Genomic DNA, 110,673 nt, shown 5'->3' on the forward strand with positions numbered 1-110,673 from the left:
CGGCGAGAGCGAGACGCTGCAGTGTCAACTGTTCGCGCTCCCCCAGAGCGGTGAACTCGAGACGGCACTCGAGGAACTGCTCGTCAAGCGTGCCGGCGAGACTGACGCGGATCCGGACGCCGTTTTCTAGAAAGTCGGGTCGAAAACGTCAGAGTCGACGGGTTCCCCCGTCTGCGGTCCTGACTACCAGCTCTCCCGTCGCCGGTTCGAACGTGACCTGTCGCCCCTCGTTGCCGCCGAGGTCGGAACCGCGAACGGGAATGTTTCGCGACTCGAGGCCGTCGCGTGCCGCCTCGATGTTTTGTTCGCCGATCGGGACGTCGAAGCCGTCGAACTCGAACATGCTGGCACCGCCGGCGAGTTTGGCCCACGCTCGCGTCGGCCGACCGCCGTGTGCTTCGAAGGCAGCGAGCATCGCGTCGAGTCCGGTATCGGCGAACTTCGCGTCGGTATCGGAGTCGCCGTTCGGCGTTACCCGCGCCTTGGGTAGCATGAAGTGCAACATTCCGCTTACCGACCCCGCGTCGTCGACGAGGACGATGACCACACACGATCCTACCCCATTCGTCACTAACGGACGGTCGTCCGTCGAGAAGTCGTACTCCGAGATACCGACCTGGATGGGCGTAGTTCCGGCCATTCGTGTCCTGTTTGTCCGCGGCTGAATCCGGCAGCGCAACCGCAGGTCGTCGCTTCTCGATAGTAGTGTTTCTGGCCGCAACGATTGTCAATTATAGTGAACTATCGATGTCAGGGACAGGACGAGCGGTCGTACCAGCCTCGAAGAGCGGCTTGTCGTCCCAGGTCGGCGTTCGTTCGTGGTTCGCCGACCGAGTTGGCCGAGTGTCAGAATACCGTTATTATAGAATCAGTACACGCAGCCGTAACGAACTCGAGATTCAACAGACTCGTCGGTGAAGAAAGTGGCCGAAAAGCGCCTCACGGGTCGTCGCTAGAACGACACTGCGTCGGGTTTGTACGGGCTGCCGACCGGCGTCGGGTCGCGGTCGCTGTATCCGACGCGGCCGACTGCCTTGTCGCTCACTGCGGCGTAGATTGCGAACCGAGCGTCTTCGGGGGTTTCGAACGTCTCGGATTCGAGGCGAGCGAGTACGTCACCGACCTGTTCGGAGCCGTTCGGGAGTTCGAGAACGCGGTCGCCGTGCGTCTCGATCAGTTCGTCGGTGGTCGCGGGGTACTCGTAGTCGTCGATGACCTCGCCGGTGCCGTTGAGGAGCATTACATCAGATCTTGCGTGAACAATGATTATAAACATTGTCCATAAACGATCTCTAGGCTGACCCCACACCTAATACTACTAGAGGGACCTTCAAGACTCCGATCCGAAGGCCACTACTGAAAACGCCTTTAGGTACAGGACGGCTCGAGTAAACCATGCCATACGCCGATCTGCACGTCCACACGACCCGCTCGGACGGCAGCCTGCAGCGTTCGGAAGTGCCGGCCGCGGCGCGTCGCTGCGGCGTGGACGTCGTCGCACTCACCGACCACGACCGGTTGCAACCGATCGAGGAACCGATCGTCGAAGACGACGGGGTGACGATCGTCAACGGGATCGAACTCCGCGTCGAACTCGACGGCGACGACGAGCCCCTCCCACCGGGTGAGCGGCCGGAACCGGGAGAGCGCGTCGATCTGCTGGCCTACGGCGTCGAACCCACGCCCGAACTCGAGGCCCTGGTCGAGCGGATCCAGCAGGACCGAATCGAGCGCGGGCAGGCCATCGTCGACCGCGTCGAGGATCGACTCGGAATCGACCTCGGCGTCACCGTCGACGACGGCTTCGGCCGCCCGCACGTCGCTCGAGCGATCGACGACCACTCCGAAACGGCCTACGACTACGAAGGCGCGTTCGACGAACTCATCGGGAGCGATGGGGCCTGTTTCGTCCCCCGAAACGTCCCCTCGTTCGACCGCGGTCGGGAGGTTCTCGCAGATGCGTCGCGGCTGGTCGCGCTCGCACACCCCCTGCGATACCCCGATCCCGAGGTCGCACTCGAGCGTGCCGGCGATCTGGACGCCGTCGAACTGTGGTACCCGTACGGCGGCGACGTCGACCTGGAGCCAGTCGAGCGAACGATCGAGCGGTACGACCTGCTCCCGACCGGTGGTACCGACGCCCACGGCGAGGAACTCGGCGTCGAGGGCCTCTCAGAGGAAGCATACAGCCGGCTAGGGTTGTCGACACCACGGGATAGCGGAACGATCGACTGAGAGCGGAGGGTTCAATGCCCCCCAGGTCCTACCCGCGTCTATGAACTGCCACTACTGCGACCGTGAAGCCGCCTTCGCAGCGGAATCCGACGGTCTGAAAGTCGGATTGTGCGAAGAACACTTCAGGGAACGGTTGCAGGAACTCGCAGAGGCAGACGGTCTCGAGAAACTCAAAGAGGAAGTCGACGTCGATCGAGCCGAGTAAGAACGGTTTCTACGCTGGCCAGTTCAGGCCGTCCGACCCGCGTCGACGTCGATCGCGTCGACCGGACAGACGTCGACACAGAGCATACAGTCGATACACTGGGCTTCATTGGCTGGATCGGCCTTCTCCTCGCTTTCGGGATGGCCCGGCGTCTCGACCCACTCGAAGACGTCTACCGGACAGTCCTCGAGACAGGCGCCGTCAGCGATACAGAGGTCGAAGTCTACCGCGACGTGGGTCCCGTGGATGCCCAGTTCGTCGGGTTCGTCGACCGGTCCCCAGACGGCGTGGCCCTTGTGTTCGTCGACCTGTTCACGGTTTTCGTGAAACTGTGGATCTATGGCCATTGCTAGCAGGTAGAACGACGGACGTATACTTAAAGCCACGGACTCGAACCAGTTCGAGAGCCGGTGACGGCCGTGTTTCGACTCGAGCGGCTGGGTTTCACCAGAACAGGGATTCGATAGTCGGTGGCAGTTCCTACTCGTTGGAGTCGATCAACGCGTGCTCGAGTCGGTCGTCGAGCAGTTCTCGCATCCAGACGGCAAAACCGTGGTCGCGGCCGTACGTCCAGACTGCCGTCTCGTGGACGACGTCGGGGAGGTCGCTCTCCTTGACGGCCGTCGCGACGACGGCCTCGCCGTCGACCAGCAGCACTTTGCCGGGGTACTCGTCGTAGAGGACGTCGTTCGTCTCGAGGTCGTCTGTAACGATGACCGTCGCGTCCGATACCCCGTCCCGGAACGCCTCCGCCTCGTCTGTCGTCGCTACCTCGACGGTCACGTCGACGCCTCGTTCGACCGCGGAACGCAGGTGATCGTACATCTCGGTTTCGCGGTCGATCGCTTCGGCGCTGGCGACGACCAGGTGGATCGACTCGTCGGCTGCCTCGAGGAACGTCCTGACGCGATCGTCGACGAACTCGGAACGAGAGATCTCCCACGTCCCCTCCTTTTGCTCCGATTCGGGCGATTCGAGGTCCTCGAGAGCGTTTTCGACCGCGTTGATCCGCGAGTTGTAATCGTCCTGGATGCGTTCGATCGCCAGGTCCGTCGAGACGGACTGGTACTCTCGTGGGTCGGACTGCTGGATATTGACCAGCCCCTTCCGGTCGAGGCGTTCGATCGTGTCGTAGACGCGAGAGCGGGGAACGTCGGCGATCTCGCTGATCTGTCTGGCCGTTCCCGACGGGATGCGGGCGAGGGCGACGAAACACCGCGCCTCGTACTCGGTGAGGCCGAGTTCGGTCAGCGATCGGACCGCTTCCTCGCTCGTGGACACAGTAGAGGTGGAATCCCTGGGTCCTAAAAGTCGGAGCTTTCTACTGAATCTCGTAGCTGTATTACTCGCCGAGCATCCGAAACTCGGTGCCGCCACAGGGACAGCCGTCGGTGCTTCCGATCGGCAGAAGCGTCTCCTCACTGGTGATTCGGACCGCCATAGCGCGCCCACAGTCGACACACTGGGCTGCGCCTCGCGTCCGTTGTTGCACGGTCATTGGCCGACGTATGACGGGATAGCTTATAACGCAATTGCGAGTACGGTGGCGACAGCAGTCCGTGTGCTTCGATCGTAACAACACCCTGTACGATCGGTCTCGAGTCGGTCAGTACCCAAGCGAAAGCGCCCAGTTGACGGCCAGGGCACCGAAGACGACCACGAGCAACGCGCCCAGCACCGCAAAGGAAACGCCCCAGCCGAAGAGGTCAGCAAGGATGCCGGTACAGACCGATCCCAGGGCCCCGACGAAGCCGTAGGCGGTCCGGACGAGCCCGAACCCGGCACCGCGTTCCTCGTCGCTCAACACGTCCATGAATCGGGGCAACAGTGCGGCTCCCCAGCCGAGTCCGGTGCCGACAAGCACCACTGCAACCGCGAGCGCGAGCGGGCCGGAGACGCCGACAAGCAGGGCGAAACCGGTCGACGCGAGGACCATACAGCCCGCCGTCGCCAGGTCGCGACCGTACCGATCCGAGACCGCGCCGACGCCGACCTGCGTGATCGCCTGGACGACGAAGTAGCCGGCGAAGACGACGCCGGCGAGTTCTGGCGACTGTTCACGGTGTTCGATGAGAAAGGTTGGCAGGAACGACGACGTCGCCTGCCAGACGAACGCCGCGAGAATCGCAAGGACGACCGGGAACGCGATCTTCGGCCGCGAGAGCAACTCGACGAGCGGCGCCAGCTCGAGTCGGTCGGCGACCGGTTCGTCGGGCCGTTGTGGTTCCGTGGGGCGAACCCGCCAGGCGAACAGGAAAAAGACCGGAATCGCAATCGCGGCCCCGATAGCGATGGCCGGTCGCCAGCCGTATCGAACGGCGATCCAGGCGACGATTGGCGGCGCGATCAGTCCCGCGAGCGGGCCGCCGCTGTTGTGGACGCCGATCGCAGTCCCGATTTCGTCGTAGGTCCGCGCAAGCAGTGTGGTCGCGACGCTGTAGTGGAGTCCGGCGACGGCACCCAGGAGGATGGTCCCGAGCAGAAAGACGGTGAAGAGAGGTGCAACGGCCAGGAAGACGCTCGTCGCGGCGGTTCCGCCAACGGCCACGAGAATCACGATTCGTTCCCCGTGACGATCCGCGAGCAGGCCACTGGGGAACTGTGAGAGGAAGTAGGCCATCCACATTCCCGTCAACGCGATTCCGATCACCGAGTTCGAGACGCCGAACTCGTCGGTGACCATCGGCACGACGGGACTGATCGCCAGTCGACCGACCATCGTCGCGAAGAACGCGAGCGTACACAGCGCGAGTACGGTCTCGCTGTATCGCCAGCGCATCATCGCTGCTTCTCACCACGTCCGCGACCGTCGACGCCGTCGTCCTGAAGTCGTACTACAGTCATGGTCTCTCGTTCCGTCGAATACGACAGTTCACTTGGCCGTCGACAGTCCCCGCCAATGAGGGTATTGATCTCGGCAGCAGCGGCCGCGAGTCACGAGGTCTTTGGTGACACGACACGAGTCGAATCGTATGCCGACCGTCCGCATCCTGAGCACCGGTGGAACGATCGCGAGTACGGGAGACGACTCGAGCGACGGCGAATCGGGAAAAACCCCCTCGGTCGCGGGAGACGAACTCGTCGAGGCCGTTCCCGAACTCGCCGACTACGCGGACGTCGAGGCCGAAGAGATCTGTCAGCTCTCCGGGTTCCAGATGGACGAGCCGAACGCGACGGCGGTCGTCGATGCAATCGAGGACGCCGAGGACATCGACGGAATCGTCGTCACCCACGGGACCGACACGATGGCCGAGGCAGCCTACTACCGCGACGTCGTCGGCGAACGCGACCTGCCGGTCGTCTACACCGGCGCGCAGCGACCGTTCGACCAGCTCGGCACCGATGGCCCAGCCAATCTCGTCACTGCAGTCCGAGCCGTTACACACGAGCAGTTCCGTGATGCCGGCGGCACCTACCTCGCGTTCAACGATCACGTCCATGCCGCCCGCTGGGTCGTCAAGAGTCACACGAGCAAACTCGAGACGTTCGAGTCCCCGACCGCAGGCCCGATCGCCGAACTGACCCCGAACGGCCTTCGATTCCTTCGAGAACCGGGCAGCTACACGGAACCGATCCCCGGCGCTCGTCTCGACCCCGACGTCCGCGTCGAAATCGTCACGAACGCCCTGGGCGTCGACGGTCGGCAGGTCGACCGCGCACTCGAGGACGATGTCGACGGCTTCGTTCTCGCTGGAACCGGGCTGGGGAACGCGACTTCCGATCTCGGCGCAGCGCTCGAACGAGCGGTCGAGGACGGGGTTCCGGTGGTCCAGACCTCGCGGTGTCACGACGGGGCGACCGCTGGACTCTACGGCGGCCCCGGCGGTGGAGCGACGCTACTCGAGGCTGGTGCGGTCTCCGGCGGCGACCTCCCGCCCTGGAAAGCACGGCTGCGAACCGCGCTCGCACTCTCCCTCACAGACGAGGGAGAGTCGGGAACGGCCCTCGAGCGAGTCGAGGCCGCGTTCGAAGACGTCGCCCCCTTCGGACGGTCGTAGGGGGCCTTCGGAGGACCGGAAGCTACAGGGCGGCTCTCTCCGTTCGCGATTGTGTGACACGAACCGTCGACGACCTCCGGAACGAGATTCGCGTCGCCGTCGGTCGATACGAGCGTATCGAATCGACCGGTTTCACGAAAGAATCCCTCGCTGCGATCTGTGACGCCCTGGACCACGACGTCGAAACGAATCCCTTCCCACCGAAAGCAGAGATGCGCGCAGGCATCCGCTCGAAGGTCGACGATCTGGACGACGATCCGGACAGCGCCGACCGCCCGTTTCGGAAAGCCGAACTCGAGACGCTCGAGGCGACGCTTCGCGACGAGTCGCAGTAACGGTCGTCGAGATGCCGTGGGAGGACTGCCGCTCGGCCCCCGCTCCCGCGAACGCACCGTTTTTGGCCCTGTCCTCAGTAGAGCCCAGTATGGATCTCACACATCGTCCGCGACGGCTCCGACAGGACGGCGTTCGCGGGCTCGTCAGCGAGACGAGCCTCGAGCCGACGGATCTCATCGCCCCGGTGTTCGTCGACGCGACGGCCGACGAGCGAGTCGCGATCGAGTCGATGCCCGGCCACGAGCGCGTGCCACTCGAGGAAGCTGTTTCCCGCGTCGAGGAAGTCCTCGAGACCGGAGTCGAGGCCGTGATGCTGTTCGGGATTCCGGAATCGAAAGACGCCGACGGAAGCCGTGCCTGGGCCGAGGACGGCGTGATCCAGGAGGCGACCCGTCGTATCACCGCCGAGACCGACGCCTACGTCGTCACCGACGTCTGTCTCTGCGAGTACACCGAACACGGTCACTGTGGGACGCTCGAGGACGGACTTGACTCCCACGACGCAGAGCCAACGACGACCGTCGACAACGACGCCACCCTCGAGAGCCTCGAGCGGATCGCCATCTCTCACGCCGAGGCGGGCGCGGACATGGTCGCGCCGAGCGGGATGATGGACGGGATGGTCGGAGCGATCCGATCGGCACTCGACCGCGAGGGGTACGAGCACGTCCCGATCATGAGCTACGCCGCCAAGTACGAGAGCGCGTTCTACGGCCCGTTCCGGGACGCCGCCGACGGCGCGCCCGCCTTCGGAAATCGGCGTCACTACCAGATGGATCCCGCGAACGCACGCGAGGCGATGCGCGAGGTCCGACTCGACGCCGAACAGGGCGCGGACGTGCTGATGGTCAAACCCGCGCTGCCGTATCTGGATATCGTGCGCGACCTCCGCCGAGAGTTCGACCACCCCGTCGCCGCCTACAACGTCTCCGGCGAGTACGCCATGCTCCACGCCGCCGCCGAGAAGGGCTGGCTCGACCTCGAGGCAGTCGCACTCGAGTCCCTTTTGTCGATCAAACGTGCGGGCGCGGACCTGATCCTCACGTACTTCGCCGAGGACGTGGCGACGCGGCTGTAGCGTCTCTCTTTTTTTACGAACGTCCATCGACGCCGATAGCCAACGAGCGTGTGGCAATATCTGCCGCGCGCGAGGCATTCACTCGATTTTCCGGGGGAGAAACGACGAAAATCGGAATAGAACGCGCTCGAGAACCGGGGAAGACGGTAGACGAACGAACAATAGCGACGTGTTTTCGGGAAAGATCATCGAACCCAATCACCTTATACAAATTAAATCGCCTCTAGACTTTGACGAAGTAACCTATTACAGAAGGAATTTGGACGAACACCAACGCTAATCCTTATATTGGGTAAGTCCATGGCAGTCAAACGTGATTCGGAACACGAACACCACTGATGACGCACAGATAATGGACGTACGCCCACCTGAATTGGGGCGTTTGGCGAACGACGACACGGAGGTGGGTGAATGATCGAACCCGCCGCTCTCCAGGCCAGTTCCGGCGAACTCGAGTCGCTCGCGACGGGGATGAACCTGCTGTGGGCACTCGTGGTCACCTTCCTGATCTTCTTCATGCACGCTGGGTTCGCGATGCTCGAGGCGGGCCAGGTCCGCTCGAAGAACGTTGCGAACCAGTTGACGAAGAACATGCTGACCTGGGCGGTCGGCATCGGCGTCTTCTTCGTGATCGGGATGGGGATCTCGAACAACGTCGGATCGTTACTCGTCGGCGGCGAAACGACGCCGCTGACGATGTTCGGCGAAGGATCGTACGACTGGGCGATGTGGCTGTTCAGCGCGGTGTTCGCGATGACGGCCGCGACGATCGTCTCCGGTGCAGTTGCTGGCCGGGCGAAGCTCCGTGCGTACGTCGCCTACACCTTCCTGCTGGCAGCGGTTATCTACCCCGTCGTCGCCGCAATGGTCTGGTACGCTCCGGGAGCGCCCGAAGGCGTCGCCCCGATACTCACCGGCTTCGGCTTCGATGACTTCGCCGGCGGCATGGTCGTCCACGGCGTCGGCGGCGTCGCCGGCCTCACGGCCGCCTGGATCCTCGGCGCTCGCATCGACAAGTACGGCGACGACGGCAGTGTCAACGTCATCCCCGGCCACTCGCTGACCTTCGCCGTGCTGGGAACGTTGATCCTCTGTTTCGGCTGGTTCGGCTTCAACGTCGGAACCGCCGCGACCGTCATCAACCCAGAGACGCTCGAGCTCGCCGACTTCGACTACGTCGGTAGCGTCGCGATGGTCACCGCACTCGGGATGGGTCTGGGCGCAATCGGCGCGTCGGTCGTCTCCCTCGTCACGACCCAGAAAGTCGACACGCTGTTCGTGGCCAACGGCATGCTCGCCGGTCTCGTCGGTGTCACCGGTCCGACCGACCTCATCACGCCGATGGGTGCGATCGCCATCGGCTTCATCGCCGGCGCACAGCTCCCGCTCGTGTTCCGGTTCGTCGAACAGCGACTCAAGATCGACGACGTCTGTGCAGTCTTCCCCGTCCACGGCAGCGCAGGGATGCTCGGTCTGATCCTCTACCCACTGTGGTCGATCGAGGGCACCGCCATCGGCGGCGGCCTCGTCGCCGGCGGCATCCTCTCGATCGAAGCGAGCGCGTTCGTCCCACAGATCGTCGGCGTCGCCGTCATCACGGTCTGGACCGTCCTCGCGACCGCAGCCGTCTGGGGCGCGTTCAAAGCGATGGGGCAGGCTCGAGTCACGCCCGACCACGAACGTGACGGCCTCGACGTCGCCGAACACGGCGTCGACACCTACCCCGAGTTCGGCAAGCCGGACGTCGCGACCGACGGCGGCACCGTCGACGACGATGGACCAACGGTCATCCGTGCTGATGGAGGAGAACCAAACGATGGCGAGATCAAGATGGTCACCGCAATCGTCCGTCCCGACCGCCTCGGTGCAGTCAAGACGGCGCTCGCCGAAACCGGCGCACCGTCGCTGACCGTCACCAACGTCTCCGGTCGCGGCTCCCAGCCCGCGAAGAAAGGCCAGTGGCGCGGCGAAGAGTACACCGTCGACCTCCACCAGAAGGCCAAGATCGAGTGCGTCGTCGCCGACGTTCCCGCAGGCGAGGTCGTCGACGCAATCCGCGAGGCCGCGAACACGGGCGAACCCGGTGACGGAAAGATCTTCGTCCAGACGCTCGAGGACGCACACCAGATCCGGACCGGAAACTCCGGACGGGAGGCCGTCTAAGCCGCAGGTATCGGCGACCGCTTCACTCTCGTTTTCGCCACCGCCGAGTCTCGCGACGAACACGTTCGATCGAACTCGAGCGATCGAACCTCGGTACTACTTTGCCGTCCGCTGTGCAACCGCCGGGTATGAACGACGACAACTCGCGGGAACTGTACGACAGAGCGCTGTCGGTCATGCCCGGCGGCGTCAACTCGGCCGTTCGTGCGGCGATCGAACCGTATCCGTTCTTCGTACAGAAAGGCGACGGCGGTCACGTCATCGACGCCGACGGTAACCGGTACGTCGACTGGGTCATGGGGCTCGGACCGCTGTTGCTGGGTCACGATTTACCCGAACCGGTCCAGGCGGCGATCCAGCAGAAAGCAAGCGAGGGACCGATGTACGGCACGCCGACCGAGATCGAAGTCGACCTCGCGGAGTTCGTCGTCCGTCACGTCCCGAGCGTCGAGAAGATCCGGTTCGTGAACTCGGGAACGGAGGCGACCACTTCGGCAGTACGCCTCGCTCGCGGCTACACCGGCCGAAACAAGATCGTCGTCAACCAGGGCGGCTACCACGGTGCTCAGGAGTCGACGCTCGTTGAGGGCGACCACGAGAACCCCGCACCCTCTTCGGCCGGCGTGCCACAGTCCTTCGCCGAGCACACCCTCCCCGTGCCGTTCAACGACGAGGAAGCCGTTCGCGAAGTCTTCGAGGAACACGGCGACGACATCGCAGCCGTGATGACCGAACCCATCCTGGGGAACTACGGCATCGTCCACCCCGAGGACGGCTACCACGAGTTCCTCCGGGAGATCACCGAGGAACACGGCTCGCTCCTCATTTTCGACGAGGTCATCACTGGCTTCCGCGTCGGCGGCCTCGGCTGTGCACAGAGCGAGTTCGGCGTCACACCCGACCTGACTACGTTCGGCAAGATCGTCGGCGGCGGCTTCCCCGTCGGCGCGATCGGCGGCCGCGCCGAAATCATCGAACAGTTCGCGCCTTCCGGCCCGGTCTTCCAGGCCGGCACCTTCTCCGGCCACCCCGTCACGATGGCCGCCGGCCTCGAGACCCTGAAATTCGCCGCCGCGAACGACGTCTACGACCACGTCGACGGACTCGGCGACCGACTGCGAGAGGGCCTCTCGGAGATCGTCGCGGACCAGGCCCCCGAGTACACCGTCGCCGGCACGAACAGCATGTTCAAGGTGATCTTCACTCGAGACGGCGAGGCACCGAAAAACGCCGCCGACGTGAAAAACGCCGAGACCGATCGCTGGCGACGCGTCTTCTGGGGGCAGATGAAAGACCAGGGGATCTTCCTCTCGCAAAACCAGTTCGAGTGCCAGTTCGTCAGCTACAGCCACACCGAGGAAGACGTCGAACAGACCCTCGAGGCGTACAAGGACGCACTGTAGCGCTCGAGCAATCTACCGACCTTCCCAGGAGTCGCCGATCGATGCCACAGCTGTCGACGTACGTCGACGACCTCGACTGGGCCCGCCTCGCAGAGCGACTCCTCTATCTCTTCCCGCCCGTAATCGGCGTCGGCATCGTCGGCGTCCTCCGGGAAGCCGATCCCGGCGTCCCCCTCCTCGAGTCGGGGCTCGTGCTGGTCGGCACCTTCGGGTACACGATCCTGACGCTCGGGCTCGTGATAACCATCTTTTTCGACGCACGGCGGATTCGCAGCCAGCCTCGAGCGAGCGCGAACTGGAGCCCTCGGCCCTGGCTCAACGCCGTTTTCGCGTTGCTGTGGGCGCCCGCTGCGGGCGTCGTCTACCTGGCGCGTCGCCACCGGCGGTTCGGGACGCCGCCGGGATGGTCGGGCTGGTGGCTCGTCGTCGCAGCCTCGTTCGTGACGACGCTGGTCGGGTTCACGGCGGCGACGATCGCGATCCTCCTCTCGATTCCCGGCCTGCTCACGACAGCGATCGGGGTCGCCGGAGCGATCGCTTTCGGTGTGTTCCCGGTCGCGATCCACCAGGACGCCGCCTACGTCTGTACGCACGGTCGTTCGTGGCGACCCAATCCCGGACTCTATCTCGCCTTTGCTTTCCTCTCGCTATTCGTTCCGCCGCTCCAGCCGCTGCTTGCGGGATACTACCTGTATCGGCGGTGGGAGACGCTCGGGACACCGTGACTGACTTCTCCCACGACTGAACTCGTAAGTACCCGACTGTAGACGAAGATCGAAACGAACGGCTCTCAGTCGGCAGCCGCCGACACGATAGCCGACTCGTAACTGGCGAACTCCGAAAGGACGGCTTCGCGGTCTGTCTCGGCGACGTCGAACGACTCGAGAGTCGCCTCGAGGTGGCTTGCGATCGTCTCGAACTCACTGCGGCTGATATTGAGGTGGGCGTGGGCAGACTCCATGTCTTGTCCGGAGTAGTCGACGGGACCACCGGCAACCGCACTCAGGAACTGGGTCTGATGCGCACGCTGTTTCTGCATATCGACGTCCTCGAAGAAGTGTGCAACCTGTTCGTCAACGAGCACGCGGTCGTAGAACTGATCGACGACCGCCTCGATTTCGTCTCGACCACCGAGTCTGTCGTAGAGCGTTTCGCTCATACACTCATATGTCCCGCATTGAAATAAGTGGTTTCGTTGCCGAATATATTCGTGTGGAGAGGTAACTCACGGAGCGGGTAGTGAACCACATCGACCGGATCTACTGCCGTCGAACAAGCGTGCGCTTTTCATACTCGAGGCGACGATGATCGACTATGAGAACGCGTGGGACGTTGCGACTGGCGACGCGGGGATCGACGCTGGCCCGGCGACAGGCCGGGCTGGTCAAGGAGGCCCTGGAGGACCGCCGATACGAGGTCGAACTCGTAACCGTCGAGACGACGGGTGACCAGATCCAGGACGAACTCATCCACCGACTCGGAAAGACGGGTGCGTTCGTCCGCGAACTCGACGAACACGTCTTGGAGGGCGACCTCGACGGCGCGATCCACTCGATGAAGGACATGCCGACCGAACAGCCCGACGAACTCGTCACGGCCGCCGTCCCCGAACGCGGCCCACCGGGTGACGCCCTCGTGACGCCCGACGGATCGAGCGTCGAGGACCTCCCGCAGGGGGCGACCGTCGGCACCTCGAGTCTGCGCCGTCGCGCACAACTGCTCTCGGAACGGCCCGACCTCGAGGTCGAACCGCTACGAGGGAACGTCGATACGCGCGTCGAGAAGCTACTCGCGCCCACGCTACAGGCGGAACACCAGAAGCGGTCGGAAGCGGACAAAGAGCGCAAGGGCAACACCGGGAACGAGGATTTCGAACCCGAGTACGACCGCACCGTCGACGAGTGGTTCGACGACCTCTCGGAACTCGAACGGCAGGCGCTGGGCCGCGAGGTCGAGACCGAGTACGACGCCATCGTGCTCGCGGAAGCCGGCCTCGAGCGCAGCGGACTCTCCCACCACGTCGACTATCAGCAGCTACCGACGGGAACGTTCGTCCCCGCCCCCGGACAGGGTGCGCTCGCGGTGACTGCAACCGACGGCGAGACGGGCCGCGAGATCCAGGAAGCGATCGATCACCCGCGAAGTCGCGTCGAAACGACCGTCGAGCGAACGCTGCTCGCGGAACTGGGCGGCGGCTGTATCGCCCCGATCGGTATCTACGCGATCATTCAGGGCGAGTACGTCCACGCGTCGGTCACCGTCTTCGACCGCGACGGCGAGGAGTCGGTGGTCGCAAACCGTGACCTGCCGGTCGAACACCACGCCGAGGCCGCCCGCGAGTTCGCGAGCGACCTGGCCGACCGCGGCGCGGCGGACCTGATCGAGCAGGCACGGAAAGAAGCCGACGAGGAGGAAGACGATCCCGAACCGCCGGAGGGGAAATAAGAGGATGAGTAACGCAGATGCGCCCACGATAGCCGTCTTCCGTCCCGACGACGACCGAATCGAGGACGCGACCGCCCTCCTCGAGTCGCTCGGCGCAGAACCGGTCCCGGACCCGATGCTCGCCGTCGAACCCACCGACGACACGCCACGGACGGACGCCGACTACGTCGTCCTGACGAGCAAGACGGGCGTGGAACTCGTCGCCGACGCCGGCTGGAAGCCCGGCGACGCGACGGTCTGTGCGATCGGCCCCGCGACCGCCGACGCGCTCCGCGAGGCCGGCTACGAGGTCGACGTCGTCCCCGAGGAGTACACCTCGAGCGGCCTCGTCGCCACCCTGCAAGAAGAGGTCGACGGCACACGAATCGAAGTCGCCCGCAGCGACCACGGCAGCGACGTCCTCCTCGAGGGTTTCGAGGACGCTGGCGCGTACGTTCACGAGACCGTCCTCTACCGACTCGTTCGACCCGAGGGGAGCGGGCGATCCGCGAAACTGGCAGCCGACGGCGACCTCGACGCCCTCTGTTTTACGTCCTCGCTAACCGTCGAACACTTCCTCGAGGCGGCCGACGCTCGCGGCGTCCGCGAGGACGCCCTGGCCACCCTCGAGGACGCGACCGTCGGCGTCATCGGCGCGCCGACGGAGGAGACGGCGCTCGAGCAGGGGCTCGAGGTCGATCTCGTCGCGAGCGAGGCGACCTTCGAGACGCTGGCTCGCGAGACGCTCGAGGCGGCAAACGGCGGGAACTGATTTGGCGTCAGCCGAGCCGCCGGGCTAGCCGGGCCCGTCCCTCGGGGACGACCCGTAACGTGGCCCGCGCGGACCTGTACGCGACGCGTTCACCGGGCGACCGGGCCGCCTTCAGCGTTCGAAAGCCCGGCGTGTGAAACGTAATTCGACACAGCCCGCGCTCGTCCGTCCGGGCGTGTACCGACTCGCTCGTGACGACCGCGTTTTCGACGGGGCGTCCGAGATTGTCCGTCACGCGTACGGTGACCGACTCGCCGACCGTCGCCTCCGTGGTCGCTGCCTCGAGTCTGAGCGATCGTGTCACCCTCATAGGCGGCCGTACGACGAGCGGCGGGAAAAAGCGGTATCCGACAGTTCGGCTACGTGACCCGTCTCGAGGTCCGCACGTTTATCCCGGAAGCCGACCCACACTCGAGCGATGGCAGGGCCGATTCCCGAACTCGAGGAGCGGGCGACCCGCTGTGCGCGACGACTGTGCGAGGCCGACCGCGTGCTACTGGCGTCTCACATCGACGCGGACGGACTGACCAGCGCCGCGATCGCAGCGCAGGCACTCGAGCGCGCGGGGATCCCGTTCGAGACGGTCTTCGAGAAACAGCTCGACGAGGAGGCGATCGCCGCGATTGCGGCGACCGACTACGACACCGTCTGCTTCACGGACTTCGGGAGCGGCCAGCTCGATATCATCGGCGAACACGAGGACGCGGGCGACTTCACGCCCGTCATCGCGGACCACCACCAGCCTGCCGACCGCGAGACGGAGTACCACCTCAATCCGTTGCTGTTCGGGATCGACGGCGCTTCCGAACTCTCGGGAGCCGGGGCGAGTTACGTCCTCGCGCGGGCGCTCTCGGAGGTGGCCGGGGAGGAACTCGCGACCGACGGCGGCACTGCGAACACGGCCGCTCGCGCCGACAACCGCGACCTCGCCGCGCTCGCCGTCGTCGGTGCCGTCGGTGACATGCAGGCCTCCGGCGGCGAACTGCACGGCGCGAACGAGAAGATCGTCGAAGAGGGTGCCGACGCTGGCGTCGTAGAGACCGGCAAGGACCTCGCGCTCTACGGGAAACAGACCCGTCCGCTCCCGAAACTGCTCGAGTACGCCACCGACGTCCACATCCCCGGCATCTCGAACGACGAATCCGGCGCGCTCCGATTCCTCGAGGATCTGGACCTCGAGTTGCGACGCGAGGACGGCGAGTGGCGACGGTGGTCCGGGCTGACGAACGAGGAGAAACAGACCGTCGCCAGCGCGCTCGTCCGACGGGCCGTCTCGCGGGGTGTGCCCGCGAAAAAGATCGACCAGCTGGTCGGGACGAGTTACGTCCTGAGCGAGGAGCCGATCGGGACGGAACTCCGGGACGCGAGCGAGTTCTCGACGCTACTGAACGCGACGGCCCGCTACGAGCGAGCGGACGTCGGACTAGGCGTCTGTCTCGGGAACCGCGAGGGCGCACTCGAGCGCGCCCGAACACTCCTCCGGAACCACCGCCGGAACCTCTCGGAGGGGATCGACCTGGTCACGCGGGAAGGGGTCACCCACGAGGAGCACCTCCAGTGGTTCCACGCGGACGACCGTATCCGCGAGACCATCGTCGGCATCGTCGCGGGGATGGCGATGGGGAACGACGGGGTCAGCCGGTCGAAGCCGATCGTCGCGTTCGCGGAAAAATCGAGCGACGGAGACGACGCGGATACCACCGAAGTCAAGATCTCAGCCCGCGGCACCCACAGCCTCGTTCGAAATGGGCTCGACCTCTCGGTCGTGATGGGCGAAGCCTCGCGAGCCGTCGGCGGCGACGGTGGCGGCCACGACGTCGCGGCCGGCGCGACCGTCCCGAAAGGCCGCGAGACGGAGTTTCTCGAGCACGCCGACGAAATCGTCGGCGAACAGCTTTCCTGACGACCTTACCTACCAGTCGGCCGCTCGTTTCGGATCGATAGGGACGTGACCGCTCGATTCCGCGGCGGCCTCGAGGTACTCCCGGAGGTCGTCACGGTAGGATGGGTCCGCACACTGTTCGATGATCAGTTCGGCGCGCTCGAGCGGCGAGCACCCGCGGATGTCGGCGACGCCGTGTTCGGTGACGAAGATGTCGACGTCGTGTTCCGTGTGGTCGACGTGGAACGTCTTCGGGACGATCCGGGAGATATCACCGTCGGAGAGCGTCGACGGGAGCGCACAGATCGAGAGCACGGCGTTGCGGTTGAAGTCGCCGGAGCCACCGATCCCGTTGATGAGTCTCGATCCCTTCACGTGTGTCGAGTTGACGTTTCCGTAGAGATCGATCTCGACCGCGCTGTTGACCGCGATCACGCCGAACCGGTCGACGAGCGCGGGGCTGTTCGAGACGTCGCCAGGCCGGAGGACCATATCCTCGGCGTACCGCTCGATGCCGTCGAACAGTTGCTGCTGGCCCTCCTCGGACAGCGCGAGCGACGTCGCACTCGCGGACGACAGCAGATCGTCGTCGAGCATGTCCAGAAGGCCGTCCTGAACGACCTCGCCGTAATAGACGAGGTCGCGGTCGCTCGAGGAGAGTTCGGTGAGTTCGCCCATCAGCGCGTTCCCGAGGCTCCCGACGCCGAACTGGAGGGTGATCCGCTCGTCGAAGACCGGAGAGCGTTCGACCTCCTCGCGGAGGAAGTCGACGAAGTTGCTCGCGATCGTTCGATCGGCCGCGGTCGGATCGCGGAAGGAGTAAGGCGTGTCCCGCCGGTCCGACTCGACGACGGCCTCGAGTTTGTCCGGATCGAACTCGATCCGCGGACTCCCGATGCGTTCGTCCGGATCGGTGAGCGGGATCGGTTCGCGTTCCGGTGGTTTTCCGAGACGGTAGACGTCGTGGAGGTCGCGCAGTTCCAGCGGCTGGGCGTGGTTGACCTCGACGATCAGTCGGTCGGCCGCCTCGACGAACGCGGCCGTCTGGCCGATAGAGGTCGAGGGGACGAACCAGTCCTCCCCCACGGCGACGGCCTCGACGACGGCGACGTCGGGATCTGCCAGCCGTCCGTACTGTACTTCGTCCCCCACCGAGGAGACGTTGCGGTCGCTGAACGCGACGTCGCCCTCGTTGATCGCCGTCCGAATCGCGTTCCGACTCACGAACGAGTATCGGCGCTCGATCGCGTCCGCCTCGACGAGTTCGGTATCGATCTCGTCACCGGCGCTGCCGGCGCTGACGATGGTCAACTCGAGGTCGCGACCCGACGCTGCAAGCGCGAGCGGGACGGCCTTCGGGTAGCCAACGCTTCCGAAGCCGCTGACACACAGCGTCGCGTCGTCCGGGATGGCTTCGCTGGCGGTTTCCGCGTCCGTCCGTGGGAGAGTACCGGTGAATCGGTCGTTCGTTCTCGTGTTCAGTGCCATAATTTCGAGTAGAGATGTCAGCAGGTCGAGTTCCAGAGTGACGTATCGCAGTTTGCGTACAGAACTCGAGAGTTTCCCTGCACGTACGTCGAATGAGAACGCAAGACAAAGAAGCTATTTAGATAAGATTCGATCATTATGATTGTTGTTCAACGTCTGCTTGTCCACCAGACATGATAGTATTTGGATATTGTAGTGGCGAAGAAAGACGAGTCACGGTTCGCCGGAGGGAATAGAAACAGCGTCGAGAGGTGTCGCGAGGCGGGGGAATACTCGTACCGGAAGATCACGACCTGTCCATCGACGCCGGCATCGTCGGCACGAGCGGCGCACGGGAGGTGACGAGATAGGCCGACTTCCGGACGGCACCCTTGGAGTACTGGACGGTGCTCTTGTGGATCGGCGTCCGCTTGCCACGGATCTGGGTTCGTCCCTCGAGGATGGCATCGACGAGGTCGTCGCCGTCGATGTCGGCTTTGGTCGGATTCCCCTCGTCCGGAGCGACCAGAATCTCGGTGTAGGCCTTCCCGACGTTCGGCAGGTAGTGGGCGTCGCTGGCACCGATTTCGGGGTATCCCCGGCGGCGGGCGAACGTCCGGGCACGACGGTTCCGATAGCCGGTAAAGAGCATCGAATTGTAGGTCTCGATGGCGTCGACGTCCCGGATGTGGCGTTTTCGAACCCCGTGTCGACTGCGCTGGAAGGGGTGAGGAACGATCGCGATTCCGCCGAGTTTGCGGACGGTTTCGACGGTCTCTACGAACGGCCGTCCCGGATCGGGGCGTTCCTCGACCCCGATCGCGAGCAGGTGTCCGTGTCGAGTCGATACTTCGACGCCGGGGATACCGACGAGTCCGTACTCCGGTGCGATGGCGGCTGCGCGGAGGGATTCACTGATTTCGTCGTGGTCGGTGATGACGACGCCGTCGAGACCGATATCGGCCGCGTGCTCGAGAACGAGTTCGATCGGTTCGTGGCCGTCGTAGGAGTCGTCGGAGTGGACGTGAAAGTCGATTGCAAACGGAATCTGGGTCGTCATAGGAGGGGGAGTCGCTACCACCAATAGCCCGTTGATCCGCATAAACACTCCCCTGTCGGCCGGGCAAGGGGCAGTTTCGATATAGCATTATCCGATTTATTCGTTCTATTTCCGGAAACAGCAATACTGTCGTCTTCAGTCGAATCGGCGCCCGAGGCACCAAATTCCGGCGTTCCTCAACTGTATCATCGAGACAGTCGAGTCGACGACGAACGGAACCGAGCGAAAGGCGCAGGTTGGCGGACGTGTCGACCTCACAGCAATCGAACGGTCGAGAACCCCGTTCGAGCCATTCGAACCCCACCCAATAGGGACGGAAGTATCGAATTACTCTCCATCGCGTCGACGGCTTCTCCGAAAAAAGACCCGACACCAGTCGGCTCTGTGCCACTCAACGACCCTTCAGCCGCCGGGGTTCGTAAACACGAGACAGTACGAGTGGTCGTACCCGTAGCCGAACTGCCCGTTTCTCCCGTCGGACTGGTCCCCGTCGTCCCACGTGACGACCACCTCGCCCTCGAACTCGAGCACGCTCGAGATCCGCTCGGCGACGTCCCAGGCCAGCGTCGTCACGCAGCCCTCGTGTTTCATATTGGCGACGTCGACGACGACGTGGGCGCCAGGAGCCAGAACTGACTCGAGCCGACTGAACGCCGTCTCAACGTCCTCGAGGTACGTGTCGTAGCTGCTCTCGCCCGCGTAGTTCCTGAAGGGGTTCCTGTCGTCCGTTTGTTCCATGAACGGCGGCGACGTGAAACAACAGTCGACGGTCGGGAACCAGGAGGGCTCGAGTTCGAGAACGTCGCCCTGGCGGACGTGTTCCGGGTCGGGAACCCGATCCCGGATGTAGGCGACGCGATCCGGTTCGTACTCGAGGCCGTAGGGAACCCGATCCAGTCGTTGTGCAGCCGTAAGCGTCGTTCCGTACCCCGCAAAGACGTCGAGTACCCTGTCTCCGGGTTCGGTGTGCGTCTCGAGGAAGTGCTCGACGAGTGCGTCCGGCGTCCGGAACTCGTCCGTCCCTGGTGGAAGTGCCTCGCGATGAGTGAATTCCAGCGAGAGGTACGTCTCCATGCGACGCTACTCTCGGACCCACCGTATCTGCTTTGGGGTCGTCTTACTCGACTGTCACGTTCGCTGTTCGTGTCGAAACCGAGAGACGATCCATCCGTGAAGCCTCGAAATATCTTCCTGACCTCGAGTGAAGGTCAAAAGACTACCAAAGCGAGGAATTCAGACGTTTCAGACCGTAGCGTGTACAATCGTACATCGTCGATCTGGAACCCTGTTCTCCCGCCGCTACCCTGGGGGTCTGGGTGGTGGAGAGAGGGTTGCAAACGAGCCTACTCGAGCGAACGCAGTTCAAAATCAAACTCGAGAGAGAAAGCTACCGAGGTTCGAGAAACGATGTCGGACGTGACGAGCAATATTTGCTCGCGTTTCCTCCGAAGATATCTTCGCGTAGCGGTGAAGGGACTCCATACCGAGACAATAACAAACAATAAAAGAAATATGATGTTTGTGTTTTCTGATAGTATAGTGCGACCAGTGTGGGGCCAAGACCTGGTATAATATATCTAAGTCGTCCCCTTCTTGCGGTTTTGAATTCAGCATCTATAGACTATAATATGGTATTAGAAGAGTTATCCCGAAATCTCGTACTTATCGTATCGAGGGTCACGCGAGAACGGACTGGCTGGCTTTCGGCGTCGATTCGACCACACCCCACAGTCCGGTTCCTCCCTCGAGCGGAAAGAGCCACTCACCGATCGAGTGATCGTTCGGCGGGATGTCAAATACCGCCACAACCGGGCGAACCGTCCGGAACGAGACTCGAGAGGGGAATTCGCTCGAGTACGTTCCGGACGTCCATCGGATCGTCGAGGGACTCGACTGCCTCGTGGACGCTGCGCATACACTCGAGTAACCCGTCTATCGCCGCCGTTCGCGTCGAGACGCGGCCGATCGTTTCCGAGACCGATTGATCGCCGATCGGGTACCGGTATCGTAACTCCCAGCAACAGCCAAGCCCCAGTCCTGGATGACAGTTGTCTGCCATCGTTCGATCCGCTACGAGTTCGAGCGGAAGCCGGGCGTGGCGGTACGCCAGTTCGCCGTCAGAGAGAGCGGATTCGCTCCACCCAGGCGGGAGGATATCCGGGGGCAGGTGGCGTGAATTGGAGTTCATGTGAGCCGTGTCGATACCAGCGAGGGTCACGGTTCGGCTTGCACAGGCAACGGTTTACGTATATAGGTCCACGGCATTGCGTGCGTAAACGCCGACCGTCCGACTTTTGTCGTCGCTCGCGTTCCTATCGAGTATGGCCGATTTCGATCCCGAGAAGTTCGAAGACAAGTACGCCAACTACTTCACCGAACTCCAGCAGGCGTACAAGAACGCGTTCAACCGCATGAACGACCAGTACGACTCCGAACTGGTCCACGCAATCGATCAACAGGTGCTCAACGAGAGCGAGCCGTTCTACGAGGGTGACGGCGAGTTCCGCGTGGAGCTTCCAGACGACCCCTACGACCGACTGTCCGGCGTCCTCGTCGAGGAAGAGCGGTTCGAGAACGTCCTCGAGATCCACGTCGAAGAAATCGAGACCGAACTCGAGCGGGTTTTCGGCTTTCAGTGACCGAGACAGTAGGTTTCGACACACCCCGACCGAACGTGAGGGACGGAAGGTTTAGGGGCACCGACACCCAACTGGCCTCTATGAGCACCGAGTCTCAGAACGACGGAGACGACCTCGAAGACCGCGTCACGAACTTCCTGCGACGGAACTTCCCACAGATCCAGATGCACGGCGGCAGTGCAGCGATTCAGGACCTCGACCGCGAGAGCGGCGAAGTCACCATCGCACTCGGCGGTGCCTGCAGCGGCTGTGGCATCTCCCCGATGACGATTCAAGCGATCAAGAGCCGGATGGTCAAGGAGATTCCCGAAATCGACCAGGTAAACGCCCACACCGGCATGGACGGCGGCGGTGACGCAAGCGGCATGAGCCCGTCGTTCCCCGGCGAGACCGTCGACGACGACGGTGAGCCCGACGAAGGGCCGGAAGCCCCGTTCTAACCGACGGTCTTCGAGTACGAACGTCGTTTCCGATTTTCAGTTTCGCCTCGAGAATAGTCGTTACTCCGCGAGCGAATCGTCGCGAACTCCCTGCCCTCGCTCCCACGTCCGAACGAGCGCCGCGAGCAACCGGTTCGTCGGCGTCTCGACCGCCAGCGTTTCACCTCGATCGACCACGTAGCCGTTGATCGCGTCGATCTCGGTTCGACGGCCTACCTGGAGATCCTGGGCCATCGAGGACGTGTTCGCCGCCGTCGATTCGGCGACGCGTTCCATCGCCGCCAGCGCCTCGCGGTTCGAGAGCTCTACGCCGTCAGCGCGGGCGACTCGAGCCGTCTCTTTCGTCGCTGCGCGGGCGACGTCGTCCGCCGGTGGCTCGAGCACCGCACGGTTTTCCGTTTCCGTCAACGCCGTTATCGCGTTGATTCCGGCGTTGACCGCGAGTTTCTCCCACAGGCGAGAGGGCATGTCCTCAGCGACGGTCGTCTCGAGGCCGGCACCGGAAAAGGCCTCACCGACGGCGTCTGCGACGTCGGAGTGTCCTCCTCGATGGTCTCCCAGAACGATCTTGCCGAGTCCCGTACACTCGACGATGCCGGGTCGCTGGAGAATCGCACCGTAGGTCGCCGTCCCCGCGAGAACCTCGGCATCGAGGGCCGAGGCGAGCACCTCCTCGTTTCCCATCCCGTTTTGCAGGGAGAGCACGGCGTCGAACGACCCCGTCGCGATCGTCTCGGCGATCGACTCAGTGTCGAACGATTTGACCGTGACGACGGCAAGATCCGCCTCGAGGCCCCGGCCGTCAGTCGTCGCTGCCGGGGAGACCTCGGCCTCGAGTGAACCCTCGATACGCAGTCCGCGAGTTCGGACGGCGTCGGCGTGTGCCTGACGAGCAACCAGCGTTACGTCGTGTTCGCGTGCGAGCACGCCACCCACGAGGCTACCCAGGCTTCCGGCACCGAAGACGACGATTTCCATGGTATCGGTCCCGGGGAGCACCCTCAAAACGGTTTTCCTCGCTGTCGATCGGAGATGGGGGCGACCGGCGAGGCCGAAGCGGTCGGGCCCTCGAACCAGGGGTGAAAGGAACTGATCGAGTGATCCAGATCCGACGTTCGACACGCAGAGTGTGGTCGGTCCAGTAGACAGCGAGCGATACCTGGTTGTATCCCGACCGATCGACTGCTGCCAGCCCCTTCTCCGCTCCGACGATCACAGCTACGGCCGGATGACGCAATCAGTCGGCTTGCGGCTGACTGAATTCCGGGACAACTCTCGAGTTCGGTCCGAAATGGGCTCTCGAAGTCCGAGACCGAGTCTGCGTTCCCAGTTCGTTGCCAGAGTAGCGTATCAGATCCCAAGGAACCGGTATTATCCAATTCGAAGTAATCGGCCCAATACCAGATAAACCAATAGCCACTATACAAAATGTGTGGTGTGGCGTTACCAGTGCTGGTGGAAACGAAGACGGAACAGACGCTCTCGACAGCCAAATTCACAGAAAGCGCTGGGACGTGTCGTCGCGAAAGCGGACGACCGACTCGAGCTAACGCAATGGCATAGTATCACACAGTAATAGAAAGCAATATGCTCCCCCAGTGTAGACCTATGCGGGATGGTAGTTCGTCGTATCACTGGGGAGGGCAGCGGTACGTCTCCGTCCGGACCGGTGGTCCGCGTATGACGGGAACCGGCGTTACGACGGTCGGGAACTGTCGAATCAGCTACCGGCGTGCCGGAACGAGCGGCCCACCCGTCGTCTTGCTCCACGGGGCAGGGATCGACGACTCGACGGTCTCGTGGCGTCACGCAATCGACGCCCTGGCCGAACAGTATCGCGTCTACAGCATCGACTGGCCCGAATACGGGGAGAGTACGGGCGCTATCAGCCACAGTATCGACACCTACGTCGACGTTCTCGACGGCTTTCTCGAGACGATCCCCGACGAACAGGTGTCGCTCGTCGGCATCTCGATGGGCGGCGGCGCGGCGCTTGGCTACGCACTCGAGCATCCAGGCTGCGTCGATCGACTGGCACTCGTCAGCAGTTACGGGCTCGGCGGGCGATTACCGAACGCCCTGCCGTGGAAGTATCTGGGACAGGTGCCGGGCGTTACCGAGTTCGGAAAAGTCGCCGCGAGCGTCACGAACGAGAGCGTCCGCCTGGTTCTCGATAACCTCGTCGCCGATGCAGCCGACCTGCCCGACCCGTTCGTCGAGGACGTTCGGGAGAAACTGCTGGAACCAGGCTCGATCCGGGCGTTCAAGGAGTTCCAGCACAACGAACTCTCCTACGGCGGCCGCGTGGCGACGAACTTCGTTGACGACCTCGAATCGCTGTCGGTACCGACGCTACTGGTCCACGGCACCCAGGACCCGCTGGTTCCGGTCAAGTGGTCGACTCGAGCCGCCAGCCGGGTTCCGGAGTCGAAACTGGCGCTCGTCGAAGAGTGTGGCCACTGGGTGCCGCGGGAACGACCTCAGAAGTGTAACGAGATTCTGACGGAGTGGCTGCCGGACCATCGCTGTGTCCCGAAGCCACAGTATCCGAAAGCGGAGATTCCAGGGTTGACTCGCGTCAGCTACTGATCGTCACTACATGAAGTCCTCGATGCCGGACTGCTTGTTCTTGTCGTTCTCGAAGATGCTCTCGAGGGACTTCTCGAGCACCTCTAACCGCTGTTTCGTGTAGGGACGGCAGTCGTACTCCTCGGCGACCTGGATCGCCGTCTGCATGTACTTGTTGACCGATCCCTTGTGGACCGTGAGGTTGACGCGACCGCCACACTCCCGACACTCGCCGGTCAGGGGCATTCGGCGGAACTTCTCGCCGCAGTCGAGACACCGGGTTTCCTGCCGAGAGAACGCCCGCAGGTTGCCGATCAGGTCCGGCAGGAAGTGGTACTCGATGACCCGTTCGGCGACGTCGGTCTCGTCGACGGCCTCGAGTTTCCGCGAGAGCTCGAGCTGGGCGTCCATCTTGTCCATCATCGAGCCGAGCGTCTTGTACGCCGAGAGGTCGGGTCCCATCGCGATATCGGTCGTGTCGTGGGTGTGTTCGAAGCCGGTGTACTCGCCGTCCGTGCCGAGCGTGTCCTCACCGATCTGGATGTCGACCTCCTCGGGGTCTGCCTGCTCTCGAGTGGCCTCGTAGAACTCGCGTGGGTACTGCGAGACGATGTCCATGTTGTGGGCCTCGTCGTCGATCTCGGAGGGGTCGATGCGGGAGGACATGACTAGAGGTGCGTCCATCGAGTTGTGCGCATAGAGCCAATTGGCGGTGAAGATCGGGTCTCCCCCGACCTGCAGATCGTAGAGGTAGCCGTCGTACTCGACCCGTTCTATGTCAGTGATTCGGAGATACGAGAGGTCCCCGTCGACCAGCGGCCGGATTTCATCGAGTCTCGTCTCGGCTTCGTCCGGCAGATTCCGCTCCTCGAGTTCGTCGGCGATCTCCTCGAGCTTCTCGAGCGAGATGTTGTCGCGTCGCTTCAGATACTTCGGGATCAGCTGCTTGATTCCCTCGATCTCCATCTCACGGATTGCCATCAGTTCGTCGGGAATAGAGACGACGAGACTCTTCGGTTGATACGGTTCGTCCCCGTCGAGAATCTGCTCGAGCGGATTGCGGGACGCACCACCGGAGACGGAGACCGTATAGATCGGTTGCCGCGACGAATCTCGCTCGCGACGCGAGACGTTCGCAACGAGTCCGAGCCGGTGGCAAAGGAAGACGATCCCGTCTTTGACGTCTTCACTCGTCGTGTGGAATCCGATCGACGTGTGATTGTCGTCACTGGATTCGGAGCCGTCGCCGGCGATGAACCCGCGAAGGAACGCGAGGACGACGTCGCGCTCGGCTCGGAGAATACAGTCCGGAACGATCTTCTCGCTCGAGTTATACGAGTCACAATCCTCGAATCCGAGTTCGTGCAATACGTCGAAGAAGACGGCCGGGAATGCGACTTCGTAGGCCTTGTTCGACCAGCGAACGCTCGGCTCACAGCCGAGTACGGATTCGGTCTTCTCGACGACGCGATCGACGAGACCCTCGTCAGCGTTATGAATCGCGGGTCGGGTTCCGGAAAGCGTCCCTTCGGCGACGAACATCCCAATCAGCCACGCGAAGTCCTCGTCGACGTCGATGTGTCGATCGATGCAGTCCGAGGACCCTTTCCAGCCGATCGAACAGTCGTCGGGGAGATCAACGTCGCCGTGTTCGGTTTCGATTTCTTCGAGCGTATCCCGACAGACCTTCTTTTTCGAGAGTCGGTACGACAGACCTCCATCGAAAGCAACGCGCGTATCACCGCCACGCTCAGCGTCGTTCCAGACTTCGGTCAGCCACTCCTCGTGCTCGTCGTCGAGCAACACATATGGCTCTTCGACGCACTCGAGCGCGTCGATCGTCGTTTCGACCGGATCGACGTCGAGGGTTTGCGGTGCAACGATGAGATCGTCTTCCTCAAGATCGGAGCCGGCAACCTCCTCGATACCGTCGTCGTACCGGAAGAGACTGTGATCGGTCGTGATCTCGAGTTCGCGGCCGAACTGCGTGGAGATTCGCAGTAGTTGCTCATCGTCGTCGGCCTCGTACCGGATCGCCTTCTCGATTGGCTTCGGTGCAGACTCGTGGTCGTCGTCGAACGCGTAGGTCGTCCAACCCTCGAGTGCAGCCGTTTTTTTCTGGAACTTGCCGTCGATCTCGATCGGGACGTCGAGTTCGTCCCAGAACTCGTCGAAGGTCATGAACCGCAGGTCCCCGTCGGGATCGAACGCGATCAGCCGGGAGTCTTCCGCGACGCTGCCGCCGCGTTTGTCGGGGAGATACGAGCGCGAGAAGTTCAGGAGCCCGTCCATGAGTAGCATCACGCAGTCTTCGTCACCGTCGCATTGTGCCGTGTGGAGTCCGTTGGCAACGAGCGTGTTCGTGTCCGAAACCGTGAGACAGTACGTATGTTCGACATCGGATGGGACGATTTCGGTTCGTTCTACTATATCAACCTCCGGACGTCCCCCGTCCGTAATACTCGCTGCTCGTGCACTCGCGTTCGCTCCACTCTTCGAGTCAGCGGCCGCCGGTCTCGGAATCTCGTCGCCGGCCTCGAGTTCGCTCGCAGCGATCCGCTCGAGACCGTCGTTCCAGACGACCATCGTGTGGTCCGATGTGACCGTCAGCGATCGACCGCTACGGGTTTCGACGCGAATCAGATGGTCGGGTGCAGGGTGTTTCGAGACAGCCTCGACCGATCGGGTTACGTGGCGTCCGTCGTCGTCGATCGACGGAACGGTGATCGATCCGTCGAGGTCCTGAACTAGCGTCCCGAAGTCGTCTTCGCGCGGATCGGTCAGCCGTGACTCGACGAACGTCTCGACGGACGCTTCACGTTCGGCTCCGGACTCGTCTACGTACCGAATCGTGGTTTCCGGGTGGAAGCAGTTTCGCCGCTTCGCCGCGTGGAAGTACGGATGTGCGTAGCCAACTGCGGCGCTCGTGAATCCGACGATTCGGCCAACGGTCGCGGCGCTCGTGTGCGGTGCCATCCCGAACACCAGTTCGCCCACGAGGTCCTGTCGATCCTCGAGTTCGTAGAACGGCTCGAGCCCGTAGTACTGCTCGAGCAGGTCGTCGATGAAGGCGGCCGTCTGCATCATGTGTTCGGCCGCGCCGTCCGAGAGGACGATGTCCTGTACTTTCAGCTCGACCAGCTGATCCTCGTGAGTCAGGGGTTCGCCGTGGATGTCCTCCTCGTAGCCGAGCGCCTGTAGCTGGCCGACGTCGACGTCGAGTTCGCTCGCTCGGACCGACGTCACGGGAAGGTCGGTCATGTCGTAGCGGACGGTGCCGTCCTTGAACGACGAAACGTCGTGTTTCGCGCGCAAGATCCCTTTCTCGATCGGTTCGGGGACCTTGTTCGTCGAGGACAGCCCCTTGACGCCTTTCAGGATGTCGAAGGCGTTCTCGCGTTCGCCGACCGACTCGAGTGCGCTGCGGAACTCGTCGTTGACGTCGATTTCGCGGTTCTCGACGCAGGTGCCCTCGACCTCACAGCGGCCACACTCGACGCGACCGGCGTCGTCGGGCTCGAGTTCCTGGTCACAGTCGGGACAGCGGTAGTCGGGCTCGGTCCGTGTGTTGCAGTCGGGACAGCGGTTCTTGAACGTCTCCGTGCTGCAGTCGGGACAACGCTGTCGACCGACCTGAACCTCGACGACGCCGGGCGTATCGGACATCGTTTCGGCGTGTTTGGCCGCGTCCGCGACGTTTCGTTGCGTGCCGCCGGCCTCGCCGATCGGGAACAGGGTGTGGACGGCGGGACTCAGGTCGCGGCTCTCGGACTTCTCGGGTCGGCCCATGCGGTTACCGATACGCGTCGGTGACCGTTCGCGAACCTCGAAGGATGCGACCTCGTTGACCGCCTCGATAGCGTTGTTACCCTCCTCCTGGCCCCACGTTCGAGCGCGCTCGGAGAGGTCCTCGTCGGTCCAGACTCGCTCGAGTTCGATCTCGGGGTCGTCCACCGCTGGCTCTACTGCGGCGCCGTCGGCGACCGCCTGCCGGGATTCACAGCCGACGGAGTGGACGAACGGCCGCCAGTCGTCGATCTCGATGCGATCCTCGTCCGGTCGCTGCCGGTGCTCGAGGACGATCGTCTCGAGGGCGTCGGCGACGTCCTCGTCGTATGCGAGAGCGAGAATGCTGTCGTCCCCGTTCCCGTTCACGCTGCCGTCACCGTCGCGCTCGATCCGGCCGTCCGCGACTGCCTCGGCGAGGGTACAGAACGCGTCGACCGAGATATCGTGCCAGAGATAGGTGTACTCGGGGTGCAGCGGAGCGTCGTACTCCCTAGCCCACTCGAGTGCTTCCTCTGGATCGGGAAACTCGAGGTCGATACGTGGATCGTCCTCGAGGGCCTGGACGTCCACACCGGCTGCCTCGAGGTCCTGAATCCACCACTCGAAGGTGTAGGAGGCCGGCGCGAGCGGGTGGTTGTTCTCGACGAACTCGCCGTAGTTGACGAGGTACTCGCCGAGGTCGAGGATTTTCTCGACGCCGTTTCTGATCTCGAGGGCGTCCTCGGGGTCGTCGATCCGGCGGACGTCGCCGTTCGCCAGTTTGACCGTCGGCCCCTCGATGGAGTCGACGGGGACGACGCCGGCGGCTTTCCCGGGGCGTTCGGTCTTGATCTGGGTGCCGGTCGCGAGGAAGTCGTCGACCAGGTGCATCGCGGCGGGATGGACGCCGGCGGTCGCGAAGCCGTGGTTGCGAGCGCGACCGTACCGGAGCCGAAAGCCGCCGTTCGCACAGGGATGGGAGAAGACGGGACGGCCGGCGATCAGGTCCCGGAGGAACTTTTTCGATTTGTCGACGCGTGGCGGTCCCTCGGGTTCGTCCGGTTCCGAAGCGTTTTCGTCGGCGTCGTCCGCTGTTTCTTCGTCCTCACTCTCGTCGTTCGATTCGGCGTTTTCCTCGTCGCCTGCGTCGCCGTCGCTGTAGTTTCCGTCGATCAGATCCTGGAGCCACGGCCAGTCGACTTCGTCGAGGTTGCGGGTGTAGCGCTGGATCTTCGGCGCCTTGAGCGCGATACCCTCTCCCAGTACGAGACACATCCCGCCGCGGGCGCTGTTGGTGTCGACCCGCTCTAAATCCCGGAATCCAGACACTTCCTCGTCGCCGGTAGCCTCCCCGTCGAGCATGATCGGGAGGTTCTTGGCGATGAATTTTGCCTCCTTGTCTTTCGGACAGTACTGGAGACCGGTCTCCTTGTCGTAGAGGGCGATCTCCTCGGCGTAACGTTCGATCTCTTCGTCGCGGGGTTTGTACTGGTCGATGCCGACGAGCGCACGGGTGTAGTCGGCGACCAGCACGGACAGTGCCTGTGCGGTACCCCCCGCAGAGCGGATCGGACCGGCGTAGTAGACGTTGACGAACTCCGTCCCGTCGTCGTTCTCGAGAATTTCGACCTTGTCGATCCCCTCGATGGGTGCGGCGACGACCCCCTCGGTCAGCAGGGCGACCGCGGTCCGGACGGCACCCTCGACCTTGCCGGCTTTCGTCTCGTAGTCGCCGACCCGGCCCTCGGCGAAGTCCTCGGCGAGTTCTAGGGCGGCTTCTTCTCTGCTCATTTCGCCCTCGAGTTCTCGCACCCGTTCGGCGACGCCGTCGATCCCGAGGATGTTCTCGACGCGGTCTGCCATGTCGCGGGCGGTCGGAATCTCGACTTCGGGTTCGGGGTCTGCGCCGCGCTCTTTGGCTTCCTCGGCGACGTCGAAGGCTGCCTCTAACTGGGACTCGAGCCGCTGGAAGTACCGTTCGTCTTCCTCGCGCATCTCAGAGCCAGAGGTCGAGTTCGGTGGTGTCGTCGTACTCGCGTTCGAGCGGTTCCTCGAAGACGCGCATGTGGACCTCGCCGGCCCAGACGGTGGCCTCGTTCAGGTGACCGGCGTAGGCGACCCCTTCGTCGTCAGAGAGCACGGCGTGGGTGTGGGCGAACCGGTCGTCGTCGAGCAGGGAGACGTTGCCGACACAGCTGGCGACCTCGAGCGGTTCGTCGAACTCGATGGGATAGTACTCGCACTCGTCCTGATCGTAGAACCAGAGTTCGGCGTCCTGGACGGCACCGAGTGCGGTGAACCACGCGGCGTCGGCCCCGACTTCCGCCGCTAGCGACTCGATTTCCCCTCGCCAGTCCGCGCCGGTCTCGAGACGAGCGACGTACTCGCTTGCGGTCTGGACCTCTCGATAATGCATACGCTCACATCTGATTGAGAGAAGCAAAAAGGTTGAGGAAGTGCAATCCCTCCGCCACCAACAGTCATTTAAAATTACATTTTTATCGAATGGGCTGAAAACGCCTAGTAGAACCAAACTAGTTTCGTGAATTTCGGTAAATGTGGTAAGAGAGCACGTGACATCCAGGATAAATAAACAATTATTCGGTAGCTGGAAGTCGGAGAATCGTACTGTACAGACCCCAGAACAAAATATTACAGCTATAACGAGAAGGACAAAGAAGTAACGATAGATTTACCTGCAGCTTTGGTCAAGGGAAATCATAGCATGAGAGACGAACTGGAACGCCGATCGTTCCTGAAGGCAACTGGTGGGGCTGCTGGTGCACTGGCACTCGCTGGCTGTATCGGTGACGACCCGAGCGACGGAGACGATGAGGACGGCAGTGATGAAGGTGTCCTTAACCTCGTTAATTCGACCATGACGTCGCTGGATCCGATCCAGTCGACGGACACCGCATCCGGACGGGTTATCCGTCAGATCTTCGAGACGCTGACGCACTTCCCGAACGGAACGACCGACCTCGAGAACCTCCTCGTGGAGGGGTACGAACTCTCCGACGACGGACTGACCTACACGTTCGAACTCAAGGAAGGCGTCGAGTTCCACAACGGTGAGGAACTGACCGCACAGGACTTCGTCTACTCGTTCCGACGACTCGCGGAGTCGCCGAACAGCGAACGCGGGAACTTCATCATCGGCGACGCCTCGTTCCTCAACGTCGAAGCCGATATCGACGAAAACGGGAGAGCCGAACCCGAGAGCCTCGGCGTCGAGGCCGTCGACGACCACACGCTCGAGATCACGCTCGAGACGCAGGCGCCGGACGCCCTGGAAATTCTCGCGTACGACTCCTTCGCCGCCGTGCCGGAAGGACTCGTCGGCGACATCGAGGGCTACGACGGCGAGATCGACCAGAGCGAGTTCTCCTCGGAGAACCCGATCGGTACTGGTCCGTTCGAGTTCGAGAACTGGGAGTCCGACTCCGAAGCGGAAGTCGTCCGATACGACGACTACCACGGCAGCGTCGCGAACGTCGACGGCGTCCACTGGGCGATCTTCGAAGACGACGAAGCCCGCTACACCTACGCGATCGAGGGCAACGCCGACATCTTCGAGATTCCGACGGCGCAGTACGACGCCAGCCTGATCGACGCCGAGACCGACGAGCGCGGCCGCGAGGTCGGTAGCTACGGACCGATGGAGAACGACGAGACCGTCGGTTACGTCGGCGCGCCACAGCTGAGTACGTACTACTTCGCGTTCAACGTCCCGTCGGTCCCGCGTCCGGTCCGACAGGCAATCGCGTACGTCGTCGACCACGAGACGCTGATCCAGACCCTCTTCGAGGGCCGTGGTGACGAAGCGTTCACCTTCACGCCATCGGGTATGTGGCCTGGCGGTGCCGACGCCTACGAATCGTTCATCGAGGACTATCCATACAACCGCAACACTGCAGACCGCGACGCGGCCCGCGAAGTCCTCGAAGAGGCCGGCTACACCGAGGACGATCCGTACGAGCTGACGCTGACGACCTACCAGTCCGACGTCTTCCAGGAAGCCGGTCGAGAGATCCGCGACCAGCTTTCCGGACTCGGCGTCGACCTCAACCTCGAGGAAGCACCGTTCGCGACGCTACAGGAGCGTGGCGAGAACGGTAACCTCGAGTTCTACTCGCTGGGCTGGACCTGGAGCTGGCCGGACCCCGGATACGGGATGTTCGGATTCGAGCCGGAGAACACGGACACCTCCCGCATGCCAGGGGACACCAACGGGTACTACCTCGACTGGCACGAGGCAGACAGTGACGCCGCACAGCAGGCACAGGACGCCTGGGAGCGTATCGAGGCGAACCCCGATCCAGAGGACGAGGACCTCCGTAACGAGGCCTACGTCGAAATGGAAGAAGCCATCTGGGACGACATGGTCTGTATCCCGCTGTACCACCAGCTCATGGAGCAGTTCTACTACGACCGCGTCGACGTCGAGCCGTTCGGCGCGATGGGCGAGTACCTCCAGGTGTTCAACGAGGCAACGCTGGACCAGTAACGTAAATAGACCGCTGAAAACCGCCCGAACGGTCGTCGATTTCGTTTGACGACCGATTTCGGTCATCTCGCTATACAAAGTGTTCAGATGGTACATACACTAGAACTATCAGAATCGTTATACATGCGACGACGAACAGGAGGTGAGCGACGATGAGCCGCTGGCGTTATCTGCTCCGCCGGATCCTGCTGTCGATTCCTGTCATCGTCTTCGGGCTCACGATCACGTTCGTCATCATCCGAATGGGTCCGATCGATCCCGTATCAGCTATCCTCGGACCGGATTCGGGACCGGGACAACGAGTACAGATCGAACAACGGCTCGGACTGGATAGACCGCTGTGGGAGCAGTACATCGAGTTCATGTCGAACATGCTGCTTCCGTGGTCGTTCGACCTCGGCCAGTCGTGGGTCATCCAGCCAAACACTGACGTCACGACGCTGCTTGCCAGCTACGCACCGCGAACGCTGTGGCTCGGCTTCTGGTCCGTGCTGATCCCGCTATTTATCGGGATCCCGCTCGGCTTCTACGCCGGCCTCAACTCGAACACCTGGGGTGACTACATCGCCTCGTTCGGTGGCATCATCTGGCGAGCGATGCCCAACTTCTGGCTGGCGATCATGTTCCTGGCGTTCCTCCGCCAGACCGAGCGATTCCTGTTCGGACTGGACTGGCACACGTTTATCGTCGAAATCGACAGCCTCGTCGGGACGCCGCCGCTCGATTTCTTCGCGGTGACCGACTGGGCCAGCCTCGGCGTCGTGGCCATTCCGGTCGGAATCTACTTCTCGGTAGAGGGATTCCTGGCCGCAGTCAAGCATATCCTGCCCGCAGCCATCGTGCTCGGCTCGGCGTCGATGGGTAACGAGTTGCGTATCGGCCGCACGGCAGTCCTCGAGACGATCAACTCGAACTACGTCCAGACAGCGAAGGCGAAGGGACTCCGGAGTCGCGTGATCGTCTGGAAACACGTCTTCCGGAACGCGCTGATTCCGCTCGTTCCGATCATCACCAACGAGGCGTTCATCCTGATCGGTGGCTCAGTCATCGTGGAAGTCATCTTCGGGATCAACGGCATCGGCTACCTGTTCTTCCAGGCTGCCATCCAGGGTGACCTCCCGCTCGTAGGCTCGCTAATGTTCGTCTTCATCATCATCATCGTCTCGATCAACATCATCCAGGACATCCTCTACACGCTCCTGGATCCGCGCGTGGGGTACCAAGGATGAGCACGGAAACAGACGAATTCGACGACAGGACGCTTCGGCAACGCATCGCAGAGAACCCACGCCCGGCACTGCTCTGGCTCGCCGGGCTGGTCTTCCTGCTCGCGCTCGAACTGGGTTCGATCGCAGCCGCCGCCCTGCGAGTCGGCGAAGTGGCGCGGTTCACGCTCGAGGGAGTCGCGGCTGCACCGTCCTGGCTCGCCAGCGTCGTCGCCGACTCGCTCGGCCCGATTAGCTCCACCCTCACCTTCGTGGTGACGGCAGTGGTGTTGCTGTCGATGGCGGGCGTGCTCGTCAAGTGGCTGTTCGTTCCGTTCTCGATCGTCGACCGACTGGGTATCGAACTCGGGACCGGCAAGGAAGACGTCCTCGAACGAACGATTGTCACGGCACTGGTCGCCGTCGTCGTCGTGGCACTGATCGTGACCCCGCTCGGTACTCTCGTCGACGTCGTTCTCAGCTGGCTGAGACAGGGCGTCGAGGCCGTCAGCTCTCTGCAGACGCTGACGAGCCGCGAAACGATCCCGAACGAGGGATACCAGGCTGCAGACGGTAGCTGGGAAGGTACCTGGCTCGGCCTCTCGCCCGCGATAGCGTGGGCAATTCGAGTGGCCGTCGTCTACGCCTATGCGTTCGCCCTCCTCGGCTGGTTCTGGAAAGGATACAATATCTTCCGCGAACAGTATCGGGAAGCCGACTGGACGCCACGTGACGACAGCATCAATCGATTCCGGAACCACTACTGGGGCATATTCGGACTCGTCGTCGTCGTCGCGTTCGTCGTGATGGCGCTGTGGGCGCCCGTTCTCGGCCCCACGCCTGCGGAAGCAGACCTCTACCAGCCGTACGAACACGAACTCGAGTACTACGACGAGGAACTCGAAGAGGTCGCGTCGACGACGTACGGCGAAGCGAACCTCGATACGCGATCCGTCGGCGGTGACAGTAACGTCGGACTGATGAGCTACGACCAGTACGACAGGTTCCATCCGTTCGGGACGAATCAGGACGGGAAAGACCTGTTCACGTTCCTGGTACATGGAGCGCAAGTGTCGCTGGTCATCGGGCTACTTGCGACGGTGTTGATGGCAGTTGTCGCAACCGCGCTCGCGTTGATGACGGCCTACTACAAGGGACTGCTCGACCTGATCACGGTCGTCGCGAGCGACTCGATCATGTCGTTACCGCGGTTCCTGGTCGTGTTGCTGCTATCGGTGCTGTTCATGGAAGCCCAACACCCGATAGCGACGATATACGACGGTGGCCTGTTACTGGCGCTGATCTTCGCAGTGACGGGGTGGCCACACCTCTGGCGTGCGGTTCGTGGCCCTTCCTTACAGGTCGCAGAACAGGAGTGGGTCGACGCCGCGAGAAGTTACGGCCAGAGTCCACTGGCGACGATGCAGAAACACATGTCCCCCTACATCGCAGGGTACATGCTCGTCTACGCCTCGATGTCGCTCGGCGGCGTCATCATCGGCGTCGCTGCGCTCTCGTTCCTCGGGTTCGGTGTTCAGCCACCGACCCCCGAGTGGGGACGGGCAGTCTACGAGGGACGGCCCTACGTCTCGACGGCATCCTGGCACACCGCCACGATTCCCGGGATCATGGTCGTCCTCATCGTGACCGCGTTCAACGCCCTCGGTGACGGGATCCGTGACGCGATCGACCCCGAAAGCGACGCCGAAGGCGGCGACGCCGGTGCGAGTGCCGGCGCTGCCGGAGGTGGTGGCTGATGTCTATGGAAGACCCGATCGAATACGCAAACGACGATACGAGTACAGCGACGGAGCCGATCCTCACGATCCGGAACCTCCAGACCGCCTTCTTCACGGACAAGGAGGTCATTCGGGCCGTCGACGGCGTCAGTTTCGATATCGACGTCGGCGAAACCGTCGGCATCGTCGGCGAGAGCGGATCCGGCAAGAGCGTCACCGCACGCTCCATCATGGGACTGGTCGAGTCCCCCGGCCGCGTCCTCGAGGGCAGTAGCATTCGCTACCACAACCCCGAGACGGTCGAGAACTTCGCCGAGTCCTACCCCGACAACACGGTCTACCTCGACGACGTTCGCGACCGGTTCGATCCGGCGGACGTCCTCGAGAACCCGGCGATCGACGCCTCCATCGAGGAGTTCGCCGACCCGGGTAAGCCGGTTCCGTCGGCCGACGAACTCGACGTGACCGACGTCGTCGACGCCGGCTACGGCGAGGAACTCGGACTGGTCGACGAGGGCGATTTCGTCTTCCTCGACCGCTCGAGCGACGACCGAACGGATAGCTACGTCGACGTCACGCGGACAGAGGGTGAGCCGCTGCGAAAGCTCCGTGGCGGCAACATCGCGATGGTGTTCCAGGATCCACTGACCAGCCTCAACCCCGTCTATACGGTCGGCAACCAGATCAAGGAGGCACTGCGGCTCCACCAGGGGATCAAAGGAAAAGAAGCGACCGAGGAAGCGATCGAACTGCTCGAGGCGGTCGGCATTCCGGACGCCCCAAAGCGGGTCTCGGAGTACCCCCACCAGTTCTCCGGCGGGATGCGCCAGCGAGCGGTGATCGCGATGGCGCTTGCCTGCGATCCCGAGTTGTTGATCTGTGACGAGCCGACGACGGCACTCGACGTGACGATCCAGGCTCAGATCCTCGAGTTGCTCGACGAACTCCAGGAGGAACGGGACCTCGCGATCATGTTCATCACCCACGACATGGGTGTCATCGCTGAGGTTGCAGACCGGGTCAACGTCATGTACGCCGGCGAACTCATCGAGTCGGCCGACGTCGAAACCCTGTTTGCCGACCCGGCCCATCCGTACACCCAGGGACTGCTCGAGTCGATTCCGGGGCGACAGGTCGGCAAAGATCGGCTCTCGACGATCGAGGGCGACGTGCCGACGCCGAACGAACCGGCAGGCTACTGTCGGTTCGCGCCGCGGTGTCCGAAGGCGTTCCAGGCGTGCGATCAGGTCCATCCCGAGTCGGTCGCCATCGACGACGGAGCGGACGGCAAAAACCACCGCGTCTCGTGTCTGCTCTATCCGGACGACAAGCCGGAGTCGGAGCGCGTTGCGCTTCACGATCGACTGGGTGGCAGCGCCGACGCGAATACAGGAGGTGAGAACCGATGAGCCAGCAAGTATCCGAACGAGCCGAATCGACCGATCAGCGCGGAGAGACGCTCGTCGAAGTCGACAACCTCAAGACCTACTACGAGGGCGACGGCCTGCTCGGTGGCCAGCCGGTGAAAGCCGTCGACGGCGTCAACTTCGAGATTTCTCGCGGGGAGACGCTCGGACTCGTCGGCGAGTCAGGCTGTGGAAAGACGACGCTCGGTCGAACGCTCATCCACCTGGAAGACGCCACTGACGGCGAGATTCGCTACGACGGCACTGAGGTGACGAGTCTCAGCGGTGCCGAACTGAAAAAGTGGCGGCGCAACGCACAGATGGTGTTCCAGGACCCAGAATCGAGCCTGAACGACCGGATGACGATCGGTGAGATCGTCCGAGAGCCGCTCGACGTCCACGACTGGAAGACCCCACACGAGCGCCGCGACCACGTCCGGGAGCTACTCGAGACCGTCGGCCTCCAGAAGGAACACTACTACCGGTATCCCCACCAGTTCTCCGGCGGGCAGCGCCAGCGTATCGGGATCGCTCGCGCGCTCGCGCTGGAACCGGACTTCGTCGTGCTGGACGAACCGGTCTCGGCACTCGACGTCTCGGTGCAGGCGAAGGTCCTGAACCTGCTGGACGACCTCCAGGAGGAGTTCGGACTGACGTACCTGTTTATCGCCCACGACCTGAGCGTCGTTCGGCACATCTGTGACCGCGTCGCGGTGATGTACCTGGGGAACATCTTGGAGATCGGACCGACCGAGGAGCTGTTCCAGGATCCGTCGAATCCGTACACGCACGCGCTCCTGTCGGCGATCCCGGAACCAGATCCGACGGTCGAACGAGACCGGATCATCCTCAACGGGACGCCGCCGAGCCCGCGAGATCCGCCGTCGGGCTGTCCGTTCAGCACGCGCTGCCCGGCGAAGATCCGGCCCGAAGGGTACGCGGACCTCGACGACGACGTCTGGGAAGCGATCAACCTCTTCCGCGTATTGCTCGAGGAACGGTCCCGGGCGGATCTGTCGATTCGGGACCGGGTCCGCGAGTTCCGCGGCCAGAACGTACGATTCGAGAACATTACGGAGGTACGGGACGAACTGTTCGGCGACCTCGAGCTCTCGAGCGAGGTCGAACGCCACGTCGACCGGGCCCACGAGTACGTCGAACAAAACGAGTTCGAACGCGCACTCGAGTACCTCGCCGAGGAGTTCAACAGCGTCTGTGACCGCGAGGACCCGTCACACTGTCAGGTCGGCGACACCGGCCGGACCAGCGCGTGTCACCGCCACCAGCCCGAGTACGCCTCACCCGAAGAAGAACTGTAATCACACATGTCCCGACCGAGTCCGTCGACCGTCGGCTGGCTGCTCGTCGACGTCTTTGCGTACGCAGTCGTCTTCACCGCGCTCGTCGTGGTGGTGGTGACGCCAGTTGGCTACGTCGCCGGCGACGAGTGGACGGGTGTCAAGGTCGGGCTGTTCCTCGTTGGGATGGCCGTGTTCGGCTACAGCAGCATCTGGCTCTGGCTCCAGTCGTCTCAGCTGAAGTACGACGAAAAACAGGAGTCGCCGTCGACCGTCACTCGAGAGCAGGAATCACAGCTCCAGACGGCACTCGATGGACTGTCTATCTATCCGACCGAGTCCATCCCACCGATGACTCGCGTGTCGCCGGGAACCAAACTGTTCGTGGGGAGTCTACTCGTGCTCGCAGTCTCGTTCGGTATGGAGACCGTATTCGGCGTCTAAGCGGCGGCTTCCCGTTCGGAGCTTCTGTGTCAGTCGGCAATCGAGAAGAGAAAAGTAAACCAGTGTCCCGTCCCTTGAAGGGAGTATGACCGACACCGGGAGCGACCCCAACACTCGAGGGCAGTCGACGCCGGGCGGAACTGCAGCGACGAAGGCGTGGCAACGGACGCTCGAGGACATGGAAGGACTCGCGGAAGAACGCGAGGAACAGGGATGGGACGTCGTCAGCATTATCTCCGGGAACACGGCACCGACGCCGCCGTCTGGCAGCGAGGATGACTGGTTCGGGCCGTCGTTCATTATTCCGGACAACAAGGCGACGCCGTTCGAGGAGGCCTTCGAGCGCGGGGAGTTCCCGCTCTACGAAGTGTATCGCGAGACGGTCGACGACCGAGTCTTCCTCGTCGTGGAGTACATCGATCCGGATGTCGAGACGGTAATCATGATTGCCGGACAGTACAGGCTCCGTAACGCGGCCGGGATGGCGAGTGCGGCGATAGACGACGACGTGATCTACACTCGCGTGCAGACGCTCGACGGAACGGTGCTCGGCTCGTTCCAGCACGAGGAGTACGAGAAGTTCGTCCCCGACGTCGAACGGGTCGCCGACTGGCACGACGACTGACCGTTCGCGGTCGAACGATTGCGACGCCGACCTCGACACGTACTGCACCCCTTCTGCCACATTTGTACACTGATATCCGGTATTGGATAATAAAAACCCACCCGGTGCGTGTAAAACGGTATTACTTAAGCTGTATCAGGAGTGTAATGATCGTTGGCCACAGTTGGTAGAGGATAACAAAGAGTGGGCGAGGTCCTACCAACGAGGACGATGGTAGACATGTCACGACCGACCCGTCGACGGGTTCTCGCCTCCGGGGCGGCGGTCTCCGCGGCGGCCATCGCAGGGTGCATTGGTGAGGATGGCGAGGAGGACGATAACGGTGAGGAACCGGCAGACATCGGCGAATATCAGTACGACAGGGAGGAGCCGGGCGACGAAGAGACGGCAAGCGGGAGTTCGATCGAATTCCTCCAGCCGGCGGAACGCGACGAGGACTTCGATCCCGTCGTCTCCTTCGACTCCTACAGTATGCAGGTCGCGAACCTCGTGTTCGACGGCCTCTACGAGTGGGACGACGAGATGGAACTCGAGCCGAAGATCGCCGACGGGATGCCCGAGGAGGAAGACGACGGCGAAACGTTCATCTTCGAGATCCAGGACGGGATCGAGTTCCACAACGGCGACGAAGTGACCGCGTCCGACGTCGCCCACTCCTTTACTGCACCGGTCGAAGAGGAAACCGAGAACGCGGCGACCTACGCGATGATCGAGTCGGCCGAACCGATCGACGACTACTCGCTCGAGGTGAACCTCGAGCATCCCTACGGGCCCTTTACGCTGGTGACCATGGCCGTCAACGTGGTGCCAGAAGAGGTCCGTACGGAGGATCGCGAGGACTTCAACACCGATCCGATCGGCTCCGGCCCGTTCCAGTTCACCGACTTTCAGGCCGGCGAGTACGTCGAACTCGAGCGGTGGGACGACTACTGGGACGAGCCCCAGCCGTACGTCGAGGAGATTCGCTTCGAGGACGCACCGGACGACGCTAACCGCGTCGCACAGGTACTCGCTGGCGACGCGGACGTCATCGATACGGTGCCGGCGACGGAGTGGGACGAGGTCGACGGTGCAGACGACGTTCGGATCCACGGCAGCCGCAGTCCGTCCTACATGTACCTCGCGTTCAACTGTAACGAGGGCGAGACGACCGATCCGGACGTGCGACGCGCGGTCGGCCACTCGTTCTCGATGCAGGAGTTCGTCAACGAACATCTCGGTCCTGCGGCTGCACCGCTCGTGAGCCCCGTCCCCGAGATTACAAACGACGAAGGTGACTGGGAGTTCCCCGTCGACGAGTGGGAAGAGATGATGCCCGAGTACGACCCCGAGCAGGCCGAGCAGTTGCTCGAGGATGCGGGCGTCTCAGACGACTGGGAGCCGCGGATCATCGCACCGGAAGGTGGTCCCCGGGAGGCGCTTGCCGAACGGATCGGCTCGCGGTTGACCGAGATCGGCTACGGGGCAGACGTACAAGGAATGTCGTTCGCGACGCTGGTCGACACGTACACCACCGGCAACGCCGACGACTACGAGATGTACCTGCTTGGCTGGACCGGCGGACCCGACCCCGACGCGTACTTCTACAACCTCTTCCACGAGAGTCAGGAGGAAGTCGGACAGGGCCACTTCTACGAGGGGCAAGGCGAGTTCCACGACAACATCCTGGAAGCGCGCGAGAGCGCGGATCAGGACGAACGACGCGAGTTGTACATCGACGTTACCGAGGAAATCCTCGAGTACATGCCCGTGTTGCCGGCCTACTCGGAACACAACACGATGGCTGCCCGCGAGGAAGTCATGGATCTCCACGCACACCCGGCCGTGAGCTACAATCCGCGCATCGTCTCCGACTACCAGAACACCTGGGTCGACGAGTGAAACAGTGACGGGCTCGAGGCCCTTCGGAGGACCGACCGACGCTCACGACCACCGACCATAGCTCTCAGCAATGGGACTGCTTCGATACACGACGTACCGATTCATCCAGGCGATTCCCGTCCTGATCGGAATCTCGATCCTGACGTTCGTGCTCGCGAACCTGACGCCGGGTGATCCGGTCAGGCTCATGCTACAGGGGGTAGAGGCCGACCAGGAGATGATCGAGCAAGTCGAGGCCCGGTACGGGCTCGATCGCCCGATGCACGAACGGTATCTCGACTACATGGGCGGGCTGGTTCAGGGCGACATGGGACACAGCTTTCACCGAAACCGTCCCGTCTCGGAGTTGATCGCCAGCCGGATCGGGCCGACGCTGTTGCTCGTGCTGTCGGCGTACGCGTTCGCGCTCGTGACGTCGATCCCGCTGGGCATCATCGCGGCCAAGCGGCGCAACGAGCCGTTCGATCACGTCTCTCGAATCGTCGCCCTGCTCGGCGTGAGCACGCCCTCGTTCTGGATCGGCATCATGCTCATCCTGATCTTCGCGGTCCAGCTCGGCTGGCTCCCGTCGGCGAACCTGGTCTACCCCTGGTGGTCGCCAGAAGTCTACGGGCACGACGGCTACGTCGAACACTTCGTCGAGACGATACGCCACCTGCTGTTGCCGATGATCGCGCTCGGAACCTTGCAGATGGCGACGCTGATGCGCGTCGAACGCACCCAGATGATCGAGTCCCTGCAGGGCGAGTACGTCAAACTCGCTCGAGCGTACGGCGTGCCCGAGCGAACGATCATGCGAAAGCACGCGTTCCAGGTCGCACAGCTGCCGATCATCACGATCGTCGGGCTCAACCTGTCGACGGCGCTTGGCGGCGCCGTTCTCATCGAGTTCGTCTTCAACATCAACGGGCTCGGTCGGCTGTTCTACGAGGCGATCATCCAGCTCGATTACCAGCTCATCATGGGTATCACGATGATCATCGCGACGATGTTCGTGATCGGCGTCATCATCACCGACATCGCGTACGCGTACATCGACCCACGCGTCACGTACGGAGAGGCTGAGTAACCATGGCAGTAGGAGAATCTCAGGTCGGAAGCGGCTCCGAACCGGAAACCAAGGAGGTCCAGACCGGCTGGCGAAACACCTTGCGAAAGGTGATGCAGGATACGACTGCCCGATGGGGGCTGTACGTCATCACGTTCGTGCTGGCGATCACGGCGTACACGCTCGTCGACGGGAACCTCTCACGGCTCACCTTCGGGAACGTCTCTGACTTCGCGATGGCCGAGGCGCTCCCGATCTTCGAACATCCAGAACGACTGCCGCCGCCGGGCGAGGCGGAGACGAACGTGCCACCGGCGTTTCACGCCGACGGCTCACTCGAGCATCCCCTCGGCACCGACCCGAACGGTCGGGATTACTTCACCCGGATCGTCTACGGCGCGCAGGTGTCGGTCAGCGTCGGCCTCGCCGCGACGTTCCTCGGACTGCTCGGCGGCACGATCATCGGCTCCGTCGCCGGCTACTACGGCGGCTGGGTCGACGACGTCCTGATGCGAGCGATCGAGACCGTCTACGCCATCCCGCCGCTGATCCTCATCATCGTCTTCACGGTGTTCGTCAGCGGGGGCAGCCCCGACGTCCAATTCGCGATCATTGGCGTCGGCATCGCCTTCATCCCGGTGTTCGCCCGGATCATACGCAGCGAAGTGCTGTCGGTCCGCGAGATGGACTACATCGAGGCCGCTCGAGCGGCCGGGGTGAAAGACCGCAACATCATCCTGCGTCACGTCATCCCGAACAGCTTCGCGCCCGTACTGGTCTACGCGACCCTGCAGATCGGCGTCACGATCCTCATCGTCGCCGGGCTCTCGTTCCTCGGCTTCGGTGCACAGCCGCCGACGCCCGACTGGGGCGAGATGCTCCAGACCTCACACAGCTACATGCACTCGAACGTCTGGCTGTCGATCTGGCCGGGGGTAGCGATCATGGTCACCATCATGGGGTTCAACCTCTTCGGTGACGGGCTGCAGGACGCGCTCGATCCGCGGATCAACGACTAACCATGAGTTCCGAACCACTCCTTCGCGTCGAAAACCTCAAGACGCAGTTCTTTACGGACGCCGGTACAGTGCGTGCAGTCGACGGCATCTCCTTCGAGGTCCACGAGGGCGAAATCGTGGGTCTCGTCGGCGAATCCGGAGCCGGCAAGAGTGTGGCTTCGATGAGCCTGCTGCGACTCGTCGATCGACCCGGCGAGATCGTCGACGGCGAGATTACCTACAGAGGAGAGACGCTTTTCGGTCTCGAGGAAGGGCCGGACGGCGAACTCCGGGAACGCGAGGACATGCTCTCGAACGAGGAGATTCGAACCCGGATCCGCGGCAACGAGATCGCCGTCATCTTCCAGGATCCGATGGAGTCGCTCAATCCCGTCTTCACCGTCGGCGGCCAGTTACGGGAGTTCATCGAACTCAATCGCGACCTCTCGAGCGGCGAGGCCCGGGAGGAAGCGGTCGACATGCTCCGGGAGGTCGGCATTCCCGATCCCGAGGAGCGGTACGACGAGTATCCACACCAGTTCTCGGGTGGGATGCGCCAGCGCGTCCTCATCGCGATGGCGCTGGCCTGCGAGCCGAACCTGATCATCGCCGACGAGCCGACGACGGCCTTAGACGTCACCGTCGAGGGACAGATCATCGACCTCGTCGACGACCTCCAGGAGAAGTACGGGACGAGTTTCATCTGGGTGACCCACGACATGGGCGTCGTCGCCGAGATCTGTGACCGGGTCAACGTGATGTACCTGGGCGAGATCGTCGAACAGGCACCGGTGGACGAACTATTCTACGACACGAAACACCCCTACACCGAGGCGCTGCTGGACTCGATGCCACGACCCGATCGAACCGTCGGCGAACTCGATCCGATCGAGGGCGTGATGCCCGAAGCGATCAACCCGCCGTCCGGCTGTCGGTTCCATCCCAGGTGTCCCGACGCGAGAGAGGTCTGTCAACGCGTCCACCCGGAGACGAAGACGGTCGCCGACGCCGACGGCGAGCCACACCGTGCCGCCTGCGTCAAACACGACGCGTTTGACGTCGGCTACGACGAGAGCGTGCCACTCGAGAAAGAACCCCAGATAACCGCCGATAGCGGGGCGAGCACCGAGACGACTGCCGAACCGCTCGAGCCGAACGGAGGTGAGGATGGTGAGTGACGCGAGCCAGGACGGACGGCTGATCGGCTCCGAGATGACCGGCGAGGACGTCGGACAGGGCGAGACGCTCGTCGAAGTCGACGGGCTGAAGAAGTACTTCAGCCAGGAGTCGGGGCTGCTCGGCGGTCTCTCCGTCGAGACGGACGGGTTTCCGCCGATCAGTTTCGGCCGCACGAGCGTCAAGGCCGTCGACGACGTCAGTTTCGAGATCAGACGCGGCGAGACGCTGGGGCTCGTCGGCGAGTCGGGCTGTGGAAAGAGTACGCTCGGGCGGACGCTCCTCCGACTGCTCGAGCCGACCGAGGGAAGCATCTACTTCAAGGGCGACGACCTCGCGGATCTGAGCGGCGAGCAACTCCGGCAGAAGCGATCGGAGATCCAGATGATCTTCCAGGACCCCCAGTCGTCGCTGGATCCGCGGATGAAGGTCGGCCAGATCATCGAGGAACCGATGCGAGCCCACGACATGTTAGACGACGAGGGACGGGAGGCCCGCGCCAAGGAACTCCTCGAGAAGGTCGGACTCGACCCTCACCACTACAACCGTCACCCGCACGCGTTCTCGGGCGGGCAGCGCCAGCGGGTCAACCTCGCGCGTGCGCTGTCGGTGAATCCGGACTTCATCGTCTGTGACGAGCCAGTGTCGGCGCTGGACGTCTCGATCCAGGCCCAGGTGCTGAACACGATGGAGGAACTCCAGGACGAGTTCGGTCTCACGTACCTCTTTATCGCCCACGACCTCTCTGTCATCCGGCACATCTCCGACCGCGTGGCGGTGATGTACCTCGGGAACGTCGTCGAACTCGCCGAGAAAGAGGAACTGTTCGAGAACCCCCAGCACCCCTACACCGAGGCATTGCTCGAGTCGATCCCCGTTCCCGATCCGCGCGACACCGACGCTCGCGGCGTCCTCGAGGGCGAGGTCCCCAGTCCAGTCAACCCGCCGTCGGGCTGTCGGTTCCGAACGCGGTGTCCGCGGCTGATCGCTCCCGACCGGTACGAGTTGAGTGACGAGGAGTGGGAACGGACGCGGGCGTTCATGCGGGCGGTCAAGCGCCGTACGTTCGAACCCAGATCGGCCGACGAGATCCGACGCGAGTTCTTCGCGGAACGGACGCCGACCGGCGAGGCCGGCGAAATCGTCGGGGAAGCGATCGAGTACGTCGCGACGGATTACGGCGAAAGCGACGACGAGGAAGAGCCCACCGACTGGGAGTCGGCGACGGACCTGTTGCTCGAGTCGTTCGCCCAACAGAGTATCTGTGCACGCGAGCGGCCAGCCTACGAGATCGAACCGGAGTACGGCACGGGAACGCATTATACGGCGTGTCACCTGCATCGGTGAACGCGAGCCTCGAGTCACCGGAGCCGTAACTCGTCGGGACCGTCATAGTTGTCTACCGGTCGCGCCGGAACGATTCTATCACACGATTCTTCGTCGGAAAAATAATTAAGGCAGTGCCAACTCTATTAACTCGTGTATGAGTAAGCTTCTGACCATCCTCGCTACCTACAGTCGAATCGGCGCGAAAGCGAAACGAACGATCGAACACTCCCCGGAGTTCTCGGGCGTACAGACCAGCGAAAACGGCCGACCAGAACGGCAGGCTCCTGCTGGCGGGTTCCTGACCGGGTAACCTATCGGCGGATCGTAATCGTCGTCGAATCGCTGGGTTCGAACGCGTCCTCGTGGGTCGCAACGAACGCGTGAATCTCGTACTCGCCGGGTTCCGGGAGAACGGACTCGGTGTGATCCGCGCGGGAACGCCTGAACCGACCGTTCCAGGTGACCGAGGCCCGTTTTCGTTCGCCACCCGAGAAGCTAAACGACGAGGGACGGGAACGCGTGTAGCGGCGTTCGTCGCTGGCCTCGAGTTCGTCGTCTATCGTCCACCCCCAGAGTCGCTGTCGGGGCGTGGGCACCTCGACCGGAACGGGCAACCGATTCCTGAACTCGACAGTTATCTCGACCGGGTCGTCCAGTTCGTAGACGTCTCGATCTGTCTCGACGGAGACGGCGATAGCGCGACGACCGATCGCCGTCGGCACCAGCGCCGAGAGAAACGTCGCCGTCGTGTACCGCGAGTCGTCGGCATCGACCCCGAAGACGTCGGCGACGGGCGACGACGGAGACGGGTTCGAATTGGACGACGATCCATCTCGGGATCGCGGACCGCTCATAGCGTGGAAAACGGGGTTGGGTCACTAAACGGTGTGGTTGCCAGTAACCGATCCGCGCGAACAGAAGCGTCTCGCGCCGCTATCGCCAGGCCGGAAGTGTCGGTGCGTCGTCAGCCTGCATCGAAAGCCAGGCGTCGTCGGCAGAGATGTCCGCAATGACGTACTCCTCGCTGGAGTCAGCCGTATCGATCGAACCGACGACCGTATCGCCGGACGTCGTGGCGTGGGGGTTCGTCGCCATGTATGTGAGTGACAACCACTCACGTATAAACTCATCGAATCGAACTGTCTCCCGAACCGAACGGATTCGGGAACTGTCGGCGCGGGAAGCACTGGGTTTATACTCATTTTTGCCCTACCGTGGGGACATGAACGTAGCCGACGCGATGACGCCCCGCGAGGACGTGGTGACCGCCGAACTGCCGGGCACCCGTTCGGACGTCCTCGAGTACCTGCAAGAACAGTCGTTTTCGTCCGTCCCGGTCGTCAAATCGACCGACGACGGCCTCGAGTACAGAGGACTGATCTCGCGGGACGCACTGATCGAACAGCCCGACGAAGACCAGCTCGTGATGCTGATGGAGGACGTTCCGACGACCACGCGCGAGACGCCGCTCGAGGAACTCGCCCGCACGATGGTCGAGGAGGGCGCGCGCCGCGTCCCCGTCGTCGACGGCGAGTTCGAGGGGATCGTCACGGTGACCGACGTGATCCACGCGATCGCGACGGGTGACCAGGAGACCGACGGTACCGTCGAGAGCTACGCGAGCGAGAACGTCAACACGACCTACGAGGGTGCGCCGCTGCCGGTCGCCGAGCGCGAACTCTACTACGCGAACGTCCCCTACACGGTCGCACTCGACGACGACGGACGGATGAACGGCGTCCTTACGGAAGTCGACATCATCGACGTCGCCCGCATCGTCGAGGGCGAAGAGTCGACCGGCGACAACTTCCCGGATCAGGACTCCGAGTGGTCCTGGGAGGGGATCAAGGCCGTCGGGAGCCGGTACCTCCCAACTCGAGACATCGAGATTCCGACCGGTCCGGTCAGCGAGTTCATGACCGACGACGTGGTGACCGTCTCGGGCAACACGTCGATCCAGGAGACGGCACAGCAGATGATCAGCAACGACGTCGAACAGATTCCGATGGCAACTGCCGAACAGCTCGCGGGCATCGTCCGCGACGTAGACATTCTCGAGGCACTCTATGAGTAAGCAAGAAGCAACCGAGACAGACGCAACGAGCGAGAAACTGGTCGAACTCGCCAAGCGCCGAGGGTACTTCTTCCAGTCCTCGGGTGCGTACGGCGGCGTCGGCGGCTTCTACACGTTCGGCCCACAGGGTGCGTCCCTGAAGGGCAACGTCGAGGATGCCTGGCGCGACCGGTTCGCGGTCGCCGAGGGCAACATGGAGATCGACGCGCCGACGATCATGCCCGAACCAGTCTTCGAGGCGTCGGGCCACCTCGACACCTTCGACGACATGCTCGTCGAGTGTCCGGAATGTGGCGAGAGCCACCGCGCGGACCACGTCGTCGAGGACAACACGGAGTACGAGGACGCCGAGAGTCTCCCTATCCCGGAGGTCGAGGAAGTCATCGCCGAGTACGAACTCGTCTGTCCCTCCTGTGGCGCGGGACTGGCAGGCCAGGCCGTCGACACGTTCAATCTCATGTTCGCGACGAACATCGGCCCCGGCGACTCCGATCCGGGCCACCTGCGTCCCGAGACGGCCCAGGGTATCTTCGTCGAGTTCCCGCGACTCAAGGAGTACGCACGCAACCAGCTCCCGTTCGGCGTCACTCAGATCGGTCGGGCCTACCGAAACGAAATCAGTCCCCGACGCTCGATTATCCGCACGCGGGAGTTCACCCAGGCCGAACTCGAGTACTTCGTCGACCCCGAAGAGGACGAACCCGACCTCGAGGCCGTCGAGGACGTCGAGGTGACGCTGTATCCGGCCAGCGAGCAGAACAAAGAGGACGGTTCGGAACTCGAGACGACGATCGGCGAGGCAGTCGAGGAGGACGTCATCACCGACGAGTGGGTCGCGTACTTCCTCGGGATCGCCAAACCGTGGTACGAGGCGGTCGGCGTCGACATGGACCGGTTCCGGTTCCGTCAGCACCTCTCGGGCGAACGCGCCCACTACGCCGCGGACTGCTGGGACGCAGAGAGCGAAATCGACGGTAACTGGATCGAACTGGCTGGCTTCGCCAACCGGAGCGACTACGACCTCTCGAAACACGCGGACCACTCCGAGGACCGCTTTACGATCTTCAGGCAGTACGACGAACCCAAGACCGTCGAACGCGCGACCGTCGATCCCGACATGAGCTACCTCGGTCCCGAGTTCGGCGGCGACGCACAGGCAGTCGTCGACGAACTCGAGACGCTCGCCGAACGCGACCGGTCCGCCTTCGACGGTGAGACCGTCGAGATCGAACTCGAGGACGAGACCCACGAGATCCCCCTCGAGAAGACCGGTTTCTCGGTCGACGAGGAGACGATCGCCGGCGAACACATCGTCCCCCACGTCATCGAGCCCTCGTTCGGCGTCGACCGACTCGTCTACACCGTCCTCCACCACGCCTATCGCGAGGACGAGGTCGATGGCGAAGAGCGGACGTATCTGGAACTCGAGCCCGAAGTCGCGCCGACGTTCGTCGGCGTCTTCCCACTACAGAACGACGACGAACTCGAGGAACAGGCCCACGAAATCGTCGACGACCTGCGGGCGGTCGGCCTCTCGGTCACCTACGACGACTCGGGGAACATCGGCCGACGCTACCGCCGCCAGGACGAGGTCGGCACGCCGTTCTGCGTGACGGTGGATTACGAGACGCTCGAAGAAGAGGAGACGACCGTTACCGTCCGCGAGCGAGACACGACCGACCAGAAGCGCCTGCCCGTCGACGGCCTCGCCGAGACGCTCGCCGAAATTCGGGAAGGCGACCTCGAGTTCGCGGACATCTAGGGCTTCGGGTCTACCCGCCACCCATCGATTTCTCCGGCAACGATGAGGTGTCCGACGACGTAGAGCGGAAACACTGCGAGGATACCGATGGAGAGACCGACGAACATCCGAGGAAGGGTGACCGCTACAGCGATCGTCGGTACGATGAGGATCGACATGACGACGATTCGTCCGGCGACGCCGATCGCCTGAAACGTCGCGCCAATCTCTTTCCCGATCGGCGACTGTGCGACCGGGCCCATCCCGATCAGGCCAAGGACGAATCCAACGACGATCCATTCCCAGGCCGCATCACCGAGAGGAAAGGCAGAGAGGATTAGAATGATAGCGACAAAAATCATCAGTACGTCGCTTTTCGTCGGTGGCCGATCCGGAAACATCGCACGTGAGACGAGCGAACGCATTCAGAAACAATTCTATCGTCTGACATAAATCTGTATCGGTCCGTGACGCGATTGTCGGCAGAGACCTCATCGTTCGTTTCGAAGATAACCGACGGACTGAAGGTCCCGTTGTTCGAGGGGAGACGTGATGGCCGACGAACTGAAGCGACGACTCGTCCACGCGAGCGGGTCGGGACTGGTCGCACTCTACTTGCTCGCGAACTATCTCGAGGTCGGACTCACCTGGGACCGGTTCCAGCTCCTGATGGTCGTTCTCGCGATCGGCGCGCTCGCGCTCGAGTTCGTTCGTCTCCGCGTAGGACTGGACTGGTGGATCTACGAGAAACTGACCCGCGAGTACGAACAGGAGAAGATCGCCGGCTACGGACTCTACATGATCAGCATGACCGTCGTCGTCCTGCTGTTCGAGCCACAGATCGCGCTGCCGGCGATGTTGATGCTCGCGCTGGGTGATCCGATCAGCGGCGCGGTCTCGGACAACACGCTGAAGCGGGTCAAGGGACCGAAGGTGCTCGTCACGATGTTCGTCGTGAGCGCCGTTCTCGCTGCCCCGTTCCTCCACGAATACCCCTTCGCAATCCTCGCGGCGGCGCTCGGCGCGACCCTCGCCGACGGGATCAAACTCTCCATTCGCGGCTACATCGTCGACGACAACCTGACGATCCCGATCTACGCGAGCGTGCTGGCCTGGCTCGTCCTGTGGTTCCTATAGTCGATCGAGCGCGCTGTCGACCGCACGCGCCTCTCCTCGCCGAAGCAACTCCGACGCCGTCGAGACCGCACACTCGAGTTCGTCGGCGACGGCCTCGATACCGTTCCGGCGTGGCACCTCGTAGTAGCCGAGTTCGCGGGCGACCTCGAGTGCCTTTTCCTGCCGTTCCGACAGGCCAGCGCCGTCGACTGTGAGGTCGTTTCGGACCTGCCGAACGTCGAGTGCGACGCCTTCGGGAGTCTCCTCGAGCACTGCTCCGAGGTCGCTGGGGTGACCGACCAGCGTCATTCGCATTGTCCGATCCGATCGGACGTCGATCGGCGGGACGACCACGACCGTTTCCTGTGCGAGCGCGTTCAGAAGCGACGTCCCCTCCGATCCGAGTTCGCGACGGAGATAGAGGAAGAACCCGTCGTCAGTCGGCGTCACGTCGTACTCCCTGACGGCGTCGCGGCCCTCGAGAAAGGACTCGTACGGGTCGGGTTCGCCCTCGACGAACGAGGTGATCGTCTCGACGCCCTCGACCGACTGCCCGCCGAGGATTAGCTCTCGCTCGAGGTCGGGGTCCGTACAGAGCAGGTCGTGGATCGGCGACAGCGCCGACGGATCGTACCGCAGTTCGATCCGGATCGATTTCATAGGTGGGCCTCTCGCTCCAGCTACTTGAAACACCGATAGGTTTCGGGAGTAGTTCGAACCGGTTCGGGCGTCGAGAGAGCGTATGAACTCGCGACCGATTCGATCCTGGCTGATTCGCGGTATCGTTCTTGGGACGCTCGTCGGCGTCGTCGGGTACGCCCTGCAGCGCACTCGGTCCAGTCTCGACCCGTCCGCGTCGGGGAGCGAGACGGACGTCATCACCGAACGCCACGCGACAGCGGCGCTCGTTCGCCGACGCGTCGATCCGGCAGGACTCGAGTCGCTTCGCGAGCACGTCGCCGAGACGGTGGTCGACGGCGATCCGAACCGGCTGCTCGGACTCGAGGCGGTGACGACCGCGTCGCTCTTTCTCACGGGCGAACGCGAAGAACCCGAACTCGTCTGGTACGTCGAAGGGCCGCGGTCGGCGGCCGCCTGGGACGACAGGCAACTCGAGAACGCGTTTCCGATCGACCACGAGGCAATCCTCGAAGACGGCGACCAGTGGATCGATCGAGAACTGCTCGTCCACGCCGTCCATCCCGAGCGACCGCGGACCGCGACCGGCGGCGAGCGACTCGTCGCGTCGGGTGACGAACTCGAGCGCGACGTCGAACTCGTTCGGCTTCCACTCGAGTCCGGCTATCCGGAACGGCTCGCCGAGGCGTTCGCAGGCGTAACTCGGCGGGTCGTCGACGGCGAACTGGAACTCGACCGAATCGAAAACTGGAGCGCCGAGATGCTCGAGGCCGAAGCGATGTTCACGGAGTCGATCTTCCTCGAGCGATCCGCCGACGGCTATACGCTGTGGCAGTACATGGAAGCCGAGGACATGGACGGCGTGTACGAGGCCTACTACGATACCTGGAACCCCGTCGCCCGGGTTGCGGAAGTCGTGGTCGGACGGGTGCTCGAGGAGCCCGACCGCATACTGTCGCTGCCGCTGGGAACGGATACGGAACTGCTCGCTCACGCAGTCGATCCGGACCGGCCGCTGCAGGTCGAAGACTGTTGAGTCGGGAGGAGAGATCAGGCGGCTCAAGAACAGTGCGAAACTCGCTGCGTGCGCCCTCACTGACCGCCGGCTTCGTCCGTATCGCCGGCCAACCCATCGATCAGCGTCTCGAGCGTGTCGATGTGTTCCTCGAACTTCGATTGACCCTCGTCGGTCAGTTCGTAGGTCGTCTGTGGCTTGCGGTCGACGAACTGTTTCTCGACGGTGACGGCTCCGGCGTCTTCCATCCGCCCGAGGTGACTCGAGAGGTTGCCCTCGGTCACGTCGAGTGCCTCGACGAGTTCCGGGAACGCCGTCTCGCCGTGCCGGTAGAGGTAGGCGAAGATCTGCAACCGGGTCGGCTGGTGGACGAGTTTGTCGAACTCCATGGTAGTGTTCGAGTCAGGCAGTGTCGGTATCACGCGCGAGATAGACGTAGGCAGTTACACCGTACACCGCATAGAGGACGCCGAAGATCGCGTACCCCCACTCCTGGAGGGGCGGAACGTGGACCATCGCGACGGCGTAGACGAGAATCCAGACGCCGCCGGCGTAGAAGGCGTACCTGTCTCGAGCGCGGACATAGTACGATTTCAGCGACGCACCGGTCACCACGTAGCTGGCGGCGACGGCACCGATGATCAACGCGAAAATCGTCGCGCTCTCGACGAGCGGCGACGCGTCCGAGAGCAGCGGGGTCACGATGAAGAGGACCGCCAGCAGATACGCGACGATCGACATCGACTGGACCGTAAGATCCGGTTTCGTCGTCGTATCTTCGGGCTCCTCGTAGTCACCACCGACGTACCACGAGTAGAGTATTCCAGCACCCATGAAGCCGCCCCACGACGCGGCGTGTCCCCACCCTGGCAGATCGTAGGTGACGACGGCCTGAGAGCCAAACGATGCGAGCATCGTCAGCAGTCCGTAGACGAGCCAGAGCTGGAACTGCGTGGGATACCGTTCGTGGATTCCCATCGCGTCCTTGATCTGCTCGAGTTCGGCCTCGAGTGCGTCGACGTCGATTTCTCGGTCGTCGGTCATGGTGGTCCCTCCGAGTGGCGCTTCGTCGAACTGTGCGAACGGCCACGGTATGGACGTTCCGCTTTCGTTGCGCCCGTCGGTCGCGGTTCGAACGAACGATTTCGAACGGTCGAGACGGTAGCGAGAGTTGGATCGACGATCATCTGTCGACGTGAACGGAGAAGTTGAACAGGTCGGTGTAGTTCGGTTCGACTGGCGTCACCGCCGCGTGCCCGCGGTCGGTACGGTCGCTCTCGGCGACGGCCTGTCGAACGGTCTCGACGTCACACGCCTCGAGGAAACCCCTGGCCTCTCCACCGAGCGGGAACAGCTGGCCGTCGGCGACGTACTCCTCGGCGACTCGCATCGCCTCGCGACCCGTGACGCGGACGACCGTCGGAACGCGTTCCAGCAACTCCTCCGGCGTCCCAACCGCGGTAATCGTCCCGTCGGGCATGAACGCGATCCTGTCGGCGACGTTCGCGTCCATCGGTCGATGGCTGGAGACGACAGTCGTCGTCTTCGGGTTCGCCTCGTGGCGCTCGAGGAGAACGTCGTGGAACCGCTGGACGTTCGTGAGGTCGACGCCAGCGGTCGGTTCGTCCAGCAGGTAGAGCGGGACGTCGGTACTCATCGTCAGCGCGAACTCGAGTTTTCGCTTCATCCCCTCGGAGTAGTTTTCGACGAGTTTGTCGAGGTCGTCTGCGATCCCGAGGTCGTCGACGTAGGTCTCCCAGCGATCGGTGAAGTTCGGCTGGAGACCCGCGTAGAAGTCGACGTTCTCCCGGCCGGTCAGCGTCTCGACGGCGACCGAGTCCTGGAGAAGAAAGCCGAGGTGATCGCCGGCGACTGCCTGTGGACGCCGACCGAAGACTTCGATCTCCCCCTCGGTCGGGCGTTCACTGCCGGCGAAACACGACAGCAGGACTGTCTTTCCGACGCCGTTCGGTCCCATCAACAGGAGGATCTCGCCTTCACGGACGTCGAGGGTCGCGCCCTCGAGAACCCGATCCCGTTCGTCGGAACCGAACTCCTTGCGGACGTCCCTGCTTCGGAGTGCGACGTCGCTCATGGCATCACCTCCCGTTTGTACAGCGATCGGCGTGTGACCGCGACGGCGACAGCGAGTGCGGCGACGGCGTAGGCGACCAGCAGGGCCACCCCGAGGCCGGTAGCGGGCGGGTCAGGCGGTGCGATTCCGGCATCGGTCCCGCCGATGGCCACGAGGTGGTCGGCGACCAGTCGCGTCGCGAGGGTGTGGGGAAGCAGGTTCAACAGCGCGTCGGGGCCGTGGAAAACCGAGGGATCGGTCCCGTTGTACCCCGAGAGCATGAACGCGACCAGGGCGAGAGAGACCGTGATGATCGAAGCGTAGCGGGAGTTTCGAACGGCGACCGAGACCAGGACGGCGACGGCCATCCAGACGACTGCGAACGCGGCGACGGCGACGAGGACGACAAGCGGCGATCCGATCGTCTGCAACTCGAACCTCGCACCGGTCGCGACGCCGACCGGGAGCACGGCCGCGAGCGCGACCAGCGACAGGACCGTGCCAGCAATCATCCGACCCGCGAGGTCGGCCGTCGGAGACAACGGCAAGGCGCGAAACTGGACGTACCGATCGGCCTCGATATCCGCTCCGAGTTGTTCGCTGAAGCTGTTGAGCGACGCGATAATCGCGCCGAACATCCCGTAACTGATCGCAACGACGCCGAGGACGTACGGCTCGATTTCCGCCGGCACGCCTTCGGGCACGAACACGGTAATCGTCAGCAGGTAGAAGCCGACCGGAAAGCCAAGCGTCCAGAACAGCACCCCCTTGTCTCTGAACAGCTCGCGGGCGTATCGGGCCACGAACGCCCGGGTCTGGGCGATCCATCGCTCGAGGGTAACCCCTCGAGCGGAAGTCGGGGTCGGACTGTGAGCTACGTCAGGAGTCATTCGTTCACCCCACACACCACTCTCCAATACAATAAATCTTGGTATAGAGACTACTTTGTGCTACAAAGTGGCCTGTAGAGACACACAGAAGCAAGATTTGGAGATCGGTCGATGTAGTCGATCGACCGCAGCCGTGGAACTCGAGACGGCAGGAGAACGTCGAAATCCGGTACCCGATCAGAACTGGCGCTCGAACTCGATCAGATCCGAGACGGTGTAGTAGGGGCCACCGAGTCGGCCGACGGTATCCACTTTGGCCGCGTCGATCTGCCCATCGGTCATCACCGACTCGTCGACGTGGAAGTACTCGACGTCGCCCAGGATCGCCAGTCGATCGCGAACCCGCATCGAGTCGTACAGTGTACACTCCATCGTGACGACGGCGTCGGCGACCCGCGGTGGCTCGATCGTCTCGCACTCCGCCCGGTCGACCTCGGCGTAATCGAACTCGCTTTCGTCTGCCTCGAGCGAGGCCGCGGTCGTGTCCATCGTCTGGGCCAGCGGCTCCGTGACGACGTTGACCGCGAACTCCTCGGTCTCGAGGACGTTTCGCGGCGTATCCTTCTGCTCGTCGCCCTCGGCGTAGGGCGTGTTGAAGATCACGACCGGTTCCGCCGAGGAGACGTAGTTGTAGCTGCTGAACGGTGCGAGGTTGTCGACGCCGTCGGTGCTCGTCGTCGAGATCCAGGCGATCGGCCGCGGCGTGACCGCGGACTTGATTATTCGGCCGCGTTCGTTGGGCTCGAGTTCCGCACTGTCGTATTCGGGCATGAGTGACAAGCTATCCTCGAGAGATAAAGCATTACGCGTTCCAGCAGGCATCGCGGCGTTGCGACGGGCGAAGCCGCTCGAGAATCGAACCGATCACTCGAACGCATAGACGGTGTCGTTGTCGACGCCGAACAGTCGATCCTCGGCCGCCACCAGTTCGGAGACGATCGAGCCGTTCGCTGGTAGCTCGCTCGAGGTCGAGACGTCACCGGTCTCGGGTTCCAGACCGGTGAGCGTTCCATCTCGGGTTACTACCCAGACGAGACCGTCGGCGACGACGGGGGCCGTGTTGATGGAACTCTCGAACTCGGTACGCCACTCGATCTCCCCCGATTCGCCGTCGATCGAGACGATCGTCGACTCCGTTGCACCGCTCCCCACACCGCCAGTAAAGACAGTCCCGTCGGCGACCGCCGTCGCCCACATGGATTCTCCGTCGTCGACGTCGTGGACCGTCGCACTCCACTCACGATCCCCGCTGTGGGCGTCGTACGCGCGAACCGTTCCGTCGTTGACCGCACTGACGACTAGCTCGTCCAGTATCGACGGGCTGGTCGCCGGGAACTGCGACGGCGTATTCGTCCAGGAGCGTCGGCCGTCGGTCGTCAGCGCGGAAATGCTGCCGTGGGAAACGAACAGCGTCCCGTTCGAGACGGCCGGTGCGGACGCTGCCTGCGATCCGACGGAGCCGATCGACTGGTGGTCGCCGGAGTCGGGATCGAACTCGTACACGTCGCCGTCACGGTCGACACCGTAGACTGCGTCGCCCGCCGCGACGAACGGGGCATTGAACTCGCCGGCAGTGTTCGCCTCCCAGACTGTTTCGCCGGTCTCGATTCGAATCCCGAAGACCATCCCCTCCGACGTCCCGACGATCGCCAGATCGTCCACGATAACCGGCGCTGTCGCCGGGAACGATCGATCCGGGCCGACCGACTGCCGCCATCGAACGTCACCCGTCGCGCCGGTGATCCCGACCACACCACCCCGTTCGCTCGTGACGACGACCCCGTCCGCCACGATCGGTGGACGCGGATCGTTTGCCGGGACAGCCCAGGTTCGCTCGAGGTCGTCCCGTGGCGGCGTCGCATCGGGGTTTTGCCGTGAGTTGCTGCGGTCGTAGCCGGTCGTCGGCCACCGGCCCACGTCTTCGGCCGGTGTCCGATCACCGAACGAGAAAGCGGTAATTCCTCGATCGTGGCCGACGAAGACGCCCGACGGCGTGACTGCTGGTTCGGCGGTCGTCCGTCCACGATACCACGTTTCCCCGAGAACGTCGCCATCCGAAGCATCCACCACGTAGAGCGTCTCGTCCAGCCCGAGCAGACAGATGCGGTCCGCTACGACGACGGGCGGCGCGAGAACGGTCGTTGGAAGCGATGCCTCCCAGACGACGTCGCCGTCCGCGAGAGAGAACGCCCGTACGAGTGCCTCGTCGGACTCCGAGACGTGCGAGGACCGGTCGTTGTCGACGAAGACCACGATATCGTCGGTGACTGCAGGCTTGGGTCCGTCGACAGCTTCGTCTTCGGTCTGCCAGAGCACGTCGCCGTTCGTGGCGTCGACGACGAATCCGGTGTACTCGTGGACGTAGACGACGTAGCCGTCGACGAGTACGGGGCTGTCCCGATCGTTGACCACCGACGGGAGTTCCGTCTCCCACTCGAGTTCACCGGTCGCTGCGTCGATCCCGACGAGTCGATCGCCGGGCACGGCGACGACCAGGTCTCCATCGGTCGCGACGCTGCCGGTGTAGCCGCCGGCGTCGACCGCCCAGAACCCCTCGCCCGTCGTCGCATCGAGCGCGTAGACGGTGTTACTCCCGGAGACGTAGACGACGCCGTTCGCGACTGCTGGAGAACCGCGGACGTCCCCGTCGATCCTCGTCGACCACGTCGTCTCGCCGGTGTCTGCCTCGAGAGCGAGCACCGCATCGGGTTCGTCACCGGGACGGTTCGCACAGACGTAGAGCGTGTCGTCGACCACGGTTCCCGGGGCGAACGCGCTCGGTACCGTTCCGGGCTCTTCGAAGACGCGCAGATCGGTTACCCACTCCATTTCGCCAGTGTCGGCCTCGAGTGCGACGATACCGCCGCTAAACGGTGCGTCCTCGAGGTCGAACTCCTCGCGATAGGCGAAGACGCGGCCGTCCGCGGCGATCGCACCGAACGACTCGGGATCGATCGCCTCGTGGCGGTGGTCGACCGTCCAGTCGTGAACCGTCGTCTCGATCGACGACTCGCTATCGGCGATCCAGCCGGAGTTCCCGAGATCACCGCCGAACGTGGGCCACGCATCCGACGCCTCGTCCCGGAGATCTACCCCTTCAGTCGAGTCGATCGCATCCGCTTGCTCGTCGTCCGTCGTGCTCGCGAACTCCTCGGTACCGGCCCCACCCAGGTCGGAGAACTCCTCGAGTTCGTCCGAACAACCAGCGACCCCTACGGCCCCTCCGGCAGCGAGTAGCTGCAGGTACCGTCGCCGCTCGATGCGTCGAGTCATACACGAACGAGACAGTCACACAAACTATAACTTTGGGCGCTCGATGCGGCGTTTTACTTTCACCTCGATACGCGAATCCTTAACCGCTCCCGCGTCGAACCGCTGGCAATGGCAGCGACGGACGAGGATACTCCCTCCATCGAGCATCCGCTTCTCGAGCCCGACTTCCTCGAGCGGCGGCTCTACCAGCTGAAACTCGCAGGCACGGCCGCAGACCACCACACGCTCGTCTGTCTCCCGACGGGCCTGGGGAAGACGACGGTGAGCCTGCTCGTGACGGCTCGCAGACTCGAGGAGGTCGGCGGGACGTCGCTGATGCTCGCGCCGACGAAGCCGCTCGTCCAGCAACACGCGGACTTCTACCGGGAAGCCCTCCAGATCCCCGACGACGAGATCGTCGTCTTCACGGGCGACGTCAACCCGGAGGATCGCGCCGAGACCTGGGAGGAAGCGACGGTCGTGATGGCGACGCCGCAGGTGATCGAGAACGACCTCGTCGGCTCACGAATCTCGCTTGCCGACGTCACACACCTCACCTTCGACGAGTGTCACCGCGCGACCGGCGACTACGCCTACAACTACATCGCCGAACGCTACCACGCCGACGCGAAGAAACCGCTCGTGACGGGGATGTCCGCCTCCCCCGGTGGGGACGAGGAGGCCATCCTCGAGGTCTGTGAGAACCTGGGTATCGAGGAAGTCGAGGTGATGACCGAGGAGGACGCCGACGTCTCGGAGTTCACCCACGACACCGACGTCGAGTGGGAACGGATCGACCTCCCCGAGGAGGTACTCGAGATTCGCGACGCCCTCAACGACGTGATCAAGGACCGCCTCGAGAAACTCAAGGAGATGGGCATCGCGAGTTCGACCCAGCCCGACCAGTCCCAGAAGGAACTGAACGCGATGCGGGCCGAACTCCAGAAGCTGATCAACAACGACCAGTCCGAGGGGTTCGAAGGGATGTCGATCCACGCGGAGGTGATGAAGCTCCGCCAGGCGGTGACGCTCGTCGAGACCCAGAGCGTCGAGGCGGTCCGTCGGTACTTCGACCGCCAGCGCAACCAGGCCCGGTCGTCGGGTGCGTCGAAGGCCAGCCAGCGGCTGGTCTCGGACCCCCGCGTCCGCGAGGCTATGCGCAAGGCCGAGGACTTCGACCAGTTGCACCCGAAGTACCGCAAGAGTCGCATGCTGCTCGCGGAGACGCTCGGCCTCGAGGACGGCGAGCGCGTGATCGTCTTCACGGAGTCCCGCGACACGGCGGAGGCCCTGACAGACTTCTTGAGCGAGAGTTTCGAGGCCAAGCGGTTCGTCGGCCAGGGCGACCGCGAGGGCTCCGACGGAATGACCCAGAACGAACAGCAGGACGTTCTGAACGACTTCCGTGCCGGCGAGTTCGAGGTGCTCGTCTCGACCTCCGTCGCCGAGGAGGGACTCGACGTGCCGGAGGTCGACCTCGTCCTCTTCTACGAACCCGTTCCCACGGCAATCCGCTCGATCCAGCGAAAGGGTCGAACCGGCCGCCAGTCGGAGGGCCGCGTCGTCGTCCTCATGGCCGAAGACACCCGTGACGAGGCCTACTTCTGGATCTCTCGCCGGCGCGAACAGGAGATGGAAGACGAACTCCGCGAACTCAAAGGAATGGCCGACGAACTCGAGGAGGAACTGGACGACTCTCAGCAGTCACTCGCCGACTTCGACAGCGGAGCGGAAGTGAAAGACGGCGGCGACGATCCCGACGCAGTCTCCGACTCTTCCACCGGAAGCGAGGGGGTAGCGGATCCCGGCCTGCAGGAGTTCACCGAGGGCGTCGACGGCGACGCGGACGACGTCGAAACCCACGAACCCTCCGCGGAAGGTGAGGCGATCGAAATCGTCGCCGACCAGCGCGAGATGGACGCAAACATCGCCAGGGATCTCTCGAGGCGAGAAGAGATCGACGTACGACTCGAGACGCTCGAGGTCGGCGACTACGTCTGCTCGGACCGGGTCGTCGTCGAGCGAAAGTCCGTCGCTGACTTCGTCGACTCGCTGGTCGGCGGCGACCGCTCGATCTTCGAGCAGGTCGGCGCGATGGCCCGCCACTACTCCCGGCCGATCGTGATCGTCGAGGGCGAAGGGTTGTACGAACAGCGGGATATCCACCCGAACGCCATTCGGGGTGCGCTCTCGAGTCTCGCGGTCGACTTCGACGCGAGCGTCCTGCGAACGGAAAGCGAGGAGCGAACGACCGAACTGCTGGCCGTGATCGCAGGCCGCGAACAGGAGACCAGCGACCGCGAGGTGTCGGTCCACGGCGAGAAACAGTCGAAGACGCTGGCCGAACAGCAGGAGTACGTCGTCTCCTCGATCGCCGAAATCGGCCCCGTCACGGCTCGGTCGCTGCTCGAGGAGTTCGGCACCGTCGAGGCGGTAATGATCGCGAGCGAGGAAGAGTTACAGGAAGCAGAGGGCGTCGGACAGGTGACCGCCGAACGGATGCGAGAGGTTATCGGCAACGAGTACACCGGGCAGTAACGTCCGTTCGACTCGAGGTGCGACGCCTCGTGGGTGGGGAGAATACTGGCTCTGCCGAAGCCCTTAGCGATGAGAAGAATCGACTACTGAATACAGAGCACGGATGTAGCAAGTCGAGGGTGATGCGAACTGAACAGAAGGGAATCTACTGTTTGGCTTATGCACCCTGCCACCGTATCCAGTTTCCATACGATTCGAACTGCGCAATCTGGGACTCGGTAACATCTCCTTCTTTGAACGTTACTAGCCGGTATGTAGGCCGCCCAAGTCCTTCATCAGGATCAATTGAGAGCCAGTGAACAGGTTGTTCTGTGCTATGATCGGAAAGAAGTGACCGGAGATCCGCGATCGTACTTTCTTCAAGTTGATAGAGAACGTGTGTGCTGAACACGATGAGATCGGCTTTATTCGGAGCGGCCAACAGTTGAGTTGGTAATTCAGCAACGGCATCGCCTTCCACGAGAGATGGCTGTTTCTCACGTGCGATGTCAATAGCACCTGTGAGTTGCTGGTGCCGGCGAAGTTGATTCGGGTGAATCAGGGCATGAAGCCACCGTGCATCCTGTTCTGTGGTTACATCAAGCGTATGTAGATCAATGCCACGCAGGTGAGTGATTGTTGGAAGGTCCTGAGAAAACGGTGGTCGGTGGTCACCACGTACCTCTGTGGTGATCGTCACGGGGGAATCGCTCTTCCCAATCTCACCAATTGCATCGAACTCGTATTGGTACTGATCCCAATTCAGGTTCAGTCCTGCACTTGTTCCGATTTCGATTTGAGCTAACAGATTGTGTTCTGCAATTCTGGAGACGTGCTCAAACGCCGGAAGGAGGATCGCTGACCGGCCGACATCATTCGTCTGACACCGACGCGTTGCGATTATCGATCGCAGCGTATCCTCGTTTGTTACACAAAAATCCCGGAAGTGAGGGACAGGGTCTTCATCAGGACCGTTTCGGTTACAGGTTGGATAAAACTGGGCAAGTGGATGATCTCTTCCCTGGAGAAGCAGTGAATGTACCGCTGCAAGCAAGAGTTCTGGCTCGGGTTGACTCACCGATGCTTCTGACGCGATATCAAGAAGGTGATCGTCGGTGGCCGTTGCCTCCGCTACTGTTGCATACAGTGGACACTTGTCTTCTACCCATCCTGCATATCGTAAGAACGTATCAGAGATATCCACGATTCTAATCGAAGCGGTCATGTTGTAAATCCTACCTTCCTAACTCGACGATCTATGGGGACCGTCCACTTTTACTGACCGACCACCACCCCTTCGAATTTCGTTCCCGATTCACTAAATCAGCCGATCAGCACACCTGTGAACGTATCATAAACCGTTTGGATAGTCGTTGTCCTGAAGTTGCTCTCTCAGATGGTGGAACGAGAATTTTACCTTCCCCAACTCGTTATGGGTGCGGTAGGTAACAGAACGATATGGACTGCGCTCGACGGAAGGTGATACAGTCGGTTTGTCTCGGGAGTGGTTTTGTCGGTATTAGTGGGTGTCTTGGGAACAGTGAAGCATCGTCAGATAGCGCGTCACAGAACGCGAACAATGGAGCAGATGAGGTCGTAGATGAGCTTCCAGAATATGAGACCGGACCTGAGGGAGAAGAAGAGTATCGAGATCGATCTGATGAAATCTCAGACGCTCTCTACGACGCGTTATCTGAACAGGACTGGTTCATCGAAACGGGTCGAACTGCCAGCGGTGCTGAGTGGGTAGTGTTCGTCCGTGTTCACGATATCGAACCGGCAGAAGAGTATGTACCTACGGAATGGGGTGGTATCGATATCGAGGTCGAAAAAGGAGACTCTCCTGAACCAGAGTAAAAAACACGGAACAAACGGGGCAGAATCTGACGATTAATGGGCAGACTAACGATTTAAGTCTCGTGTCGCATTCTCGCCCTGTGTTCAGTACGGCTACCGAAGCCTCTCACCAAAGCTGGATTTCAGCAGAGCCAGGGGACTGGTGACGAAGAGAGAGTACGAACGCGAGTTAGGAAGCAGCGAGACGGAGACGGTCAGCGGAGCGTGTTCAACGTCTCGCTCGCCTCACGTGCGGCCTCGAGACACTCTTTTGCGTACCGCGGATCGTCGGCTGCCGCGGCTTCGGCGGCGAACCGCTCGAGGGCTTTCTGGAGCGAGTCGTGGGCATACTCGAGGTCGCCGTCGAACGATCGACGCGAGCCGTTGCGATCGGGCGCGGGAGACGGACGAGCGGATCGAGACTCGGAGTGCGAGGCGGCCCCGTTCGTTCGGGCCGGCTCGTTCGCGCCGGTCTGGGATGGCTGGGGCTCCTCGGTACTCGATCGTTCCTGAAGGCGATCTCGAGCACGGTCGCCGAGACTTGCGTCGTCGCTGTCGTCGCTCTCGGCGTCTACTGGCGTCGATCCAGTAGCGCCCGCGTCGCCGGCCTCGGGTTCGTTGGGTTCGTTTGCGGCCTCCTCGGCAGGCTGGGCCTCGAGGTCAGTGCCCTGGACGGCGTCCGGGTTGCCGTGACAGCTCGGACAGAAGGTGACGCCGTTTTCCTTGAACAGTGGGTCGCCACAGGTCCCACAGTGGGCGTTCGTCATGGTCGCACCCTTCAACAGGAGGTCGCTCATCCGCTGGGTGGCCTCCCGTTCGGCCTTGTCGCGTTCGTACTTCTCGCGAAGCTTCTCGCGTTCGGCTTCCTTGTCGAAGTCGCTCATATTCATCTAGACGGGTTTGAGGGTCGAAAAGGCTACGACCTCGGTACCCGGTTCGTCGGCGGGATCGACGACGAATATTTGTTCCAGTGAGAGAAAGACAACAACATGACTGGTCCCTGGTCTGACGGTACTGGCGACGGCTGGCCACGACGTACCGTCCTGGCGACTGCCCTCCTCGGTACTGGCGGCTGTCTGGCCGAACCAGAATCGAACGACACCGACGAGATCGAAGAGTCGGACGGAGACTCGAGCGATGGTACCGCCGAGTCGAACGAAGCCGCGACCGAGTACGACGATTCCTGGCCGGCGTTCGGCTTCGACGCAACGAACGTGGGGCACAGTCCGGATGCAGTCGGGCCGACGACGGGGGAAGTCGCGTGGGTCGTCGATGGCGGAACACCCACGATGAACTGTTCACCGATCGTCGCCGACGGAACGGTGTATACGGCCGCGACGGGCGGCGACGGAGGGTTGTTCGCGATCGATCCTGTATCGGGGTCTGTCCACTGGGAGTTTGAAACCGACGGCTACGCGAGCAGCGCATCCGGATTCGACGGCGAACGGTGTTACGTCGGGACGTGGGACCACCGGTTTCACGCCATCGACGCCCACACCGGAGAAGAAGTGTGGACGATCGAACCGGGCCACCGCTTTGGCGACTCGTCGCCAGCCGTCGTCGACGGTGTCGTCTACGTCGGTAGCTACGGCGACGCGCCGATGGTCGTCTCGGGACCCGAAGACGAAGAACGGTTCGAGACACCCGCGATCCTCGCACTCGAGGCCGAGACGGGCGAGGAGCGGTGGCGATACGACGCGTTCGACGAACGCGACAGTATCAGTTCGTCGCCTGCGGTCGCTGGCGGAACAGTCTCCGTCGTAACACCGACGGGCGAATTGCTCGCCCTCGACGCAGCCAACGGAACCGAACGCTGGCGGCGCGACCTGGACGCCCACAGCGACTCGTCGCCGGCGGTCACCGGCGGCGTCGTCTACTGTCCAGCGGGACGGACAGTCGACGAATCCGACGTTCGCGGCGGTCTGTGGGCGCTCGAGGCGGAGACGGGTGAACCGCTGTGGTCGACGGAAATCGACGACGTGAGTCTGCGAACGTCACCGGCGATCGCCGACGGCGTCGTCTACCTGGCAGGGTCGACGAGAGAAGTGTGCCCCGGGCTCGCGGAGGACTGCGAACCGTCGTCGTCGGGAACGCTCTACGCGATCGACGCAGACACAGGCGAGACACAGTGGACCGCCGATCTCGAGCCGGATACCCGTTCGTCACCGGCGGTCGCGGACGGAACGGTCTACGTCGGTAACGGGACGACGGTATCGGCGATAGACGTCGACGGGGAGACGAACTTCCAGGTCGATCTCGGCACCGCCGAAGAAGCCGACGACGTGCGGTATCTCGACTCGAGTCCGGCCGTTGCCGACGGCCGTGCGTACGTGGGGGCGAACGACGGCCAGTTGTACGCGATCGGGAAGTAGCGCCCTACTCCGTCCGGCGATACATCCCCTTCGAGGCCGGCCGAGTCTCCTCGTAGCCGAACCGTTCGTAGAAGCCGTCGACGTCCGCCATCAGGTTCACGTAGGCGTTCGGCGGCGCCGTCTCCTCGATGTAGGCCTCGAGGTGTTCCATGATCCGCGTCCCCAGCCCCTGGCGCTGGTGGTCCGGATGGACGGCCATGTCCGAGATGTGGTAGACGGTGCCGCCGTCGCCGACGATCCGACCCATGCCGACGACCTCGTCGGTCGGTTCGTGGACCGCGACGACGCCGTAGACCGAGTTCGGGAGGCCGCGTTCGATTCCCTCGAGCGACCGGGGAGACATCCCGGCAACCTCGCGCAAGTGGGCGAACGTCTCGGGGTCGGGGAGGTTCTCGCGGATCGCGTACGGGTCCGATCGCGTCTCGTCGCTGTCGCTCATATCGGGAGGCTCGTTCGAAACGAAAAGGTGGTATCGGTTCGCAGGCGTCGGTTACTCGAGTGCCCGTTCCACGGCGTCGACCGCGGCTTCGGGCGTTTCGACGGTCTCGAGGGTGATCTCGGCTTCGAGCGCCGAAACGTCGTGGGTCTCGAGGCCCACCACGGGACGGTCGTAGATGCCGGCAAAGCCGATTTCGGTGAGCGTGCCGACGCCGCCGGCGAGTGCGATCACTGCGTCGCCGTTCAGGGCGACGAGGGCGTTTCGGGCGTGACCGAGGCCGGTTGCGATCGGGACGTCGACGTACTCGTTGGCTCCCGCTCTGCGTTCGCCGGGGAGGATGCCGATGGTCGTTCCACCCTCGGCTTTCGCCCCGCAACAGACGGCCGCCATCGTCCCGCCGCGGCCGCCACAGACGACCGTGTGATCGCGCGCGCCGAGTTCGCGCCCGACCGCTTCGGCGCGGTCCGCCTGTTCGTCGGTAATCGTCCCGCCGCCGATGACGCTCACTCGCATACTCGGACGAGCGTGGTCCTCGTTCATGGTCGATTCGATCGAGTCGGGAAACGAGAGCGACAGACAGAGGTTCGACGTTCGACGAAATAATCCTCGTCATACCCCTCAAAAATAGGAATTTTCGACGGATTTAACGCACAGGGAAGCGACCGTTTACGTGGTATGACGAAAGTTAGCGTGGTCGGCGCGGCCGGGACGGTCGGGGCCGCCGCTGCCTACAACATCGCGCTTCGGGACATCGCAGACGAACTCGTGCTCGTCGACATTCCGGACAAGGAAGACGACACGATTGGACAGGCTGCCGACGTCAACCACGGCGCAGCCTACGACGGAAACACGACGGTCCGACAGGGCGGCTACGCCGATACGGAGGGATCGGACGTCGTCGTCATCACGGCCGGCATCCCGCGCCAGCCAGGACAGACCCGCATCGATCTGGCGGGCGACAACGCTCCGATCATGGAGGACATCGGCTCCTCGATCGCCGAGCACAACGACGACTTCATCACCGTCACCACGTCGAACCCGGTCGACCTGCTGAACCGACACCTCTACGAGACGGGCGACCGCGCCCGCGAGAAAGTGGTCGGCTTCGGCGGCCGACTCGACTCCGCCCGGTTCCGCTACGTCATCAGCAAGCGGTTCGACGCACCCGTTCAGAACGTCGAAGCGACCATCCTCGGCGAGCACGGCGACGCCCAGGTGCCCGCCTTCTCGAAGGTCCGCGTCGACGGTCAGGACCTCGAGTTCGACGACGACGAGAAAGAAGACCTGCTCGAGGAGCTCCAGACCTCCGCGATGAACGTCATCGAGAAGAAAGGTGCCACGCAGTGGGGCCCCGCCACGGGTGTCGGCCACACGGTCGAGGCCATCCTGCGGGATACGGGCGAGGTGCTGCCCTGCAGCGTCAAACTCGAGGGCGAGTACGGTCACGAGGACACCGCCTTCGGCGTCCCCTGTAAGCTCGGCTCCGACGGCGTCGAGGAGATCGTCGAGTGGGACCTCACCGGGTTCGAGCGCAACGAGCTCGGCGAGGCCGCGGAGAAGCTCTCCGAACAGTACGACAAGGTTTCGTAGACTGCGTCCCTCAATAGGCGAGATTATTTTCCGCGGAGCGCAGTAGCGTCGACCTCACTCCTCCAGCAGCGGTCGAACCGAAACGACCAATTGGCGTTTCGAACTATCTCCTCGAGTGACATCGTACGATGCGGTGCTGTTCGACAACGACGGGATCCTCGTCGAGCCCCCACCGGTCGATACGCAGACCGAAGCCACGCGAACCGCGTTCGGCGAGGTAGGTGTCGACGAGCCCGATCCGGAGCACGTCGCCGCAGTCGTCGACGGCGTACCCGTCGATCGACTGAACGAGATCTGTGCAGCCTACGACCTCGAGCGCGAGCGGTTCTGGGCTGCTCGGGAATACTACGACGAGCAGTCCCAGTTGACGGAGTTTCGGGACGGGACGCGGCGTTCGTACAGCGATACCGGCGTCGTCGACGACCTCGAGGTCCCCTGTGGCGTGGTGAGTAACAACCATCACAGCACTCTCGAGTTCGTACTGGAGTACTTCGACCTGGAGGAGAGCTTCGACACCTACTACGGCCGCGAGAAGACGATCGAGAGCCTCGAGTTGAAGAAACCGAACACACACTACCTCGAGCGTGCGCTGACAGATCTCGAGGTCGATTCCGCGCTGTACGTCGGCGACAGCGAAAGCGACGTCGTCGCCGCCCAGCGAGCCGGCCTCGAGTCGGTCTTCGTCCGGCGGTCACACTGTCAGGACGTCGACCTCGAGGTCACGCCGACCTACGAGGTCGAGGATCTGCACGGGGTGAAGCGGCTGGTCCAGGGATAGGGAGTCACCGCTTCCGGACTCGCATCTCGACAGGGCCGGGATCGAGCGACACCTTCGGCGTCGGATCGATCGATTCCGTCACTCGCTCGAAGTCGACGCGCCGAACCAGCATCGCCAGCGAGAGTTTGAGTTCGGTCATCGCGAACCGCATCCCGATGCAGTGACGCGAGCCACCGCCGAAGGGGAAGTAGGCGTACTCGGGTCGGTCGTCGGGGTCGGCAACCACGGAGCGGCCGTTCTCGTCGTCCGCCAGCCATCGATCAGGCCGGAACGCGTCGGGCTCGGACCACCAGCGCCCGTCGCGGTGGATGCCGTACATGTTCAGCTGGACCGTCGTTTCCGGTCCGATCCGGTAGCCGGCGAGTGCGGTCTCCTCGTGGGGCTCGCGCTGCAGGAACGGCAGCGGTGGGTAGAGACGCATCGCTTCTCGGCCGATGGCCTCGGTGATCGTCAGGTCGGGCAAGTCCGTAAACGTCGGATCGCGGTCGCCACAGACGGCGTCGACCTCTCGCTCGAGTCGCGCCCGGAAGTCGTCGGCGTCGTCACCGGTCAGCAGCCAGCAGGCGTAGGTCAGCGCGGTCGCCGTCGTCTCGTGGCCGGCAAGCAGGAACAGCTGTAGCTGGTCGGTGATCTCTTCGGCCGTCGGCTGCGAGCCGTCGGGGTACTCGCCGGTCGCGAGCAAGGAGAGCAAATCGTTGCCCTCCGCATCGGATCCCCGGCGCTCCGCTACCAGGTCCTCGACGAGGGATTCTATGTCCGCCGTCGCACGTCGGTACTCGCGTTCGGCGCGGCTCGGCAGCCACGTCGGGAGCACGGCACGGGTGCCGAAGAACTCGCTGTCGCTGTACGCTCCCATGGCGTGGACCCAGCGCCGTACGCGGTCGGCGCGTTCGGTCTCGAACTCTAAGTCGAACAGGGTCCGGGTCAGTGCCCGCAGCGTCAGCGCCGACATCGACTCCCGGACGTCGATGACTTCGCCGTCCGACCAGTTATCGACCAGCCGTCCAGTTTCCTCGACCATGTCGTCGGCGTAGGACTCGATTCGGGCCGGCGTAAAGGCGTTCTGGAGCAGCATGCGCTGCTGTCGCCAGCGCTCGCCCTCCGCGAAGAACAGCCCCTCGACGTCGAGAAGGTCGCTGAACTCGTGCTCGAACTCGCCGCGCCAGAACTCGCCGTCGCGGGCGACGGTTACCTCCTCGACGAGTCCGGGATCAGAAACGACAACGAACTCGCGGCCGAATGCCTCGTACCGGGCAACGTCGCCGTACTCGCGCATCGACGCGAGGAACTCGAGCGGGTCGCGTGCGAACGCGAGGGTGCTGTCGACCAGCGGGAGCCCCCGTGGGCCGGGCGGCGGCGTTCCGACCGCCGCTCGCGTCGGTCCCGTGTCGCTCTCCGCGTCGGTCGTCGGTTCTCGGTCGTCCCCCGTCGTGCGTATCTCGCTCATACGCGTTCGTTCGGCGCGAACGACTGTCGGTGCTCTCCCGAAGCACTGAACTTCTTTAAGTATCGACGGCGAACGGCCGGTATGCAGTCGGCAGACCTCACCCTCCGGCTTCCGCCGTCGATGCAACTGCCCGCGCCCGAGGATCCGCTCGAGTCGTTTCAGCGCGAGGAGGTGCTCTCCTGGGAGGTCGATCCCGACGCCGAAACCGTCCGCTTTCTCTCGCTAATCGTCGGCGATCCCGGCGCGCTCGGAAATCTAGCCGAGGATCTCGAGTCAGTCCACCGGTACGACGTCACGCCGGTCGACGAGGACACGTTCTACGGCTACGTCGAGATGGACCTGCGGGCTGCCGACGCCACGCTACTAGGAACGTTCGACGTCCCCGGGCTGGTAGTCGTCCCGCCGATGGTCTACACCGGCCGGGAGAACGTCCACGTTACCGTCCTCGGGGAGCCAGAGGCCATGGCGGGTCTGCTCGAGGAGGCTCCCGAGGACGTGGAAATCGACGTACAGCGCGTGAGCGAACACCAGCGCCGCTCAGAGACGCTCGCGGGTCGGCTCACGGCCAGACAGTTCGAGGCGCTCGAGGTCGCCCGCGAGGTGGGTTACTACGAGGTGCCCAGAAGCGGCGAACTGGCGACGGTCGCGGGGAAACTCGAGTGTTCCGAGAGCGCGGCGTCGACGCTGTTGCGGTCGGCAGAGAAGAAACTGGTCGATGCGGCGTTACGCCGATAGAGAATCAGGGGATCAACTGCTCGCCGTCGTCGTCGTAGATTTTGATCGCGTCGACGGGACAGGTGCGAGCGGCGAACTTCGCGTCGAGTTCCGCGTCCTCGGGCACCTCGCGAACGAAGACGCCGTCCTCGACCTCTTCGCTGTCCTCGAGGATGGCCTTTCCGCGTGACTCGTCTTCCACGAAGGCGTCCCACTCGGCGACACACTGGAACATCCCGATGCAGGTGTCCTCGTCGAATTCGACTTTCATGCCTCAGCGTTCGTCCGAGGGGTGTAAAGCACTGACGGGACCGATTCGGACGGTCGGCCCGCAACCGACGCCCGTGTGGTACGTTAGTCGGAACCACATGTCATCATGATTTTATTATCGGGCGTCGCGTCCGTCGTCCCATGGCAGCCGATCACCGACCCGACGTGCAGGACCGTGAACGCGCCGACCCGCTCGGACGGGCGATGCTCGCCTACCAGCGCGACGAACCCGGTCGGCTGCTGTATCGCGACGGCTCGAGGACGCAGGACGGTCGCGTTCGCGAGTTCTACTTCCAGCCGTCCGACGAGTGGAGCGACGAGACAGTCGGCGTCCTCGAGCGGCTGTGCGATCACGAACCGATCCTCGACGTCGGCTGTGGCGCGGGCCAGCACGCGCTGTGGTGGCAGGACCGCGGCGTCGATGCGGTCGGGATCGACGCGAGTCCGGGAGCCGTACGGTCAGCGCGGGAACGCGGCCTCGAGAGCGCCGCCGTGATGGACATGTTCGACCTCGCGGTCGCCGACGAGCGGTTCGGAGCCGTCCACTGCGTCGGCACACAACTGGGACTCGGCGGTTCGCTCGCGGGAATCACCGACCTCCTCGAGCAGTTCGCCTGCGCCACCGACGACGCTGCCGTCGCGGTCGTCGACAACTACGATCCGAGACGGCTCGACAGGGAATTCTTCGGTTACCGGCCGGATCCCCGCGAGGGAATCGCCCACCGGTGTTTTCACCTCGAGTTCGTCCGCGAATGCGACGGAACCCGCGAGCGGACCGTCGGACGGACGCTGCAGTTCCTGCTGTGTTCGCCGGAGCGACTCCGGGAAGCGGCCACCGAAACTCCGTGGCAGGTGGTCGACGTAATTCGTGGAGAAACGAGCGACGGAGAGGCAGATGCCCACTACCGGGCGATACTCGAGACGGACGCGACTCGAGGATGACAGCAGTCGGTCGCTGGGGAGCCGAAGGAACGTTTTTCAGACCGGTCGTAGAAACGAGAGACGGATGGTTTCGCTGTCGTTTGCCGTACTCGTTGGAACTGCGATCGTCACCTGTCTGTTCATGGCGTGGGTGCTCGGCGCGAACAGCAACTCGCCGCCCTTTGCACCCGCAATCGGGGCGAACGCCATCTCGACGATGCAGGCGGCGTTCGTCATCGGGATTCTCGCAGCCGCGGGCGCGCTGTTGCAGGGCGGAGCCATTTCGGAGACGGTCGGTGCTGACCTGATCGACGGCGTGGCGATCACGCCGCTTGCGGCCACAGCCGGACTGCTCACCGCAGCGGGGTACATGGCCGTCGGCATCTACACGCGGTATCCGATCCCCGCGGCGTTTGCGACGACGGGTGCGATGGTCGGCGTCGGCCTCTCACTCGGTGGCGACCCTGCCTTCGGGACCTACCAGCGACTCGGTACGTTCTGGGCGCTCGTTCCGGTCATGTCCGGCGGGCTGGCGTACACCACCGCCACGATCCTGCGTCGCGACGACGTACCCGAGTCGGTTGGCGTCCCACTGCTCGCCGGTATCGTCGGGGCTATCGTCGCGAACATCCGGTTGGGCGTCGTTCCCGATCCTGTCGCCGACCAGGGAAGCATCGCTCGCTTCGTCTCCCGGCAGTTCGGCGGCGGTCCGACGATCGTCGCCGACGTCGACCTCGGTACCGTCCTCGTGACGATCGCCGCTGGCGCGCTTGCGTTCTACTGGGTTCGAAAACGGGTGCTCGTCTCCGTCGAACAGGGGATCCGCTCGTTCCTGCTCGTCCTCGGCGGGATCGTCGCCTTTTCGTCCGGTGGCTCGCAGGTCGGACTCGCGACCGGCCCGCTCGAGAATCTCTTCCGGGTGGAACTCGGCCTCCCCGGGATCACACTGCTCGCGCTGGGTGCGACCGGCCTTCTCGCTGGCGCCTGGATGGCAGCGCCGCGGCTGTTGCAAGCGACCTCGAGGGAGTACGCCCAGCTCGGCGTGCGACGATCGATCGCGGCGCTCGTCCCCGGCTTCATCGTCGCACAGCTTGCGATCGCACTCGGGATCCCGATCTCGGTCAACAACATCATCCTCTCTGGGGTGATCGGCGGTGGGCTGGCGGCGGGCTCTGCTGGCGTCTCGAAACGAAAGATCGGATTCACCGTCACGTTCTGGCTGCTGACGCTCGGGAGTTCGATCGTCGTCGGCTACGGGCTCTACCAGGCGCTGGCGGCCGTCATCGGTGGCTAATGCTTACGACGCCGGGGTCGCCAGGTAGCTCCCGCCGACGGCGAGGATGCCGACGAAGACGCCGAACAGTCCGATCGGTGGCGAAATGAACGCGATTCCCGTACCGAAGACGAGCGCACCGATACCGATCCGCCAGACGATCGACTTCGGGTTGTATCCGCAGTGAGGACACTCGTAAACGTCTCGAGGAATCTCTTCCTCGCAGCGAGAGCAGACGTACGCCGGTTTCATCGTCGAGCGTGTCGCGTCGAATTCACCAAATAGTTCCTCATTCGAGGACGGTCACCGGTTCTGACGTTCGCTCGACGACCGTCGCTGCGATCCCTCGGCCGAGAAACCGACGCATGAACCCGCTCGTCTCTACCCCGTGACCGTACATGACGACGTGATCGATCTCCTCGTCGCTCGCATACTTCGGAACGGCATTGCCGGGACGTCCCTCGACGGTCTCGATCCGGACCCGATCCTCGACCGAAGTCTGGTCGACTGACGCAAGCAATTCCCTCGAGCGTCGTCGCGCCTGCGTCGACCGATCGTCGTCGCGCTCGAGAACGCCACCTTCGCTGAGCGGGGCATCCAGTGGTGTAACGACGGCGAGCAACGTGACGTCGGCGTCGGGGAACGTCTCGAGGGCGTAGGCAAGCGCCTCGTCTTCGTTGGGTCGGTCGAGTGTCGGGACGAGGACGTGGTCCGGATCGATCATGTGACCGGGTTCGGTCGCGACGCCTATCGATCTATTGCCACGCAGGAGCCAACCCGACCGTACGTACGACGATCCTGCCAGTCTCATCGACCGGTCGTTCGTCGACGCCGACCCGGCACATCTCCCCCGACCGCTCGAGCGATCGACCGGGAGACGACAGTTTAAACCACGGGACGCGCCAAACGCGAGTAATGAACGTCGAGGAGCTGTCGGGGCTCCCGCCCGGGGCGATCGAGCACTTCCGACAGGAGGGGATCGAGGAGCTCTACCCGCCACAGGCCGATGCGGTCGAGGCCGGCGCGACGGAGGGCGAGAACCTCGTCGCCGCGGTGCCGACCGCCAGCGGGAAGACGATGATCGCCGCCCTCTCGATGCTGTCGGCGATCGAACGCGGCGGGAAGGCACTCTACATCGTCCCCCTGCGAGCCCTGGCCAGCGAGAAGAAGGCCGAGTTCGAGGCCTACGAACAGTTCGGCGTCACGGTCGGCGTGACGACCGGCAACTACGAGTCGACCAGCGACTGGCTCGCCACGAAAGACATCGTCGTCGCGACCAGCGAGAAGGTCGACTCGCTCGTCCGAAACGGCGCGGACTGGCTCTCCGATCTCACCTGCGTCGTCAGCGACGAGGTCCACCTCATCGACGACCGAAACCGTGGGCCGACGCTCGAGGTGACGCTGGCCAAGCTCAACCAGCTCAATCCAAATCTCCAGACCGTCGCGCTGTCGGCGACGGTCGGCAACGCAGACGAAATCGCCGACTGGCTGGACGCCGAACTGATCGACACCGACTGGCGGCCGATCGACCTCAAGATGGGTGTCCACTACGGCAACGCCCTGAACTTCGACGACGGCTCGACCCGCGAGGTGGCCGTGCAGGGCTCGGAGAAACAGGAAGCCGCGCTCGTCCGCGACATCCTCCAGGAGGGCGGCTCCTCGCTCGTGTTCGTCAACTCCCGGAGAAACGCCGAGGCTGCGGCGGATCGGCTCGGCGGCGTCGCGACAAACGAACTGACCGCCGAAGAGCAGGCCGACCTCGCCGACCTCGCCGACGAGATCCGCGACGACAGCGACACCGAGACGAGCAAGGACCTCGCGGACTGCGTCGAACGCGGTTCCGCCTTCCACCACGCCGGCCTCTCGAGCACGCAGCGTTCGCTCGTCGAGGATGCCTTCCGCGACCGACTGCTGAAGGTGATCTCGGCGACGCCGACGCTCGCGGCCGGCGTCAACACGCCAGCCCGCCGGGTCGTCGTCCGCGACTGGCGGCGGTTCGATCCCACGGCCGGCGGGATGACGCCGCTGGACGTCCTCGAGATCCACCAGATGATGGGCCGTGCCGGCCGCCCGGGACTCGATCCCTATGGGGAGGCCGTCCTGGTCGCGAAGAACCACGACGAGAGCGAGGAGTTGTTCGACCGCTACGTCTGGGGAGATCCCGAACCAGTCCAGTCGAAGCTGGCGGCCGAACCTGCCCTCCGAACCCACGTACTCGCCACCATTGCCTCCGGGTTCGCCCGCACGCGAGAGGGACTGCTCGAGTTCCTCGAGGCGACCCTCTACGCGAGCCAGTCGAGCGAGTCGGGCCGACTCGAGGCCGTCACGGACGACGTGCTTTCGTACCTGGAGCGGAACGACTTCATCGAGCGCGAGCCGCCACGCGGCTCGAATCACTCGAGCGGGGTACCGCGAGAGCGCGAGGGTGGGGACGATGGGAGCGATGCCGAGGGCGCGTTCACCTCGGCCGCCGAACTCGCCGAGGGCGGCGAGGACGAGGAACTCGAGGCGACCAACCTCGGTCACACGGTCTCACGGCTCTACCTCGATCCGATGAGCGCGGCGGAAATCGTCCACGGCCTCGAGGACGCCGACGAGCGACCGACCGCGCTGGGGCTCTACCAGCTTATCTCGCGGACGCCGGACATGTACGAACTCTACTTGCGCTCCGGCGAGGACGAGGAGTTCGGCGAACTCTACTACGAACGCCAGGCCGAACTGCTGGGTGACGAGCCAAGCGAGTTCGAGGAAGAACGCTTCGAGGACTGGCTGGCCGCGCTGAAGACAGGGAAACTGCTCGAGGACTGGGCCGCCGAGGACGACGAGGAGCGGATCACCGAACGGTACAAGATCGGCCCCGGCGACCTGCAGGGGAAAGTCGACACCGCCGAGTGGCTGCTCGGTGCCGCCGAGTCGCTGGCCCGCGAGATCGACAGCGAGTGGACCGTCGCCGTCCGCGAGGCCCGCGCCCGCGTCGAGCACGGCGTCGGCGAGGAGCTACTGGAACTCGTCTCGGTCGGCGGCATCGGTCGCAAGCGCGCCCGGCGGCTCTACGACGCCGGCATCGAGGAGCCAGCCGACCTGCGGACCGCCGACAAGGGCGTCGTCCTGAGCGTTCTCAAGGGGAAGAAGACCGCGGAGAACGTCCTCGAGAACGCCGGCCGCGAAGATCCCTCGATGGACGGCGTCGAACCGGCGAGCGGGGACGCGACGGCCGACTCGAGCGACGACGCGGAAGAAGACCGATCGGCGGAGACGGCACATGCCGAGGAAGCCGACTCCGACGACAGCCAGTCCAGCCTGGGTGATTTCTGATGGAGCTACTCGAGTGCACTCTCACGATCGACGACCTAGATTCGTTCGTGACCGACCTCGGCGAGATCGGCGACGACCACGACGTGACGATTCAGGCGTTCGACGCCCGCTATGTCGCCGACCGGACCCACCTCGAGCGGGCCGTCGAATTCGCCGACAGAGCCATCGAGCGCGACGAGAACGTCGCCCGCGACCGGGCGGTCGAGATCCTGCTGTACGCGGCCGGCCGACGACAGATCGATCGGGCACTCGAGATGGGCGTCGGCGAAGGCGAGAACCGGGCCGTCGTGCTGGTCGACTCCGAAGACGGCGATCGGGACGCCGAACGGAACGCACTCGAGACCGTCTCGGAACTCGACGCTGTCCGGGAACAGACGTCCACGCTCGAGTCGGTCGACGAGGAACGGCTCTGTACGTTCTTCGATATCACCGACGCCGAACGGGAGGCGACCGACGCCACGCTCGGCGACCTAGTCGGCGAGCGGGTGGCGCTGCTCGAGGTCGAGAAGTAACTGGAACTGGTGAACTCGAGAGAACTCCATAACTGTTCTTCCCGTAACACGCTCAGAAACGTCGGTACGACGTTATTTTCGGTCGATCCGAACCCACCAAACATATGGTAGTTCGTCGCCAGAGGTTCGACGATGATCAGGAAGGTGTTCGCGCTCGTGGTCGTCCTCGGCGTCTGTACGACCGGCGCGCTCGGTGGGCTCTACGCCGTCGGCGCGGTCGGGATTCCCGACGCCGGCCTCGAGAACAACGCGTGGGGCGAGGTCGACGACGAGCGGATCGAAGTGGTGACGACAGTCTGGATCGACAACCCGAATCCGGGGATCGAACCCGACGATCTGTCGCTCGAGTACGATCTGGCGCTGAACGGCGTGCACCTGGCGTCGGGATCGGTCGACGAGGTCGCGGCTCCCTCGGGGAATACGACGACGGAGATACGGACTGACCTCCGGTACGGACAGCTGTCGGACTGGTGGGTCTCGCATATCGAAACCGACGAGGTGAGCACGCTCGAGGCCGACGTGACTACCCACGCCACGCTCGGACCGCTCTCGGGGTCGCCGTCCTACACTCACGAGGACGAAATCGAGACCGATCTCGAGCCGATGATCGAGGACGCACTGGCCGAGCAGGAAGGCGAGTACTCGCTGTCGCCGGTATCGACCGGGTCGGGCGTCCAGAGCGAGGTCCTCGAGCCGACCGTCGAGATTCGAGACACGAGTGCCGAGTGGGGCGAGGTCGACGACGAGGAGACCGAACTCTACCTGACCTACGAGGTGTACAACCCGAACGCCTATCCGCTGCCGACACCGGCATTGACCGGCGAGATGGAGTTCAACGACCGGATCGTCGCCGACTGGGACGCCCACGACGTCGAAGTGCTCGACGCAGCCAACGACGCGGCGATCCCGCCGCGCTCGAGTCGCGAGATCACGTTCGTCGCCACGCTTTCCAACGACGACGCCGTCGACTGGTTCGCGACTCACGTCGACAACGACGAGGTTACGGACGCCGAGTTCCGCGCGCAACTCGCGATGAGCGTCGCTGGCGAGACGGTGACGATTCCCGAGGATGGCGATGCCATCCGCTGTGAGTACGAGATGGCGACCGCCATCTTCGTCGACCAGGAAGCCGGGCTGACCGAGGAAGGCTGTGAGGTTCTCCCGTGGGCCACGCCCGAGGAGGGCGACCTCGAGGAGGTCGGCGCGGCGAACGACCCGGACGATGTCGAGTACGACGACTCCGACGAAGACGGTGCCGGCCTCGGAATCGTCGGGACCGAACTGGTTACCCTCTCCGGCTGAACTGTTTCTCCCGACTTCGGTTTCGGCACGCGACACCGCTTCGGGCGACACTCACGGAAATTGATAGCAGCCGAACGTTTTCGTCACCGACGGTGAAGGGCGGCCTGCTACCATGCAGGCAGCACGACTCCACGAGTACACCGACGAGATGGACGAGGCACTCGAGATCGACGAGATCGAGCGCCCGGAGATCGATCGATCGGACGGCGTCCTGGTCGACGTATCGGGCGCAGGCTGGTGCCAGACGGACAACCATATCGTCGAGGGGATGTGGGAAGAGTACGTCGAGCAGGACCTGCCGATGACGCTGGGCCACGAGAACGCCGGCACTGTCGCCGAGGTCGGCGACGAGGTCCAGCTAGTCGAGGAGGGCGACCCCGTCATCTGTCACCCTGTCCAGACCTGTGGCATCTGTCGCCCCTGTCGGCTCGGCGAGGAGATGTACTGCGAGAACCAGGAATTCAACGGGCTGACGACGGACGGCGGCTTCGCCGAGTACGTTCTGACGAACGAACGCGCGGTCATCCCGCTTCCCGATAGCATCGACCCGACCGAGATCGCACCGCATGCCGACGCAGGGATCACAGCCTACCACGCCGCAAAGAAGGCCACAGCGGATCTGAACCCCGGCGACACCTGCGTCGTGATCGGCATCGGCGGCCTCGGTCACATCGGCGTCCAATGCGTCGACGCGATGAGCGCCGCCGACATCGTCGCCGTCGACCTGAAAGCGGAGGCACTCGAGCTGGCAGCGGATCTCGGCGTCGGCCACACCGTCGACTCGAGCGAGGAGGACGTCGCCTCGGTCGTCGGGGACCTCACCGACGACGCGGGCGCCCAGCAGGTGCTCGACTTCGTCGGCCGCGACGAAACGACCGAGCTCGGGCCGGAGATCGTCGCACAGGGCGGCGACCACCACGTGATCGGCTACGGCGGGCACGTCCACGAGCCCTGCCAGACGCTGGTGTTCGGCGAGATGTCGTACCAGGGCGACCTCGTCGGCCAGTACACCGAACTCCAGGAACTGGTCGCGCTCGTCGAGCGCGGCGACGTCGAGTTACACACCGAGCGTCACGACCTGGGCGAGATCAACACGGTCGCGGAACGACTCGAGCACGGCGAGATCGAGGGACGAGCGGTCGTCACGCCGCCGTAATCTCCCCTCTCACCCCGGCAAGAAGATATTGATCACCGTCACGACGATCCCCGCGAGCCCCATCCGAACGGCGGCGACGTACCAGCGCTGTCTGGACAGCGTCGAGAGATAGATGCCGAACGTCGAGAGGATCGCGACCCCGACGGCGATCGACGCAGCGACCGCCTGGAACATCGTGAAGACGACGCCCTCGAGCGCGAGCGGCGACAGCGTCAGCAAGATGGCGAGGATCGGGCCGGACGCGCTCGCGGTGGCGTGGACGATCTGTGCGGCGCGGTTCTCCCGTTGGACGCGCGTGTCCTCGAGTTCGGTGAGCATCGCCTGTTCGATCCGTTCCTGTTTGGCCATCGCTTCGGCGCGTTCGATCTCCCAGACGCTCCAGACGCCGGACGTTCCCAATCCAACCGCTGCACCGAGACCGATGGCGATCGCAGTGAAACCGTCATCGATTCCCGAGAGGTAGGCACCGACGACGACGCCGATGCTGGTGAGCGTCCCGTCGAAGCCGTTCGCGACGAAGTATCGCCGGGAGATCGACCGGACGTCGTCTTTCTCGAGGACGCGCCGGATCCTGTCGAGACGGCTCGCCATCGTCAGTACCCGAGCAAGGGATCGTCGACTGTCCGTTCGCCGCAGGCGACCTGGTCGATCGAGTGGATCGACGCGCTCAGGTCCTGAATCTCCTCACGGACGGCCTCGAGGTCGAGGTCGTCGCCCTCGAGTGTCACCCGTAGCGTCTTGACAGTCTCGTCGACCTCGACGACCGTCGCAGTGGCCGCGTCGACACACTCGAGGTCACCCAGCTGGGTCGTGAAAGGAACGACGCCGGGATCGTGCGGTTTCAATACGTCGAGGACGAGTCGCGTGATCGGAGCCATACCCGTTCGAACGGCAGGCGGATTGAAAGGTCTACGGACGCCGGCGGCGGCACGCTCTTGTGCGATCCCGTGATAGCCCGGGTATGGCTACCCTCGAGGACACACTCGAGATCGGCGGCGTCGAGGTCCCGAACCGGCTCTACCGTGCGCCGTTGCTCGAGTGTGCGGGCAACGGCCCCGACGCGATCGAGACGCTGATCGAGGACCTGGAACCGGCCGCGGCGTCGGGCGTCGGCCTCATTTTTCAGGGTGCAACGATCGTTCGCGGTGACGGCGGCTGTGCCGCACCGGGGATGACCCGCGTCCACGACCCCGAGTTCGTCTCCGAACTCTCGGCGTTGACCGACCGGATCCACGACCACGGCGGTCGGATCTTCCTGCAACTCGAGCACGGCGGACTGCGGAGTATGGAGACCTGGCACGCCGAGTACCGCCGGCAACAGCCGGACCTCGAGCAACTCGCAGTCTCGGAGTTGCCCTGGCAGTTACGGCTCTTCGATCGACTCGGCTTCCTCTCGTACGACCCGCACGTCCTCTCGACGGCGGAAGTGTACGAACTCGCCGCGGATTTCGGCCGCTCGGCGGCGTACGCCGTCGACGCCGGTTACGACGGGATCCACATCTCCGGAGCGAACATGGGCATCGTCCAGCAGTTCCTCTCGCCGTTCTACAACCGCCGCGACGACGAGTTCGGCGGGAGCCCCGAAGCACGACTCGAGTTTCTCGCCGTCGTTCACGACGAGATCCGCGACCGGGCCGGCGACGTACCCCTGATCACGAAGGTACCCGCCGAGACCCCCGCACCGCCCGCTCCCGTCGTCCGGCGAAAGCTTTCGCTCGAGGACGGGGTCGAGATCGCTCGTCGACTCGAGAAGATCGGGTACGACGCCGTCGTCCCCGTTCAGGCGTCCGTCGTCTGGGACATGAGTATCGTCCGCGGCGAGTATCCGGAACGGGCGTGGAACAACGAGGCGCTTCGCGAGGAGTACGACGCAGCCTTCGGCGGATCGAACCGGAGGCGACTCGTCGCGCTCGGGAACTGGCTCGAGTCGCTGCAGTACGACTTCGAACCCGCCTGGAACGCCGAGTTCTGTCGACGAGTCCGGGAGGAGGTTTCGATCCCCGTGCTCGCCGAAGGCGGTATTCGAGAGCGCGAGCAGATGGATCGGCTACTGGGGCGCGACGCGAGCGAGACGGAGCCGGCCTGTGATATGGTCGGGATGGCCAGGCCGTTCTACGCCGAACCGCGTCTGGGCGCACGTCTGCTCGAGAGCGACGACGATACACGGGTTCTCTGTGAGAGCTGTAACAACTGTACCGTCCCGCAGGCGACCGGCGCACCGGGGATTTGCCGGACGCCCGACGTGTTGCAAAAGCGGGGCGAACTCGAGCGGGAAGGTGCCTACGATCGAGCGTAAGAGCGTATTCAGGCGGTGACGACGCCGTTCGTCGCCTCCTCGAGCGTCAACTCGCGGGTGTAGTCGGGCGCTTCTACCTCGAGTAGGGAGTCATCCTCGAGGCCGGCGAAGTGAAGGGTCAGTTCGTAGCTGCCGTCGGATTCGACGGCGCTGACCTCGCTGCGGTCTTCCTCGAGCGTCCGGACGTGGACGAACTCGCCGGCGTGCTCGGGATCGGTCCGGCCCTGGACGGTGTAGGCAGGGAGGTTCTGGCTGGCTTCGCTCCCCTCGACCGGGTGTCCCGACTCGACCCACGCCTGAAGGCCCTCGTCCAACGCGTAGACGTTCTCGTAGCCGTTCGCGATCAGCGTCGCGGCCCGCTGGCCGGCGAGCAGATGCGGACAGACGCAGTAGGTGACGATCAGGTCGTCCTCGGACCACTCCGCGACCGGGTCGTCCGCGCCGCCGTCGGGGGCACTGCTCAACACGGCGCCCGTGATTCGGACGTCTCGGTACTGATCCGACTCGCGCGTATCGACCATCCGTGCTTCCTGTCGGCGATACCAGTAGACGACGTCCTCGAGCGGGGCGAGTGGTACCTCGACACCGCCGAACGTCTCGGTGTCGTAGGCGGCGGTATCGATCTCGCGTTCCGGCGGGACGTCTTCGGGTTCGGGGCCGTAGCCGTCCGGAGCGTCGCCGCCGAGACAGCCAGCGAGGCCTGCGACCGCGAACGTTCCCGTTGCAAGAAACTGCCGTCGGTTCATCGACAACTCGTAGGAAGGGGAGGCCAATAGTGGTTCTGGTGAGCGAATTTCCCACGAGTAAACCGATAGTTGACCCCTTCGTTTCAGGTGGAAATCGAGAGACGGCACTGGGGAAGTCCTCGAGTCGAAATTGCGAGAGAAGTAGTCCATCCTGGATTCGAACCAGGGTCGAAGCCCCCAGAAGGCTTCAGGATTGGCCACTACCCCAATGGACTATGACTGCAGCCATTCGTAGTCGGCGTTCGTATTAGAGTGTTACGAACTCGTTGCACCGTGCGAGAATCGTACGAATGCCGAACCACTGACATTTTCAGTACGTTAGGCGGTCGTCGATAGCGATTATCGGCCCTCGAGTCGAGTGAGGGCCGCCTGGCGTTTCTCGACGACTGACTCGATCCGGTCTTTCTTGTCCTCGGGGTCCTCGAGCCCCTCGAGCCAGTACAGCGAGCTATAGAACGCCACGACGTCGCCGATCTCGTCCTCCGAGAGCAGTCCGAGGTCGTCGGCCGCGGACTCGTAGATCACGGGCGGTTCGACGCGTTCGGTCACCTGTTCGTAGCCGCCGTCATCGATCAGTTCGTCGACGTACTCGTAGGCTCGAAGCTCTTCGGCGAACGCCCGCCGGAGCCGACGGGTCGCATCACGCTCGCGTTTCCAGTAGAGCAGGTACGAGCCGGCGGCCGTGGCGATCGCGCCGATTATCGCCCCGAGGACGAATCCGACGGCGGTATCGACCATACGGGTTCCAGGCGAAACGGGCGGGTAAAGCTACGGCCGGCGGTGAAGAAGGAACTTAGTCTTCGGTCGTCGTCTTGTCGACCTCGAGTTCGCCGCGATAGATCTCCGCGCCGTCCTGGGCGACCTTCTCGGCGAGGACGGCACACTTGACCCGCATCGGCGAGATGTCGACGCCGAGCATGTCGATGATGTCGTCGCGGTCCATCTCGAGCAGTTCGTCGACGGTCTTGCCCTGCAGTTCCGTCGAGAGCATGCTCGCGCTGGCCTGGCTGATCGCACAGCCGTCGCCGGAGAACGCGACGCGTTCGATCCGCTCCTCGTCGCCCTCGTCCTCGAGGACGACGTCCATTCGAATCTCGTCACCACACATCGGGTTCTCGCCGATGTGGGTGAAGGTTGGATCCTCGAGTTTCCCGTAGTTGCGGGGGTTCTTGTAGTGGTCGAGGATCTGCTGTCGGTACATGTCCGAGCCCAGTCCCATCGTTACCTCCGAATAGACTGGTGAGTTGTAAAAGGGTTCCGGGGCTCCGGTGCTCACGGTATCGAAATCGGTTACGTCGGCTGGTGTACGGGAAAGTCGAGACGCAGTCGCACACCGCAGCGCGGAAACGGTTGGTGGTCGATGCCGCTACGTCTATCCCTGGTCGATCGGGGGATTGAGGTAGCAGGCGTCGACGATGACGAACACGCCGATGGTTGCGGCGACGAGCATCGCCTGGACCATCGACACGTTCGCCACGGTCGCGACGACCAGTGCAACCGCGAAAGCGACCGGGACGACTCCGAGCAGGAGGTCGTACCGGTCGGCCGCGGCGAGAACGTCGACCAGGGCGTCGAACGGGTCCCGTCGGGGACGGCCAATGAGTTTCTCGTACACGGGTTCTCACCTCGGCGTCGCCCACTAGGGGAAGGCAGCTAAAAAAATCCTCCGCCAGTTTGTAGTTGTTTTTCGATCACCGATCGCCAGCGACTTCCGCGTCGAACTGGGCGACGTACTCCCGAACGAACGCCGTGCGTTCGTCCGCGAGTTCCCGGCCGACGTCGGTGTACATTCGGTCCGCGAGTTGCAGGATCTTCTCGTGGATGTGGTCGTACTGGCTTTCGTCATCTGTACCGCCTGCTCCGATTTCGTCGGGAAGGACCGACGACCCGTGGATCGGCGACCCGATCTCACCACCGAACGAGAAGACGCGAGCGATCCCGACCGCACCGAGGGCGTCGAGGTTGTCCGCGTCCGAGAGCAGTTTCGCCTCGAGCGTCTCGGGTTCCGGGCCGGTCGAAAACCGGTGGGAACGAACGCAGTGTGTAACCTGTTCGACCGTCTCCGGCGACGCCTCGAGGTCCTCGAGGATCCGTTCGGCTTCCGCCGCCCCCCAGTCAGAGTGGTCGTCGATCTCGCCGCGATCCTCCTTCTCTCGACCGATATCGTGCAGAAGGACCGCGAGTCGTAGTATCTCTTCGTCGGCCGACTCCGGATGGCGCTCGAGCAACGTTTCGGCGAGTGACTCGACGCGCTGGACGTGACGCCAGTCGTGGGCCGGCGATGCCTCCTCGAAGTACGGGCGAGCACGGCGACGAGCCGCTGCGATCATAGCCCCGTCTTTCCGCGAAACGGGAATAAGCGATCCGATTCGTGTGGAAGCGGTCAGCTATCGGGATCCTCGACCCGCTGTCGTTCGAGCGGCCGATAGTCATCGACGAGCTGGTCGGGAATCGCCGAAACGTTCGCGTACAATGCCTCGAGGACGACTTCGACCTCTTCGAATCGCTCGCCACGGGAGGCACGAAACGGATCGCGTTGCCACTCGACGTAGCCTCCGTCCTCGAGTCGCGGAAGGTGATGGTGGCGCAACTGAACGCGTATTTCGTCCGGATTCGACGGTCGATTCGGGCTTTCGGCAGCGGCCGGCAACGAAACGTAGCCATCGTCTTCGATAGCCACGAGCGCATCGACGAGCTGACGTCGCGGTTCGGCGGCGAGTACCTCGAATACGTCGTTCCATCGGGAAGCGGCACGATCATGACGGCGTTCCCGGTCGAGAGACATATCAGTCTATGTGAGGTGCAATATAATAAATATTGGTGGGGAATTCACTCGGTTGTGTGGATTTCGACGGCGAGAGCCTGAACGAACGATCAGCCGAATACGCGTTTGACGGGTCGAATCGGCATCAGACGGAGTGAACCGAGCGATCAACTCGAGGGCACCCTCGCGTAACACCAACTACTCGACGTCCGTTCGGAGCGTGAAAAGCCGCCGACGTGAGAAAAGCTACGCGAACAACTCGCGTGCGTCCTCGAGTGCCGCCACCAGTTTATCGACTTCCTCCCGCGTGTTGTGAGACCACCTTTTTCCTCTCGGGTTCGCTCTCACTCCGCTCGATCGAACCACTCGAGCAAAAATCTGGACCAAAAAGCCGCTCACTTCGTTCGCGGTTATGCAAACAACTCGCGTGCGTCCTCGAGTGCCGCCACCAGTTTATCGACTTCTTCCCGCGTGTTATAGACGTAGAACGACGCTCGCGTCGACGCGGGAACGCCGAGTTTGTCGTGGAGCGGCTGCGTACAGTGGTCGCCCGCGCGGACGGCGACCGCGTAGTCGTTCATGATCGAGGTCAGATCGTGGGCGTGGACGCCCTCGAGGTTGAAACTGACCAGGCCGCCGCGGTCGGGGCCCGGTTCTGGGCCGTAGATCTCGACGTCGTCTTCGGCCTCGAGTTGCTCGTAGGCGTAGCGGGCGATCTCCTCCTCGTGGGCCTGAATTCGGTCCATGCCGATCCCCTCGAGCCAATCGATCGCCGCGTGGAGACCGACGGCCTCCGCGATGGGCGGCGTGCCGGGTTCGAACTTCCAGGGGAGTTCGCCCCAGGTCGACTCCTCGAAGGTGACCTTCCGGATCATCCCGCCGCCGTAGAGGTAGGGTTCCATCGCCTCGAGCAGGTCCTGCTTGCCGTAGAGGACGCCGATTCCGGTGGGTCCGGCCATCTTGTGACCCGAGAAGGCGTAGAAGTCGGCGTCGATCTCTTTCACGTCGACGGGCCGGTTCGGGACGGCCTGTGCGCCGTCGATAAAGGAGAGCGCGCCGTGTTCGTGGGCGAGATCGGTAAGTTCGCCGACGGGGTTGACGGTGCCGAGCGTGTTCGAGACGTGGACCGCCGAGACGATGGCCGTGTCGTCGTCGATCAGTTCGCGGGCGTGATCCATGTCTAGCCGCCCGTCCTCGTCGATGCGGATGTACTCGACGTCCGCGCCCGTCCGCTCGCCGATCTGTTGCCACGTCACCAGCGAGGCGTGGTGTTCCATCTCCGTGAGGACGACTTTGTCGCCTGGACCGAGTTCGTTCAGCCCCCACGAGTAGGCGACGAGATTCTCGCTCTCGGTCGTATTCTTGGTGAAGATGACTTCCTCGCGGCCGTCGGCGTTGATAAACCCGGCGACGCGGTCGTGGGCCTCCTCGTAGGCGATCGAAGCCTCCTGGCTGAGATGGTGGATCCCGCGGTGGACGTTCGCGTTGTACTCGCGGTAGTAATCGCTCATCGCGTCGACGACCGGATCCGGCGTCTGGGTCGTCGCCGCGTTGTCGAGGTAGACGACCTGCTGGCCGTCGAACTCCCGCTTCAGAATCGGAAACTCCTCGCGGATCGCCCCGACGTCGAACGACTCGAGGTCCTGTCGACTCATTACGTGACTAGCAGGTACCGCACACAAAACACTCCTTCGGTTCCGCCAGTACCGTTTCTCTCGAGAGCCGAACCCGTCAGGCCGAGACCTCGAGAATCCGTGCGTCACACTCCTCACAAGTGATCGCGTACACCTGATGGGAGCGACAGCAGGATTCGACCGTCTCCTCGTCGAGCGAGATCGACCCGTCGCAGTCAGGACAGGACTCGACGAACGCACGAAGACCGCTCGCGAGTTGACTCCGGTTCTCGAGGGCGAGCCGATCCCAGTTTGGCAATCGGTCCTCGAGTACCTCGACCGCGGCGAGATCCGCGAGCACGGCGGCACCCGACTCCCAGCGAGCGGCGATTCGGCCGTCGGCCCGTGCTAGAGCGCGGTCGGCGGACTGTTCGAACTCGATCTCGTCCGGATCGACCTCGAGGAAGGTCGCGACCTGTCGCTCGCGGTCGCCGTCCCGCAGCGCCTCGAGTGCAACGTCCCAGTCCGTCCTGACGGCCTCGGTGAGACAGAGGTCGTCCTCGGGTCCGTCGGCATCCTCGACCTCGTCGCAGGGAGCGACGATCCCGTGCTCGAGAAACTGTCGCTCGGGGTCGACATGGTCCGGGATGGCGACGTCCTCGACTTCTGGTTCGGCGGTTGTGTCGGCATCGGCGTTGCCCTCGATCTTCTCGAGTCCGCTCCCGGGTTCGGGAGCCTTGTCGAACTTTGCGAGCAGCCACTCGGGGAAGTATCGTTTCGTCAGCGTCGGCGTCCCCGGAACGAGGTAGCCACGAAAGTAGATCGCGGCGAGCGAGAACGCGAACACGACGGGTGCGGCCAGCGGCGAGACGACGGCGACCACGACCGCGAGAACGACTGCGATGACGACGTTGACCGCGGTACAGGGAATGCAGCGATTCTCACCCGTGTACTCGGGCTGGCGGAGTCGCTCGAGGACGCTCGACTCGTTCGGCCGTTCGGATTCCATACCCGGTGGAACCAGGGCAGTCGGCAAAAAGGTACGGTCCGTGACGTGTTTACGGATGGGGCGGACCAGCCGCTCGCAGCGAGTCTATCGCCCGGAATATTCGCGCTCGCGCTCGTCGTCCGGCTCACGAATCTCGTCGACGACGTCGGCTCGAGCGGCGGCGCGTTCGTCCGTCTCCGAAAGCACCGCCTCGAGTTCGCGTTCGAACTCCGCTTCGGATAGGTCGCCACGCTGGTACTGGGATTTGAGTTCGTCCGTCGGGGACAGCGTGGACTCGGTCCGAGGCTCGCTCGAGTAGGCAGCGGGAGCGTCGATGCGGCCGATCAGCGAGAGGTAGATCGGCCACAGCGTCACGAGGGTGAGGAGAGTCAGGAAGACACCGGCGGCAGCCGCCCCTGGAACGAGCAACAGAGAGCCGATCCAGGGGTTGACGAGGAATCCGAACGCGATCATAAGCGAGTAGATCCCGACCGGGCCAACGACCGCTGCCAGCCCGAGACGTCCGCGCGTTCCGTCGGGCGTGTACGTTTCGACGAGGCGATGGAGGCCGACGCGGATCGACTCCCGCGGAGGAGAACTGGGCATGCGACGAAGTACGTGTCACTACCCCATCAGTATACTGCTCGTACGGGTCGCCGATCGAAGACGAACCGACCTAGTACAGCCGTAACAGCTGCGCGTGTCGCGTCGAGCCGACCTCGAGGACGTTCGCCTCGTCGATAAAGCCCTCCTCGACGGCGAGGTCGACCGCTTTCGTGCCGACGATGTTGGCGACGTCGGCGCGGGCGAGGCTGTCGACGACGGCGTCCTCGTCGGCCTCGTCGCCGCCGTAGAACTCCTCGGTAACAGTCAGCGAGATATCCTCGGATTCGAAAGTCTCGCCGAGGACATCCGCATCGCAGACGGCGACGAGCAGCCCTTCCTGTGTCTCTCGTTCGTTGACGATCATCGCTACTCGAACTCGAACTCCCGGTCGTGTTCGGGGCCCTCCTCACCGGTTCGGCGGCCGGGGTCCATGATTCCCCCTTCCTCGGACTCGAACGGGCGACCGGGCTCCTCGAGACCACCGGCACCCCCAGCGCCGCCAGCCTGTCCGCGCCCGTCCATCCGATCCTCCATGACCTGCTGTTCGGCCTGCTCGAGCATCTCGTTTGCCTCCTCTGCGACCTGCTCGGCCTCGTCGTACTCGCCGAGTTCCTCGAGGATCTCGGCTTTCTCCTCGAGCACCTTCGCGTTACGCAGGCCAAGTCGGATCGCGTTGTCGATACAGTTCAGAGCTTCCTCGGCCAGCCCGCGCTCCGAGAGGAAAAAGGCGCGGTTGAACCAGCCCTCGGCGAACCGCTCGTCGATCTCGATGGCGCGTTCGGCGTGCTCGAGTGCCTGGGCAGTCTCGCCGAACTCCCAGAGCGCGTACGCGAGGTTCGTCTCGGCAGTGGCAGCGTGTTCGCTCTCGTCGTCGATCCGCAGGGCCTCGCGGTGGGCACCGATCGCCTCGTCGTACTCCTCGAGTTCGGCGTGGGCGACGCCCTTGTTGACCCACGCCTCCTGTTCGGCGCGGTCGTCCTCCGCGAAGTGGGCCGCCCGCTCGAAGGCTTCGGTCGCCTGCTCGTAGCGGTTGATCTGCATGTAGTTCAGCCCGACGTCGATCAGTTCGCTCGTGTCGACGGCGTCCTTGTCGATGCTGTGCTCGTCGAGCGTGTCGGTGACGACGCGGGAGTCGACGGGGTCGACCTTCGCCGGGTCGACGCCGAGTTCCGGCGGGTCCAGGTCGAACTCGTCGTACGAATCGTCGAACCCCTCCCCTTCGGAGAAGCTGTGATCGCGATCGTCCTCTGGGTCGGTCATTGGCGGAATGTGGCGGCGAGGACTGTTAAGGTCTGCGACCTACGGAAATCACGGTACCCGACGATACACAGGAGGACAGTCGATCGAGACGACCAGCGTGAAAACCCGTGATGCGCTCGAGAAACACGACTCGCTATCCCTCGATATGCGATCGCGTGTTCGATCACTCTTCCTGCTATCGAGCGTTCGACCATTCGCATCCTGCTATCGTGGCAACGAGGAGTAGCCACGCCCTCCCCAGCCGACTCACTCCCTCCGGTCGTTCGTCCACCGGGAGACACGAGCGTCTCCCGAGCCTTCGTTCGGTCGCGGGACTCTGTCCCGCGCCTCTCACGAAGACCTCGCACGAGTCGAGGCGCGGCTCACTCGTCGTTCGCCGCGCCTCCGCGTGCGCCATCTATAGCCCGACCGCTAAACTGTCGTCCGTCGTCACACTCGCCCACCGAGCCGTCTGGTCAGCGTCCGTACCGACTGCGTGACTTCGGCAGGATGCGGAAGCCCGAGCCGGTAGCGAATCCGATCCTGCTGTTTGAACGGTTCGAACGCCGCGGGCTCTCTCAGGTCCCAGATCTCGGCCGGCGTGTAGAAACGCCGGGCGTGGCGCTCGAGCACGGCGTTTGCCGCCCGGCGGCCGGCTTCGTTGGCTGACTCCATCGAGGCGAGATCGGCGTTCGTCCGCACGTAGTCGCTCGCGAGCGTCAGGTTCTGGACCCCGACGTCCGCCGGCGGCCGGTTGCGGAGAGAGCCGACGGTGTTGATCAGCAGCGGCGACCGGTTCTCGACGCCGTCGTCGGTCTCGACGATCGCCGGATCGAGGAACCAGTCGACGAGCAGGTCGTCCGACAGCGTCGTTCCGGTCACGTTCAGGTGGGCCTTTAGCTGCGTCCAGATTTCCGTCGCGATCTCCGCGCGGGTACACTCCCTCGCGGGTTTCCGGTAGACGATTCCAGACGTCTCCCAGTCCGAGGCGATCACCGAGAGCACGCCTTCGACCGCGTCGGGGCCGCGTCGTCCCACGTCGTACTCGTCGTCGGTCCAGAACTGGCGCTGCGAGATCGACGTCAGCGCCCACGGCGAGTCGGTGTAGACCTGGTGACCCCGCGTCAGTTCGACGTCTTCCGAGAGGTAAAACTGGATGCCGTTCATCCAGGCCGTCTCGAGCCGTCCGATCCGGCCGAGTTCCGGCGCGACACGAGCGAGTTCGGGCGTGACGAACGTCGGGGCGACCTCGACGGGGACCGCGAGGACGTACTCGTCTGCTGTAACTCGCGTTTCATCCGCCAGTACGACGCCAGTAACCTGCTGGCCGTCGAACTCGAGTCGCCGTGCTGGAGTGTTCGCTCGGAGGTCGACGCCGAGACGCTCGAGGTAGTCGAGCCAGGGCTCGATCCAGGCGACGCTGGTCGGCGCGTTCAGCACTTGCTCTGTCGGTCGCGTGGGGTCGAGCTGGCCGAACAGCAGTTGCAGGTAGATCGTTCCGATCGTCCGGGCGCTGCCCAGCTGCGGGCGGAGAGCGACCAGCGCCTGCGTGGCGTAGGCGAGGCGGTCGCGACACTCCGGCGAGCGGTTCTCGGCGTCGATGAAGGACCACCACGAGACGTCGTCGAGTTCCTCCTCGCGGCGGCGATCACAGGAGGTAAGCAGGTACAGCAGTCGCTCGAGCAGGAAGCGAACGTCCTCCGGCGGCAGATCCTCGGCGAACGCCGGGCGGAGCGCCTCGAGCCAGCCCCGCAGCGAGTCGGGCGTTCGGGTTTCGGCGCGCTGTCCCGGCCCGTCGACGGACGCGATCAGCGTCGCGTCGGTCTCGACCAGGTTGTCCGCGACGGTGCCGTCCCCGTCGGGAATCCGCTCCATCGTGTCGATCACGTGGCGGTAGAAGGCGGGGAAGAAGCGAAAGCCGTGCTCGCCGTGCAGCGGTGGGCTCTCCGTCTCCGGCGTCGCGGGCATCGATCGGGCCTTGCCGCCGAACTCGTCGGTGGCCTCGAGGACGGTCACGTCGAAGCCTCGCTCGGCGAGTTCGTGTGCTGCCGTGAGGCCGCCGATCCCACCGCCGATCACGGCGACGTCGGTGTCTACCATTGAGGGAGACAGGCTCTCGGTCGACATAACGGGCGACCCTAACGTCTGTTGGTGACCGTCACCGTTGAGTGTTCGGCCCGCGAACCGCCGTCCATGCGACTGTTCGTCAGCGTCGACCTTCCCGACGAACTCGCGGAGCCGGTCGCCGACCTCCAGGAGGAGTTCTCGGAAGCCAGCGGTCTCGATTTCACCGATCCCGGACAGGCCCACGTGACGATGAAGTTCCTCGGAGACGTGGGTGAGGATCGACTCCCCGTCCTCGAGTCGGAACTCGAGGCCACCGTCTCCGACGCCGACGTCTCACCATTCACCGCACGCTTCGGCGGTCTGGGGGTGTTCCCGACCCTCGAGTACATCAGTGTGCTCTGGCTCGGGGTCGAGACCGGCGGCGAAGAATTGACGGCACTACACGAGGCGATAGAGGAGCGGACGACGGCGATGGGGTTCGACCCGGAGGATCACGACTTTACGCCACACGTCACGCTCGCCCGGATGAAACACGCCGGCGGGAAGGACCTCGTCCAGGACCTCGTGCGGGAACGAGACCCCACCGTTGGCGAGATGACCGTCGATGAGGTACGGTTGACCGAGAGCACGCTGACCGAGGACGGGCCGGTGTACTCGACGGTCGAACGGTTCCCGCTCGAGTAGTCGGGCCTTAGATGGACAAGATTTTAAGCCACCGCGGGCTACGTCCGGCTACTATGGGTAAGAAATCGAAGGGCAAGAAGAAGCGCCTTGCCAAACTCGAGAACCAGAACAGCCGCGTTCCGGCCTGGGTCATGATGAAGACCGACATGGAAGTCACCCGGAACCCGAAGCGACGCAACTGGCGACGCAGCAGCACTGACGAATAACCATGAGTGCAAGTGATTTCGAGGAACGCGTCGTCACCGTTCCCCTGCGCGACGTCAAGAAAGGAGCCAACCACGAGGCCGCAGATCGGGCGATGACCATCGTCCGCGAACACCTCGCGAAACACTTCGCGGTCGACGAGGACGCCATCCGACTCGACCCCTCGATCAACGAGACGATCTGGTCGAACGGCCGATCCAACCCGCCACGGAAGCTCCGCGTTCGTGCGGCCCGCTTCGACGAAGAGGGTGAGGCCGTCGTCGAGGCCGAGGTCGCCGACTAAACTTGCAACGTCTCGCCTTCGCCGGGTCGGCCTACGTCGGCGTCTTCGCCCGCGCGACCGACTCGTGCGTGCTCGTTCGCCGCGACGTCGACGACGACGTCGTCGCCGACCTGACCGACGAACTCGAGGTGCCGGCCGTCCAGACGACCGTCGGCGGCTCCTCGACGGTCGGTGCGCTAGCGACGGGTAACGAAAACGGCCTGCTCGTCAGCTCTCGCGCCCTCGAGTACGAGCGCGAGCAACTCGAGGAGGCCGTCGACGTCCCCGTCGCGGAACTGCCGGGCAGCATCAACGCCGCCGGCAACGTCGTCCTCGCGAACGACTACGGGGCCTACGTCCACCCGGATCTGCCCCGGGAGGCGATCAAGATCGTCAAGGACACCCTCGACGTGCCGGTCGAACGCGGCGACCTCGCGGGCGTCCGCACCGTCGGCACCGCCGCGGTTGCGACCAACTCCGGGGTGCTCTGTCACCCGAAGGCGACCGACGAGGAACTGGACTTCCTCGAGGACGCCTTGGACGTCCGGGCCGACGTCGGCACCGTCAACTACGGCGCGCCACTCGTCGGTTCCGGACTGGTCGCTAACGAGGCTGGCTACGTCGTTGGCGAAGACACGACCGGACCGGAACTGGGCCGGATCGAGGACGCGCTGGGTTATCTCGAGTAACGCGCTGTCCGACCTTCGTCTGTTCTTTCTCGACGATTCTCGATGCGGCCGATCGTGTTCGAAGCGTTAGCTGCGGCTGTCGCTCGCGGCGTATCGTGCAGGACGAACCGTCGTCGAACCCACCTCGACGGTGAAGATGGTCGACTCGTCGCTACTGGCCCTCGATGGGACTGGAACTACGTCGGTGGTTGCCGTCGTCTCGCCGTCCACTGCTACCGAAACCGTGTAGGACTGGCCGTCGGCGAATCGTCCCGACCGAACGTCTCCGTCGCCAGGAGCGAGCGTTACGTCGTGGTGGATCCGTTCGGAACCGTCCGTTGCAGAGAACGTCACGCCGAACGTCGCGGTGTGATCGCCCGTGTTGACGACGTAGAACTCCCGTTCGTCGTCACGGAACACGAAGTACGGAAACGATATCGCGCCGATCAATACCCCGAGAAGCACGAGCCCCCCTGCTTCGAGAGCACCATACGAGTCGGCAGTGTAGACTGTCCCGCCGAGCAGGACGACGACACCGCTGGCGACGAACCCGAGTTTCCGGACGATGCTCGAGCGATCGTTTTCCGCGGGCGCAGTCCGCATCCGAACATCGCGGGGACGAGGAACGCGTCGGTCGGGCGCGTCATCGGTCATCGACTCAATCGTTTAGCGACGACCGGAATAATTGTTCGGCCGACGAATCTGGTCGTCTCGAGAGCTTCGACAATCGATGCCTCGAGTTCTGATCGTTCCGTTCCGGAACGCGTGATCGGTTGAGAATTCGTCCAATTGTAGCAAACCATTCCGATTTCGGAACGTTTGAGGCCGGTTGCTGGCAAGAGCGGTCGTGAGCCGCGCTCGTCTCTTCGCCTCTCTGTGTGGTCTCGTGTTCCTGCTGAATCTCGCCAGAATCATCTTTGCACCGCTTCTCGACGTGATCATCGCGGAGTTTGCGATTGGCGAAGCAGCTGCCGGACTGCTCGTGACGCTGGCGTGGGTCGGCAGCGCGTCGCCGCGCCTGCCGACGGGATGGCTCCTGACGAAAGTACCGCGACACTACGTCGTGATCAGTTCGGGAGCGATTCTCGCTGCTGCCTCCGCGTTCGCTGCCACGGCAGTTTCGATTCATCACCTCATGGTCGGGGCTTTCCTGATGGGGATCGCCTCCGGCGTCTACTTCGTCTCGGCGAACCCGTTTCTGAGCGAACTGTTTCCGGATCGGGTCGGTCGAGTCATGGGCATCCACGGCGCGGCGAGCCAGGTCGCCGCGGTGATCGCAGCCCCACTGGTCGCGGTCACGCTCGTCGTCGACTGGCGGCTGTCGCTGTGGCTGATCGCTATCGGTGCCGCGGTGGTGACGTTCTACACCGGACTCACCGCGAAACGAACCGAGTTACCGCAAGCGGGAGCAGAAGACAAGAACTTCGTCGCCGGCGCACTCTCGGAGTGGCGGATCATCGTGACCGCGCTGGTGATCGTCGGCGCGGCGTCGTTCATCTGGCAGGGCGTGTTCAACTTCTACGATCTGTACATGCAAGACTCGAAAGAGCTCCCACGGGAAGCCTCAGGGATGATGCTCACCATCGTCTTCGCCGCCGGCATTCCTGCCTTTTACTTCGGCGGTGATCTGGCCGACAGACTGCCACAGGTCCCGTACCTGCTGGGCGTCGTCGGCGCGTTCTCGGTGAGTCTCCTCGTGCTGACGATGGTCGAGAGCTTCCTCGGCCTCATCCTCATCTCGAGCATCATCGGCTTCGTCATCCACGCGCTGTTTCCGGCCACTGATACGTTCCTTCTGGATACGCTGCCGGACTCGACCAGGGGCAGCGCCTACGCCGTGTTCAGTTCGATGTGGATGCTCACCCAGTCGCTTGGCTCGTACGTACTGGGCGTGTTCGTCGAAGCCCAGTACAGCTACGACATGGTGTTTCGTACCGGTGCCGTCTTCCTCGTCGTACTGGTCGTTACGCTCCTGATACTCGAGCGTACGGATCGGCTCCCGGTCTGACTCGAGTCGAACTGGAGCGCTACTCCGACTCGTCTCGATCCCGCGACTGCCACCAGCGCATGGCCAGCGACGGGAGAAAGAGCATAATTCCCGCGACAAGAACCAGCAGCGCGATACCGATCGTTTCGATCATTGGATCGTAAACCGGTCCGTCTCACCCTCTGAAAGCGTCGCTTCCGCACGGAGCTTTACGATCCTCCCCGTCGGCGTCGACTCGATCTCCGCCGGTGCGTCGACCTCCTCGAGCGTGCCGAGCAACTGCGCTCGCGGGGGTTTCTGGGCTGCACCACAGTCGTAGATCGTCAGCAGGCCGCGGTCGTCCTCGTCGTCGGGTTCCTCGCGGTCGTAGACGACGACGTGGGCATGATTCGGGAGTTTCCACTCGCCGTCCGATTTCTGGGGAAGGTGGTTCATCGCTGCTCGAACCGGTGGAGTACGATCTCGCTGTCGTCGTCCCACTCGAAGTTCTCGTGAGCGCGCTCGAGCAGTTGCCGGTAGGCCTCGAGGTCGTCCATCCCCTCGGCCTGGGCGTCCTCGTCGGTCAGATCGCCGAGCGTTCGGTCGGACACTTCCCGGACCTCGAAGGTCGTGTTCTCGATGGTGAACGTGTCGCCCTCGTCGGCGTACTGGTGGCCGCGGTGGATCTGGGTGACCTCACCCTCGAGGGCCTGCTGTTTCATGCGATCGTTCGGGAGGAGTTCGTCGGGTTCGATTTCGCTCATAGTGGTTGGTACGACGCCGCGAGCAAAATCGTTTGGTCCGATACTCGTATCAGTACCGGAACCTGTCGTCAAGATTTATGAGACGGTGGAGAAACGTTCGAATATGGTCCTCCAGTCCGTGTTCGCCCGGTTTCGGACCGGGTTCGCGATCGCGAAAGCGTCGTTCGGCGTCCTCCGACGGGAGAAGTGGTTGCTCGTCTTCCCGATACTGTACGGAGCCGTCGTGGTCGTCGGGATCGTGGGGCTGATCGCCGGACTTGCCGCCGTCCTGTTCGGGTCCGCGATCGGGCTCGCGGCCGTCGACGGCGTGGTCGAGGGAGTCGACGGTGCCGGCGAAACCGTCCTCACTGCGATCGGCGTCGTCGGCTCCTTCGTCTTCCTGTTCGTCGCGACGGCGGTTGCGACGTTCTTCAGCGCCGCGCTCGTCCACGCGACCGGTAAACTGTTCGCCGGGGAGTCGACGAGCATCCGCGACGGGCTCGCGGGAGCGTGGCAGTCGAAACGAACGATCCTCGCGTGGGGCGTCGTCGGCGCGACCGTCGGTCTCGTCTTCCAGACCCTCGAGAGTCAGGACGGGAAACTCGCCGCGACCGTCAGGGCGATCGCCGGCTTCGCCTGGTTCGCGATGACGTTTTTCATCGTCCCTGTGATCGTCTTCCGGAACGGCGGCGTCCGCGAGTCGATGCGCGACAGCGTCGATCTATTCCGCGAGACGTGGGGCGAGGTCGGCGGGATCAGCCTCGGAATCGGCCTCGTCACGATGGCGGTCGCGATTCCGGTGCTCGCCCTCGGAATCGGGGCACCGGTTTTCTTGCTCGAGTCGCCCGGGGCGGTGCTCCCGTACACGATCGGTCCGACGGTAGTGTTGCTGATCGGCATCGCAATCGTCCACAACGCCGCGACCGCGATTGCGAAGACTGCGCTGTACCGGTACGCCGACGACGGTGAGCTTCCGCCAGCGTTCGACGGGATCGATCCCAGTGAGCTTGCACGGCCCAAACGTACCCCAGGGTCGACGATAGGCGGCGGACCGGGCAACCAACCAGGGAAGATATAGAGCGACTCGTGGTTCCGACGGAAGGGAAGATTCTTCCGACTGCCTGCCGGAGGAATAGCCATGAGCCAGTTTACGGTGACCGGTCAGTTCAAGGCCCGCGACGGTTACGCGGAGTTCGAGAAGACCATCGATGCCGAAAACGAAAACGTCGCCCGCGAACACGTGCTTTCCCAGCTCGGGAGCCAGCACGGACTCAAACGTACCGAGATCGATCTCGAGGAGGTCAGCCAATGAGCCAGCAGCAACTCCAGCAGCTCTCCCAGGAACTCCAGGAGATCCAGCAACAGATCGAAGCCCTCGAGGAGAACGTCGAGTCGATCCAGCAGGAGAAGTTCGAGGTCGACGAGGCGGTCGAGGCCCTCGAGACCCTCGAGACGGGCTCGACGGTGCAGGTGCCGATCGGCGGCGGTGCGTACCTCCGTGCCACGATCGAGGACATCGACGAGGCGATCGTCGAACTCGGTGCCGACTACGCCGCCGAGTTCGAGGAAGACGACGCCGTCGACGCTCTCGAGAACAAGAAGGAGCACCTCGACGACCGGATCGACGAGGTCAACGAGGAGATCGCCGAACTCGAGAGTGAAAGCGAGAAACTCGAGCAGCAGGCCCAGCAGCTCCAGCAGCAGGCGATGCAACAGCAGATGCAGCAGATGGGCCAGGGACAGGGCCAGAACCCGGACGAATAACACGCCGAATCCGTTCACGCACGCGCAGCGGGACGACTCCCTCTCGCAGTTTCCCACTCGATTTACCCGCCATCCACACCACGATCCATGTTCGATAACCTGAAAGACAAGCTCGGAAGCTTCCGCAAGGACGCCGAAGAAGCCGCCGAAGAGAACGTCGAAGAAGTCGACGAAGAAGAGACGGTCGAAGCCGACGAGCCACCAGAACCGGACGAGCCCGGTGTGGACGGCACGCCGTCCGACGTCAGCGACGCTGGCGCGGCGACCGACGTCGAAACCGCCGAAGCGGGAGCCGAACTCGAGACGGCCGAGACGGAACCGCTCGAGACCGAACCCGAACCGGAACCGGAGACGGACGACGCTGCGACCGGCGTCGACGAACCGGAGCCGACCGAAGAGGGAACGACAGACTCTGTCGAAGACGACGAAGAGAAACCGGCCGAAAGCGAGGATAACAGTACCGGATTCGGCCGGAAAGCCAAGTCCCTCGTCAAAGGGAAGTTCGTCATCGAGGAAGAAGATCTCGAGGACGCACTGCACGAACTCGAGATGGCGTTGCTCTCGAGCGACGTCGAGATGAACGTCGCCGACGAGATTCTGGACAACATCCGTGACGAACTGGTCGGGGAGACCCGGACCTTCACGACTTCGACCGGCGAAGTCGTCGAGGAGGCCCTGCAGGAGGCGATCCACGACGTGATCAGCGTCGGCCAGTTCGACTTCGACGAGCGCATCGCGATCGAGGACAAGCCCATCACCATCGTCTTCACCGGCGTCAACGGCGTCGGCAAGACGACCTCGATCGCGAAGATGAGCCGCTACTTCGAAGAGAGAGGCTTCTCGACCGTGATGGCCAACGGGGACACGTACCGTGCCGGCGCGAACGAGCAGATTCAGGAACACGCCGACGCGCTCGATACGAAACTCATCAGCCACGAGCAAGGTGGCGATCCCGCAGCCGTCCTCTACGACGCCGTCGAGTACGCCGAGGCTAACGACGTCGACGTCGTCCTCGGCGACACCGCCGGTCGTCTTCACACGGACGAGGGACTGATGGACCAACTCGAGAAGATCGATCGCGTCGTCGACCCCGACATGACGCTGTTCGTCGACGAAGCGGTGGCAGGCCAGGACGCCGTCAACCGCGCTCGAGAGTTCAACAATGCTGCCGAGATCGACGGCGCAATTTTGACGAAAGCCGACGCCGACTCCAACGGAGGCGCGGCGATTTCGGTCGCACACGTCACCGGGAAACCCATTCTGTTCCTCGGCATCGGCCAGGGCTACGATCACCTAGAGCGGTTCGATCCCGACCAGATGGTCGAACGGCTGCTCGAGGACGACTGAACGGTCGTCGAGATTCTCTTCCTACGTAAGTAGTTCGACCAGCCCCTCGAGACCCTCACCGATCAGGTCGGGCTCGGGGCCGAACGGCTCCCAGGGAGTTTTCTTCCGGTCGATCCAGACGCCCTGCATTCCCGCCTCGATCGCACCCTGGACGTCGAACCACATCGCCGAGACGTGAGCGATCCGATCGATCGGCGTCCCCGTTCGCCCGGCGGCGTGGCGATAGAGGTCCGCGTCGGGCTTGAACGTCGGCAGTTCGTAGGCGCTGATCGCGTCCTCGATCAGCTCGTCGATTGCTGCGACGTCGACCATCGACGAGAGCATCTCGGGCGTCCCGTTCGAGAGGACGTAGAGGTCGTACCCCGCGTCGTCGAGGCGCTCGAGGCTCTCGCGGACGTCGTCGAAGGGCTCGAGGTCGTGGTAGACCGAGAGGATCTCCTCGCGCTCGTCCGGCGTCGTCTCGATCCCGTGGGCCGCCATCGCGTACTCGAGGGCGTCGCGGTTGACGTCGTAGAACGACGCGTCGGTGCCGAGAACGGTTCCGACGAAGGTGTACTGCAGCGATCGTTCGCGCCACGTCCGCGAGATCGGTTCGGGGTCGTCCACACGGTCGGCGAGCGCGGTCTCGACCGCGTCGACGTCGACCAGCGTACTGTAGGAGTCGAACGTCACTGTCCTGACGCTGTCCGGGTCGAAGGACATATCATTCGCTTCGACGAGGAGAGACAAGAACCTCCACCAGCGGCAACGACTCGAACCGACCGAAGTCGCTTAGTGACCGCCCGCCGCCATCTCGAGTATGGATCCGGCGAACTGGCGTACTTACCTCATCACCCAGGAATCGATCTCGAGTGGCCGCTCGACCCTCGAGATCGTCGAGGACGCGATCGCGGGCGGGATCGACGTCGTTCAGCTACGCGAGAAGGAAACGGAGGCCCGGTGGCGGTACGAACTCGGCCTCGAGTTGCGGGAGGTGACTGCGGAGGCGGGCGTCGACCTGATCGTCAACGACCGCGTCGACGTCGCACGGGCGATCGACGCCGACGGCGTCCACGTCGGCCAGTCGGACCTGCCGGTCTCGGTCGCTCGCGATATTCTGGGTCCGGACACCATCGTCGGCTGTTCGGCCTCGACGGTCGCAGAGGCTCGAGAAGCGGAAGCCGAGGGTGCGGACTACCTGGGTGTCGGCTCGATCTACGGGACGACCTCGAAAGCGGTTCCGGAGGAAGAATCCGGCGTCGGTCCCGAGCGAGTCGCAGAGATCACCGACTCGGTCGCGATTCCAGTCGTCGGAATCGGTGGCATCACGGCCGAGAACGCAGGGCCGGTCGTCGCGGCAGGGGCTGCTGGCGTCGCCGTCATCTCCGAGATCACGACCGCCGAGGACCCACGCGACGCGACCGAGGCGCTGCGCTCGGCCGTCGAAACGACGAAGACCGTCGGCGGCGAAGGGAGAAGCGAATGACCCCAGAGATCGACGTCACCAGCGACGGGCTCGCGGAATCGCTTCGGACCGTAGCGGACGGGCAGCCGCTGATCCAGGCGCTGACCAACGAGGTGACGATGAACGACGTGGCGAACCTGATCCTCCACTGGGAGGCGTTACCAGTGATGGCCGACTCCCCCGGTGACGCCGGTGAGATGGCCGAACTCGCAAGCGCCGTCCTGCTCAACATCGGACAGGTGCCCGAAGGGAAAATCGAGGCGATGCAGGAGGCCGCCCGGAAAGCGAACGAGCGGGACATTCCGGTCGTTCTCGATCCAGTCGGCGTCGGATCGACGGCCACCCGGGAGTCGGTCGCGAAAGACCTGCTCGAGGAGGTCGACTTTGCGATCATCAAGGGCAACTACGGCGAGATCAGCACGCTCGCCGGCGTCGACGCCGAGGTCAAGGGCGTCGAATCCGTCGGCGACTACGAGGAGATCGAACGGGCTGTGACGTCGCTCGCCGACTCGAGCAACGCGGTCGTCGTCGCCTCCGGGGTCGAGGACGTCGTCGGCGACGGCGAGGGAGCCTCCCGGCTGACCGCAGGTCACGAGATGCTCGGCGAAGTCGTCGGCACCGGCTGTATGCTCGGCGCGACGCTGGCGGCGTTTGCCGGCGCGGTCGAAGACGTTCACGCGGCCGCCCTCCACGGGACGCTCGCGTTCGGACTCGCGGGCGAGCGCGCGGCGGAGATGACGTACAACGGGCCGGGAAGCTACCGGACGAACTTCCAAGATGCCGTCTACGGATTCACGCCCGAGAGCGCGTCGGACGTCGACCTCGAGTCGCGAGTCGACCGTCTCGACTGATCGCTCGAGCGGGCGGCAGGAAAAACGGTCTACACGTCGACGGGCGACAGAGCCGGTTTCTCACTCCTGTTCGTCGGACGTCACACCCTGTACGATCAGATCGAGAAGCATCGCCTTCGGACTCTCAGGTGGGTGACGCGTATCGATCAGTTCGTAGGCCGTTTCGACGTCGCCCCGTACCGCACACTGACGAACGCGACTCGCCGTCCGGAGGAACTCCGACGGCTCGGCGGTCTGGATGAACTCGGCCGGTTCGGGGTCGTCGTCCTCGAGCGCGCTCTCGCGAATCTCGTCGAACTGCGTCAGCGTCGGCTCGTAATCGTCCTCGAGTTCGGTGAGCAGATACTCCACGGCGAAGCGCTGGAACTCCGACTTATTGGTGAATTCGCCCTCGTCGGTGTGTGCCTGGACGAGTGCCATCACCTCCTCGGGGAACCGAACCGTCGACTTGACCATAGTACCGCCATCTCGTGAAAGAATATTATAAGCTTTGGACGAGGAACCGGGTCGTCACAGAGGAGGCAGACCAGCTTGGCGGTGAGAGAGCCGTCGAAACCGCCAGCGAGCGTGTTCTTCGGTTCGAGTCCGGGACGTAGCGATGGCTGTAGGCCCGGATTTACTGAGGTATGTGGTAGCTACTATCAACCCCCTACCCTGCCAGCGCAGGCTCAACGCCTTCACGTGGTAGGAGCCTACGTCGATATCCACAACGGTGGGCCGGCGGCGACGCCGGCTGTCGATTCGGTTCTCGGCTCCAATAGACGGTACAGGACAGTCGAGAGCGACAGCACCAGCGGTCGAATACGGAGACAACTCATGAAAACCAGCCTCGAGGTCGAGTACTGGGTCGTCGACGACGACGGCGACCTGGTCTCGCCCGACACACTGCTCGACGTTTCGGATCAGATCGATCCGGAGTTCGTCGAGCCGATGATCGAGCTCAAAACGACGCCGTGCTCGTCGATGACGGAACTCCGGTCGGAGTTTCGCGAGCTACTGGCGACCGTCGTCGACGCCGCCCACGAACAGGACAAGCGGCTCGTCCCACTGGCGACGCCGCTACACGCCGCGCCCGACGAGCTTCCGTACCGGAACAAGCGCGGAACCGACCTCCAGCGACGGATCGTGGGCCCAACGTTCGACGACGCCCGCGTCTGTGCCGGGACGCACATGCACTTCGAGCAGTCGAACGTCCCCGCCCAGTTGAACGCCCTGACCGCGATCGATCCCGCGTTCGCGCTCGTGAACAGCTCCTCGCACTACCGCGGCGAACCGATCCTCGCGTGCGCTCGACCCTACCTCTACCGGCGCTCGTGTTACGGCCCCTGTCCCGAACAGGGCCAGCTATGGTCGTACGTCGACAGCGTCGACGAATGGGAGGCGAAACTCGAGACCGCCTACGACTGCTTCCGCGAACGCGCGCTCGAGCACGGCGTCGACCCCGACGAGTTCGACGACGAGTTCAGCCCCTACGACGCGGTCTGGACCCCAGTTCGACTCCGGAAGGCGATGCCAACCGTCGAGTGGCGCTCGCCCGACGTCGCATTGCCGAGCCAGATCTTCGCACTCGCGGAGACCGTCGGATCAATCGTCGAGCACGCGGACGCCCGCGGCGTAACCTACGAGGGATCGAACTCGAGCGGCGGACTCGTCCTCCCCGACTTCGAGACGGTCGAAACGGTGACCGACGCCGCGATCTACGACGGCCTCGAGGACGAACGCGTCCAGGAGTATCTGCGACGGCTCGGCTTCACACCCGACGCATACGAGCCGCTTTCCGGTCGACTGCCCAACTCGAGGGTGACAGAACGGGAAGCGAAAGGACTGCGACTCGAGGCCGCGAGTCAGCTGGAGCGAGAAGTTGGGAAGGGCCGGGCTCGAGCGTAAGTTAGTTTTTGAGCGTTAGAATCGCTCGCGGATGTCTCGTGTTTCTTCGATGGCATCGGTCTCGAGAAGAGTGACGATTCCATCAGATACGGGTCGTGCCCGACGCGGTCGCCTGTCCGGTACTGGTAGAGATTGAAAGCGTAGATTCGTATGTGGGACCATCCCGCTCAAGAACTTGATTGACAGCTACAACCAAGCAGCAAAGAGACGAACTCACGTTCAAGATAAGCTTCAATATTATTTAGTAGACACTACTTTTTATGCCAGAGAGTCATATTGCTCGCAAGAAAGATAAGGGATAATTTAATTGTCCCCACTGTGGCATTCATGCTCGACAATATGGTGGAGAATCATTTTGGATAAACACGCATGAAGAACGAGTAAAATCTGATGTTCACGCTTCAACGAGTTACCAACATTGTATGGCGAGAGTCAGATTGGAAGCAGGCGCGATCCCAACCGAAGTCTCGACCGACGGAGAAGATGGTATCGAAGAAGTCACTAAAGTAGCTACGACGTGCCAAGACTGGCAGTTTAGTCAGTGGGCCAGTGTCGATGGACAGTGTGTTCGCACTGAACCCAGCATATTCGAACTATAACATGTGCGATACACGGCCCTGTAAAGTACCATTTTCGGCGATGATTCTCGGTTTCTCGTGAACGTTTTGACCGGCATCCGCAACTCTACATCACCTTGAGAAAGAGGTGTCGCTGATCTCCTTGCTCTTCCTTCATTGGAAACGCTGATAACCAGACAAACTTTATCAATCTTAAATACATCATATTGAAAGGCACCACGTTAGCTATCCCCCACCATTATATCCATCAGCTATAAGTTACTTTTCGCAATACATAGAGTCATGGATTGGGAGAAAGCGCACGCCGCCTACATGGTCCTCCACAAACGGTTGTCAATATTCAAACGACTCCTCGATGCCCCAGCTTATCAAAACCAACTGGTCGACGAGGTAGACGCCTCACAGTCGACGGTTTACCGTGGACTCAACCAACTCGAAGATCACAATCTAGTGGAAAAACAAGATGGTATGTATATACCAACAACGTTCGGCCAAATCGTATATACACAGTATGACCGAACCGATGAAATCGTCCGGACCTTTGCAGAATCGAAGCGGTTACTTGAAACCAAACAACAAATTGGAACCGTTCTTGACCCGTCCATCGCTCGTAATGCAACGACACATGTGATCGGGGAGATGAGATCCGATCTTGTGTACGAATACCTTGAAGAACAAGTCTCTGGGGCGTCCAAAATGGGTGGTGTCGTGCCGACTATTTTTAGGCCTATAGTAGAGACGTATTTGAATAAGACAGCAGCAAACCAACTGGATGCTGAATTTGTCTTCGGCAAGGAAGCGACTGAACAAGTGCAAACAAAGCTCAGTGACGAATTCAAAAGCCTTTTTAACACCGGGAATTTCGATGCATATTCGTACTCAGGTGAAATCCCGATGGGGGTAGTCGTAATCACAGAACCCGTCGAACATGTTCTTGTCGTTATTCACGACGATATTGGGGTTGTTCGTGGTATCATTGATTCTAAGGACAGAACCGCAATTACGTGGGCAAAAGACTGGTATTCAAAACATGAAGCCGAGAGTACACCGTTAACACTCTCCTGAATCCCTTTCTGGAATAAGTCGATATAACCCCTCAATCAATAACAAACCAATATATTTCGCCATAAAAATAACAAGTAGTATATATGGTGCCTGAACCACTTTTAGGATCTCGAACGGAAACATTCCGATGGCTAATCAAGGAAGTTCTTGTCATAGCATCTATTGTAGTATTTTGGGGTGTTGTAGTCAGTCTGATTAATGCAACCCAGAACGCAACGAACTTCTTCTTAGAAAACGCTGGAGTGGATTTCATGCTCCGTAGAGAGATCCTTTCTGCATCAGGACCTCTTTGGGAAGTAGCTCTTATCATTATTGTTGGCTCGGCTTTGCTTTATGCCCTTGTGCGGACCAAAACAATAACGCCTCCTGAAATAAGGAATAATGCATAGGTCCGACAGCGATCACTCTCGGGACTGAGTGATCTCGAGTATCCGTACTCACAAATGGACAGTTCTTTGTGGGGATTTCTATTCTGTCTCTGCGTCAGCGGTATCTTGGTCATCAGTGGATAGTTGTCGTGTCGAACGCCAGAGGTACAGGCCACTGACGAGTATTACGCTCCATGTTATCAGGACCAATTCGAGCGCATATGCCAGTATATTCGTCTCGGTGAACATGTGGAGATACGGTGCTATGAGCCCCATTCCGAGCAGTGCGATTCCATACCCAGTCAGCGTAAGGACGGTCTTTGGATAACTCTCTCTTGCCCTTACTGCGGCTACACCAATTGCGAGTGACAGCGGGGCGAACAGCACGAGCTTAATGATATGTTCTTCACCGACAGGACCGATTGTAGGTTCACTACCCGAGGGATAGGTTTCTATGACAACATACGTCTCACCTTCGTATTCGACAATCGTGAGTTCACTCTGCACTGCCGTCCCTGGCGCATAGATGCTATCAGTCGGGAAGGATGGTGGAGCCTGTTCGTAAGCATCACAAGTGAGAACCCAGTCGCTACATATCTCCATCGTATATGGTTCTCGGTCTGCTAAGTCTATGTACGAACTGTATTTATCTTCGACAGGAGGGTTGTAGACTTCTTTTTGTTGTTCCTCGTAGATGGTCATGAAGAGGCTCTGCTTCTCATCGTCGAGGTCTTCCAGCGGTGTGGGATCGATGTCGTCCGACGAGTCGTTCTCAGTCGCTATCCCCCAAGGTTCAATTTCCTCCGTCGTTGAATTGTGGGCAATATAGTACTCCGGGGTTTCAAACTCAGACTCGTACGCGCCGCTGAACACGGCAGGGAAAAATATCCCGCCGATTAGCAAGACAGCCACGAACAGCGATAACCCCAGCAAATGTCTCGGTTTCATTAATAAATGTGTACTCGAGGAAACATAAGTTCCTTATGGTGTATCAATTATTATTTTGCGAAGTATATTCTATATTTACTTGCAACTTGTAGTCTGTCAGAAGGTACCACTAATTAGTAGAAATCTACCTCATCCTTGTGTTCGTTTGCTTCAGAAGTAGCACAAAAAGTTAAATCGGGTGTGACTTCATCCGGGGACCCATTATCATAGCAACTATCGCAGGGTGCAGGGTTATCTCCATAATCAGTCTGGCCTGTGTACCAGGTGCGCATCGGTGTAACTTCGTCGAACGACGTGATTCCACCCATTGAATGATCCCAATTTCCATGACTGTAATCTGAGCAATCTTCTGCAGGTGCTGAATAATGATCTGTTTGATACCAGACGAGTGTGTGGAACACCTCATGGATTACAGTATTCTTAAAGGTTTGGGTGCCAGAGTCATAGAGATAACTCCCCATCACCGACGAGTTGACGTTCGCTGTAGCAATTGCGCCTTCGTTATCGAAGTCATCAGCACCCCACCCTTTTCCTACTGCACCTCTTGCGGCGCCAGCATTGAGCCCATCAATTATAGGAAGATCACCATACGAGTGGAATATTAACAGGTGGATATCGGTTGGAATAGGGTCCCTCGGGAAATTATCTTTAACATGTTTTGCAAAGCTATCAAGCAAATCAAAAATATCGCTATGATCACTGACCCCTTCATATGGTTCTGTGCCACCGTTTATATTAAAGTCATAATCTACTTGCTCAGCTAGATCTTCGACGGCATCAATAGCGTCATCTATGTCACTATCGTCTACATTGACATGTTCCCAAACATAAATATTGAGTGTCTGACTCATTCGAAATCACCCACGTTTGAGATGGTCTGGAAAGTAACCTCACCGAAATTTTCTATCTCGATCGTAGGAGTCAGTTCCTTTTCTATCGTTTCTTTTTCTTTACCTTTGCTGGGAACACTTACTGGCTGCGGATCTAAAGACATGGTTTCATTTTCGCCCGTTGGAACCTCAATTTTGTTTCCGCCAACTCCCACTGTTATCCTACCGTTCTCTTCTTTATTGACTCGAATTGCTGGAGTCTGAATGACTTCAGCAACACTCGATCCAGATTTTGCATTCTTCCGCTCATCCAATTCAATACTAACACCTGACATTTCCTTTCTCACAATCTCTGTTGGCAGTTCTTTCAAGCCATTGTAGGCTAGGAGGTTATTGGAAGATTCTATTTTCTCTGTAATCTCATCGGAAGTTATCGGAACAACAACTTCGTTATCATCCGTAACGCCATATCCCATTGATGGGTTACAGATAACTGTATCTGGGTAAACATCTCCGTCATAACGGAGGCCCATCTCTGCGAAATAGGCCGTACCGGTTTTTTCTATCTCTAATTCTTCAGCACTAACGATACCAGACCCAAGAGTAGCACCCGCGACACCAGCAATTCCAATGGTTTGTAGCACTTTACGTCTGGTGTGATCGCCATCTGTCGATGAATTCTTCGACACCATAGATGACACTAATGAAGAACAGACCATTATAATTATCTACTGAATTTATATCCACTAAATTATCAATCTTTCAGTCTTTGATAATATTTTCAGGCCGGTGCGAGATAGTGCATAACAAGCGTCCTGAATGATGAGGGCGAAAGTTGGGTCCTCGGCGACAAAATCTGTACAGATAGGACAACTGTTGTCGGTTTTTGTGGCGCTTCGCATCCACAACCATGCGACAATTCACATCGACTAAGGTAGGTCGATGATCCAACACTCAAGCGACCGCAGGTGAAGATAGACTGACCATCGGTTGGATGCTATACGCTCAAGGGCGAGAGCGTCTTGACATTCCCCTGAAGATCAATCGAAACGATTCAACTAAATCTGATCTTTATACGGCTGAAAATATTGCTCTGTAGTTCTGTATGGAATATATTCCGATGTTTATTACCCGGGAGTACATCATATGGAGTAGAATCGCCAGCAGGGACAAAGGGTCATTATCACAGATAACGAAAACGGCTCGAAACACAGGGTCAAAATCAGGTGAAGTCCACGCCGTACCGCATATCGATGCGTGACGAGTGAGAACGGGCACGATGGGATTTGAACTACGCCGTCGGCTCGCTATCGCTCGCCGCCGTCTAGTTCAAATCCATCTCATTGTACTGCTGTCGCTCACGGATTGTTCGCGACAGCAAGCGGGCACGATGGGATTTGAACCCACGACCGTCGGATGTCTTCCCCCACCGCAAACCCGGCAGGGATAGAAGTCCGACGCTCTTTCCGGACTGAGCTACGTGCCCAAGGTCGTATTGAGTACGTCACTAAGCTTGTATTCGTCAGCCCAATTTATACCCTTTGACTGGTTGTTACTGGGCGGCTCGACGCGAAGGACCATCTCTGAAGATGCCGCGTCATCTATCGGGATCAAATACGCTGATTCCAGCTCCCAGCAGTAAACTGCGAAGTAGTCTATGGAGTCCGTGTAATCATCGTACGAATTTCCGGTCCTTCTGGGGCGTGTGCTCTTCGTGCTAAAGATAACTTTCCCGTCCTTGTACCGCCCAGTTTTGCACTGGATTCTGAGATACTTATCGTTCTTCTCAATGACGCAATCATATCTGTGGTTCTCTCCAAATGGAGTCAGCACTGCTAGATCGTGGCACACGAACTCTGAAAGAAGCCGGGCTTCAGTTTTTTCACCCTGAGACTTCGGGCAACTTTCACTCATTAGGTATCCAACATAAAACATGATGGTTTAAATTTGTTATCCGTGGAACCGGTAGAGCGAGGTCACGAACGGCAACCGATTCGCCATCCAGATCGCAATCGGGAGCCCGATGATCGTGATCGCGAGCAGTGCTGTCAGGTTCGCCCAGAAGAAACTCAGCCACCAGCCGACGAACACGAAGTAGAGCGCCCGGATCAGCAGGGAGTGCTGGCCGCGCTCGAGTCCCGGCCGCCCGAGTGACCGCGGCTCCTGTAGCGTCAGCACAGTCGGAACGAGATTGACGACCTTGATCCCGATCGGTGCGAGGATCACGGTCACGTTCAGCGCCCACGCGATGTTCACCACGATGGGCGTCAGCCACCAGCCGACGAGCAGGAACCAGATCGCCCGAACGAGGACGGACCGTTGTGCCATACTCGATCAGGGCACGCAACGAGGATAGGCGTAGCGGTTCGGGACTGAAACGGACTCAGTCCTCGCCCCGGCGCTTCACGAACGCCTGGATCGAAAGCAGGAGATACGCGACACCGATCACTCGCACGCCTCGAGTGAACGCGTCGTTCCACTCGACGTCGTCGGGACGGTCGTACACCAGTACGGTCGCGAGGTCGCGGTAGACCCGCGGGAACAAGAGTAAGACCGCGCCGAAAGCGCCCGTGAGGTTCAGCAGCCAGCCGTACGCTCGCCCACCGAGAAGACTGGCCGCGACGATGACGACTCCCTCCGTTCGGATTCCCGACTCGAGCCAGGATCTGGTCGAACACTCGTCTGGGTTGTCGACCGCGACGGACTCGAAGAGGGCGACCATTCGGTCGGGAAACAGTGCTGCGAGTACGCCGAGAAAACCGATGAACGGCCGTGCCATAGCTGTCCGTTCCACCCACTGGAAGATAAGCATCTCCGATGGTCCAGAGAGTTAGTCCCGACCAGTCGTCGCCCGCGAACGCCGTCAGTTCACAGCCCGAGAAAGCGGAAGAACAGCCCGATCAGCAGGATTACCAGGCCGATGGCCGCGCCGACCAGCGGCGGCAGGATCGGAATCGGGATCAGTATCAAGAGGATGCCGACGACGACGAGTATCGTGGACAGGCGCATAGCGGCCCCACCACGTCCAGGGGCAAAGACTGTGGGGCACTCGAGGCGGACGGTTCGGACGACGGACTGGAACAGTTGAGCGTAACGACTTTCCGTTTTGATTGAATGTGCTTACCAATGGACAACTCAGACGACCGCTATCGCGACGAACGCGCCCGGTTCTACGACGCGTCCCTCGAGGACGCGGGTCGGCCGGACGTCGAATTCTACGTCGATCTGGCTCGAGAGGCCGACGAGCCAGTTCTCGAGACGACCTGTGGCACCGGCCGGATCTACCTGGAACTCCTCGAGGGTGGCGTCGACGCCGACGGCTTCGATCTCTCGGCGGCGGCACTCGAGGTGTTGCGTGAGAACGCCGCGGAACGAGGTCTCGAGCCGTCGGTGTGGCGGGCGGACCTG

Annotated in this window: 120 protein-coding genes, 2 tRNA genes and 1 pseudogene (2 of these 123 cut by a window edge); 61 read left to right on the forward strand and 62 right to left on the reverse strand. The window is 62.6% G+C overall.

Going from position 1 to position 110,673, the window contains the following annotated elements; all coding sequences use genetic code 11:
- On the forward strand, window positions 1–130 hold the 3' portion of the coding sequence (locus BLR35_RS14390; protein ID WP_090383362.1) for a chemotaxis protein CheC. Its footprint begins 1,067 nt before the window's first position; the window shows 130 of its 1,197 coding nt (coding positions 1,068–1,197); the start codon falls outside the window, past its left edge; the stop codon is at window positions 128–130.
- An 18-nt stretch (window positions 131–148) separates the two neighbouring features.
- On the opposite strand, the gene BLR35_RS14395 is transcribed toward BLR35_RS14390, so the two are convergent.
- The gene (locus BLR35_RS14395; RefSeq protein WP_090383365.1) at window positions 149–640 is read right to left on the reverse strand and encodes a chemotaxis protein CheD; all 492 of its coding nucleotides are present in this window, start codon (window positions 638–640) and stop codon (window positions 149–151) included.
- Between the two features lie 312 nt (window positions 641–952).
- Window positions 953–1,240, reverse strand: a complete 288-nt coding sequence (locus BLR35_RS14400) for a DUF5789 family protein (protein ID WP_090383367.1) — start codon at window positions 1,238–1,240, stop codon at window positions 953–955.
- A 155-nt stretch (window positions 1,241–1,395) separates the two neighbouring features.
- On the opposite strand from BLR35_RS14400, the gene BLR35_RS14405 reads away from it, so the two are divergent.
- Together BLR35_RS14405 and BLR35_RS20755 are read left to right on the forward strand one after the other, a co-directional pair.
- Window positions 1,396–2,235 carry a PHP domain-containing protein gene (locus BLR35_RS14405; protein ID WP_090383370.1) on the forward strand — a complete coding sequence of 280 codons (840 nt, stop codon included), beginning with the start codon at window positions 1,396–1,398 and terminating at the stop codon, window positions 2,233–2,235.
- Window positions 2,236–2,275: 40 nt separating this feature from the next.
- Window positions 2,276–2,440, forward strand: a complete 165-nt coding sequence (locus tag BLR35_RS20755) for a DUF6757 family protein (RefSeq protein WP_170831042.1) — start codon at window positions 2,276–2,278, stop codon at window positions 2,438–2,440.
- Window positions 2,441–2,463: 23 nt separating this feature from the next.
- Here the strand turns inward: BLR35_RS20755 and BLR35_RS14410 are convergent, their stop codons facing one another.
- The 4 genes from BLR35_RS14410 to BLR35_RS14420 form a co-directional block, all read right to left on the reverse strand.
- Window positions 2,464–2,787: a 4Fe-4S dicluster domain-containing protein gene (locus BLR35_RS14410; RefSeq protein WP_090383372.1), complete on the reverse strand. Its 324-nt coding sequence runs from the start codon at window positions 2,785–2,787 to the stop codon at window positions 2,464–2,466.
- Window positions 2,788–2,920: 133 nt separating this feature from the next.
- A complete protein-coding gene (locus BLR35_RS14415) occupies window positions 2,921–3,721 on the reverse strand; it encodes a TrmB family transcriptional regulator (protein WP_090383375.1) in 801 nt (266 codons plus the stop codon).
- A gap of 61 nt (window positions 3,722–3,782) precedes the next feature.
- A complete protein-coding gene (locus BLR35_RS20760) occupies window positions 3,783–3,938 on the reverse strand; it encodes a hypothetical protein (RefSeq protein ID WP_170831043.1) in 156 nt (51 codons plus the stop codon).
- A 108-nt stretch (window positions 3,939–4,046) separates the two neighbouring features.
- Window positions 4,047–5,219, reverse strand: a complete 1,173-nt coding sequence (locus BLR35_RS14420; protein WP_090384128.1) for an MFS transporter — start codon at window positions 5,217–5,219, stop codon at window positions 4,047–4,049.
- 193 nt (window positions 5,220–5,412) lie between these two features.
- On the opposite strand from BLR35_RS14420, the gene BLR35_RS14425 reads away from it, so the two are divergent.
- The 6 genes from BLR35_RS14425 (at window position 5,413) to BLR35_RS14450 (ending at window position 12,143) form a co-directional block, all read left to right on the forward strand.
- Window positions 5,413–6,438 carry an asparaginase gene (locus tag BLR35_RS14425; protein WP_090383378.1) on the forward strand — a complete coding sequence of 342 codons (1,026 nt, stop codon included), beginning with the start codon at window positions 5,413–5,415 and terminating at the stop codon, window positions 6,436–6,438.
- Window positions 6,439–6,491: 53 nt separating this feature from the next.
- Window positions 6,492–6,773 (forward strand): hypothetical protein, encoded by a 282-nt coding sequence (locus tag BLR35_RS14430; RefSeq protein WP_090383380.1) that lies wholly within the window; start codon window positions 6,492–6,494, stop codon window positions 6,771–6,773.
- Between the two features lie 89 nt (window positions 6,774–6,862).
- A complete protein-coding gene (gene hemB / locus BLR35_RS14435) occupies window positions 6,863–7,852 on the forward strand; it encodes a porphobilinogen synthase (protein WP_090383383.1) in 990 nt (329 codons plus the stop codon).
- A gap of 411 nt (window positions 7,853–8,263) precedes the next feature.
- Window positions 8,264–10,015, forward strand: a complete 1,752-nt coding sequence (locus BLR35_RS14440; protein ID WP_090383385.1) for an ammonium transporter — start codon at window positions 8,264–8,266, stop codon at window positions 10,013–10,015.
- A gap of 128 nt (window positions 10,016–10,143) precedes the next feature.
- Window positions 10,144–11,418, forward strand: coding sequence for a glutamate-1-semialdehyde 2,1-aminomutase (gene hemL / locus BLR35_RS14445; RefSeq protein WP_090383387.1), 1,275 nt, complete (start codon window positions 10,144–10,146; stop codon window positions 11,416–11,418).
- A 50-nt stretch (window positions 11,419–11,468) separates the two neighbouring features.
- Window positions 11,469–12,143 carry a hypothetical protein gene (locus tag BLR35_RS14450; protein ID WP_090384129.1) on the forward strand — a complete coding sequence of 225 codons (675 nt, stop codon included), beginning with the start codon at window positions 11,469–11,471 and terminating at the stop codon, window positions 12,141–12,143.
- A gap of 65 nt (window positions 12,144–12,208) precedes the next feature.
- Here BLR35_RS14450 and BLR35_RS14455 read toward each other — a convergent pair whose 3' ends face one another.
- Window positions 12,209–12,577 (reverse strand): group I truncated hemoglobin, encoded by a 369-nt coding sequence (locus tag BLR35_RS14455; RefSeq protein WP_090383390.1) that lies wholly within the window; start codon window positions 12,575–12,577, stop codon window positions 12,209–12,211.
- Window positions 12,578–12,732: 155 nt separating this feature from the next.
- Between BLR35_RS14455 and hemC the strand changes: the two genes are divergently transcribed.
- Complete coding sequence (hemC, locus tag BLR35_RS14460) at window positions 12,733–13,863, forward strand: hydroxymethylbilane synthase (protein WP_090383393.1); 1,131 nt, start codon at window positions 12,733–12,735, stop codon at window positions 13,861–13,863.
- A 4-nt stretch (window positions 13,864–13,867) separates the two neighbouring features.
- A complete protein-coding gene (locus tag BLR35_RS14465; protein WP_090383396.1) occupies window positions 13,868–14,614 on the forward strand; it encodes a uroporphyrinogen-III synthase in 747 nt (248 codons plus the stop codon).
- Between the two features lie 7 nt (window positions 14,615–14,621).
- Here BLR35_RS14465 and BLR35_RS14470 read toward each other — a convergent pair whose 3' ends face one another.
- Window positions 14,622–14,924: a hypothetical protein gene (locus tag BLR35_RS14470; protein WP_090383398.1), complete on the reverse strand. Its 303-nt coding sequence runs from the start codon at window positions 14,922–14,924 to the stop codon at window positions 14,622–14,624.
- Window positions 14,925–15,032: 108 nt separating this feature from the next.
- Between BLR35_RS14470 and BLR35_RS14475 the strand changes: the two genes are divergently transcribed.
- Complete coding sequence (locus tag BLR35_RS14475; protein ID WP_090383401.1) at window positions 15,033–16,517, forward strand: RecJ family nuclease; 1,485 nt, start codon at window positions 15,033–15,035, stop codon at window positions 16,515–16,517.
- A 9-nt stretch (window positions 16,518–16,526) separates the two neighbouring features.
- Here BLR35_RS14475 and BLR35_RS14480 read toward each other — a convergent pair whose 3' ends face one another.
- From BLR35_RS14480 to BLR35_RS14495, 5 genes are all read right to left on the reverse strand, one after another.
- Window positions 16,527–17,984 carry an acetyl-CoA hydrolase/transferase C-terminal domain-containing protein gene (locus tag BLR35_RS14480; protein ID WP_090383403.1) on the reverse strand — a complete coding sequence of 486 codons (1,458 nt, stop codon included), beginning with the start codon at window positions 17,982–17,984 and terminating at the stop codon, window positions 16,527–16,529.
- A 286-nt stretch (window positions 17,985–18,270) separates the two neighbouring features.
- Window positions 18,271–19,023 (reverse strand): PHP-associated domain-containing protein, encoded by a 753-nt coding sequence (locus BLR35_RS14485; protein ID WP_090383405.1) that lies wholly within the window; start codon window positions 19,021–19,023, stop codon window positions 18,271–18,273.
- Window positions 19,024–19,425: 402 nt separating this feature from the next.
- Window positions 19,426–20,097 (reverse strand): DNA methyltransferase, encoded by a 672-nt coding sequence (locus tag BLR35_RS14490; RefSeq protein WP_090383407.1) that lies wholly within the window; start codon window positions 20,095–20,097, stop codon window positions 19,426–19,428.
- 603 nt (window positions 20,098–20,700) lie between these two features.
- On the reverse strand, window positions 20,701–20,829 hold the full coding sequence (locus BLR35_RS21150; protein WP_280139368.1) for a hypothetical protein: 129 nt from the start codon (window positions 20,827–20,829) through the stop codon (window positions 20,701–20,703).
- The gene (locus tag BLR35_RS14495; protein WP_090383409.1) at window positions 20,816–21,211 is read right to left on the reverse strand and encodes a hypothetical protein; all 396 of its coding nucleotides are present in this window, start codon (window positions 21,209–21,211) and stop codon (window positions 20,816–20,818) included. The genes BLR35_RS21150 and BLR35_RS14495 overlap by 14 nt, the downstream gene beginning before the upstream one ends.
- Before the next feature lie 133 nt (window positions 21,212–21,344).
- Here BLR35_RS14495 and BLR35_RS14500 point away from each other — a divergent pair, with 133 nt between their 5' ends.
- Window positions 21,345–21,662, forward strand: a complete 318-nt coding sequence (locus BLR35_RS14500; protein WP_090383412.1) for a DUF5783 family protein — start codon at window positions 21,345–21,347, stop codon at window positions 21,660–21,662.
- An 80-nt stretch (window positions 21,663–21,742) separates the two neighbouring features.
- Complete coding sequence (locus BLR35_RS14505; RefSeq protein ID WP_090383414.1) at window positions 21,743–22,102, forward strand: NifU family protein; 360 nt, start codon at window positions 21,743–21,745, stop codon at window positions 22,100–22,102.
- Between the two features lie 60 nt (window positions 22,103–22,162).
- Here BLR35_RS14505 and BLR35_RS14510 read toward each other — a convergent pair whose 3' ends face one another.
- Window positions 22,163–23,080, reverse strand: a complete 918-nt coding sequence (locus BLR35_RS14510; protein WP_090383417.1) for a ketopantoate reductase family protein — start codon at window positions 23,078–23,080, stop codon at window positions 22,163–22,165.
- 702 nt (window positions 23,081–23,782) lie between these two features.
- Between BLR35_RS14510 and BLR35_RS14515 the strand changes: the two genes are divergently transcribed.
- Window positions 23,783–24,691, forward strand: coding sequence for an alpha/beta fold hydrolase (locus BLR35_RS14515; RefSeq protein WP_090383419.1), 909 nt, complete (start codon window positions 23,783–23,785; stop codon window positions 24,689–24,691).
- 6 nt (window positions 24,692–24,697) lie between these two features.
- Here BLR35_RS14515 and BLR35_RS14520 read toward each other — a convergent pair whose 3' ends face one another.
- A complete protein-coding gene (locus tag BLR35_RS14520; protein ID WP_090383421.1) occupies window positions 24,698–30,433 on the reverse strand; it encodes a DNA-directed DNA polymerase II large subunit in 5,736 nt (1,911 codons plus the stop codon).
- Between the two features lies 1 nt (window position 30,434).
- Window positions 30,435–30,854, reverse strand: coding sequence for a PPC domain-containing DNA-binding protein (locus BLR35_RS14525; RefSeq protein WP_090383423.1), 420 nt, complete (start codon window positions 30,852–30,854; stop codon window positions 30,435–30,437).
- Between the two features lie 309 nt (window positions 30,855–31,163).
- Here BLR35_RS14525 and BLR35_RS14530 point away from each other — a divergent pair, with 309 nt between their 5' ends.
- From BLR35_RS14530 to BLR35_RS20765, 13 genes are all read left to right on the forward strand, one after another.
- A complete protein-coding gene (locus BLR35_RS14530) occupies window positions 31,164–32,945 on the forward strand; it encodes an ABC transporter substrate-binding protein (protein WP_090383426.1) in 1,782 nt (593 codons plus the stop codon).
- 152 nt (window positions 32,946–33,097) lie between these two features.
- The gene (locus tag BLR35_RS14535) at window positions 33,098–34,174 is read left to right on the forward strand and encodes an ABC transporter permease (RefSeq protein ID WP_090383428.1); all 1,077 of its coding nucleotides are present in this window, start codon (window positions 33,098–33,100) and stop codon (window positions 34,172–34,174) included.
- On the forward strand, window positions 34,171–35,907 hold the full coding sequence (locus tag BLR35_RS14540) for an ABC transporter permease (RefSeq protein ID WP_090383431.1): 1,737 nt from the start codon (window positions 34,171–34,173) through the stop codon (window positions 35,905–35,907). Before BLR35_RS14535 ends, BLR35_RS14540 begins: the two co-directional genes overlap by 4 nt.
- On the forward strand, window positions 35,907–37,298 hold the full coding sequence (locus tag BLR35_RS14545) for an oligopeptide/dipeptide ABC transporter ATP-binding protein (RefSeq protein WP_090383434.1): 1,392 nt from the start codon (window positions 35,907–35,909) through the stop codon (window positions 37,296–37,298). The genes BLR35_RS14540 and BLR35_RS14545 overlap by 1 nt, the downstream gene beginning before the upstream one ends.
- Window positions 37,295–38,614, forward strand: a complete 1,320-nt coding sequence (locus BLR35_RS14550) for an ABC transporter ATP-binding protein (RefSeq protein ID WP_090383437.1) — start codon at window positions 37,295–37,297, stop codon at window positions 38,612–38,614. The genes BLR35_RS14545 and BLR35_RS14550 overlap by 4 nt, the downstream gene beginning before the upstream one ends.
- A gap of 6 nt (window positions 38,615–38,620) precedes the next feature.
- Window positions 38,621–39,037: a DUF7555 family protein gene (locus BLR35_RS14555; RefSeq protein ID WP_090383441.1), complete on the forward strand. Its 417-nt coding sequence runs from the start codon at window positions 38,621–38,623 to the stop codon at window positions 39,035–39,037.
- An 85-nt stretch (window positions 39,038–39,122) separates the two neighbouring features.
- Window positions 39,123–39,662 carry a DUF7529 family protein gene (locus BLR35_RS14560; protein ID WP_090383444.1) on the forward strand — a complete coding sequence of 180 codons (540 nt, stop codon included), beginning with the start codon at window positions 39,123–39,125 and terminating at the stop codon, window positions 39,660–39,662.
- A 210-nt stretch (window positions 39,663–39,872) separates the two neighbouring features.
- Window positions 39,873–41,543, forward strand: coding sequence for an ABC transporter substrate-binding protein (locus BLR35_RS14565; RefSeq protein ID WP_090383447.1), 1,671 nt, complete (start codon window positions 39,873–39,875; stop codon window positions 41,541–41,543).
- Window positions 41,544–41,613: 70 nt separating this feature from the next.
- On the forward strand, window positions 41,614–42,612 hold the full coding sequence (locus tag BLR35_RS14570) for an ABC transporter permease (protein ID WP_090383449.1): 999 nt from the start codon (window positions 41,614–41,616) through the stop codon (window positions 42,610–42,612).
- 2 nt (window positions 42,613–42,614) lie between these two features.
- A complete protein-coding gene (locus tag BLR35_RS14575; RefSeq protein ID WP_090383452.1) occupies window positions 42,615–43,610 on the forward strand; it encodes an ABC transporter permease in 996 nt (331 codons plus the stop codon).
- A gap of 2 nt (window positions 43,611–43,612) precedes the next feature.
- Complete coding sequence (locus BLR35_RS14580; protein ID WP_090383457.1) at window positions 43,613–44,767, forward strand: ABC transporter ATP-binding protein; 1,155 nt, start codon at window positions 43,613–43,615, stop codon at window positions 44,765–44,767.
- Complete coding sequence (locus BLR35_RS14585) at window positions 44,757–46,112, forward strand: ABC transporter ATP-binding protein (protein WP_090383460.1); 1,356 nt, start codon at window positions 44,757–44,759, stop codon at window positions 46,110–46,112. The genes BLR35_RS14580 and BLR35_RS14585 overlap by 11 nt, the downstream gene beginning before the upstream one ends.
- Before the next feature lie 136 nt (window positions 46,113–46,248).
- Window positions 46,249–46,404 (forward strand): hypothetical protein, encoded by a 156-nt coding sequence (locus BLR35_RS20765; RefSeq protein ID WP_170831044.1) that lies wholly within the window; start codon window positions 46,249–46,251, stop codon window positions 46,402–46,404.
- A 1-nt stretch (window position 46,405) separates the two neighbouring features.
- Here BLR35_RS20765 and BLR35_RS14590 read toward each other — a convergent pair whose 3' ends face one another.
- Entirely contained in the window at window positions 46,406–46,948 is a 543-nt protein-coding gene (locus BLR35_RS14590; protein ID WP_090383462.1) for a DUF7974 family protein, read from the reverse strand.
- A gap of 79 nt (window positions 46,949–47,027) precedes the next feature.
- Complete coding sequence (locus tag BLR35_RS20770) at window positions 47,028–47,189, reverse strand: DUF7556 family protein (RefSeq protein ID WP_170831045.1); 162 nt, start codon at window positions 47,187–47,189, stop codon at window positions 47,028–47,030.
- A gap of 127 nt (window positions 47,190–47,316) precedes the next feature.
- Here BLR35_RS20770 and BLR35_RS14595 point away from each other — a divergent pair, with 127 nt between their 5' ends.
- Together BLR35_RS14595 and glyS are read left to right on the forward strand one after the other, a co-directional pair.
- Window positions 47,317–48,168: a CBS domain-containing protein gene (locus BLR35_RS14595; protein ID WP_090383465.1), complete on the forward strand. Its 852-nt coding sequence runs from the start codon at window positions 47,317–47,319 to the stop codon at window positions 48,166–48,168.
- Window positions 48,161–49,930 carry a glycine--tRNA ligase gene (gene glyS / locus BLR35_RS14600; RefSeq protein WP_090383468.1) on the forward strand — a complete coding sequence of 590 codons (1,770 nt, stop codon included), beginning with the start codon at window positions 48,161–48,163 and terminating at the stop codon, window positions 49,928–49,930. The genes BLR35_RS14595 and glyS overlap by 8 nt, the downstream gene beginning before the upstream one ends.
- Here the strand turns inward: glyS and BLR35_RS14605 are convergent.
- Window positions 49,927–50,334, reverse strand: coding sequence for a hypothetical protein (locus BLR35_RS14605; RefSeq protein ID WP_090383470.1), 408 nt, complete (start codon window positions 50,332–50,334; stop codon window positions 49,927–49,929). The two genes, glyS and BLR35_RS14605, sit on opposite strands and share 4 nt — an antisense overlap.
- A gap of 127 nt (window positions 50,335–50,461) precedes the next feature.
- On the opposite strand from BLR35_RS14605, the gene BLR35_RS14610 reads away from it, so the two are divergent.
- A complete protein-coding gene (locus tag BLR35_RS14610; protein WP_090383473.1) occupies window positions 50,462–51,046 on the forward strand; it encodes a diacylglycerol/polyprenol kinase family protein in 585 nt (194 codons plus the stop codon).
- Here BLR35_RS14610 and BLR35_RS14615 read toward each other — a convergent pair.
- Window positions 51,041–51,685 carry a helix-turn-helix domain-containing protein gene (locus BLR35_RS14615; RefSeq protein WP_090383477.1) on the reverse strand — a complete coding sequence of 215 codons (645 nt, stop codon included), beginning with the start codon at window positions 51,683–51,685 and terminating at the stop codon, window positions 51,041–51,043. The two genes, BLR35_RS14610 and BLR35_RS14615, sit on opposite strands and share 6 nt — an antisense overlap.
- Before the next feature lie 82 nt (window positions 51,686–51,767).
- Between BLR35_RS14615 and BLR35_RS14620 the strand changes: the two genes are divergently transcribed.
- Window positions 51,768–52,700, forward strand: a complete 933-nt coding sequence (locus BLR35_RS14620; protein WP_090383479.1) for a hypothetical protein — start codon at window positions 51,768–51,770, stop codon at window positions 52,698–52,700.
- 56 nt (window positions 52,701–52,756) lie between these two features.
- On the opposite strand, the gene BLR35_RS14625 is transcribed toward BLR35_RS14620, so the two are convergent.
- From BLR35_RS14625 to BLR35_RS14650, 6 genes are all read right to left on the reverse strand, one after another.
- On the reverse strand, window positions 52,757–53,068 hold the full coding sequence (locus tag BLR35_RS14625; RefSeq protein WP_090383481.1) for a winged helix-turn-helix domain-containing protein: 312 nt from the start codon (window positions 53,066–53,068) through the stop codon (window positions 52,757–52,759).
- Between the two features lie 13 nt (window positions 53,069–53,081).
- Window positions 53,082–53,723 (reverse strand): hypothetical protein, encoded by a 642-nt coding sequence (locus tag BLR35_RS14630; RefSeq protein WP_090383484.1) that lies wholly within the window; start codon window positions 53,721–53,723, stop codon window positions 53,082–53,084.
- A gap of 139 nt (window positions 53,724–53,862) precedes the next feature.
- The gene (locus BLR35_RS14635) at window positions 53,863–54,774 is read right to left on the reverse strand and encodes an ABC transporter ATP-binding protein (RefSeq protein WP_090383486.1); all 912 of its coding nucleotides are present in this window, start codon (window positions 54,772–54,774) and stop codon (window positions 53,863–53,865) included.
- Window positions 54,771–55,643 carry an ABC transporter permease gene (locus tag BLR35_RS14640; RefSeq protein ID WP_090383490.1) on the reverse strand — a complete coding sequence of 291 codons (873 nt, stop codon included), beginning with the start codon at window positions 55,641–55,643 and terminating at the stop codon, window positions 54,771–54,773. Before BLR35_RS14640 ends, BLR35_RS14635 begins: the two co-directional genes overlap by 4 nt.
- Window positions 55,644–55,820: 177 nt before the next feature.
- Entirely contained in the window at window positions 55,821–56,414 is a 594-nt protein-coding gene (locus tag BLR35_RS14645; protein WP_090383492.1) for a flavin reductase family protein, read from the reverse strand.
- A gap of 93 nt (window positions 56,415–56,507) precedes the next feature.
- Window positions 56,508–58,916 (reverse strand): outer membrane protein assembly factor BamB family protein, encoded by a 2,409-nt coding sequence (locus BLR35_RS14650; RefSeq protein WP_090383494.1) that lies wholly within the window; start codon window positions 58,914–58,916, stop codon window positions 56,508–56,510.
- Between the two features lie 108 nt (window positions 58,917–59,024).
- Between BLR35_RS14650 and BLR35_RS14655 the strand changes: the two genes are divergently transcribed.
- Complete coding sequence (locus BLR35_RS14655) at window positions 59,025–61,433, forward strand: DEAD/DEAH box helicase (RefSeq protein WP_090383497.1); 2,409 nt, start codon at window positions 59,025–59,027, stop codon at window positions 61,431–61,433.
- Window positions 61,434–61,590: 157 nt separating this feature from the next.
- Here the strand turns inward: BLR35_RS14655 and BLR35_RS14660 are convergent, their stop codons facing one another.
- Window positions 61,591–62,616, reverse strand: a complete 1,026-nt coding sequence (locus BLR35_RS14660; RefSeq protein ID WP_090384131.1) for a DUF2332 domain-containing protein — start codon at window positions 62,614–62,616, stop codon at window positions 61,591–61,593.
- 254 nt (window positions 62,617–62,870) lie between these two features.
- Between BLR35_RS14660 and BLR35_RS20360 the strand changes: the two genes are divergently transcribed.
- Entirely contained in the window at window positions 62,871–63,269 is a 399-nt protein-coding gene (locus BLR35_RS20360) for a hypothetical protein (protein WP_139169303.1), read from the forward strand.
- Between the two features lie 194 nt (window positions 63,270–63,463).
- Here BLR35_RS20360 and BLR35_RS14665 read toward each other — a convergent pair whose 3' ends face one another.
- Window positions 63,464–64,132 (reverse strand): Sjogren's syndrome/scleroderma autoantigen 1 family protein, encoded by a 669-nt coding sequence (locus BLR35_RS14665; RefSeq protein WP_090383499.1) that lies wholly within the window; start codon window positions 64,130–64,132, stop codon window positions 63,464–63,466.
- A 105-nt stretch (window positions 64,133–64,237) separates the two neighbouring features.
- On the opposite strand from BLR35_RS14665, the gene BLR35_RS14670 reads away from it, so the two are divergent.
- Window positions 64,238–65,620, forward strand: a complete 1,383-nt coding sequence (locus BLR35_RS14670; protein ID WP_090383502.1) for an outer membrane protein assembly factor BamB family protein — start codon at window positions 64,238–64,240, stop codon at window positions 65,618–65,620.
- A 4-nt stretch (window positions 65,621–65,624) separates the two neighbouring features.
- Here BLR35_RS14670 and BLR35_RS14675 read toward each other — a convergent pair whose 3' ends face one another.
- Together BLR35_RS14675 and BLR35_RS14680 are read right to left on the reverse strand one after the other, a co-directional pair.
- A complete protein-coding gene (locus BLR35_RS14675; protein WP_090383503.1) occupies window positions 65,625–66,059 on the reverse strand; it encodes a GNAT family N-acetyltransferase in 435 nt (144 codons plus the stop codon).
- Window positions 66,060–66,110: 51 nt separating this feature from the next.
- Window positions 66,111–66,572, reverse strand: a complete 462-nt coding sequence (locus tag BLR35_RS14680) for a TIGR00725 family protein (protein WP_090384134.1) — start codon at window positions 66,570–66,572, stop codon at window positions 66,111–66,113.
- A gap of 162 nt (window positions 66,573–66,734) precedes the next feature.
- On the opposite strand from BLR35_RS14680, the gene mdh reads away from it, so the two are divergent.
- Both mdh and BLR35_RS14690 read left to right on the forward strand, forming a co-directional pair.
- On the forward strand, window positions 66,735–67,649 hold the full coding sequence (gene mdh, locus BLR35_RS14685; RefSeq protein WP_090383504.1) for a malate dehydrogenase: 915 nt from the start codon (window positions 66,735–66,737) through the stop codon (window positions 67,647–67,649).
- Window positions 67,650–67,764: 115 nt separating this feature from the next.
- Window positions 67,765–68,427: an HAD family hydrolase gene (locus BLR35_RS14690; RefSeq protein ID WP_090383507.1), complete on the forward strand. Its 663-nt coding sequence runs from the start codon at window positions 67,765–67,767 to the stop codon at window positions 68,425–68,427.
- 4 nt (window positions 68,428–68,431) lie between these two features.
- Here BLR35_RS14690 and BLR35_RS14695 read toward each other — a convergent pair whose 3' ends face one another.
- Window positions 68,432–69,874 (reverse strand): cytochrome P450, encoded by a 1,443-nt coding sequence (locus BLR35_RS14695; RefSeq protein WP_090383509.1) that lies wholly within the window; start codon window positions 69,872–69,874, stop codon window positions 68,432–68,434.
- 81 nt (window positions 69,875–69,955) lie between these two features.
- Here BLR35_RS14695 and BLR35_RS14700 point away from each other — a divergent pair, with 81 nt between their 5' ends.
- The gene (locus BLR35_RS14700) at window positions 69,956–70,609 is read left to right on the forward strand and encodes a helix-turn-helix domain-containing protein (RefSeq protein WP_090383511.1); all 654 of its coding nucleotides are present in this window, start codon (window positions 69,956–69,958) and stop codon (window positions 70,607–70,609) included.
- Between the two features lie 4 nt (window positions 70,610–70,613).
- On the opposite strand, the gene BLR35_RS14705 is transcribed toward BLR35_RS14700, so the two are convergent.
- Window positions 70,614–70,859 carry a ferredoxin gene (locus BLR35_RS14705; RefSeq protein WP_090383514.1) on the reverse strand — a complete coding sequence of 82 codons (246 nt, stop codon included), beginning with the start codon at window positions 70,857–70,859 and terminating at the stop codon, window positions 70,614–70,616.
- 140 nt (window positions 70,860–70,999) lie between these two features.
- Between BLR35_RS14705 and BLR35_RS14710 the strand changes: the two genes are divergently transcribed.
- A complete protein-coding gene (locus BLR35_RS14710) occupies window positions 71,000–71,800 on the forward strand; it encodes a class I SAM-dependent methyltransferase (protein ID WP_090383517.1) in 801 nt (266 codons plus the stop codon).
- Between the two features lie 64 nt (window positions 71,801–71,864).
- The gene (locus BLR35_RS14715) at window positions 71,865–73,073 is read left to right on the forward strand and encodes an inorganic phosphate transporter (RefSeq protein ID WP_090383519.1); all 1,209 of its coding nucleotides are present in this window, start codon (window positions 71,865–71,867) and stop codon (window positions 73,071–73,073) included.
- A gap of 3 nt (window positions 73,074–73,076) precedes the next feature.
- Here BLR35_RS14715 and BLR35_RS14720 read toward each other — a convergent pair whose 3' ends face one another.
- A complete protein-coding gene (locus BLR35_RS14720; RefSeq protein ID WP_090383522.1) occupies window positions 73,077–73,304 on the reverse strand; it encodes a hypothetical protein in 228 nt (75 codons plus the stop codon).
- Window positions 73,305–73,341: 37 nt separating this feature from the next.
- On the reverse strand, window positions 73,342–73,776 hold the full coding sequence (locus BLR35_RS14725; RefSeq protein WP_170831046.1) for a universal stress protein: 435 nt from the start codon (window positions 73,774–73,776) through the stop codon (window positions 73,342–73,344).
- 191 nt (window positions 73,777–73,967) lie between these two features.
- Here BLR35_RS14725 and BLR35_RS14730 point away from each other — a divergent pair, with 191 nt between their 5' ends.
- From BLR35_RS14730 to BLR35_RS14745, 4 genes are all read left to right on the forward strand, one after another.
- Window positions 73,968–76,367, forward strand: coding sequence for an ATP-dependent DNA helicase (locus BLR35_RS14730; protein WP_090383524.1), 2,400 nt, complete (start codon window positions 73,968–73,970; stop codon window positions 76,365–76,367).
- Window positions 76,367–76,879: a KEOPS complex subunit Cgi121 gene (gene cgi121, locus BLR35_RS14735; protein ID WP_090383527.1), complete on the forward strand. Its 513-nt coding sequence runs from the start codon at window positions 76,367–76,369 to the stop codon at window positions 76,877–76,879. Before BLR35_RS14730 ends, cgi121 begins: the two co-directional genes overlap by 1 nt.
- A gap of 132 nt (window positions 76,880–77,011) precedes the next feature.
- The gene (locus tag BLR35_RS14740) at window positions 77,012–78,181 is read left to right on the forward strand and encodes an LEA/WHy family protein (protein WP_090383529.1); all 1,170 of its coding nucleotides are present in this window, start codon (window positions 77,012–77,014) and stop codon (window positions 78,179–78,181) included.
- 112 nt (window positions 78,182–78,293) lie between these two features.
- Window positions 78,294–79,337, forward strand: coding sequence for an NAD(P)-dependent alcohol dehydrogenase (locus tag BLR35_RS14745; protein ID WP_090383532.1), 1,044 nt, complete (start codon window positions 78,294–78,296; stop codon window positions 79,335–79,337).
- A 9-nt stretch (window positions 79,338–79,346) separates the two neighbouring features.
- Here BLR35_RS14745 and BLR35_RS14750 read toward each other — a convergent pair whose 3' ends face one another.
- Together BLR35_RS14750 and BLR35_RS14755 are read right to left on the reverse strand one after the other, a co-directional pair.
- Window positions 79,347–79,928: a VIT1/CCC1 transporter family protein gene (locus tag BLR35_RS14750; RefSeq protein WP_170831047.1), complete on the reverse strand. Its 582-nt coding sequence runs from the start codon at window positions 79,926–79,928 to the stop codon at window positions 79,347–79,349.
- A 2-nt stretch (window positions 79,929–79,930) separates the two neighbouring features.
- The gene (locus BLR35_RS14755) at window positions 79,931–80,215 is read right to left on the reverse strand and encodes a DUF211 domain-containing protein (protein WP_090383536.1); all 285 of its coding nucleotides are present in this window, start codon (window positions 80,213–80,215) and stop codon (window positions 79,931–79,933) included.
- Window positions 80,216–80,298: 83 nt separating this feature from the next.
- Here BLR35_RS14755 and BLR35_RS14760 point away from each other — a divergent pair, with 83 nt between their 5' ends.
- A complete protein-coding gene (locus tag BLR35_RS14760; protein WP_090383539.1) occupies window positions 80,299–81,633 on the forward strand; it encodes an oxidoreductase in 1,335 nt (444 codons plus the stop codon).
- Between the two features lie 8 nt (window positions 81,634–81,641).
- On the opposite strand, the gene BLR35_RS14765 is transcribed toward BLR35_RS14760, so the two are convergent.
- The 13 genes from BLR35_RS14765 to BLR35_RS14825 form a co-directional block, all read right to left on the reverse strand.
- A complete protein-coding gene (locus BLR35_RS14765; RefSeq protein ID WP_090383542.1) occupies window positions 81,642–82,379 on the reverse strand; it encodes a rhodanese-like domain-containing protein in 738 nt (245 codons plus the stop codon).
- Window positions 82,380–82,521: 142 nt separating this feature from the next.
- Window positions 82,522–82,594 (reverse strand) — tRNA-Gln (locus BLR35_RS14770).
- Between the two features lie 124 nt (window positions 82,595–82,718).
- Entirely contained in the window at window positions 82,719–83,117 is a 399-nt protein-coding gene (locus BLR35_RS14775) for a hypothetical protein (RefSeq protein ID WP_090383545.1), read from the reverse strand.
- Between the two features lie 55 nt (window positions 83,118–83,172).
- Window positions 83,173–83,598 carry a Fe-S cluster assembly sulfur transfer protein SufU gene (gene sufU, locus BLR35_RS14780; RefSeq protein ID WP_090383548.1) on the reverse strand — a complete coding sequence of 142 codons (426 nt, stop codon included), beginning with the start codon at window positions 83,596–83,598 and terminating at the stop codon, window positions 83,173–83,175.
- Between the two features lie 153 nt (window positions 83,599–83,751).
- Window positions 83,752–83,994 (reverse strand): DUF8015 family protein, encoded by a 243-nt coding sequence (locus BLR35_RS14785; RefSeq protein ID WP_090383552.1) that lies wholly within the window; start codon window positions 83,992–83,994, stop codon window positions 83,752–83,754.
- 76 nt (window positions 83,995–84,070) lie between these two features.
- Complete coding sequence (locus BLR35_RS14790; RefSeq protein ID WP_090383554.1) at window positions 84,071–84,709, reverse strand: HD domain-containing protein; 639 nt, start codon at window positions 84,707–84,709, stop codon at window positions 84,071–84,073.
- Between the two features lie 53 nt (window positions 84,710–84,762).
- Window positions 84,763–85,164, reverse strand: coding sequence for a hypothetical protein (locus tag BLR35_RS14795; protein WP_090383556.1), 402 nt, complete (start codon window positions 85,162–85,164; stop codon window positions 84,763–84,765).
- 389 nt (window positions 85,165–85,553) lie between these two features.
- On the reverse strand, window positions 85,554–86,798 hold the full coding sequence (locus tag BLR35_RS14800) for an aminotransferase class V-fold PLP-dependent enzyme (protein WP_090383559.1): 1,245 nt from the start codon (window positions 86,796–86,798) through the stop codon (window positions 85,554–85,556).
- A 76-nt stretch (window positions 86,799–86,874) separates the two neighbouring features.
- Window positions 86,875–87,765, reverse strand: a complete 891-nt coding sequence (locus tag BLR35_RS14805; protein ID WP_090383561.1) for a DUF8054 domain-containing protein — start codon at window positions 87,763–87,765, stop codon at window positions 86,875–86,877.
- An 84-nt stretch (window positions 87,766–87,849) separates the two neighbouring features.
- The gene (locus BLR35_RS14810) at window positions 87,850–88,350 is read right to left on the reverse strand and encodes an SHOCT domain-containing protein (RefSeq protein WP_090383563.1); all 501 of its coding nucleotides are present in this window, start codon (window positions 88,348–88,350) and stop codon (window positions 87,850–87,852) included.
- Window positions 88,351–88,420: 70 nt separating this feature from the next.
- Complete coding sequence (locus tag BLR35_RS14815) at window positions 88,421–88,714, reverse strand: DUF424 domain-containing protein (protein WP_090383566.1); 294 nt, start codon at window positions 88,712–88,714, stop codon at window positions 88,421–88,423.
- A 2-nt stretch (window positions 88,715–88,716) separates the two neighbouring features.
- Window positions 88,717–89,610 carry a tetratricopeptide repeat protein gene (locus tag BLR35_RS14820; RefSeq protein ID WP_090383568.1) on the reverse strand — a complete coding sequence of 298 codons (894 nt, stop codon included), beginning with the start codon at window positions 89,608–89,610 and terminating at the stop codon, window positions 88,717–88,719.
- Between the two features lie 429 nt (window positions 89,611–90,039).
- On the reverse strand, window positions 90,040–91,899 hold the full coding sequence (locus BLR35_RS14825) for a hydroxysqualene dehydroxylase (RefSeq protein ID WP_342027641.1): 1,860 nt from the start codon (window positions 91,897–91,899) through the stop codon (window positions 90,040–90,042).
- On the opposite strand from BLR35_RS14825, the gene thpR reads away from it, so the two are divergent.
- From thpR to BLR35_RS14845, 4 genes are read left to right on the forward strand one after another with little or no spacing between them, the layout of a single operon-like run.
- Window positions 91,783–92,340 carry an RNA 2',3'-cyclic phosphodiesterase gene (gene thpR / locus BLR35_RS14830; protein WP_090383573.1) on the forward strand — a complete coding sequence of 186 codons (558 nt, stop codon included), beginning with the start codon at window positions 91,783–91,785 and terminating at the stop codon, window positions 92,338–92,340. The two genes, BLR35_RS14825 and thpR, sit on opposite strands and share 117 nt — an antisense overlap.
- A 53-nt stretch (window positions 92,341–92,393) precedes the next feature.
- The gene (locus BLR35_RS14835; protein WP_090384139.1) at window positions 92,394–92,546 is read left to right on the forward strand and encodes a 50S ribosomal protein L39e; all 153 of its coding nucleotides are present in this window, start codon (window positions 92,394–92,396) and stop codon (window positions 92,544–92,546) included.
- A gap of 2 nt (window positions 92,547–92,548) precedes the next feature.
- Window positions 92,549–92,827, forward strand: coding sequence for a 50S ribosomal protein L31e (locus tag BLR35_RS14840; protein WP_090383575.1), 279 nt, complete (start codon window positions 92,549–92,551; stop codon window positions 92,825–92,827).
- A 2-nt stretch (window positions 92,828–92,829) separates the two neighbouring features.
- Complete coding sequence (locus tag BLR35_RS14845) at window positions 92,830–93,495, forward strand: translation initiation factor IF-6 (RefSeq protein ID WP_090383578.1); 666 nt, start codon at window positions 92,830–92,832, stop codon at window positions 93,493–93,495.
- Window positions 93,496–93,561: 66 nt separating this feature from the next.
- Here the strand turns inward: BLR35_RS14845 and BLR35_RS14850 are convergent, their stop codons facing one another.
- A complete protein-coding gene (locus BLR35_RS14850; RefSeq protein ID WP_090383581.1) occupies window positions 93,562–94,128 on the reverse strand; it encodes a hypothetical protein in 567 nt (188 codons plus the stop codon).
- A 193-nt stretch (window positions 94,129–94,321) separates the two neighbouring features.
- Between BLR35_RS14850 and BLR35_RS14855 the strand changes: the two genes are divergently transcribed.
- Complete coding sequence (locus BLR35_RS14855; protein WP_090383583.1) at window positions 94,322–95,482, forward strand: MFS transporter; 1,161 nt, start codon at window positions 94,322–94,324, stop codon at window positions 95,480–95,482.
- Between the two features lie 129 nt (window positions 95,483–95,611).
- Here BLR35_RS14855 and BLR35_RS14860 read toward each other — a convergent pair whose 3' ends face one another.
- A complete protein-coding gene (locus BLR35_RS14860) occupies window positions 95,612–95,896 on the reverse strand; it encodes a hypothetical protein (RefSeq protein WP_090383587.1) in 285 nt (94 codons plus the stop codon).
- Window positions 95,893–96,204 carry an ASCH domain-containing protein gene (locus BLR35_RS14865; RefSeq protein ID WP_090383590.1) on the reverse strand — a complete coding sequence of 104 codons (312 nt, stop codon included), beginning with the start codon at window positions 96,202–96,204 and terminating at the stop codon, window positions 95,893–95,895. The genes BLR35_RS14860 and BLR35_RS14865 overlap by 4 nt, the downstream gene beginning before the upstream one ends.
- A 103-nt stretch (window positions 96,205–96,307) precedes the next feature.
- Here BLR35_RS14865 and BLR35_RS14870 point away from each other — a divergent pair, with 103 nt between their 5' ends.
- From BLR35_RS14870 to ftsY, 4 genes are all read left to right on the forward strand, one after another.
- Window positions 96,308–97,261, forward strand: coding sequence for a DUF6159 family protein (locus BLR35_RS14870; protein ID WP_090383593.1), 954 nt, complete (start codon window positions 96,308–96,310; stop codon window positions 97,259–97,261).
- Window positions 97,262–97,321: 60 nt separating this feature from the next.
- On the forward strand, window positions 97,322–97,495 hold the full coding sequence (gene rpl18a, locus BLR35_RS14875; RefSeq protein WP_090383596.1) for a 50S ribosomal protein L18Ae: 174 nt from the start codon (window positions 97,322–97,324) through the stop codon (window positions 97,493–97,495).
- The gene (pfdA, locus tag BLR35_RS14880; protein ID WP_090383600.1) at window positions 97,492–97,947 is read left to right on the forward strand and encodes a prefoldin subunit alpha; all 456 of its coding nucleotides are present in this window, start codon (window positions 97,492–97,494) and stop codon (window positions 97,945–97,947) included. Before rpl18a ends, pfdA begins: the two co-directional genes overlap by 4 nt.
- A gap of 87 nt (window positions 97,948–98,034) precedes the next feature.
- Window positions 98,035–99,294, forward strand: coding sequence for a signal recognition particle-docking protein FtsY (gene ftsY, locus BLR35_RS14885; RefSeq protein ID WP_090383603.1), 1,260 nt, complete (start codon window positions 98,035–98,037; stop codon window positions 99,292–99,294).
- A gap of 21 nt (window positions 99,295–99,315) precedes the next feature.
- Here ftsY and BLR35_RS14890 read toward each other — a convergent pair whose 3' ends face one another.
- Window positions 99,316–99,996 carry a haloacid dehalogenase type II gene (locus tag BLR35_RS14890; RefSeq protein ID WP_090383606.1) on the reverse strand — a complete coding sequence of 227 codons (681 nt, stop codon included), beginning with the start codon at window positions 99,994–99,996 and terminating at the stop codon, window positions 99,316–99,318.
- 97 nt (window positions 99,997–100,093) lie between these two features.
- Here BLR35_RS14890 and thiE point away from each other — a divergent pair, with 97 nt between their 5' ends.
- Window positions 100,094–100,759: a thiamine phosphate synthase gene (gene thiE, locus BLR35_RS14895; RefSeq protein ID WP_090383609.1), complete on the forward strand. Its 666-nt coding sequence runs from the start codon at window positions 100,094–100,096 to the stop codon at window positions 100,757–100,759.
- Window positions 100,756–101,589: a hydroxyethylthiazole kinase gene (thiM, locus tag BLR35_RS14900; protein ID WP_090383612.1), complete on the forward strand. Its 834-nt coding sequence runs from the start codon at window positions 100,756–100,758 to the stop codon at window positions 101,587–101,589. The genes thiE and thiM overlap by 4 nt, the downstream gene beginning before the upstream one ends.
- A 60-nt stretch (window positions 101,590–101,649) precedes the next feature.
- On the opposite strand, the gene BLR35_RS14905 is transcribed toward thiM, so the two are convergent.
- On the reverse strand, window positions 101,650–102,045 hold the full coding sequence (locus BLR35_RS14905) for a ribbon-helix-helix domain-containing protein (protein WP_090383614.1): 396 nt from the start codon (window positions 102,043–102,045) through the stop codon (window positions 101,650–101,652).
- Window positions 102,046–102,405: 360 nt separating this feature from the next.
- On the opposite strand from BLR35_RS14905, the gene BLR35_RS14910 reads away from it, so the two are divergent.
- The 3 genes from BLR35_RS14910 to BLR35_RS20365 all read left to right on the forward strand — a co-directional run bounded on the left by BLR35_RS14910 (window position 102,406) and on the right by BLR35_RS20365 (window position 105,508).
- Window positions 102,406–103,476 carry a glutamate--cysteine ligase family protein gene (locus BLR35_RS14910; RefSeq protein ID WP_090383617.1) on the forward strand — a complete coding sequence of 357 codons (1,071 nt, stop codon included), beginning with the start codon at window positions 102,406–102,408 and terminating at the stop codon, window positions 103,474–103,476.
- 860 nt (window positions 103,477–104,336) lie between these two features.
- Window positions 104,337–105,119, forward strand: a complete 783-nt coding sequence (locus BLR35_RS14915; RefSeq protein ID WP_090383619.1) for a helix-turn-helix transcriptional regulator — start codon at window positions 104,337–104,339, stop codon at window positions 105,117–105,119.
- 83 nt (window positions 105,120–105,202) lie between these two features.
- Window positions 105,203–105,508: a hypothetical protein gene (locus BLR35_RS20365; protein ID WP_139169304.1), complete on the forward strand. Its 306-nt coding sequence runs from the start codon at window positions 105,203–105,205 to the stop codon at window positions 105,506–105,508.
- Between the two features lie 78 nt (window positions 105,509–105,586).
- On the opposite strand, the gene BLR35_RS14920 is transcribed toward BLR35_RS20365, so the two are convergent.
- The 3 genes from BLR35_RS14920 to BLR35_RS20375 all read right to left on the reverse strand — a co-directional run bounded on the left by BLR35_RS14920 (window position 105,587) and on the right by BLR35_RS20375 (window position 107,957).
- A complete protein-coding gene (locus BLR35_RS14920; RefSeq protein ID WP_090383622.1) occupies window positions 105,587–106,435 on the reverse strand; it encodes a hypothetical protein in 849 nt (282 codons plus the stop codon).
- A gap of 113 nt (window positions 106,436–106,548) precedes the next feature.
- A complete protein-coding gene (locus tag BLR35_RS20370) occupies window positions 106,549–107,286 on the reverse strand; it encodes a hypothetical protein (protein ID WP_139169305.1) in 738 nt (245 codons plus the stop codon).
- Window positions 107,283–107,957 (reverse strand): hypothetical protein, encoded by a 675-nt coding sequence (locus BLR35_RS20375; RefSeq protein ID WP_139169306.1) that lies wholly within the window; start codon window positions 107,955–107,957, stop codon window positions 107,283–107,285. The genes BLR35_RS20370 and BLR35_RS20375 overlap by 4 nt, the downstream gene beginning before the upstream one ends.
- A 101-nt stretch (window positions 107,958–108,058) precedes the next feature.
- Between BLR35_RS20375 and BLR35_RS14925 the strand changes: the two are divergent.
- Window positions 108,059–108,315, forward strand: a pseudogene (locus BLR35_RS14925) (IS630 family transposase); the annotation flags it as partial.
- Window positions 108,316–108,647: 332 nt separating this feature from the next.
- Here BLR35_RS14925 and BLR35_RS14930 read toward each other — a convergent pair.
- The 5 genes from BLR35_RS14930 to BLR35_RS20775 form a co-directional block, all read right to left on the reverse strand.
- Window positions 108,648–108,751: transfer RNA gene (locus BLR35_RS14930), tRNA-Arg, on the reverse strand.
- The gene (locus BLR35_RS14935) at window positions 108,742–109,179 is read right to left on the reverse strand and encodes a group I intron-associated PD-(D/E)XK endonuclease (protein WP_170831048.1); all 438 of its coding nucleotides are present in this window, start codon (window positions 109,177–109,179) and stop codon (window positions 108,742–108,744) included. The genes BLR35_RS14930 and BLR35_RS14935 overlap by 10 nt, the downstream gene beginning before the upstream one ends.
- Window positions 109,180–109,215: 36 nt before the next feature.
- Window positions 109,216–109,593: a YccF domain-containing protein gene (locus BLR35_RS14940; protein WP_090383627.1), complete on the reverse strand. Its 378-nt coding sequence runs from the start codon at window positions 109,591–109,593 to the stop codon at window positions 109,216–109,218.
- A 55-nt stretch (window positions 109,594–109,648) separates the two neighbouring features.
- Window positions 109,649–110,044 carry a hypothetical protein gene (locus tag BLR35_RS14945; protein ID WP_090383629.1) on the reverse strand — a complete coding sequence of 132 codons (396 nt, stop codon included), beginning with the start codon at window positions 110,042–110,044 and terminating at the stop codon, window positions 109,649–109,651.
- An 89-nt stretch (window positions 110,045–110,133) separates the two neighbouring features.
- The gene (locus BLR35_RS20775) at window positions 110,134–110,274 is read right to left on the reverse strand and encodes a hypothetical protein (RefSeq protein ID WP_170831049.1); all 141 of its coding nucleotides are present in this window, start codon (window positions 110,272–110,274) and stop codon (window positions 110,134–110,136) included.
- 117 nt (window positions 110,275–110,391) lie between these two features.
- Between BLR35_RS20775 and BLR35_RS14950 the strand changes: the two genes are divergently transcribed.
- Window positions 110,392–110,673, forward strand: partial view of a class I SAM-dependent methyltransferase gene (locus BLR35_RS14950; RefSeq protein WP_090383631.1) — the 5' end (the start) only. 483 nt of this gene lie beyond the right edge of the window; 282 of the gene's 765 nt are visible here — the first part of the coding sequence; its start codon is at window positions 110,392–110,394; the stop codon falls past the right edge of the window.

The organism is Natronobacterium texcoconense, assembly GCF_900104065.1.
Taxonomy (GTDB): Archaea; Halobacteriota; Halobacteria; order Halobacteriales; family Natrialbaceae; genus Natronobacterium; species Natronobacterium texcoconense.

Bases quoted from the DNA above. Each gene is read 5' to 3' on its own strand.
- BLR35_RS14520 (WP_090383421.1), bottom strand. From the start codon at position 30,433: ATGCGCGAGGAAGACGAACGGTACTTCCAGCGGCTCGAGTCCCAGTTA.
- BLR35_RS20765 (WP_170831044.1), top strand. From the start codon at position 46,249: ATGAGTAAGCTTCTGACCATCCTCGCTACCTACAGTCGAATCGGCGCG.
- BLR35_RS14910 (WP_090383617.1), top strand. From the start codon at position 102,406: ATGAAAACCAGCCTCGAGGTCGAGTACTGGGTCGTCGACGACGACGGC.
- thpR (WP_090383573.1), top strand. From the start codon at position 91,783: ATGCGACTGTTCGTCAGCGTCGACCTTCCCGACGAACTCGCGGAGCCG.
- BLR35_RS14550 (WP_090383437.1), top strand. From the start codon at position 37,295: ATGAGCCAGCAAGTATCCGAACGAGCCGAATCGACCGATCAGCGCGGA.
- BLR35_RS14630 (WP_090383484.1), bottom strand. From the start codon at position 53,723: ATGACCGACGACCGAGAAATCGACGTCGACGCACTCGAGGCCGAACTC.
- BLR35_RS14475 (WP_090383401.1), top strand. From the start codon at position 15,033: ATGGCAGGGCCGATTCCCGAACTCGAGGAGCGGGCGACCCGCTGTGCG.
- BLR35_RS14860 (WP_090383587.1), bottom strand. From the start codon at position 95,896: ATGAACCACCTTCCCCAGAAATCGGACGGCGAGTGGAAACTCCCGAAT.
- BLR35_RS14870 (WP_090383593.1), top strand. From the start codon at position 96,308: ATGGTCCTCCAGTCCGTGTTCGCCCGGTTTCGGACCGGGTTCGCGATC.
- BLR35_RS14935 (WP_170831048.1), bottom strand. From the start codon at position 109,179: ATGAGTGAAAGTTGCCCGAAGTCTCAGGGTGAAAAAACTGAAGCCCGG.
- BLR35_RS14820 (WP_090383568.1), bottom strand. From the start codon at position 89,610: ATGACCGACCCAGAGGACGATCGCGATCACAGCTTCTCCGAAGGGGAG.
- BLR35_RS14650 (WP_090383494.1), bottom strand. From the start codon at position 58,916: ATGACTCGACGCATCGAGCGGCGACGGTACCTGCAGCTACTCGCTGCC.
- BLR35_RS14480 (WP_090383403.1), bottom strand. From the start codon at position 17,984: ATGGCACTGAACACGAGAACGAACGACCGATTCACCGGTACTCTCCCA.
- BLR35_RS14715 (WP_090383519.1), top strand. From the start codon at position 71,865: ATGGTTTCGCTGTCGTTTGCCGTACTCGTTGGAACTGCGATCGTCACC.
- rpl18a (WP_090383596.1), top strand. From the start codon at position 97,322: ATGAGCCAGTTTACGGTGACCGGTCAGTTCAAGGCCCGCGACGGTTAC.
- BLR35_RS14620 (WP_090383479.1), top strand. From the start codon at position 51,768: ATGAACTCGCGACCGATTCGATCCTGGCTGATTCGCGGTATCGTTCTT.
- BLR35_RS14545 (WP_090383434.1), top strand. From the start codon at position 35,907: ATGTCTATGGAAGACCCGATCGAATACGCAAACGACGATACGAGTACA.
- BLR35_RS20370 (WP_139169305.1), bottom strand. From the start codon at position 107,286: ATGAGTCAGACACTCAATATTTATGTTTGGGAACATGTCAATGTAGAC.
- BLR35_RS14595 (WP_090383465.1), top strand. From the start codon at position 47,317: ATGAACGTAGCCGACGCGATGACGCCCCGCGAGGACGTGGTGACCGCC.
- BLR35_RS14725 (WP_170831046.1), bottom strand. From the start codon at position 73,776: ATGATCGATCCGGACCACGTCCTCGTCCCGACACTCGACCGACCCAAC.
- BLR35_RS14835 (WP_090384139.1), top strand. From the start codon at position 92,394: ATGGGTAAGAAATCGAAGGGCAAGAAGAAGCGCCTTGCCAAACTCGAG.
- BLR35_RS14490 (WP_090383407.1), bottom strand. From the start codon at position 20,097: ATGGAGACGTACCTCTCGCTGGAATTCACTCATCGCGAGGCACTTCCA.
- BLR35_RS14840 (WP_090383575.1), top strand. From the start codon at position 92,549: ATGAGTGCAAGTGATTTCGAGGAACGCGTCGTCACCGTTCCCCTGCGC.
- BLR35_RS14535 (WP_090383428.1), top strand. From the start codon at position 33,098: ATGAGCCGCTGGCGTTATCTGCTCCGCCGGATCCTGCTGTCGATTCCT.
- BLR35_RS14720 (WP_090383522.1), bottom strand. From the start codon at position 73,304: ATGAAACCGGCGTACGTCTGCTCTCGCTGCGAGGAAGAGATTCCTCGA.
- hemL (WP_090383387.1), top strand. From the start codon at position 10,144: ATGAACGACGACAACTCGCGGGAACTGTACGACAGAGCGCTGTCGGTC.
- BLR35_RS20760 (WP_170831043.1), bottom strand. From the start codon at position 3,938: ATGACCGTGCAACAACGGACGCGAGGCGCAGCCCAGTGTGTCGACTGT.
- cgi121 (WP_090383527.1), top strand. From the start codon at position 76,367: ATGGAGCTACTCGAGTGCACTCTCACGATCGACGACCTAGATTCGTTC.
- BLR35_RS14400 (WP_090383367.1), bottom strand. From the start codon at position 1,240: ATGCTCCTCAACGGCACCGGCGAGGTCATCGACGACTACGAGTACCCC.
- BLR35_RS14505 (WP_090383414.1), top strand. From the start codon at position 21,743: ATGAGCACCGAGTCTCAGAACGACGGAGACGACCTCGAAGACCGCGTC.
- pfdA (WP_090383600.1), top strand. From the start codon at position 97,492: ATGAGCCAGCAGCAACTCCAGCAGCTCTCCCAGGAACTCCAGGAGATC.
- BLR35_RS20770 (WP_170831045.1), bottom strand. From the start codon at position 47,189: ATGGCGACGAACCCCCACGCCACGACGTCCGGCGATACGGTCGTCGGT.
- BLR35_RS14695 (WP_090383509.1), bottom strand. From the start codon at position 69,874: ATGAGCGAGATACGCACGACGGGGGACGACCGAGAACCGACGACCGAC.
- BLR35_RS14700 (WP_090383511.1), top strand. From the start codon at position 69,956: ATGCAGTCGGCAGACCTCACCCTCCGGCTTCCGCCGTCGATGCAACTG.
- BLR35_RS14440 (WP_090383385.1), top strand. From the start codon at position 8,264: ATGATCGAACCCGCCGCTCTCCAGGCCAGTTCCGGCGAACTCGAGTCG.
- BLR35_RS14740 (WP_090383529.1), top strand. From the start codon at position 77,012: ATGATCAGGAAGGTGTTCGCGCTCGTGGTCGTCCTCGGCGTCTGTACG.
- BLR35_RS14790 (WP_090383554.1), bottom strand. From the start codon at position 84,709: ATGATCGCAGCGGCTCGTCGCCGTGCTCGCCCGTACTTCGAGGAGGCA.
- BLR35_RS14920 (WP_090383622.1), bottom strand. From the start codon at position 106,435: ATGAAACCGAGACATTTGCTGGGGTTATCGCTGTTCGTGGCTGTCTTG.
- BLR35_RS14575 (WP_090383452.1), top strand. From the start codon at position 42,615: ATGGCAGTAGGAGAATCTCAGGTCGGAAGCGGCTCCGAACCGGAAACC.
- BLR35_RS14580 (WP_090383457.1), top strand. From the start codon at position 43,613: ATGAGTTCCGAACCACTCCTTCGCGTCGAAAACCTCAAGACGCAGTTC.
- BLR35_RS14525 (WP_090383423.1), bottom strand. From the start codon at position 30,854: ATGCATTATCGAGAGGTCCAGACCGCAAGCGAGTACGTCGCTCGTCTC.
- BLR35_RS14515 (WP_090383419.1), top strand. From the start codon at position 23,783: ATGACGGGAACCGGCGTTACGACGGTCGGGAACTGTCGAATCAGCTAC.
- BLR35_RS20360 (WP_139169303.1), top strand. From the start codon at position 62,871: ATGGACTGCGCTCGACGGAAGGTGATACAGTCGGTTTGTCTCGGGAGT.
- BLR35_RS14680 (WP_090384134.1), bottom strand. From the start codon at position 66,572: ATGCGAGTGAGCGTCATCGGCGGCGGGACGATTACCGACGAACAGGCG.
- BLR35_RS14940 (WP_090383627.1), bottom strand. From the start codon at position 109,593: ATGGCACAACGGTCCGTCCTCGTTCGGGCGATCTGGTTCCTGCTCGTC.
- BLR35_RS14945 (WP_090383629.1), bottom strand. From the start codon at position 110,044: ATGGCACGGCCGTTCATCGGTTTTCTCGGCGTACTCGCAGCACTGTTT.
- BLR35_RS14470 (WP_090383398.1), bottom strand. From the start codon at position 14,924: ATGAGGGTGACACGATCGCTCAGACTCGAGGCAGCGACCACGGAGGCG.
- BLR35_RS14455 (WP_090383390.1), bottom strand. From the start codon at position 12,577: ATGAGCGAAACGCTCTACGACAGACTCGGTGGTCGAGACGAAATCGAG.
- BLR35_RS14605 (WP_090383470.1), bottom strand. From the start codon at position 50,334: ATGCGTTCGCTCGTCTCACGTGCGATGTTTCCGGATCGGCCACCGACG.
- BLR35_RS14625 (WP_090383481.1), bottom strand. From the start codon at position 53,068: ATGGAGTTCGACAAACTCGTCCACCAGCCGACCCGGTTGCAGATCTTC.
- BLR35_RS14850 (WP_090383581.1), bottom strand. From the start codon at position 94,128: ATGACCGATGACGCGCCCGACCGACGCGTTCCTCGTCCCCGCGATGTT.
- BLR35_RS14420 (WP_090384128.1), bottom strand. From the start codon at position 5,219: ATGCGCTGGCGATACAGCGAGACCGTACTCGCGCTGTGTACGCTCGCG.
- BLR35_RS14710 (WP_090383517.1), top strand. From the start codon at position 71,000: ATGGCAGCCGATCACCGACCCGACGTGCAGGACCGTGAACGCGCCGAC.
- BLR35_RS14565 (WP_090383447.1), top strand. From the start codon at position 39,873: ATGGTAGACATGTCACGACCGACCCGTCGACGGGTTCTCGCCTCCGGG.
- BLR35_RS14800 (WP_090383559.1), bottom strand. From the start codon at position 86,798: ATGAGTCGACAGGACCTCGAGTCGTTCGACGTCGGGGCGATCCGCGAG.
- glyS (WP_090383468.1), top strand. From the start codon at position 48,161: ATGAGTAAGCAAGAAGCAACCGAGACAGACGCAACGAGCGAGAAACTG.
- BLR35_RS14655 (WP_090383497.1), top strand. From the start codon at position 59,025: ATGGCAGCGACGGACGAGGATACTCCCTCCATCGAGCATCCGCTTCTC.
- BLR35_RS14670 (WP_090383502.1), top strand. From the start codon at position 64,238: ATGACTGGTCCCTGGTCTGACGGTACTGGCGACGGCTGGCCACGACGT.
- BLR35_RS14500 (WP_090383412.1), top strand. From the start codon at position 21,345: ATGGCCGATTTCGATCCCGAGAAGTTCGAAGACAAGTACGCCAACTAC.
- BLR35_RS14745 (WP_090383532.1), top strand. From the start codon at position 78,294: ATGCAGGCAGCACGACTCCACGAGTACACCGACGAGATGGACGAGGCA.
- BLR35_RS14865 (WP_090383590.1), bottom strand. From the start codon at position 96,204: ATGAGCGAAATCGAACCCGACGAACTCCTCCCGAACGATCGCATGAAA.
- sufU (WP_090383548.1), bottom strand. From the start codon at position 83,598: ATGGGACTGGGCTCGGACATGTACCGACAGCAGATCCTCGACCACTAC.
- hemB (WP_090383383.1), top strand. From the start codon at position 6,863: ATGGATCTCACACATCGTCCGCGACGGCTCCGACAGGACGGCGTTCGC.
- BLR35_RS14585 (WP_090383460.1), top strand. From the start codon at position 44,757: ATGGTGAGTGACGCGAGCCAGGACGGACGGCTGATCGGCTCCGAGATG.
- BLR35_RS14665 (WP_090383499.1), bottom strand. From the start codon at position 64,132: ATGAGCGACTTCGACAAGGAAGCCGAACGCGAGAAGCTTCGCGAGAAG.
- BLR35_RS14410 (WP_090383372.1), bottom strand. From the start codon at position 2,787: ATGGCCATAGATCCACAGTTTCACGAAAACCGTGAACAGGTCGACGAA.
- thiM (WP_090383612.1), top strand. From the start codon at position 100,756: ATGACCCCAGAGATCGACGTCACCAGCGACGGGCTCGCGGAATCGCTT.
- BLR35_RS14590 (WP_090383462.1), bottom strand. From the start codon at position 46,948: ATGAGCGGTCCGCGATCCCGAGATGGATCGTCGTCCAATTCGAACCCG.
- thiE (WP_090383609.1), top strand. From the start codon at position 100,094: ATGGATCCGGCGAACTGGCGTACTTACCTCATCACCCAGGAATCGATC.
- BLR35_RS14750 (WP_170831047.1), bottom strand. From the start codon at position 79,928: ATGGCGAGCCGTCTCGACAGGATCCGGCGCGTCCTCGAGAAAGACGAC.
- BLR35_RS14615 (WP_090383477.1), bottom strand. From the start codon at position 51,685: ATGAAATCGATCCGGATCGAACTGCGGTACGATCCGTCGGCGCTGTCG.
- BLR35_RS20755 (WP_170831042.1), top strand. From the start codon at position 2,276: ATGAACTGCCACTACTGCGACCGTGAAGCCGCCTTCGCAGCGGAATCC.
- BLR35_RS14640 (WP_090383490.1), bottom strand. From the start codon at position 55,643: ATGACTCCTGACGTAGCTCACAGTCCGACCCCGACTTCCGCTCGAGGG.
- BLR35_RS14675 (WP_090383503.1), bottom strand. From the start codon at position 66,059: ATGAGCGACAGCGACGAGACGCGATCGGACCCGTACGCGATCCGCGAG.
- BLR35_RS20775 (WP_170831049.1), bottom strand. From the start codon at position 110,274: ATGCGCCTGTCCACGATACTCGTCGTCGTCGGCATCCTCTTGATACTG.
- BLR35_RS14510 (WP_090383417.1), bottom strand. From the start codon at position 23,080: ATGGAAATCGTCGTCTTCGGTGCCGGAAGCCTGGGTAGCCTCGTGGGT.
- BLR35_RS14425 (WP_090383378.1), top strand. From the start codon at position 5,413: ATGCCGACCGTCCGCATCCTGAGCACCGGTGGAACGATCGCGAGTACG.
- BLR35_RS14760 (WP_090383539.1), top strand. From the start codon at position 80,299: ATGGCTACCCTCGAGGACACACTCGAGATCGGCGGCGTCGAGGTCCCG.
- ftsY (WP_090383603.1), top strand. From the start codon at position 98,035: ATGTTCGATAACCTGAAAGACAAGCTCGGAAGCTTCCGCAAGGACGCC.
- BLR35_RS14795 (WP_090383556.1), bottom strand. From the start codon at position 85,164: ATGTCTCTCGACCGGGAACGCCGTCATGATCGTGCCGCTTCCCGATGG.
- BLR35_RS14560 (WP_090383444.1), top strand. From the start codon at position 39,123: ATGACCGACACCGGGAGCGACCCCAACACTCGAGGGCAGTCGACGCCG.
- BLR35_RS14635 (WP_090383486.1), bottom strand. From the start codon at position 54,774: ATGAGCGACGTCGCACTCCGAAGCAGGGACGTCCGCAAGGAGTTCGGT.
- BLR35_RS14810 (WP_090383563.1), bottom strand. From the start codon at position 88,350: ATGCCCAGTTCTCCTCCGCGGGAGTCGATCCGCGTCGGCCTCCATCGC.
- BLR35_RS14915 (WP_090383619.1), top strand. From the start codon at position 104,337: ATGGATTGGGAGAAAGCGCACGCCGCCTACATGGTCCTCCACAAACGG.
- BLR35_RS14775 (WP_090383545.1), bottom strand. From the start codon at position 83,117: ATGGTCGATACCGCCGTCGGATTCGTCCTCGGGGCGATAATCGGCGCG.
- BLR35_RS14730 (WP_090383524.1), top strand. From the start codon at position 73,968: ATGAACGTCGAGGAGCTGTCGGGGCTCCCGCCCGGGGCGATCGAGCAC.
- BLR35_RS14465 (WP_090383396.1), top strand. From the start codon at position 13,868: ATGAGTAACGCAGATGCGCCCACGATAGCCGTCTTCCGTCCCGACGAC.
- BLR35_RS14555 (WP_090383441.1), top strand. From the start codon at position 38,621: ATGTCCCGACCGAGTCCGTCGACCGTCGGCTGGCTGCTCGTCGACGTC.
- BLR35_RS14765 (WP_090383542.1), bottom strand. From the start codon at position 82,379: ATGAACCGACGGCAGTTTCTTGCAACGGGAACGTTCGCGGTCGCAGGC.
- BLR35_RS20365 (WP_139169304.1), top strand. From the start codon at position 105,203: ATGGTGCCTGAACCACTTTTAGGATCTCGAACGGAAACATTCCGATGG.
- BLR35_RS14485 (WP_090383405.1), bottom strand. From the start codon at position 19,023: ATGACGACCCAGATTCCGTTTGCAATCGACTTTCACGTCCACTCCGAC.
- BLR35_RS14645 (WP_090383492.1), bottom strand. From the start codon at position 56,414: ATGCCCGAATACGACAGTGCGGAACTCGAGCCCAACGAACGCGGCCGA.
- BLR35_RS14495 (WP_090383409.1), bottom strand. From the start codon at position 21,211: ATGAACTCCAATTCACGCCACCTGCCCCCGGATATCCTCCCGCCTGGG.
- BLR35_RS14705 (WP_090383514.1), bottom strand. From the start codon at position 70,859: ATGAAAGTCGAATTCGACGAGGACACCTGCATCGGGATGTTCCAGTGT.
- BLR35_RS14610 (WP_090383473.1), top strand. From the start codon at position 50,462: ATGGCCGACGAACTGAAGCGACGACTCGTCCACGCGAGCGGGTCGGGA.
- BLR35_RS14570 (WP_090383449.1), top strand. From the start codon at position 41,614: ATGGGACTGCTTCGATACACGACGTACCGATTCATCCAGGCGATTCCC.
- BLR35_RS14530 (WP_090383426.1), top strand. From the start codon at position 31,164: ATGAGAGACGAACTGGAACGCCGATCGTTCCTGAAGGCAACTGGTGGG.
- BLR35_RS14540 (WP_090383431.1), top strand. From the start codon at position 34,171: ATGAGCACGGAAACAGACGAATTCGACGACAGGACGCTTCGGCAACGC.
- BLR35_RS14890 (WP_090383606.1), bottom strand. From the start codon at position 99,996: ATGTCCTTCGACCCGGACAGCGTCAGGACAGTGACGTTCGACTCCTAC.
- BLR35_RS14755 (WP_090383536.1), bottom strand. From the start codon at position 80,215: ATGGCTCCGATCACGCGACTCGTCCTCGACGTATTGAAACCGCACGAT.
- hemC (WP_090383393.1), top strand. From the start codon at position 12,733: ATGAGAACGCGTGGGACGTTGCGACTGGCGACGCGGGGATCGACGCTG.
- mdh (WP_090383504.1), top strand. From the start codon at position 66,735: ATGACGAAAGTTAGCGTGGTCGGCGCGGCCGGGACGGTCGGGGCCGCC.
- BLR35_RS14805 (WP_090383561.1), bottom strand. From the start codon at position 87,765: ATGGAATCCGAACGGCCGAACGAGTCGAGCGTCCTCGAGCGACTCCGC.
- BLR35_RS20375 (WP_139169306.1), bottom strand. From the start codon at position 107,957: ATGGTGTCGAAGAATTCATCGACAGATGGCGATCACACCAGACGTAAA.
- BLR35_RS14815 (WP_090383566.1), bottom strand. From the start codon at position 88,714: ATGATCGTCAACGAACGAGAGACACAGGAAGGGCTGCTCGTCGCCGTC.
- BLR35_RS14395 (WP_090383365.1), bottom strand. From the start codon at position 640: ATGGCCGGAACTACGCCCATCCAGGTCGGTATCTCGGAGTACGACTTC.
- BLR35_RS14405 (WP_090383370.1), top strand. From the start codon at position 1,396: ATGCCATACGCCGATCTGCACGTCCACACGACCCGCTCGGACGGCAGC.
- BLR35_RS14905 (WP_090383614.1), bottom strand. From the start codon at position 102,045: ATGGTCAAGTCGACGGTTCGGTTCCCCGAGGAGGTGATGGCACTCGTC.